Raw genomic sequence first — 115,343 nt, 5'->3', positions numbered from 1 at the left:
GGCCACGTCTCCCCGCACTGTCAACTGGCTGGTCGCGTACCTCTGGTTGCGCCCTGCGGGGCCGTCGGCCCGCAGCAGGAAGTCGGCGGTCACCGCCTCCCGCATGCTGAACTTCAGCACCTTGAGGTCGCCCTTCACGGTGTGCAGGTCCGTGACCCCGTCGAACCGCAGCCCGGTCATCCGCACCGACGACCCGCTGAGCTTCGACGGCGTCTGGGCCACCGTCGGCAGGCCCGGATCGGCGGCGATCCGCGGCAGGAGCTTGCCCGGCTGCACCGTGCCCGGCCTCCCGGGTGCCGGTGTGCCGGGTTTACCCGGGGTCGGCTTGCCCGGGGGCTGCGACGGGCAGTCGGTGGGGCCGGGGCGGGGCGTCGCCGTGCTGGTCGGCCGGGCTGTCGGCGTGGCGGTGGGACGTACCGAGGGCGCGGGGTCCGCTCGGTCTCCAATGCCGAGCAGATCGCCGATCCCGTCCAGGATGTCGGTGATCACGTTGCCGCCCCGCGCCGGGCTCGGGGTGGGCGTCGGCATCGGCGCGCTGCGACTGGGCGACGGGGTGACGGCCCGGGGCGGGGTGGGGCAGCCGGTCGAGGCCGGTCGGTTCGGTGCTGCCTGCACCGCTCGGGGCTGGCTGGCCAGGCCGACGGCCGCCAGGCCGAGGACCACGAGAGCGATGGCGAAGGCTCGCGGATCAGCCGAACGTCCCGGCCACTCGGGCGGCGCACCCTCGTCGGACGCTCCGCCCGCCGGATGATCGGCCCGTACGGCACCGTCCTGCTCGGCGCCGCCACTGTCGGATCCGTCGGCGTCACCATCAGCCAGGCCGACGCCGGCCAGGCCGGCGCCGCCCTGGTCGTCGCCGTTCTGCTCGATCTCGGCCTGTTGCGGGGTGGGTGGTGTGGGGTGGATCGGGGTCCAGGCGAAGGCGAGCGCGCTGCCGACGATGCCGAGCAGCAGACCGACGAAGAAGCCGCCCAGGTTGAGCCCGATCAGCGAGTACACGGCGGTGACCGCCGCGACGACCGAGTAGAACAGCCGCTGCGCCGGGGTGATCCAGAGCAGCAGGCCACAGGTCACCAGGATGATCGGGATGAGCAGCGAGAGCAGACCGGTCGCGCCGCTGTGGAAGCTGAGACCGTTGAGGGTCATCCGGGTGGAGGCGAACATCTCCAGCCCGGCCAGGGCGATGAGCAGTCCGCCCCAGAACGGCCGGCTGCGCTGCCAGCGGCGGAAGAGCCGCCACGCCTGAGCCGGACCACCGGGCCGGGCGTGGGACGGGTTCGCGGTTGTCACGTACTCCTCCTGGCCGAGCGGGGACGGGACCGAGCGGGAACGGGGGCCTGGGCCCGGCCCGCGGTGCTGACCACCGCGGGCCTGGGCTCAGCTCAGAAGCACTCCTTGCCCTTGGCGTCGTCACCCACGTTGACCTTGAGTCGGAGGCCGACCAGGTTGAACGTGGCCGCCGTGGTGTAGCGGGACACCTGTTGCAGGTTGGTGATGGTGACGTGCTCGGAGTTCTGGCCGAACGAGCCGGCCTGGGCAGTCGGGTTCAGGTCGGTGGCGTCCCGACCGATCCTGATGTTGGTGAAGGTCGCGTTGCCGTTCAAGGAGTCCATCGCGATCAGCAGGTCCTTGGCGCGGGCGGGTTCCTTGCCCTCGCCGGCGTTGATGGTGAGCACCACCGGCAGGCCCGGCAGGTCGGCGCGGACGGACTGGCAGAGGCTGTACAACTCGGCGCTGCTGATCTCGGAGAGGGCGATCGGGTGGACCTGACCGGACTTCCCGTCCTTGCCCTTCTCGCGGACGATGCCCCCGTACTGCTTGAAGCCGTCGCCCTCCAGGCGGTCGGCGCCGATCTTGAACGTCTGCCCGGAGACCGTGATGTCGGACGCGATCGCGCCTGTCGACATTCCGAAGAGGATGGCGCCGGCAGCCGCCGTGGCGGGCACCATCATGGCGGCGAAGCGCCGCCATCGGGTACGACCCTGACTGTCCAACCGATCCTGCACGGGTTCCTCCTCGGGTCGATGCGCGCGAGTGGCCGGTGTTGAGCGGGCGGTCCGCACTGGGAGCCCGCGTTCTGTTACCGGCTGGTAACCATCGGGCTTGATGGTGCACCCGTTGCGGCGCAGGTCACAACCCCCTGATTACCGGGCGGTAACAGTCGGGCGACCACGTGGAGGCAAGACATCACGACAAGTGAACGAATTCGTCCCGGCAACCCCCATCTATGTCCACAAGTCAGGCGCACGACGGTGGTTTGATCAACGCAACGTGACTCCACATTGACTAATTACAATCTAATAACAAATGTAAAGTACGCAGGTCGTACGGGTTGCCACATGACCGAGGGGCGGACCGCGTCGCGGCCCACCCCTCGGTCGTACGTCCGGTCGTACGCGCGTCAGCGCTGCTCCACCTCGCCCGGAGCCGGCCGCTGGGTCGGCACGGTCGGGTCCTCCGACTTCCAGTTGGTCGAAGCCGGCGGAATCTCGTCGGACAGTGGCCCGCCGACCGGCTGCGGCCTGGGCTGCTCGACGGTGTCCGTGTCGCGCACCGGCTCCTGGTCCACCCGGGTCGGCGTCGGGTCGTCGACCGCCGGCTCGGCGCGGTGCCGGGCCGTTCCACCCTCGGGTCGGGTCACCAGCCACACACCGAAGACGACAGCGATCAGACCGAGGACACCAGCGACGATCGGGCCCCAGAAACTGATCAGGCCGATCTTGAAGCGGTTTTCCTTCACCGTCTCGACACTGCGGCTGACAGTGTCGTCGGTGTAGTTGAAGTCCGCGTCCAACAGCACAGTGGGGGTGCCGGTGTTGGGGCGCAACTCCTTGTGCTGCTGCTCCCGCACGTTCACGTAGGAGCCGGTGACCGGGTCCACCCAGAGCGTACGGATGTTGCTGTAGACGACCTGGCCGCTGGTGGCGCCCGGTGCGAACTTGCCGACCAGCGTCTGGAGGCTGCTCTCCGGGGTGGCCAGCACCTCGTTCTCGATCCGCTGCTCGAAGCGGTACGCCTCGATGCCCTTGATCTTCTCGGTGCCGACGAACTTGGCCGGGACGGCCCGCTTGAGGTCACGGTCGAAGACCTGGTAGTCGCGCTTGGCGGTGCCGAACGGGAACTTGTAGATCTGGCCGGTGTACTTCACGTTGCCGACCGGAGTCCCGTCCGCCCCGGTCTCATTGAGCCACTGGTCCTTCCACGAGGCGGCCGCACCGGAGATCCGGTAGAGAGCGAGTTCGGTGCTGTACTGGCTGACCACGTCCTGGTTGTCAGTGCGCCGGACCGTCTGGTAGACGTCCCAGATCACCGCGTCGCCCTTGAGGTCCTCGGGCAGGCGATCCTTGGTGTCGTCGGGCTGTGGGATGACCTCCACGTTGGACACCAGATCGCCCTGCGGAACCTCGATGCTCACCGAGCTGCCGGTGGCCGTGATCTTCAGGAACCTGGCGTTCTTCGCCTCGGCGACGGACGTCGTTGGCTCAAGATCGTAGGGGAGCTTGGTCACGGCGGGGGCCACATAAAACGGCAGCCCGGCCGCGAAGACCAGCAATAAGACGCCAAGCCCGAAGAGCGCGGCGCCCACGCGAAGCTTCACTCATCCTCCTGTAACCTGCCGCCCTACGACCTGTTGTCCGGGGCACCCGATCCTTAACATGGCGGGAGGTTACTCCCCGGTCACCTTCAAAGCGACCCCCTGGATGTCCAGATGTCCACAGCCGCCGCGCCAACAGTTTCGGAGCCTTCGGTAACCGGCCGACTTCCCGCCCTCGACGCGCTGCGAGCAATCGGCGCGGTGGCGGTCGTCGGTCACCACGTCGGGTTCCAGACCGCCGTCACCATGAACACCACCTGGGGCGGCTGGCTGGCTCGACTGGACGTCGGCGTCGCCATCTTCTTCGTACTGTCCGGGTTCCTGCTGTTCAGGCCGTGGGCGCTCAACGCCGCGACGGGCCGGGCTCGACCCCGCGCCAAGCGCTACCTGTGGCGGCGGGCTCTGCGCATCCTGCCCGCCTACTGGTTGGCGGTCGCGGTCTGCCTGGTCGTCCTGCCGCAGAACGGGCAGGCGTCCGTCGGCGACTGGATCCGGCACCTCACCTTCAGCCAGATCTACCAACCCGGGCAGTTGCGCGCCGGGCTCAGCCAGACCTGGAGTCTCGCCACCGAGGTCGTGTTCTACCTGATCCTGCCGCTGGTCGCCGTGCTCGCCGTCGGCCGGTCCTGGCGTCCGGTCCGGACCATCCTGATCGTCAGCGGAAGCGCGCTGCTGACAGCGGGATGGCTCACCCTGATGGGGCTCGGCTGGCTCGACGCCGCCCTGCACACCATGTGGTTCCCCTCGTACGCCGCCTGGTTCGGCACCGGCATGGCACTGGCGGCGGCGCACGTCGCCCTACGCACCGGGACCGCGCCCGCGGCCTTCCGGGTCCTGGACGACCTGGCCTCGGCGCCGGTCACCTGCTGGGCCGCCGCCGTCGGCCTGATGGCGATCGCGACGACACCCGTCGCCGGTCCCCGCGACCTCACCGAGCCGTCGGCCGCCGAGTTCGGCGTCAAGCTGGCCCTCTACCTCGTGATCGCGGCGCTGATCCTGATCCCGGTGGCCTTCGGCGGGCCGAGCCGGGCCAAGGAGATCTTCGGCAGCTCGTCCGCCCGGTGGCTCGGCACGGTCTCGTACGGGCTGTTCCTGTGGCACCCCATGGTCATCGAACTCATCTATCTGGTCGACGACCGACAGCTGTTCACCGGCGGGCTGCTCAACACCTTCGCCCTCACCATGGCCTTCGGTCTGGTGTACGCCGCGGTCAGCTACTACGGCGTCGAGCGGCCCCTGCAAATGCTCGGGTCGCAGGGTCGGCGCCGACCCACCGGGCGTGGGCGGACGTCCGGGCCCCCCGCCACCGACGTGGCCGTACCGGCCACCACGCCGCCGACCGTCGCGGCCGGCACTCCGGTGCCAACGGTCGGCGGGTAGCGCCCAGCGCTGGCCCATCGGGGCATTGCCGGCCGGCACACCAGCCCCTAATGTGACGCGGGTCGCTAAATTACTTGAGAGTAGGGTTCGCGTGGAGCGTCGCTTCGGCATGCCCGGACACGTGTTGTTCCTCAACTGGCGAGACACCCGCAACCCCGAGGGCGGCGGTTCCGAGGTCTACGTCGAACGGATCGCCGCCGAGCTGGTGGCGCGCGGATTCCGCGCCACTCTCTTCTGCGCCGCCCACAGTCAGGCACCCGCCGACGAGGTCAACGAAGCCGGCGTACGGCTGGTGCGGCGCGGCGGCCGGCACAGCGTCTACCTCTGGGCGGCACTCTGTTACGTCGTCGGCGCGCTGGGCATCGGCCCACTGGCGGCCCGCCGCGGCGGCCGGCCCGACGTCCTGGTCGACGTCTGCAACGGGTTGCCGTTCCTCGCCCCGCTGTGGTCACGACGCCCGGTGGTCAAGCTGATCCACCACGTGCACCGCGAGCAGTGGCCGGTGGTGCTTCCGAAGTGGGCTGCCCGGTTCGGCTGGTGGATCGAGTCGTCGCTCGCCATACGCGTCTACCAGCGGTGCCGGTACGTCACCGTCTCCGAGGCGACCCGCCGAGAGCTGGCTGTGCTGGGCGTGCCGACGGAGCAGGTCTCCGTGGTGCACAACGGCACCCCGACGCTGCCCCACACCGACGCCGAACGGGCGAGGTTCCCGCTGCTCGTGACGCTGAACCGGCTGGTGCCCCACAAGCGGGTGGAGGTGGCGCTGCGAGCCGTCGCGGCCCTCGCCGACGAGCTGCCCCAACTACGTCTGGTCGTCGCCGGCCAGGGCTGGTGGGAGTCGCATCTGCGTGAACTCGCCGCGGAGCTGGACATCACCGAGCGGGTGGACTTCCGGGGCTTCGTGACCGAGGAGGAGAAGGCCGCCCTGCTCGCCTCGGCCTGGGTGGCCCTGACCCCGTCCCTCAAGGAGGGCTGGGGGCTCACGATCGTGGAGGCGGGGTCGGCGGGGACCCCGACTGTAGCGTTCCGGGGAGCGGGCGGAGTCGCCGAAGCGGTAGTCGACGGGCGTACCGGCCTGCTGGCCGACGACATCGACGACTACCTGATGAAGGTGCGCACGCTTCTGCGCCGGGATGAGCTGCGGCGGGAGATGGGCGCCCAGGCCCGGGAGCACGCGGCAAGTTTCACCTGGCAGGCCGCGGGTGGGCGCTTCGAGGCGATCCTCAAGGGTGTGGAGTCGCCCCGCCCAGTGCAGCAGCGGGGCGAGCCGTCCTACCTGTCGCCGTAAACCGCTGGGGCGTACGGGTCTTTCTTACCGGCGCGCTTGGCCGCCTCCGAGACGAGCTTGGCCTCACTCGCGGCCTCCTCGTCGGTGGCGGTCGCGGCGGCCGAGATCCCGCCGAGAGCCAGGATCCCCAGCAACGCCGCCACCAGGCCAGACACGACCAGGGTCAGAGCTCTACGCATGCCAATCCTCCAATGGCGAGACGTGCGAGCGGACGTTACCACGCGGTAGCTCGCCGGTGTAGTGCCGAAACGGCGGCAGCGATGACCACCAGAAGGGCAGCGCTGAGGGCCGCTACCACCGCCAGTCGGGCGGGCCCGGACCCGCCCGATTCCCGCACTGTGGCCGGGTTGCGGTACAGCGTCAGGAACGGTCCGTCGTGGACGCGTTCCAGGCCGCCGAGCACCTGAGAGTCGACCTCGCCGGAGACCTCGCGCTGCACCAGGACCCAGCGCACCCCGGTGGTCCAGACCGGCCGCCCCTCGGCCAGCGCCCGGCGCATCTCACGGACGCGCGGGTTCTCGCCAGCCACGGCGACGTCGCCGACCCGGAGCGTGTCATCGGTCACGACCGTCCCCGGCAGATAGCGGGGTGCCGGGTCCAGGACGACCCGACCAGGGTTCCACTGGTACGCCCGGTAGGCGCTCAGCGGCAACGCGAGGACCTCCCCCGGCTCCTCCTCGATGTGCTCGGCCACCCGCTGCCACTCCGTCGGATAGCTCACCGGCCGAAGCCGACCGGCGCCGCCGAACGCGAGGTCCGGCAGGACCGCCACCGGCAGGAACAGCAGCCCGACCAGGACCACCCCGGCCACCTCCCGGTCGATCCGGGCCACCAGCCGCTCGGCGCCCAACGCCGCGCACACCACCAGCAGCAGGGCGTACGGCGCCAGGAACTTCTGCCCATCTCGCAGCAGCCCCGCGCCGGGCAGGTGCACCACCGCCCAGCGCAGCGCGGCATCCCCACCGGGGAGCAGCCCGAAGGCGGCGAGCAGAAATCCGGTCCCGGCGAGCACCGCCAGTCGCGCCGCCCCACCCGGGGGCAGCCGGCGTCGCAGCAGGCCCGCACCGACACCGGCCAGGATCAGCAGCACGAGGGCCGCCACCGGCACCAGTGGTGCCGCGCGACTGGAGGGGGTGGCCTGCGCGCTCCAGATGCCACCGGTACCGGCCAGCGCCACCAGTGGGCCGGCCCAGTTCTCCGAACGCGCCGCGAACGCCGCCACCCCCGCCGGGTCCGAGGAACCCCCGGCACCGGTGACCAGCGCCGCGACCACCCAGGGGGCGTTGAGCACTCCGACCGCGGCCAACGCCTGCCGGGACCGGTGCGGATGCATCCGCTGCGACACCAGCAGCGACCGGGGCGCGAGCATCCGGTCCGACGTCAGCACCAGCACGGTGCCCAGCGCGATCAGACCGCCGGTCGGCGTGATGGCGGCGGGAGCGGCGGCGAGCACCACCCGGGCGAGCGCGCCGTCGCGCCCGGCCCGCAGGTCCAGCGCCGCCCGCACCAGCCAGGGCAGGGCGGCGTACGCGAGCAGCAGCCCCCACTGCCCGATCAGCAACCGCTCGGCGAGGTACGGCGTCCACGCGTACGCCACCGCGGCGAACAGCCGGACCGCCCGCCGTTCGGTCGGCACCAACCGGCCGGCGCCGACCGCCGCGAGGAAGACCGCCCCGGCGAGCGCGAGCCGCTGCACCACCCAGCCCGGCACGAGCTGGGTGACCAGCGAGACCAGCGCGTCCATCGGCACCGCCCGGGGCAGACTCTGCGCCGGGGCGACGAGATCCCAGGTCAACGGCTGCCGGGGTACGAACACCATGTCGTACAGCAACGCGTAGCCGGGTGCCGCCAGCGGGGCCAGCACCACAACGGTGACCGCCGCCGCTACCGCGTACAGCGACAGTGTGTCCCGCGCCCGCCGAACCGGTGCGGCCTCGACGCCGTCGGTCGGCTCAACCATTCACGACGCCGGCACCGCCCGGCCGACGGTGATCAACTCGGTGCACACTCCGACCCCTGGCGTCCGCACGGTGACCTCGACGGCGTCCCCCGCACCTTCCAGCAGGAAGAACAGGTCGTTCAACCCGCGTCGCAGGGTGATCTCACGTGTGGCGTCCCCGAGCCGGAACAGCGCTGTCGAGTCACCCGAGCTGAGGTAGCCGAAGTGCACCACGTACGGCCACTCCACCAGGTACCCGTCCAACGGGATCCGAGTGGGTTGCCCGCCCTGGGCCAGGTGCCCGCAACCGTCCACCGGGCCGGGCACGATCTTCCGTCCCTGAACCACTACCGGGCGGATCCGGCCGAGATCATCGAACGTCGACGGTCGCGCGGCCTCCGTCACGAAGGTGGGTCGACGCTCGGCCGGGCGGAAGAAGTGCGACTGGAGATTGTCCGGCCAGAAGTAACCGGCGATCACCCGGTCCGGGACGGCGGTGTCGAAGAAGACGGTGCCCGGCGGCGCCGCGGCGAGCTCGGCCTGCGTCGTCGCGAGATAGTCCCGCCCGTACTTCGTACTCCAGTTGTCCCCGAAACGGGCAGTGCTCCACAGGGTGCCCACGCCGATGGTCGCCAGGACGACGATCATCGAGACCAGGCCGACAGCGAACGCGCCCGGCTCCCGCAGGACCGTCGGCACCGGCCACGCCGACACCTCGTCCTCGTCGGTGTCCTTGATCCCCAGCAGGGCCGCGCCCACACAGATCGCCGCGACCAGCACCACGTCGGCGACGTACCGGGGGACGACGCCGACCAGTGGGCCGAGCGGCCCACCCAGCCGGGTGATGGCGAAGAGCGCGGCGACCAGGCCGAGGTAGGAGGTGAGCAGCAGCCAGGCCCGGCCGGCCGACGGACGCCGCCGGACGGTCACCACTACCAGCGTCGCCAGCGCCGCCCACGACAACCACTTGGCGATGTCGTACGGGTCGACGAGCGGGGGACCGTCACCGGCGTAGCTCCAGCGCCAGGGCCCTCCGAGCAGACCCGGCACCACTGTCTCGCCGACCAGGTCCCCGAGGAAGTTGAGGACCGGGCCGACGGACGAGGGCTCGTCCAGCTCGCGGGCGGCGGGCCGGGTCAGGTAGAACGCCAGGTATCCCCCCGACAGCGCGCTGAGCATCAGCCAGGCCGGCCAGTGCCGGCGGATCGCCGTCGCGAGGCTGCGCCACACGCCACCGGAGGTGAAGAGGAAGACCGTCAGCAGGAACAGCAGCGGCACGATCAGCAGGGACTTGGTGTCGAAGAGCAGGCCGAACACCAGCCACAGCGCGACCACCACGAGGTGCCGCAGGCGACCGGTCCGCACGTACCGGACCTGGGCTGCCACCGCCATGACCAGGGCCAACTGCATCGGCAACACGAGCAGCCCGACCAACCACAGCGAGGAGACCTCAAGCGTCAGCGGGCTGAACACGAACAGGCACAACGGAATGAGCAGGCCCCAGCTTGGCCGGAGCAGATCCCGCAACAGCCGGTAGACGGCGATCCCGGTCGCCGCCTGGCCAACCGCCAGCAGCAACACCCACGGCCAGGTGGCGAAGCCCGCCGCCCGCACCATCGCCCACGCCACCAACAGGCCGCCGGGCATGAGGTGGTTGTTGAACGTACGCAGGAGATAGTCCGCGTCCAGCCCGGTGTCGAGGACCTGGGCGGCGATGACGAACTCGTCCTGCGAGAACCAGCCACGGGTGGCGAGGCCGGCACGCCAGGCGACGGACACCGCGATGAGGGCGATCGCCACGGCGCGGACGGGGTCGGCGCGGAGCCATCGGCCGATCGGCCCGGGCCCGTCGCCGTCGGACGCGACGCGTTCCGGATGCGTCTCGGCCTCAGCTTCTGGCATTGACATGGTCGGCAGCCTGCCACACGCTTACACGCCGTGGGGACGGCCGTTCTCCCGATAACGCCACCGCAGCGCCCCTGGTCGCCCGTCCGTGCCCGGTCCGGATAACGTCGCGCGACAGTCGTCGGCTGCAGGTGCGCGTCCGGCCGGTGAAGACAGGAGCCGAAATGCGTGCAGAGGTGGCCAGTGGCGCCGCTCCGGGGTCCAGCCGGAGCCGGCACACGGCCCGACGGTTCCGGCACCTGGTCATCTGCATCGCTCTCACCGCCCTCGCCTTCCAGCAGGCCCCGGGCCAGGTCGTCCCGGACACCAAGGTCGACCTGAACGTCAACCCGGCCGGGTGGCTGCTCCGCTCACTGCACCTGTGGGACCCCACCGGCACGTTCGGTCAACTACAGAACCAGGCGTACGGCTATCTCTGGCCGATGGGCCCGTTCTTCCTGCTCGGGTCGGAGTCCGGCCTCGCGCCGTGGGTGGTGCAGCGGCTGTGGTGGGCACTGCTCTTCTGTGTCGCCTACCTGGGGGCCGTACGCCTGGCGGGCCGGCTCACCATCGGAACGCCCGCCGGGCGCATGATCGCCGGCGTCGCCTTCGCGCTGTCACCGCGCATCCTCACCCAGCTCGGCTGGTCCTCGGTGGAAGCCTGGCCCAGCGCCGTCGCCCCCTGGGTGCTCATTCCACTGGTCGGTCTCGCCGCGGGCACGCGACTGCGACGTGCCGTCGCCGCGTCGGCCATCGCCGTCGCCTGCGCCGGTGGGGTCAACGCCACCGCCGTGTTCGCTGTGGTGCCACTGGCAGTGCTCTGGCTCGCCACCGTCCAGCCCGTACGCCGGCGGGTCACCGCCATCGCCGCCTGGTGTGGCGCGGTGGCCCTGGCCACCGCGTGGTGGTTGGTTCCGCTGCTGGTCCTCGGGCGGTACAGCCCACCCTTCCTGGACTACATCGAGACCGCCCGAAACACCACCAGCGTCACCGACGGGGTGACCGCACTGCGCGGCGCCTCCTACTGGGTCGCCTACCTGGCCTCCCCGTTCGGACCGACCATCCCGTCCGGTGCGCGGCTCGCCAACGAGGCGGTGCTGGTCGCCGCCACCCTGGCGGTCGCCGCCCTCGGTGTCCTCGGGCTGTCCCGACGGGGGATGCCGCACCGCCGGTTCCTCATCACCGGTCTGGTGCTCGGCGTCGCGCTCGTCGGTCTCGGGCACGTCGGCGACCTGCCGAACATCCTCGCCGGGCCGCAACGGGAGTTCCTCGACGGTGTCGGCGCACCCCTGCGCAACGTGCACAAGTTCGACGTCCTGCTCCGCCTGCCCCTGTGCCTGGGCATGGCGCACCTGATCGGGCTGGCCGTCCGGGCTGCGCGCACCGCGCCCGCGCGGCACCGTCCGCGAACCGTCGCACGCGCCTGGCTGACCGCCGGTGCCGCGATCGTCGCCGTCACGGCGGTCGCCACGCCCGCCCTCGCAGGTGGTCTCGCCACCCCGGGCGCGGTCAAGGAGGTGCCCGGCTACTGGCACGACGCCACCGACTGGCTCGACGCGAACACGGGACGCGGGCGGGTGCTCGTCGTACCCGGAGCGCGTTTCCCGTCGTACGACTGGGGCAACACCACGGACGAGATCACTCAGCCGCTGCTCAACAGCCGGTGGGCAGTACGCAACGCCATTCCCTTCACCCCACCGACCACGATCCGACTGCTGGACGTGATCGAGTCGACGCTCGCCACCGGCGCCGGGTCGACCGGCCTGGCGGATCTGCTGGCCCGATCCGGAATCAGTCACGTCCTGTTCCGCGCCGACCTCGACCATGGCCGCTCCGACACGGCGCGCCCAGCGGTGGTCCGGCAGGCGCTGGAGCGCTCACCCGGCTTGACCCGCGTCACGTCCTTCGGCCCCCTGCGCGGCGGGCCCTCGTCCCCCGACGAGTTCCGCGACCACGGGCTCGACGTGCCCGTCCGGGCGCTGGAGGTCTACCAGGTCGACCGGCCCGTCTCGCCGGTGGTCGCCTACGACAGATCCGACGTGACCACAGTGGTCGGTGGCCCCGAATCACTGCTCGACCTCGCCGCGGCGGGGCAACTCGGCTCGGCGCCCACCGTCCTGGCCGGCGACGCGTCGACAGCCGATGTCGCCGGACCGGTGGCCATCACCGATGGTCTGCGCAGGCGGGACGTGTCGTTCGGCGGGCTGCGTGACAACACCTCCCAGACGTTGACCGCCGACGACACCTTCGAGGTCACCGCGCCCGCCCACGACTACCTGCCCGAGTGGGGCGCGGAGCACTCCACCGTCGCCCGCTTCGAGGGCATCGACGCGATCCGCACCTCCACCGCCCGTTCGCAGGTGGGCTCCCCCGGCGGTGCCCGCCCCGAGCACCAGCCGTACGCGGCGATGGACGGCAACCCGGCGACCTCCTGGCAGTCCGCGCCGTACTCGCCCAGCGACCAACAGTGGATCGAGGTGAGCCTCGCCGACCCGACGACTGTCACCCGGGTCGAGGTGTGGTTCGACCTGAAGGCCGATGCCCTGCCCACGACGGTGACCGTCAGCGCCGGGTACGAGAGCAGCACCGTCGAACAGTTCAGCGACCACATGGTGTTCGAACTGCCCGGCGTCCACGCCACCCGCGAGGTCCGGGTCTCGGTCGACAGCGCGTACGACCTGCGCCCGTTCGGAAACGGCTCGGTCGGTGTCGCCGAGATCAAGATCCCGGGCATCCAGACCAGCCGCACCCTGGTCCTGCCCACCGCACCGGTCACCGACCGGCCGGCGGCCGTCGTCGTGTCCGCGGCACCCACGACACCGGCCTGCTTCTCCGTCGACGGCTACCCGCGCTGCTCCACCGACGCCATCCGTGGTTCCGAGGACGGGTCCACCATCGACCGGACAGTGACCCTGCCGGCGGCCGGCGCGTACGACGCCAAGCTGTGGGCGCGTCCCACAGCCGGCCCTGACCTGGACAACGCCCTCGACAAGCTGGTGACCGACGCGCAGCCGTTGCGCCTCGCGGCGCAGATCAGCGCCTCCTCGACGGCGGTGCCCGACCCGACCGGCCGGGCCGGGGCGGCACTCGACGGAGACCCGGCCACCAGCTGGTCACCGGCGATCGACGACGAGGCACCGATCCTGCGACTCAAGTGGCTCAAGCCGCAGACCATCACCGGTCTCCGCTTCTCGGTCGACGACAAGACACCCGCCACCCGTCTCGGCAGTGTGCGGGTGGTCGGCGACGACGGCTTCCGCAGCAGCCTGCTCGGCGACGACGGGCTGCTCCGCCTGGACCCGCCGATGCGGACCGACGAGATCACCATCCAGTTCCTCGACAAGCCGTCCGCCACCAGCACCGACCCGTACAAGCTGCGGTTGCCGGAGCGGTTGCCCGTCGCGGTCGGCGAGGTGACGGTGCTACCCGGAGCGCCCACCGTCGGACCGCGCCCCGACGCACCCCTGTCGCTGGCCTGCGGATCGGGGCCGACGCTCCAGATCGGCGCGGCACGGGTCACCACCATGCTGCGCGGCACGCTCCGCGACCTGCTGGAGATGCGCGAGATGCCGGTGACGCCGTGCGGCCGGGACACGCCCCGGCAGCTTGACCTGGGCCGTGGGGAGCACCGCATCGTCACCACCCCGGGCAAGCTGGCCTGGCCCACGAGGGTCGCCCTGGTACCGAAGACGACCACTCCCGCCCCGGCGACCGCCAACGCCAGCGCCACCGAGATCGAATCCTGGGCGGCCACCGAGCGACGGGTACGGGTGGCCAGTCACCCCGTCGACCGGGTGCTCGCCGTACGGGAGAACACCAACACCGGCTGGCAGGCCACCCTCGGCGGGCGGACGCTGAAACCACTGGTGGTGGACGGTTGGCAGCAGGGCTGGATCCTTCCCGCCGGCGCCTCCGGAGAGGTGCTGTTGCGTTTCGCACCGGACACGCCGTACCGGGCGGGGCTTCTCCTCGGCGGCATCCTGCTCGCGGTGGTGGTCCTGCTCGCTGTGGTGCCCGCCCGACAGCCCACCGGGCGAACCCCGGCGACCGTCCCACCGCGCGGCCGACGTCGGGTCACCCGCTCGCTGCCGCTGCTGGCCGTCGGGGCCGCCGCGCTGGTGCTGTGGAGTGGCCTCATCGGCGGCCTGCTGGTCGCGGCGGGATTCATGCTGGCGGTACCCGGCTCACGCCGCCTGCCCTGGCCGGCCGACCCACGCCGGGCCAGGACGATCAGCCGGGCCGTCGAGACCTGGCTGCCCGGCGCGCTCGTCCTGCTCGCCGGGTTGCTCTACCTCGACTCGACGCGGCGGAACACCGACGCGCTCGTGCAACTCACCATCGTCGTCGCCCTGGGCGCCCTCTGGCTCTCCACCGCCGCCCGACGGCGGCCCGTACGCCGGGCCAGGCCGACCGCCGCGACCGCAGCCGTTGCGGCGGTCATGGCGGGACCGACGCGGGAGACGACCGAGCCGGACGGGACCGAGCCTGTTGTGGCTGAGCAGGACGCCAGCGAGCCGGACGCGGCCGATCACGACCCGGCCGAGCCGGCAAGACCCGGCCAGGCGGCCGGGCCGGCCGACGGGCAGCTTCCGACCTTCTCCGAGATCACGTGAGCCCTCGACGACCCGTCCGTCGGCAGAAGACGGCCCAGACGGAGCTGGCACGCGGATGGAGCACGGGCCTCGGCGCTGCCGGAGTCAGCGTCACACTGGCCGGGGTCCTGGTCAACGGCCTGGCCTACCTGGTGCCGGTCCTGGCCGCCCGGCGGCTCGACCCGGCCGACCTCAGCGCGCTCGCCACCGCCCTGGGTCTGGTGGCGATCGTCGGTGTGCCAGGGCTCGGCCTGCAACTGGCCGTCGCCGTGCACCGCGCCCGGCACGGCGCCTCCGACACTCGGCGGCTCACCGCCGTCACCGCCGCACTGTGCGCGGTAACCCTCGTCGCGGCGACACCGCTGCTGGTCACCGCCCTGGATCTCCCGGTCGAGATGCCCGCGCTGCTCGCGGTCACCACCGCGGCGATAGTGCTCTCCTCCCGATCGCTCGGAGAGTTGCAGGGTGGCCAACGCTTCGTACGACTCGCCATCGGGATGGCGCTGCTCGCCGCCGGCCGCTACGGCGGCGTGATCGCCGGGTTGCTGCTCGACGCGGGACCGACCGGCGCGCTGGCGGTCGGCGCGTTGACCGCCGCCCTCACCCCAGCGGTGCTGGCCCGACTCGCCCGCGAGCCCCGACGGTCGTCCACCGCCCCACGGTTGACCGTCGCTCAGGTCGTTGCCGGCGGCGGCGCGACCCTGGCGATGCTCGTCGTCTCCTACGCCGACCTGCTGCTGTCCCGGCAACTGCTGTCCCCGTCGGATTCCGGGGCGTACTCGGTCGGCACCGTCCTGAGCAAGGGCGCGCTCTGGGCACCGCAGGTCGCCGCCGTCCTCGCCCTACCGCGGCTGGCCCGCGGCGACCGGCGCAGCCGAACGGTTGCGCTCGCTGTGACAGGCGGGTGTGGCGTGATTCTGGTCCTCGCCTCGACGCTCGCCGGAGGGCTCGCGTTCCGCTTCGCCGGTGGGCCCGACTACGACCACCTGGGCCGGTACGCACCAGTCTTCGCGGCGGTCGGTGCGCTCTACGCGGTGACGTTCGTGCTGCTCAACGACCGCCTCGCGGCCGGCGCACGCTGGGCGGCGGCACCACTGTGGGTGGGGGTGGCCGGCCTGGTGGCCGTCACCGCGACCCTTCGGCCGCACACCGTCCCCGGTCTCCTCCTCGCGGCACTGGGCACTGCCATCGTCACCACAGCGCTGATAGCGGTGACAGCCCGTCGGCCCGCACCGGTTCCGGCGACCGAGCCGACTAGTCCTCTTCAAGCCAGTCCGTCAGCAGTCGGTGGTCGATCGAGTCCACCCGACCGAGCGGACGACCCGAGGCCACCCGGTCCCGCAGCTCCGCCCGCGTGAACCAGCGCGCCTCCAACAACTCCTCGCCGTCCACGCGTACCTCGTCGGAGGTGGCGGTGGCCCGGAAGCCCACCATCAGGCCGGCGGGGAACGGCCACGCCTGTGACCCCTGGTAGGTCACGTCGGTGACTGTCACGCCCGCTTCCTCGCCCATCTCACGACGGACCGCGTCCTCCAGGCTCTCGCCGATCTCGACGAAGCCGGCCAGCGTCGAGTACGCGTCCTCGGCCGCACCCGCGTGCCGGGCCAGCAGACATCGCCCCGGCCGACCGGGTGCCTCGACCAACACGATGATGGCCGGCTCGATCCGGGGGAACAGCAGACGTCCGCATTCGGTGCCGGCACACGTCCGCAGGTGCCCGCCGCCGCCGGCGACGGCCGGCGCGCCGCACGTCCCGCAGAATCGCTGCTGCCGGTGCCAGTGCAACAAACCCCTGGCGTACGCCAGGACTGACGCGTCGCCGGGCTCGATCCGCCCGACCAGTGCCCGCACGTCAACGGACCGCACCGCACCGGCCATCTCGACGGCGGACCGCTCGGGGAGCGCGGAGAGGTCAGCCGCGAACACGGCGGCTTCCCCGTCGAGCCCGAGGAAGACTGTCTCGCCGACAGCGGACCGGACCAGCGCCGCGCGCTCCGCGCTGAGCCGGATCGGCCCGTGCCCGTCGACGAGACAACGGTCACGCCACAGCGGCAACAGCACTGTGGTCGACTCGGTGAGCAGCGCATCCAACCGCGTCGGATCGGTGCGCAACGGTCCCGCCCGGTCCAGCGATCCGCCCCCGTACGCCAACACCCGCTCCGCAGTGTCCACCCGGTCACCGTGCCACGTCGGCGGTGGGTCGTCGGCACCGCCCCCGGACCGGTGCGACACGCCGAACGACACGCGGTAGCAGCGCCTAGTGGGCGTAGCCAACGAGGAGGGCCGGGCATTCGTTACCGTAGGTGCCTCCGGGAGGGAGGACCTCCCGCGGCACCCTGGCGATCGAGGTTGCAGTGACGCTGTACGGCGAAAACAGTCCACCCGCCGACGACCGGCCCACAGTGCAGGTCACCGCGGTCACCTGGCCGGACGACGGACCTGAGCCGGTCAGCACAGCCACTCCCGGCGAGCCGGACGGCGGCCCGCGCCGGCCGCGTCGGGTGCGCATGATGCTCGCCGCCGGCATCACCGGTGGCGTCCTCGCCGCCGTGGCGGGCGCCGGTGCCTGGGCGTACGCCGGTGACGTCCCCCGTGGCACCAGCGTGCTCGGCACCGAACTGGGCGGCCGGAGCCGCGCGGACGCCGACCGGGAACTGCGGGCAGAGCTGGACCGGCGGGCGGCAACTCTCGCCACGCCGCTGAAGGTCACCGTCGACGGGCGCACCGCCGAGATCAACCCCGCCGACGTGGGGCTGACCGTCGACGTGCCGGCGACCGTCGCCGCAGCCGCCGAGGCCGACGCGCACCCGGTCAGCCGGTTGGTCGGCTCCCGCACCGTCGAGCCCGTGGTGACAGTCGACGCGGTCCGGTTGGACGACGCGCTCCGTAAGGTGCTCGGCGACCAGGCCCAGGGCATGACGATGCCGGCGATCACCTATAAGGGCACCACGCCGAAGGTCGTACAACCCAAGCCCGGGCTGGCTCTGAACCCGGAGCGTTCCGCCGAGGTGGTCCGCACCGGCTGGTTGGCCGGCGCCCCGGTCACCGTGCCCCTGGTGGAGACCCACCCGGCGACCACTCCGGAGGAGTTGGACCGGATGGTCAGCGAGCTGGCGAAGCCGGCGGTCGCCGCACCGGTCACCCTGCGCACCAACAAGGGCCAGGTGTCGATCCCGCCCGCCGCCATCGCGAAGAGCCTCCGGTTCAGCACCGACAAGACCGGCAAGCTCACCCCCTCGGTGGACGTCAAGCGGCTGCGGGCGGCGCTCGGCGACAAGCTGGCCGCCATCGAGGTGCCGCCGAAGGACGCCACGATGACGATTTCCGGTGGCCGGCCCACAGCCAAGGAGGGGCGATCCGGGCAGCAGCTGGACACGGCAACCCTCAGTCGAGACCTGCTGGCCGTCCTACCCAGGGCGGAGGGCCGCGAGGTGACCGGCGAGTTGAAGCCGACACCGCCGCAGCTGACCGCGGAGAAGCTCGCCGGCCTGGGCATCAAGGAGCGGGTGTCGACCTTCACCACCCGGTTCACCGGTGGCATGGCCTCATCGCGCAGCCAGAACATCGCGACCATCGCGCGGAAGGTGGACGGCACCGTCGTCCTACCTGGAAAGACGTTCTCGCTCAACGGGCACACCGGCGAGCGCGGCTACGCCCAGGGCTACCGGGACGCACCTGTCATCCTCGACGGCAAGCTGGTGCCGGGCGTCGGCGGCGGCACCTCGCAGTTCACCACCACGCTGTTCAACGCGACGTACTACGCCGGCTTGGAGGACGTCGAGCACAAGCCGCACTCGTACTGGTTCGACAGGTACCCGGCCGTCATCGAGTCCACGATCTTCTGGCCGAACCTGGACTTCAAGTTCCGCAACAACACCGAGTACGGCGTACTCATCGACACGTCGTACACGTCCAGCACGATCACCGTGTCGATCTGGAGCACGAAGATCTACGACAGCGTGAAGACCGAGTACGGGCCGCGCCGCAACATCACGACGCCGAAGCAGATCCACCTGTCGCCCGGCCCCTCGTGCATCGAGACCAACGGCATCAACGGCTTCACCCAGGACGCCTTCCGGGTCATCAAGAAGGGCGGCACCGTGGTCAAGCGGGAGAAGTTCACCTGGCGCTACGACGCGGAACCCCGCTACGTCTGCGGGACCAAACCGTCCTAAGGGCTACCCGGTGCGGGTCGATCCCGCCGTGAGGTCCGCCCTGCCCCGGGTCCAGCTCAGGTCGGGGGTCAGCCCTGCTCCGGGTCCAGCCCTGCTCCGGGTCCAGCCCTGCTCCGGGTCCAGCTCACGTCCGGGTCCAGCTCAGGTCGGGGGCCGGGTCGCCGGCGTTACCGCCGTGGCCATCGCGCTTGCCGCCCTGCGGTGGCATCGGGACCGTACGACTCTCCTGCACCCGGATCTCGGCCCGGAACCGGTGCGCCGCAGGGTGCCACATCTCCTCGAACGGACCCATTACCTCACCACCGATACCGCGACGACGCACCCGGGACGCGAGCCACCAGAGGGTTCCCAGGACCGCGGCCACGCAGCCCGTGAACACCACAAACACTAGGACCTCATCCACGGGCCGAGCCTAACCCTGGCCGCCAGACCCAGCCCCGAACCGCCGCGATCTTGCACTTTCTGTCGTCGTAACGCGAAGTCTGAGGCGATTTGTCGCCGCACAAACTGCAAGATCGCGGGGGAGAGTGGGCGCGGGGGAGATCCCAGACCTGCTGAGCTGCTGAGCTGCTGAGCTGCTGACAGCAGGCTCGCTGACCGTCGCCTGGCCCGGTCGTCGCCGGTCCGCCGGCCGCAAGATCGTGCAACATCCTGGATGTAGTGGTGTCCCAACGCAGCTGAGGCCACGACAACCAGGATCGAGCGTGACCTTGCCCGCCTCAGGGGCGGCTCGGACCCCAGACCCGGCCCCACCGGTCCTCCGATAGCCCGCGCAGACCGGGGAGACCGGGGAGACCCGGCCGATCAACCACACGAGGAAACGCGGGAAAGGGGAAACGCAGATAAGGCCACCCCGTTAGGGGTGGCCTTATCTGGAAGATTGTCCGGCGGCGTCCTACTCTCCCACACCCTCACGAGTGCAGTACCATCGGCGCTGGAGGGCTTAGCTTCCGGGTTCGGAATGTAACCGGGCGTTTCCCCTCCGCCATGACCGCCGTAACTCTATGAACATATCAAACAACCCCGGCACACACTCACGGGTGTTCGCTTGTTCAGAGTTGCACAGTGGACGCGTAGCAGCTTAGTAGTCAAGTCCTCGGCCTATTAGTACCGGTCAACTGAACCCGTTACCGGGCTTACATTTCCGGCCTATCAACCCAGTCGTCTAGCTGGGGGCCTTACCCCACAAAGTGGGTGGGATACCTCATCTTGAAGCAGGCTTCCCGCTTAGATGCTTTCAGCGGTTATCCCTTCCGAACGTAGCTAACCAGCCGTGCCCTTGGCAGGACAACTGGCACACCAGAGGTTCGTCCGTCCCGGTCCTCTCGTACTAGGGACAGCCCTTCTCAAGTATCCTACGCGCACGGCGGATAGGGACCGAACTGTCTCACGACGTTCTAAACCCAGCTCGCGTACCGCTTTAATGGGCGAACAGCCCAACCCTTGGGACCTGCTACAGCCCCAGGATGCGACGAGCCGACATCGAGGTGCCAAACCATCCCGTCGATATGGACTCTTGGGGAAGATCAGCCTGTTATCCCCGGGGTACCTTTTATCCGTTGAGCGACACCGCTTCCACTCGCAAGTGCCGGATCACTAGTCCCGACTTTCGTCCCTGCTCGACCTGTCAGTCTCACAGTCAAGCTCCCTTGTGTACTTGCACTCAACACCTGATTGCCAACCAGGCTGAGGGAACCTTTGGGCGCCTCCGTTACCTTTTAGGAGGCAACCGCCCCAGTTAAACTACCCACCAGACACTGTCCCTGAACCGGATAACGGTCCGAAGTTAGATACCCAAATCAACCAGAGTGGTATTTCAAGATTGCCTCCACCCATACTGGCGTATGGACTTCACCGGCTCCCACCTATCCTACACAAGCTAATTCGAGTACCAATGTCAAGCTATAGTAAAGGTCCCGGGGTCTTTCCGTCCTGCCGCGCGTAACGAGCATCTTTACTCGTACTGCAATTTCGCCGGGCCTGTGGTTGAGACAGTGGGGAAGTCGTTACGCCATTCGTGCAGGTCGGAACTTACCCGACAAGGAATTTCGCTACCTTAGGATGGTTATAGTTACCACCGCCGTTTACTGGCGCTTAAGTTCTCCGCTTCGCCCCGAAGAGCTAACAGGTCCCCTTAACGTTCCAGCACCGGGCAGGCGTCAGTCCATATACATCGAATTACTTCTTCGCATGGACCTGTGTTTTTAGTAAACAGTCGCTTCCCCCTGCTCTCTGCGGCCATACAACGCTCCACCCGCGCGGGGCTTCACGTCTCCGGCCCCCCTTCTCCCTAAGTTACGGGGGCAATTTGCCGAGTTCCTTAACCACAGTTCGCCCGATCGCCTCGGTATTCTCTACCTGACCACCTGTGTCGGTTTGGGGTACGGGCCGCTAAGAACTCGCTAGAGGCTTTTCTCGGCAGCATAGGATCACTGACTTCACCTGAATCGGCTCGGCATCACGTCTCAGCCTTCATGTGTTGCGGATTTGCCTACAACACGGCCTACACGCTTACCCCGGCACAACCACCGGCCGGGCTCAGCTACCTTCCTGCGTCACCCCATCGCTTGACTACTACCCATCAGGTTCCCACGCTCCCTCAGCTCAGTCCGAAGACCTCACCAAGTTCGGGTGGTTAGCACAACGAGGTTCATCAGGGACGCTCTTTCGCGGGTACGGGAATATCAACCCGTTGTCCATCGACTACGCCTCTCGGCCTCGCCTTAGGTCCCGACTCACCCAGGGCGGATTAGCCTGGCCCTGGAACCCTTGGTCATCCGGCGGAAGGGTTTCTCACCCTTCTTTCGCTACTCATGCCTGCATTCTCACTCGTGCCGCGTCCACAACTGGGTCACCCCGCTGCTTCACTCGCGGCACGACGCTCCCCTACCCATCCACACACCTGCACAAGGAATCAAGTCCAAGCGAGGATAAAATGTGAATGCCACAGCTTCGGCGGTGTGCTTGAGCCCCGCTACATTGTCGGCGCGGAACCACTTGACCAGTGAGCTATTACGCACTCTTTAAAGGGTGGCTGCTTCTAAGCCAACCTCCTGGTTGTCTATGCGACCCCACATCCTTTTCCACTTAGCACACGCTTAGGGGCCTTAGCTGGTGATCTGGGCTGTTTCCCTCTCGACTACGAAGCTTATCCCCCGCAGTCTCACTGCCGCGCTCTCACTTACCGGCATTCGGAGTTTGGCTGATTTCGGTAAGCTTGTGGGCCCCCTAGACCATCCAGTGCTCTACCTCCGGCAAGAAACACGCGACGCTGCACCTAAATGCATTTCGGGGAGAACCAGCTATCACGGAGTTTGATTGGCCTTTCACCCCTAACCACAGGTCATCCCCCAATTTTTCAACATTGGTGGGTTCGGCCCTCCACGCGGTCTTACCCGCGCTTCAGCCTGCCCATGGCTAGATCACTCCGCTTCGGGTCTAGGACACGCGACTGAATCGCCCTATTCAGACTCGCTTTCGCTACGGCTCCCCCACACGGGTTAACCTCGCCACATGCCACTAACTCGCAGGCTCATTCTTCAAAAGGCACGCCGTCACCCCGCAAGGCTCCGACGGATTGTAGGCGAACGGTTTCAGGTACTATTTCACTCCCCTCCCGGGGTACTTTTCACCATTCCCTCACGGTACTTGTCCGCTATCGGTCACCAGGAAGTATTTAGGCTTACCAGGTGGTCCTGGCAGATTCACGGCAGATTTCAGGGGTCCGCCGCTACTCGGGAACACCCACAGAAGGTCAGCAACTTTCACCTACCGGACTCTCACCGTCTACGGTCAGCCATTCCAGACTGTTCGACTAGCCACTGACTTTGTAACTTCTCGAACAAGTGTCAGCTTGTTCAGCAGGGTCCCACAACCCCGACCACGCAACCCCTGACAGGTATCACACGCAGCCGGTTTAGCCTCGATCCGCTTTCGCTCGCCACTACTCACGGAATCACTAAATTGTTTTCTCTTCCTACGGGTACTGAGATGTTTCACTTCCCCGCGTTCCCTCCACACACCCTATGTGTTCAGGTGTGGGTGACACCACATGACTGGTGCCAGGTTTCCCCATTCGGACACCCTGGGATCACAGCTTGGTTGACAGCTCCCCCAGGCCTATCGCGGCCTCCCACGTCCTTCATCGGCTCCTGGTGCCAAGGCATTCACCGTTCGCCCTTGACAACTTGACCACAAAGATGCTCGCGTCCACTGTGCAATTCTCAACAAACGACCAACCCACAACCCGATCCGCCCCACACCAAACCCAGCCCCTCTCAGGACCAACGGTATGTGGGGCCAGGCCATGCCTGGCAGACTTCCAGCCCCCACACAGGAGGCCGGCGCGTCTCTGAAACAACAACCAATGGTTGTTCCTTCAGGACCCAACAGGGTGCTCACATTTCTTCTCAGCCGCACCGAGACCATCCGTTCCCACCACCCCGAAGAGTGGCTGTACTAAGTGAGCCCGGCCGTTGCCGAGGAAAAACTTGCCAGTGTCTCCGCCATCTGAGCACCCCGACCCAACATTCGTGGGCCGCGGGCTCCTTGCACCCTTTCGGGTGAAGGTGCTCCTTAGAAAGGAGGTGATCCAGCCGCACCTTCCGGTACGGCTACCTTGTTACGACTTCGTCCCAATCGCCAGCCCCACCTTCGACGGCTCCCTCCACAAGGGTTGGGCCACCGGCTTCGGGTGTTGCCGACTTTCGTGACGTGACGGGCGGTGTGTACAAGGCCCGGGAACGTATTCACCGCAGCGTTGCTGATCTGCGATTACTAGCGACTCCGACTTCACGGGGTCGAGTTGCAGACCCCGATCCGAACTGAGACCGGCTTTTTGGGATTCGCTCCACCTCGCGGTATCGCAGCCCATTGTACCGGCCATTGTAGCATGCGTGAAGCCCTGGACATAAGGGGCATGATGACTTGACGTCATCCCCACCTTCCTCCGAGTTGACCCCGGCAGTCTTCGATGAGTCCCCGCCATAACGCGCTGGCAACATCGAACGAGGGTTGCGCTCGTTGCGGGACTTAACCCAACATCTCACGACACGAGCTGACGACAGCCATGCACCACCTGTGACCGCCCCCGAAGGACCTCACATCTCTGTGAGTTTTGCGGCCATGTCAAACCCAGGTAAGGTTCTTCGCGTTGCATCGAATTAATCCGCATGCTCCGCCGCTTGTGCGGGCCCCCGTCAATTCCTTTGAGTTTTAGCCTTGCGGCCGTACTCCCCAGGCGGGGCGCTTAATGCGTTAGCTGCGGCACAGGGAACCGGAGAGGCCCCCCACACCTAGCGCCCAACGTTTACAGCGTGGACTACCAGGGTATCTAATCCTGTTCGCTCCCCACGCTTTCGCTCCTCAGCGTCAGTATCGGCCCAGAGACCCGCCTTCGCCACCGGTGTTCCTCCTGATATCTGCGCATTTCACCGCTACACCAGGAATTCCAGTCTCCCCTACCGAACTCTAGCCTGCCCGTATCGACCGCAGGCTTGGGGTTGAGCCCCAAGTTTTCACGGTCGACGCGACAAGCCGCCTACGAGCTCTTTACGCCCAATAAATCCGGACAACGCTCGCACCCTACGTCTTACCGCGGCTGCTGGCACGTAGTTGGCCGGTGCTTCTTCTGCAGGTACCGTCACTCTCGCTTCGTCCCTGCTGAAAGAGGTTTACAACCCGAAGGCCGTCATCCCTCACGCGGCGTCGCTGCATCAGGCTTCCGCCCATTGTGCAATATTCCCCACTGCTGCCTCCCGTAGGAGTCTGGGCCGTGTCTCAGTCCCAGTGTGGCCGGTCGCCCTCTCAGGCCGGCTACCCGTCGTCGCCTTGGTAGGCCATCACCCCACCAACAAGCTGATAGGCCGCGAGCCCATCCCAAGCCGAAAAACTTTCCACCACCAGCCATGCGGCCAGAAGTAATATTCGGTATTAGCCCCCGTTTCCGAGGGTTATCCCAAAGCTTGGGGCAGGTTGCTCACGTGTTACTCACCCGTTCGCCGCTCGAGTACCCCGAAGGGCCTTTCCGCTCGACTTGCATGTGTTAAGCACGCCGCCAGCGTTCGTCCTGAGCCAGGATCAAACTCTCCAACAAAAAATTAGTTGAACAGCATCCTGACAACAAACAAATGTTGCCAAAGGAATCCCAACCAGCCAGCAAAAACTGACCAGTCCGGGGTATAAATCATAATTGGCACTGGCTTTACAAGCACCCTGTTGAGTTCTCAAAGAACAACCACACACCGACCAGAAGCCCCACCTCAGTGGAACCCCAACCGGGGCTTTTCGTACCGCGTCCCCGCCGCTCTCGCGCCGGGCACTTTTACTACGTTACCTCACCGTCTTCGCCGTGTCAAACCGTGTGTCCCGGTCTGTCATGCTTCGTACGGGTCAGCGCCGGCGCACTCACGCAGCAGCGAACCGCTGCGTCAGGTCGTCGGATTCAGCAGACCGGCCGCTGCGGTTTCCCGCAGTCTCGCCCGGTTCCCTGCCGGTCGTGAACCTTACCCGGTCGGCTTCGCCGCACCAAATCCGCCTCGCGGCCGATCCGGCGAGCCCCGCCCGGACCGCGTCTCCCAGGAGCGAACCCCTGCTTGACCCGGTTGCCATCCCGTTTCGGTGCTCTAGGACCTTCGTCCCGTTTGCCCCGTTCCGCGCTGGCAGAGAGAAAGTTACGCGTCTGCGGGTTTGATCGTCAAATCCACGGGTAGCGGCGCGCGTCACATTCGCTCGTCCGCCGCGTTTTCGCAGGTCAGAAGCGTTCAGCCAGCAACGATGGCTCGGCGACCACCAGCAGTACGGGCACCGACCGGCCCCGATCCGCAGGAGTGGCGCCCCTCAGGAGGTCTGTCGACGCCGGGTCGCGAGCCATGCCCGGACGCCAAGAACGCCAGCTGTGGTGCCGATCGCCAGGGAAGCGGCGATCAACAACGCGTGCACCCACAGAAAGCTGGTGGCCGCGCCGTCGGCCACGGTGCCGGACGCCCAGGATCGCGGGTCCTGCCAGATGGCGACCGCGAACCTCGGCCAGATCACCCAGGTCCAGACGCCGACTCCGACCAGGAAGACACTCCACCCTCGCGACAGCACCATGGCAGCCGAGTATGCCAGCGCACCTGGTCACCGGGCCCGTGCCGGCCACCGCCACCGCGCGACCGGCGGCGCGAACGCCGGGCGGACCACCCCTCACGCCTCGGAAGGAGCGCTGCCGCGTAGAACGTGGCCTGTTTCCGCCGTCAGGGTGATGGGCACTGCGAAGGGGGACAGCTGAGGACCGTCCCCTGGAGGTGCCCCGTGCGACCCTCGATCTTCAACCCCTGGGCCTGGCGTGACCCGTCCGCCCTGGCCGGCGGTTACACGCAGACCACACCGTCGGTCACCCCGCCCGACGACCACGAGGGTGGTCACGACGGCCCGGACGCGCCCGGCCCGGGCACGCCCGTCGACCTGGTGGGCTATCAGGTGCAGGCGAGCGACGGCCGCATCGGCACCATCGACGAGACGAGCGACGAGGCGGACGCCGGGCACCTGGTGGTGGACACCGGGCCGTGGATCTTCGGCCAGAAGGTCCTGCTGCCGGCCGGAACCGTGGAACGGGTGGATCACCAGGAACGCGTCGTGCACGTCGACCGGACGCGCCAGGAGATCAAGGACGCGCCACCGTTCGACCCAGACTCGGCTGACCAGCAATATCGGGAACGTGTCGGTACCTACTACGCCGACAGCTACCTGTCCCCGCCGGCAACGGACCGCAGGTAATGTGAGGCCGTGGTCCGGACGGGCAACTGCGCATCCGAGGCGGTCGACCTGGTCGACGGCCGCTTCCCCGGTGCCGTGCCCGAGGTCCCGACCAGCTCCGGCGATGGCCGTGAGCAACTTCTGAACGTCCTCCGTGCCGGTGGTCTGCGGTTTCGCGCCGGCGCGCGATGGCGGGCGACTCGCTGAGTCGATCCCGCTGACCGAGCAGGGCTGAGCCAGCCCTGCTCGGCGCGCGCCCACGCGTGACCCACCAACGGAACGAGAGGCACCACCATGTCCGTCGCACGAATGCTCACCGGCGACCGGCCCACCGGCCGCCTGCACCTCGGCCACTACGTCGGCAGCATCGCCAACCGGGTACGGCTACACCGGCGCTACGAGAGCTTCTTCATCATCGCCGACCTGCACATGCTCACCACCCGCAATCGCCGGGAGGACATCGACCAGGTCGCCGGCAACGCCCGCGAGATGGTGACCGACATCCTCGCCGCCGGCGTCGACCCGGACCGGGCCACGTTCTATCTCCAGTCGGCCATCCCCGAGGTCGGCGACCTCAACACCCTCCTGCAGAACCTGGTGACCGTCCCCCGGCTGGAACGGGTGCCCTCGCTCAAGGACATGGCCCGCGACGCCGGCAAGGAGGAGATGCCGTACGGGCTGCTGGGTTATCCAGTGCTCCAGGCCGCGGACATCCTCTGCGTGAAGGGGGAGGTGGTCCCGGTCGGCCGGGACAACGCGGCACACGTCGAGGTGACCAGGGAGATCGCCCGGCGGTTCAACCACCTGTACGGCCCGGTCTTCCCGGTGCCCGAGTTGATCCCGGCGGACACACCGAGCCTGGTGGGGACCGACGGCGCGGCCAAGATGAGCAAGAGCCGGGGCAACGCGATAGCGCTCTCCGACGACGCGGCGACGGTGCGTCGCAAGGTGCTCGGCATGTACACCGACCCGAACCGGGTGCGGGCCGACGTGCCGGGCACTGTGGAAGGCAACCCGGTGTTCGCGTACCACGACGTCTTCAATCCGGACCGCGACGAGGTGGCCGACCTGGCCCGGCGGTACCGGGCCGGGCGGGTGGGTGACGTGGAGGTCAAGGAACGGCTGATCGCCGCGCTGGAGGGGTTCCTGGCGCCGATCCGGCAGCGCCGGGCCGAGATCGAAGCCGACCGTGGCCTGGTCGACCGACTGATCGTCGAGGGTACGGAACGGACCCGCCAGGAGGTACGCCAGACGGTGCTCGAGGTACGCCGGGCGATGGGGCTGACCGGCGCGTACCAGCAGGTGCGGCGGCGGGCTGAGCGGAGCCGGCGCCGGACGGACGCCTCGACCTGAGGCCGGGGCGTCCGGTCGGCGATGTGGCGCCCGGGTCCGCTGCGACACCAGCGGGGTCTCAGCGGATCCGGACGTCAGCCAGGTCCAGGGTGATCGGCGTCCAGGAGAGGTCCGGGGTGCGGTCCTCCTGGCGGATGTGGATCCGGCGTCGCGTCGGCACGACCAGCCCGTCGACCTCGGTGGATCCGCTGACGTAGTGCGCGACCCGGGAGGAGTCGTTGACCACCGGCTGGTAGTCCATGCGCCGCAGCAGCCCGCTGTCGTCGAAGTAGTACAGCTGCGTGTCGCTGTGGGTGTGCACGCTCTCGGGGTACGTGACGCGCAGGACGCGCCACGACTCGCCGTCCTCCGTCCACGGCTCGACCTCGTACGCCTCCACGCCCGGCCAGGTGAACAGGAACGGCTCGACGAGGTAGTGCCAGGTGGCGTAGCCACGGAAGTAGGCCGCCTGGGCGAGCGTCCACTGGCTCTCCTGGGTGTAGCCGGCGAAGCTGGCCCGAGGATTCGTCAACTCGTCGATCAGGCTGCCGTCGGCTGCGGTGACGGTGACCCGGTCGGTGTCGCTGTCGTACTCGGTGACCTGGCCGGTGCCCTCCTGGACGTGGCGGATCCGTTCCCGGTGCAGGTCGGCCTCGACGAGTTCGGTGCTGTCGAAGTCGGGACGGCCCTTGAACGCCCAGAACGGGCCGCCATAGGTGAGCCGGGTGGTGAGGGTCGATGCGGTGTTCCAGCGATCGAGGCCGCCGTGGCGCTCGATGACCTTGGCGAGCAGTGCATCCATCGCTTACTCCTAAGTTAGGACTGGCCGGTCCGACGTTAGCACTGTTCGGTGGACGCCGACTACGATGACGATGTGACTCAGCGGACTTACCAGGACGCCTGCGGGGCGGCGCGCACGATGGACATCGTCGGCGAGCGCTGGGCTCTGTTGATTGTTCGAGAGCTGGTGTTCGGCCCGAAGCGTTTCGGCGATCTGCGGGCCGGCCTGCCGAAGGCCAGCCAGAACGTGCTCAGCCAGCGACTGCGGGAGCTGGAGCAGTCCGGCATCGTCCGGCGGGTGCAGCTCGGGCCGCCGGCAAGCGTGCACGCGTACGAGCTGACCGAACGCGGCCAGCAACTGGAGCCGACGCTGATCGAGCTGTCGCGGTGGGGCGCCGGCCTGCCCGCGGAGCCGGACGTCGAGATGAGCACCGACGCGTTCATGCTGTTGCTGAAGGCCCTCTATCGACCACCGACCGACGCTCCGGTGACCGCTCGACTCCGGTTGCAGGTGGGCACCGACGCCTTCGAGGTGGGGGTCTCTCCGAGTGGGATCAGCGTGGCCCGTGGTCGGTCGGGCCCTGTCGACGTCACTGTCACAGGCACTGTCGGAGCACTGCGGGACCTGATGTTCGGCGGCACGCCGCTGCGCTCGGCGGTCTCGGCGGGCGAAATCGACGTACACGGCGACATCGCAGCGGCCGAGCGGTTCTTCCTGCTCTTCGGAGCGACGCCAGGCGAGTAGACCGGGTGAACACTCGACCCCGATGGCGCAGAATGCGAGGATGAGGAGGGTTCTCGACATTCGTCCGGTGCCGGCAGGCGTGACGCACCGGACCACGATGTTCGAGATCTTCTTCGATCTGGTCTTCGTCTTCGCGCTCACCCGGGTCATCACGTTCATGGCGGGGTCGCCGAGCGCGCTCACCCTGGCCCAGGGGCTACTCCTCCTGCTCCTGCTGTTGTACTCCTGGTCGCCGTACATCTGGGTGGGAAACCTGGTCCGGCCGGACGTCGGCCCGGTCCGCGCTGTCACCCTCGTCGCGATGGCGGCGATCTTCGTGGCCGCGCTGGTGTTGCCGGACGCGTGGCGGCAGAGCCCGGAACTGTTCGACGCCCCGTTGACTCTCGCCCTGGCCTACGTGGTCGGCCGGGCCGTGCAGCTCGTGATCCTGTTCTGGGCGAGCGCGACGAACCCGCCACTGCGCTCGACGCTGCGGTTCTTTACAGTGCCGGTGGTGCTGGGCTGGGTCCCGCTGATCATCGGTGCCCTGCTCGGCGGTGCGGCCCAGACGGCGCTCTGGACTGTCGCGTTCCTGCTGAACATCGGCGGCGCCCGGATCGCGTCCACCTTTCGGCCGTGGCAACTGCGCAGCGTGGACCACTTCAGCGAGCGGTTCGGCCTGGTGCTCATCATCGCGCTGGGTGAGTCCCTGATCTCCGCCGGCGCGGGCCCGAGGGCGATGGCACCGGTCGGCTCCGCCCTCCTGGCCGCACTGCTCGGCCTCACCTGCACGGTGTGCCTGTGGTGGCTCTACTTCGATCGGCTGGCGCCCGCCGCCCGGGAGGCTGTCAGCAACGTGCCTGGTGAACGACGGGCCAGCGTGGCCGGCGACGCGTACGGCCTCGGGCACTCCACGCTGATCATCGGCGCCATCTACGTCGCGCTCGGCATCGAGGAGGTGATCGCCCAGCTCACCGAGGAGTCCGCGCACCCCGACCGACTGGGCTGGGAGGCCGCTACCGCGCTCTACGGCGGCGCCGCCCTCTACCTGCTCAGCAGGTTGGTCTTCCGCCGGCTGACGGTTGGCCCGGTGTACCCGACGCAGGTCGTCGCCGCGCTGCTGCCGCTGGCCCTGCTGCCGATCGGCCGATCCCTGCCGCCACTGGCGGCGCTCACAGTGCTGACCGCCCTTCTGATCGGGGTGACCTGGTTCGAACGACGGATGGACCGACGCGACGAACGACCCGAGTCGGCGCAGCGGGGCCTCTTGTGAGCACAGTCGGACAGTTCGGTCGCGAAAATCCTGCCGCGCCGTGTCGATATCCCCGTCCCACGTTCGTCGTCATGCTGTACGGCGATCCGCCGCACCGAGAGGAGCCGAAACGTGAAGTACATGCTGCTGTTCATGAGCCCCATGGTTGACGGGGAGGTCGTCGACAACGGGTGCAGCTTCGAGGACTGGACCCGCTACGACCGGGAGATGAAGGACGCCGGGGTCTGGGTCTCCGGGCACCCCCTGCAGGACCTGACCACCTGCACCACCGTGCAGGTCAAAGCGGACGGCGAGCGCACGATCACCGACGGGCCGTTCGCCGAGACCCGTGAGCTGCTCGGCGGGTACGACGTCATCGACGTGCCGGACCTCGACGCCGCGCTGGACTGGGCGGCCCGCAGCCCCGGGGCCATCGGCACCGGATCGGTCCAGGTCCGTCCGATCTTCGAGCTCGACATGCAGGGGTGACAGTGCCGGCCGAGGAGGCAGCAGTCGGGTCGTCGGTGGAGGCGGTGTTCCGGGAGGAACGCGGCCGACTGCTCGCCTCGCTCGTGCGCCGCTTCGGCGACCTCGACCTGGCCGAGGAGGTCACGTCCGAGGCCATCGAGGCGGCGCTGACGCACTGGCCGACCGACGGCGTCCCGAGCCGGCCGGGTGCCTGGCTGCTCACCACGGCTCGGCGTCGGGCCGTCGACCGGCTGCGTCGCGACCGGGTGCTGGCGACCCGGCTCGCGGTACTGCAGGCGGAGGCCGAGCGGGCCGATCACGCGCCGCCCGCCGACGCGGACCGCGACCTGCCCGACGACCGGTTGGCGCTCTTCTTCACCTGTGCGCACCCGGCACTGGCCGCGCAGGATCGCGGGGCACTCACCCTGCGGTTCCTGGCCGGCCTCACCACCACCGAGGTCGCGCGGGCCTTCCTGGTGCCGCCCGCCACCATGGCCCAACGACTCGTCCGCGCCAAACGGAAGATCCGCGACGCACGCATCCCGTTCCGGGTGCCGGGCCCCGACGAGCTGCCCGGTCGTCTGCCCACCGTGCTCCAGGCCGTCTACTCGGTCTTCACCGAGGGGTACGCGGCCAGCTCCGGCCCGGATCTGCAACGGATCGACCTGGCCGACGAGGCCATCCGGCTGGGCCGGATCCTGCGTCGGCTGCTGCCGGCCGAGCGGGAGGTCGCCGGGCTGCTCGGCCTGATGCTGCTGGTCCACGCCCGACGGGACGCGCGTACCGGGCCGGACGGCGCCATGATCCTTCTCGACGACCAGGACCGTGGACGCTGGGACCGTCGGATGATCGAGGAGGGGCGGGGCCTGGTGGTGGTCGCGCTCACCGGCCGAGCGCCCGGCCCGTACGGCGTGCAGGCCGCCATCGCCGCGCTGCACGACGAGGCCGCCGACGTGGCCAGCACCGACTGGCCGCAGGTGGTGGCGCTCTACGACGTGCTGCTCGGCCTGGTGCCCTCGCCGATCGTGGCGCTCAACCGCGCCGCCGCGGTCGCCATGCGGGACGGGCCGGCGGCGGGGCTCGCGCTGCTCGACGAGTTGGCCGACGAGCCTCGGCTGCGCGGCCACCACCCCTATCCGGCGGCGCGGGCCGACCTGCTGCGTCGGCTCGGCCGGTACGACGAGGCCGCCGTCGCGTACCGCAGCGCGTTGACGCTGGTCGGCACCGAACCGGAGCGCGCGTACCTGCTCGGTCAGCTGAGAGCCGTCACGACCGAGTGAGCTGTACCCTTCCCGGGTGAGTCTGCCTCTGCCTCCCGGGCCGTTCGCCGCGTACCTGTTCGACTGCGACGGCACCATCGTCGACTCGATGCCGCTGCACTACCTGGCCTGGCAGCGGGCCCTTGAGGAGTGGGGTTGCCAGTTCCCCGAGGACCTCTTCTACGCCTGGGGTGGGCGGCCCACCGCCGACATCATCGTCGCGCTGAACGAGCAGCAGGGTCTTGCCATGCCGGTGGCAGCCGTCGTCGAGCGCCGGGAGAGCTACTACCAGGAGTTGCTGCCGCAGCTCGCCGCCGTGCCCGAGGTGCTGGCGCACATCCACGACGCGCATCGGCGGGTCCCGTTCGCCGTCGTCTCCGGCAGCACCCGCGCGTCGGTTACCGCCTCCCTGGACGCGCTCGGCCTGCTGGACCGGTTCGACGTGCTGGTCTGCGCCGACGACTACACCCGGGCCAAGCCCGACCCGGAGGCGTTCCTGCTCGCGGCGGAGCAGCTCGGCGTGCCCCCGGAGTCCTGCCTGGTCTTCGAGGACACCGACCTGGGCATCCAGGCCGCGACAGCGGCCGGCATGGCTTCGGTACGCGTGCCGCAACAGCGCACGCCCTGACGTCTCAGGCGACAGTCAGCAGGAGTTTGCCGGAGTAGGACGTCTGTAGGCGCTGGTGCGCGTCCCGCACCTTGCCCAGTGGGAACTTCTCCGCGACGTGCACCACGAACGGCCCCGCCTCGATGAGTTCGTTGAGGCGCCGCAACTGTCGAGGGCTCGATTCGCCGTCGTACGCGCGGACCATGACGCCCGGCCGTTCCTGCGGCTCCGGCTGCACCCCGTGGGCGAACGCGACCACCCCGCCGTCGGCCAACGCTTCGGTGAGCCGGTCCAGAGTCGCGCCGCCGGCCATCGCCAGGATGGCGTTCACCCCGCCCGGCGCCGCGTCCCGGATCCGGGCCAGCACGTCGGTCATGTCGCCGTGGCCGTCGAGGGACACGTCGGCGCCGAGCCGGGTCACCAGCGCGACGCCGTCCGCCCCGGACGCCACGGCGATCACGTTCAGCCCCTGCCGCTTCGCCAACTGCACGGCCAGGTGACCCTGACCGCCGCTCGCACCGAAGATCAGCAACCAGGCGCCGGCCGACAGGCTGATCGCGTCGAGCCCGGCCAGCGCGGTCAGCGCGTCGGTGGGCATGGCACCGGCGTGTTCGGCGGGCACACCGTCGGGCACCTTTGCCGCGTACTCCGCCTTGACCGACGCGTACTCGGCGTAGCAGCCGCCCTTCGGCCGAGCGGTGGCGGAGACGTAGACCAGGTCGCCCACGGCCAGGCCGGTCACCTTGCTGCCGGCCGCGATGACGGTTCCGGCGCCGTCGGAACCGGGCACGATCGGGAGCGCCGAGCCCTCCGGCACCAGCACACCCTCGCGCTCGTACGCGTCCCACACCCCGACACCTGCGCTCAAGACCTTGATCAGCACCTCGTCGTCGGCGACCTGCGGGATCGGCAGCTTCCGCAGGGTGATCACCTCCGGCCCGCCGAACTCGTCGAAGGCCGCGGCCTGCATCCGCTCTGGCACATCCCCGTCAACCATGTGGCTTCCCTCTCCGTGCCGGCGTCACCGTCGCAGCATGCCGGCTCGGGAACGGGCGTGGTTCGGAGCCGAGCGTCGTTCACCCACAAGGACGAACGCCCGCGTTTGGTGGGCCCCGCCGCGCGTAGCCGGGGCAGGCCCGGGAATGTCCGCGTACCGCGCCGGGCGCGAGCGCGGGTGGGTTCGACGTGAAGGACGGGCGCGTCGCGCTGGCCGCGGGACCGACGGAAGGGGCATCGTGCACGCTCCGTCGACGCGGGCCACGGCCGGGCTCCTGGTGGCGCTCGCCACGGCCTCCGGCTTCCTCGACGTGATCTGTCTGACCAAGCTCAACGGCTACTTCGCCAGCGTGGTCACCGGCAACCTGGTGCACTTCGGCCACGCGATCGCCACTGCCGACACCCGCTCCCTCGCGGGGGCGGTGGTGGCGGTTGGCGGGTACACGGTGGGCGTGGCCGCTGCCACTGTGCCGTTGCGCCACACCCCGCCGGGTTGGAACCGCCGTACCGCTGTGGTGACGTCGGCCGAGGCGGTGCTGCTGCTCGGCTTCACTGTTGGCTGGTTCGGCTGCTCGGCACGTCCCGGGTACGGCTTCGGGCTCGTGCTGCTGGCGATGGCGGCCGTGTCGAGCGGCATCCAGAGCGTGATCACAGTGGCCGCCGGCGTACGGGGTGCGTCGACCACCTACCTGACCGGCTCGCTGACCGAGTTGGTCCGGCGGCGCGTCGTCGACCCGCACCGGTTCGCCGACGTGGGTGGTGTCGGCCGGCTGGCGGGGCTGGTGGTCGGCGCCACGCTCGGCACTGTGGTGCTGCGTACGGCCCCGACCTGGGCATCCGTGCCGGCGGCGGTGCTGGTGATCGCCGTGATCGCGTTCGCGATCGGCCTGACCCAGCGGGCGAGAACCGCCGCCGGCCGAAGCCGGCCGAGGTGACCGGAGCCGCGATCAGGAGGTCTGCGGCTCCGGGCCACGAAGCGCCTGCTCGACGGCGTCGCGTACGCGGGCGTCCTCGCGCGCCTTGCTCTGCGCCCGGTTGCGGCGTCGGTACAGGTACGCCCCGACGAGCACGGCGATCAGCACGACGAGCACCAGCACCAGCATCCAGGGCAGGGCCCAGCCGTGCGCGGTGACCTGGACGGGCTTGAGCGAGGTGGTGGAGCCCGAGGCGTCGGTGAGCAGGGGTGTCACTGTCGCGGTCGCGGCCAGCGAGATGGCGGGAGCCACCCCGTGTACGGGCACCGTCACGTCCCAGCTCTCACCCGGAAGCAGCTCCGGCGGCGCGGCGACATCCTCGGCCCGCACCCGCAGCAGGCCGAACGGACCCGAGACGGTCACCGCCTGCTTACCGGACAGGACCGCGTTGCCGACGTTGTGGACCTTGTAGGTGATGGTGGCGTCACCCTTGCTGAACGGGTTGGTCGGCCCGGCGTAGGTGACGTGCAGGTTCTCGATCGCGAGGTTGGGCTTCAGCTCGCCGCCCACCCGCAACGTGATCCGGATGCCGAGACGCCGGTCGACGTTGATCCCCTCAGCCTGGTCGGCCTGGGTCAGCGTGGTGAGGATGCCGCCGACGTAGTCCCCGGGCGTGGCGTTCTCTGGAACGCTGACAGTGAAGGGGACCTGGGCGGTCTTTCCGGGCTGGATCACGACGCTGCCGGCGTTCGGCTTCACCCAGGCGCCGATCGCGATCGACTTCTTGTCCTTGGTGAGCAGGTCGAGCTGGCCGGCGTCGGTGGTGAAGCCGTCGGCCGCGTACACGGAGAGGGTCAGCGGCGCCGGGCCGCGGTTGGCCACGACCATGGCGTCCTCGACGGCGCCTCCCGGGTTGACGTTGTAGCTGTAGCTGGACCGGGCCTCGCCGTAGCCGTTGGAGGCCGTCCGGACCGTCCAGGCGACGTTACCGTCCGCCGCCAGGGCGGGACCGGCGCCGACACCGACGGCCGCGACGACGGCGAGCAGGGACAATGCTGTCGTACGGAGGCGTGCGGCGGTCGTGGTCTTCCAGCGAGTTACGGACGGTTGCATCTCAAGTCCTTGTGGTGATCTTGGTAGTGGGTGAACCGGTGGCGGGGTAGGCCCCGAAGGTGCCTACCCCGCCGAATGGAACAGTCCGGTCAGCTGCTCAATGCAGTGATCGTGAGGGTGGTGCGGTAGCTGCCCTTCGCGATGCTGTCCGGGATCTTCAGGTCCAGGTCAGCGCCGAGCTTGGCGCCACCACGCGGGTGACCCTGCGCGGCCGCGGCGAGCGCGCTGGAGACCGACAGGCCCTTGCCCTGGTCGTCGAGGGACGACAGGACCGGGGCACCGGCCTCGGCGCCCGCGCCGGCGTCGAGCACGTACGGGTTCCAACCGAGGTAGGAGCCGGAGAACTTCTTGTCGGCGTCGGAGAAGTCGCCGACGTTGGCCGAGATCGACCACGGGGCGAGCGACCGGCGGCTGTCCGACACGAGGATCGGGTTGATCTTGCCGTTGGCCTGGAAGGAGGTGCCGTTGCGCTCCTGCGCGGTACCCAGGTCGACCAGACCGTTGTAGCCGTCGATCGTCCAGCCGAACTCGCCCGGAGCCGGGTTCGGCACGTTGACCTGGATGGCCTGGCCGTCACCGTGGAACGGGTGCACCGTCACGTTGTCGACGATCGAGCCGACCGGCTGACCGTCCGGGGTGTTGACGCAGGAGAGGCCCTTCTCGACGGCCGCGTTCGGCGCCGCGCAGGTGCCGCTGCGAACGTTCGCGAGAACCAGCTTGTCGCCGCGAACCTGCACCTTGACGTAGCTGCGCACGTGCTCCTGGTTCTGCACGGAGTTGTACCAGTACTTGTTCGCGTCCAGCGGGTCCGGGCCGTTGCCACGGATGCCGGTGCCGGTGTTGTCCGGCTTCTTGATGTCGTAGTACTTCGAGCCGGAGGCCGAGTTGGCAGTCACGTAGATGACGCCACCCGGGCCGGGGAAAACGTCGGCAGCGCCCGGCTTCTCAGCCGGGTTCTCCTTCTGGCCGTTCTTGATGGAGTAGCTGCGGGTGTAGCTGTGGTCGTGGCCCTGCAGGACCATGTCGACACCGAGGTTGGAGAACGCGGTGGTGAAGTCCTCCCGCCGCTGCTTGTTGTCGGCGTCGGTCGCGTGGCTGGCCGGCGAGTAGATGGAGTGGTGGTAGACCAGCACTTTCCACTTCGCCTCGGAGCCGTGCTTGTTGATGACGTCGGTGACGTACGCGACGTGCGCCGCGTCGCCGCCGGCGGAGCCGTCCGCCGGGTTGACGTAGCTGTTGCTGTTCAGGTCGATGAACAGCACATCCTTGTGGATGAACCAGTAGTCGCCGCCGGACCGGGTCGCCTGGTCGCCGTTGTAGTACTGGGCCGAGCGGTCGGTGTTCGGGGTGAAGTGGTGCTGCTCGTAGGACTTGCCACCGACGTCGTGGTTGCCGATGGTGGCGACGAGGGGGATCTGACGCAGCTGGTCGGGGGCCAGGAACGAGGTCCACTGACCCTCGTCGTTGGCGCTCTCGACGTGGTCGCCGGCGGAGACGAGCAGCTCGGCGTTCGGGTTGGCCGCGGTGGCGACCTTCAGGGTGTCCTCCCAGCCGGCCTGGTCCTTCAGCCGGTCACCGGAGGAGCCGATCTGCGGGTCGCCGAAGAACAGGAAGTCGTAGTCGCCCTCGAAGTCCTGCGTCTTGAAGGCGTACGCCGGGGACCAGCTGCCCTCGGCGCCGACCCGGTACGAGTACGCGGTCTTCTCACGCAGGTTGCTGATCGTGGCGTGCCGGTTGAAGCCGGTGGTGGAGGTGTTCGCCGCACCGACGGCGTCGAAGCTGACCGCGCCGGCCGGGAACTCGCCGTTGACGATCTCGGCGGTCGGGGCGAGCTGGATCTTCTGCGCGGTGTCGGCGGAGGAGTACCAGCTCACGATGCGCTGGGTCTCGTTGGCACCGACGCCGAGGACCACACCGGTGATCGTGGTGGACTCGGCCGCGCTCGCGGTGGCCATCAGGCCACTGCCGAGGGCCGCGCCCAGACCGAGGAACCCGGCAGCGACCCCGGCGACCAGGCGCCGCCGCACGAGCGCGGAGGCCCGTGTCGAGGTGCTCAATGTCATCGACATTGTTCCCTTTTCAAATAGAGAAATGGATTGTGCCTTCACCCGACGCTGGGGAAGCAATTCCACGCTTTCGCCGCTCGATGAACCGACCATGAACGTGATCTTGCGAAAGACTGCACTTCACGAACTACTTAGCCCTACTCATGATCCAGAAACGCGCTGCACAAACCAGATCAACCCCATAATGGACACGGCTGCGGAAACAGCCCCGGTCGCCCAGAGGCCGGCTTTCGGCGCACGACGGCGCAGCACGAACAGCAGCGGGAAGACGACAGCGATAATCGTCAACTGAACGACCTCGATGCCGATGTTGAACACCAGCAGCGACCACAGCAGGGTCCACGACCATGCCTCGTCGATACCCAGAGCGCCCGCGAAGCCGAGGCCGTGCACGAGGCCGAAGCAGAACACCACGCCGAGGCGGATCCAGCCGGCCCGATCCAGGCTGAAGTGGCCGTGCCCGGCCGTGTCCAGATCGGCCGCGTGCCCACCACGCCGCCAGATCCCCCACAGGTGCCAACCGGCGACGACGGCGATCGACAACGCGATGATCGGCTCCACGATCACCCCCGGCACCTCGACCAGGCCGAGTGCGGCGAGCATGAACGTCACCGAGTGCGCCAGTGTGAAACTGGTGGCCGCGAGCACGATCTCCCGGAGCCGCCGCGACCCGGCGATGAGCGCCAGCAGGAACAGGATGTGGTCGATCCCGGTCAGCAGATGCTCGGCGCCCAGGAGGAAGAACTCGCCGAACCGCTGGTACCAGGCCTGCGCTGTCGAGAAGGACGGGTTGGCGGCGTCGAGCGCCGCACTGCCCGAACGGCCGTCGATCTCGTAGGTGACTATCGTCTTCGTGCCCTTGACGTAGCCCTCGCCATCAGGGAAGAGGCCGCTGCGCACCACGTGCTCGTCGACAGGCTCCGGGCAGGTCCAGTCGAGCAGCAGGTCCGCGTACGGCACGCCCTCGCGCTCGCCGATCGTCGCGTCACCCACCTGGATCGGCCGGCAGGCCGCACCCCGAGAACTCACCGAGAATCGGTCGGAGACGTACCCGAGAACGGCCGACGCGTGCCCCTTCAGGGCGGCGGCCTGGGCGGCGGTGTCGCCCGCCTCGAACGCGGCGGTTCCCGCCTGGAAGAACGGGTCGTCGTCGCCGGCATCCGCGGCGGAAACGACGAGCAGGTCGTATTCGAGCTCCACCCCGGTCCGAATGTGACCCTCATCTCCCGCCGCAATTTTCGCGTACACAGTCGACGAGAAGCCGTGCGCGGACGCCGATTCGGCGCCTAGAAACGGAACCACCGCTGCGGCGAACCCGACAGCGGCGACGATAACGGTACGGCGGATGCGGCCTAACATTCGACTCCCTCGGTTGGCCAGTGCACGTTGCATGCCGTGGGTGAACACCAACCCGCGCACCGACGAACCGCCGGAGAACAACTTCCCCGAACGGCCGTCCACCGATTACCGGTGACCGGAATTGAGATAGGAATACGAAGAAGTACGCGCACTTTCCGCCACCACCCGGAGGACGATCACCTTGCGCCCCCCGCTTCGGGCCGTTGCCATGCTGGCCGCGACCGCCGCGCTGGTCACCGCCTGCAACTCCAGCGCCGACTGGTCCGAGCCACGTCCGGCGCCCAGCGCCATCGGCACTCTCGGCCCGGGGTTCGTCGACCCCTCCACGAAGCCCGCGCCGGAGGCGACCATCACCCCCCAGCCCGGCTCGTGGGCCGGCGTCCACCCGCCGAAGGACTACCGGGTCGTCCTGTTGACCAGCGGTACGGACAACCCGACCAAGGCCCTCGTGACGGCGGTGAAGGACTGGGCCGATGACGAGCACGTTGACCTGAGGACCATCGTCGTCGGCAGTGCGCACGACAGCGTTCCCAGCATCGCCAAGGCGATGGAGATGGGCCCGGACCTCATCGTCAGCGCGGGCAACGACCTCATCGACGGGCTCGCGCTGGTCACCCCGAACCACCTGGACGAGAAGTTCCTCGTGGTCGGCGCGGAACTCGCCGAGCCCACCCACAACGTCACAGCTGTCGACTGGGACGGCGCGTCGTTCCGTGGCGAAGGGCTCGGGATGTCCTCGACGTACGACCCGAACTCGTTCACCGCGGACCGGTGCGCGGCGGCCATCCGGGCGGGCGTGGCCGCCGTCCTCAACGACCTGACCGGGCTCGTGGTCTGGCTCTGACGCTCGGGTTCCGGCGCGCAGCCCGGCTCCGGCGGGCAGCCGGACGACCCGGCGCGGAGGCTGTGCACCTCCGCACCGGGCCTGTGGGTCATCCGGTCGAACAGGTCGGAGTCATCCCCGCACCGGTGCCGGCGCCCTGGTAACCGAACTCGGTCGACTGCCCGGACGCGATGGCGCCGTTGTAGGCGACATTGGTGAACTGAACGGTCCCGGTGTTACCGCTCCGGTTGGCGCTCCAGATGCTGGTGATGCTGGCACCCGACGGCAGAGTCATGGTGACCGTCCAACCGTTTACCGGCGATGTGCCGGCGCTCACCCGCACCGTGGCGACGAAACCGCCGGTCCACTGGTTGACCGACACCGTCGCCGCACAGCCACCACCGGCCGGAGGCGGCGTGGTCGGCGGCGGCGTGGTCGGGGGTGGCGTGGTCGGGGGTGGCGTGGTCGGGGGTGGCGTGGTCGGGCCGTCAGTCAGGATCGGCGTCGGCCAGTCCCGCCAGTCGGCCAACCGGCCGAGCGCCCTACTGGAAATCCGGATCACGCCCGGCTCGTTGCCCGTCCTCAGCAGGAACTTGCGGATGTTGTTCTGCAACGGGGTACGCCACTCGGGGCGGTTGGCGCAGTGGCTGCCGTCCTGCACGTCGGACCAGTAGGTGATGTTGTCACCGACGCCGAGCGCCTTGTAGACCTCCGCGCCACCCAGGGCCGCGACGCTCGCCGACCGGGGGCCGAGGTTGGCGATGTGCGGGTTGTCCATGATGAACAGTCCGCGCGGTGCCACCATGGCGACCATCTCGTGGGTGTCCACCGGGAGCCGGCTCGGGCTGCCGGTGAAGGAGCCGAACGCGTCGCCCAGCCAGGGTTGCTCCCCGTACGCGCTGCTCAGGCTCTGCGCGCCCTCACCCGGGATACCCCGAAAGATGGGGACGCCCGCGCTGCCCGATTCGATCGGCATGGTCAGGGCGATGCGCTGGTCGAACACACCGATCGCGAAGGCGCCCTTGCCGTAACGGGAGCAACCGGTGACGCCCATCGCGTCCGCCTTGAGGATCCTGCCGTCGGTCTGCTCGATGACGTCGATGATCCGGCTGACGCCCCACCCCCAGGCGGCGAGCAGTCCGGTGCTGCTCGACGAGCCGTAGATGCTGTAGAACGCGCCCTGCTTGTTGGTCCGGGGAGTGCCCTCTCGCCCGACTGCCAACGGGTCGTAACTGATCACGGCAGCACCGGCGGCCTTGATGGTGGCCGTGTCCGCGCCGAACCCCCCGACCACCACGACGGCGGGGAAGGGACCGGTGCCGCTGGGCAGCTCGACCCTCGCCGAGAAGGTCGAGCTTCTGCCGTTGTGTGCCACGTTGACGGTGATGGTGCTGGTGGACACCGTCCCCGTGACCGTCGCGGGCTTGGCCGGCTTTTCGCCGAAGACGAACTTCTCGGCAAGCTCCTTGATCTCAGCCCGCCGGCAGCGCCAGTCTGACTTGGCGGTGACGGTCGTCCCGTTCAGCTTCTTGAGGGGGTCGGGGAGCTTCGCGTTGGTGGGCAGCGAGCCCAGGTCAGGCAGACCGGACACGGCGCAGTCGACGCCCTCGTCCTCCACTGCCGCGGCCAGCGTGCCTACGGCGGCTTGAGCGTTCGTCGTTCGTGTCACTACCGATACCGATCCGGCGACAGTGAGCGCTGCCAGCGCCAGCACGACGACAGTGGACCGGGTCCTGGAACGGCCCGAGGGGATGGCCACTAGAGGTCTCCTTCCGAGGTGGTGGTTGCAGGAAGGGACGAAGCGAGATCGATGATCACGATTGCCAGCCAGGTCAAGCCTGAGCGAATCCATCGCGAAGTGTCAATGTTTTTCCGAAAGTTTCGGCCTCGTGGTGTCGAAACCTTTCGACGCCAGCGTCCGGCTCGACGGCGGCATCACGCCCGCGCCGCGCACCGACGCCTCGATCGTGGCCCCGCTGTCGAGGCCGCTCACCTCGGCCCGCGGTCCAGGAACTCGTACGTGGTGGTCAGGCCCTCGGGCAGGTCGGGGACCAGGGCGTTGGTGCCGTCGACCACCTGGACGTAACGCTTGCCCTGGAAGATCGAGTAGCTGCCGTCCGGAACCTGATCGATCCGGAAGAGCTGCGTCGAGGCGGCGGCATCACACGCCCGACCACGGACGCTGCCCGGCGCGGCGTCGTGCACGACGGTCATGCAGATCGCGTCGGCACCGGACGCCAGGAGGATCCGGTACCTGTCGCCCTCGGGGCGCAGCACCCACAGCGCCCGATCGTCGATGCCCTGTTCGGTGGTGGCCCGCACCTGATCGCCGCCGCTGTCGATCGCCAACGTGGCCCCGCGCATGCCGGGCAGCACGATCTGGACCTGCCGCCGGCCACCGAGGATCTCCTGCGGCCCCGGCGAAGCGGTCGCGGACGCGACGACCACTGGCGGTGCGGCCTGGCTGGCCGGACCGACATCCGGCGTCTCGACGTCGTTTCGTACCTGCACCAGGACGGTGCCAGCGGCGAGGGCCACCACGGCAAGCCCCGCCGCGCCGACGGCCACCCGACGCCGCCGACGCCGGTCGCTGCGGTGCCGCAACGTCTGCGCTCCCGGCAGCGTGGTGACTCGCCGGACCTCGTCCGAGATCGCTGTGAGATCGTCGCGCGGATCAGCCATGGGAGGTCTCCTCCTGGTGCGCATCGGTCAGCAACCCGGCCATCGCTCTCCGACCGCGGGCGAGGTACGTCTTCACCGTTCCGACGGGGGCCTCCATCTCGGCTGCCACCTCCGCGACGCTGAGGTCGTTGAGATGGTGCAGCACAACCGCCCGGCGCTCGTTGGCACTCAGCCGCTGCAACGCCTGCAACAGTGCGACGTGGTCCTCGTTCAGTCCGGGCACGCCCTGGTCGACAGCGGCCCGGCGGTGCGCGCGTACCCGGTTGAACGCCTTGCGCCAGCTACTCACCGCGATCCGCGAGGCCACCCGGCGGACCCACGCCTCCGGACTGTCCGTCTCCCGTACCGTCGCCCATCGCTGCCAGGCCCGCATGAACGCCTCGGCGACGGCATCCTCCGCCTCGGCGCGGTTGCCGGTGAGCGCGTACACGTGACCCACGACCCGACCCGCGCAGGCCGCGTAGAGGGCGTCGAACTCTTCGGCGTCACGCATCCGACCGGTGCCCTCCCATGCCTCGTCCCCTGGTCACCGCCGCATGGAACTCGCAAGGGTGAACCGGTGACGTCGGCGCGGGGCGCGATTGTGGTCTCTGTCACACCAGGGTGATCAACCTAACGACCTGGTCAGGCGTCATCGTGCCGACCCGGGAGACGCCCGTGGCGGAGAGGACGATGTGCGACGACGGCAACGACGCGCCCTGACAGCCGGCGTACTCGCGACCGCGCTGGTTGCGGCGGGCCTGACCGCCCAACCGGCGAACGCGCGGGAAACGCCGGCGGCCCCAGCCCCCGGCACCCACGGAACCTTCACCCTGATCACCGGGGACCGGGTTTCGCTGGACGCGGCCGGGCGCCCGCAGATCCAGCGCGGGCCGGGTCGGGCCGGCATGCGGTTCGTGAGCAGCCGGGAGGACGGTCACCAGTACGTCATCCCGGTGGACGCGATGCCGCTGGTGCGGGACGGGCGGCTGGACCGACGCCTGTTCGACCTCAGCACGCTCGGCGAGTTCGGCTACGACGACCGGGCGGCCGAGTTGCCGCTGCTGGTCGCGTACCCCGAGAACAGGGCGGAGCGGGCACGGACCGCGACCACCGGGGGTGCCGGGCGGGTGCGGGCCGACCTCCCGGCCGCGCACGCGCTCGCGGTCCGGGCGGACCGGGACGACCGGGTGACCCTCTGGACGTCACTCACCCGAGGTACGCCGTCCGCGCGCACCCTCACCACTGGGGTCACCCACATCTGGCTGGACGGCAAGCGCACGGTCTCCCTCGATCGCAGCGTGCCGCAGATCGGTGCCCCGGCGGCGTGGCAGGCCGGTTTCGACGGCACCGGCGTCACCGTCGGCGTGCTGGACACCGGGATCGACGCCAGCCACCCCGACTTCGCCGGCCACCTCACCGAGGTCCGGGACTTCACCGGCGGCAACGACCCCGGCGACGCGGTCGGCCACGGCACCCACGTGGCCTCGACGATCGTCGGCAGCGGCGCCGCCTCCGGCGGCAGGTATCGCGGGGTCGCGCCGGGGGCGAAACTGCTCGTCGGCAAGGTCTGCGCCACCACCGAGTGCCAGGACTCGGACATCATCACCGGCATGCAGTGGCTCGCGCCGCAGACCCGGGTGGTCAACCTGAGCGTGGGCGGCGACGACGCACCCGGGCTCGACCCGCTGGAGACCGCGGTCCAGGAGCTGAGCCACCGGTACGGCACCCTCTTCGTGGTCGCGGCCGGCAACGAGGGGAAGCCGAAGTCGGTCTCGTCGCCGGCCTCCGCCGACGACGCTCTCGCCGTCGCCGCAGTGGACGCCGACGACCAGCGGGCCTACTTCTCCAGCCGGGGCCCGCGCGTCGGCGACAACCACATCAAGCCCGAGATCAGCGCGCCGGGCGTCGACATCGTGGCCGCCGCTCCGGGCGGCGACTACGCCACCATGTCGGGTACGTCGATGGCGACCCCGCACGTGGCCGGCACCGCCGCGATTCTCGCCGGGCAACACCCGGACTGGTCCGGCCCGCAGCTCAAGGCCGCCCTGATGGACTCCGCCAAGCCGACCGGCGAGGACACCATCTACGAGCAGGGCGCCGGCCGGGTGGACATCGCCCGCGCGGTCGCCCAGCCGGTCGCCACCGACATCGCCGCCATCGACTTTCCGGTGCAGCGCTGGCCGCACGCCGACGACAGCCCGATCACCCAGGTCGTCGGCTACCGCAACACGGGCACCGCGCCGGTCACACTGACGCTCGCCATCGCTCCGGCCCCGGCCGGCATGCTCACCGTCAGCCCGGCCACGCTGGTGGTGCCGGCCGGCGGCAGCGCCAAGGCGACGATCACCGTGGACACCCGGGTGGACGCCCCGGACGGCGTCTACCAGGGCGCGCTGACCGCGACCGCCGCCGGCGACCTGCGGGTACGGACGCCCTTCGTGTTGAACCGTGAGATCGAGAGCTACGACGTACGGCTCAACCACACCGGACGCGACGGCAAGCCGGCCACCGAGTACACGACAGTGGCGGCGAACCTGACCACCGGCGAGTTCAGCACCCTCCCCGCGACACCGGGCGGCGGCGTCCTGCGGCTGCCCAAGGGGCGGTACGCGTTGTACAGCACCATCCACGAGGGTGCCGTGTCGACACTGCTCGCGCAGCCGGTCCTGGACGTACGCGGCCCGGTCACCGAGGCGGTCGACGCCCGCACCGCCAAGCCGGTCGCGTTGACGGTGCCGCAGCGCGACGCCGCGCCGATCTCGATCAACGTGAGCGCCAACTGGGACGACGGCCTGCGCTACCCGGGCGTCCAACTCAGCGGAGTGTCCTTCACGGACGTCTTCTTCGGCCGGCTCGGGCCCGCCGTCGCGGCGCCCGAGTTCACCGCGACGCTGGGCGTCGGGCTCGCCCGGCCGGGCAGGGACGGCACCTTCCGGAACAGTCCCTACACCTACGACCTGGCGTACGTCGGCACTGGCGACATGTTCACCGGCCTGACCAGGAAGCTGTCACCGAAGAACCTCGCCACTGTCAAGACGACCTTCCGCAGCCAGTCCACGACGGCGACGGCCACCCGGTTCCACCGCGCGTCGGCGCCCGGAGGCGCGGGCCCGATCGGGTCGAGCACGCCTGTCGACCTGCCGTTCAAGGGCACCGAGTACTACAACACCGACGGTGGCATCGTCTGGACGTCCACGTTCGTCGAGGGGGACAACCTCACCGCGCAGGATTCGACATTCAGGTCGGGGCGTACGTACAACCAGACCTGGAACGCGGCGCCCTTCGGGCCCTCCGTGACCCAGGCGCCGACCCTGTCACCACTGGGGTACGCGGGCCGCGACGGCGACACCATCTCGATCGCGTCGGTGCCCCTGTTCGGCGACGCGACAGGTCGCCCCGCGAGCCGCGACGACCAGCCGGTGCGGTTCCGACTGCTGCGCGACGGTAAGGAGATCGGCACCTCGGACAGCCCGTGGGCCGAGTTCGCGGTGCCCGCCGGGAAGGCCACCTACCGGCTGGAGGCGACCGCCACCCGAGGCGCCCCGGACACCCTGTCGACGTCGGTCTCGGTGGCCTGGACCTTCACCTCGGCGCACACCACGTCGCCGGAGCGGTTGCCGCTGACGACGGTTCGCCCGACGCCAGTGCTCGACGACACCAACACGGCACGGACCGGCCGGATCATGACGATCCCGGTGGCGCTGGACCGGCAGGCCGGCTCGACCGCCGCGCCCAACCGGACGCTCGCCGTGTCCGCGTCGTTCGACGACGGCCGGACGTGGGTCGACCTGCCGGTGATCCGGAACGTCGCGCTGATCGGTCATCCGCGACGGGCCGGATTCGTCTCGCTGCGACTGACCGCCACCGACACCGCCGGCAACACTGTCACGCAGACGATCCAGCGGGCCTACCGGATCGCCTGACGCGTTGCCCGGTCCGGGGTGGCGGCTGCTGGAGCCGCCGCCCCGGACCGGGCCTCAGTGCCTCAGTGCCTCAGTGCTCAGGCGGTGAGGGCGCCGTCGATGGCGATGGACGCGCCGCTGATGAAGGTGGCCTCGTCGCTGAGCAGGAAGGCGGTGAGGGCGGCGACCTCGTCGGAGGTGCCGGCTCGTCCGGTCGGCTGCGCCGACAGGTAGCGCTCCGCGATCTCCGGGGCCTGGCTGACCACGCCCTGCCAGAGCGGGGTGTCGATCAGGCCGGTGACCAGGGCATTGACCCGCACACCGGAGCGCGCCACGTCCAGGGCCGCCGAGCGCGTCAGACCGATGACACCGTGCTTCGCCGCGTTGTAGGCGGCCTGGGTCCCGTCGCCCTTCACGCCGGAGACCGAGGCGTTGTTGACGATCGCGCCACCGCCGGAGGCGATGATCGCCGGGAGTTCGTACTTCAGGCCGTAGAAGACGCTCGTCAGGTTGAGGGCGAGCGACCGGTGCCAGTTGTCGCTGTCGGTCTCGCGCACGCTGGCCATCGGGCCACCGCCGGCGTTGTTGAACGCGCCGTCCAGCCGCCCGTACTCCGTCACCGCTGCGTCGACGAGCCGCGCCATGTCCTCCTCGACCGTCACGTCGGTGGGCACGAAGAGGGCGCTGCCGCCCGCGTTCCTGATCTGCGCGGCGACCTCCTCACCCCGGTCCTTGTCCCGGGCGCCGATGACGACGCGGGCCCCTTCCGTGGCCGCCCGCTGGGCGAACGCCAGGCCCATGCCCTGCGTGCCGCCGGTAACGACCAGCACCTTTGCTTCCAACCGTCCAGACATCTCGTCTCACATCCACTTCGACTGGTGAGCCGCCACGGGGCCCGCAGGGCTCTTCGTGGGACGGAACGCTAACCGTTTCTGGAACGTTCGACAAAGTAACGACACTCACAGAGGCCACCTTCGCAGCGGCGACTGCCTCTCGATTAGGCATCCTCAGCCGGAAAATACGTTTATTTGGGCGTGAAGATCACCCATGACGGCACTGTAACCACAGGCACATTCTTTGGTGGTCGTTCCAGAACGTGGTTAACGTTGGCCGAGTCGCTCGAATACCCACAAACCACTCTTAAGGAACAATCATGCCCACAGGTCGTGCCGCCCCGGAGTCCCAGCGGTGGAAGGCCCTGTTGTTCATCTCCATCGCTCAACTGATGGTGGTGCTCGACGGGGCGGTCATGAACATCGCGCTCCCCTCGGCGCAACAGGCGCTGCACTTCACCGACGGGAGCAGGCAGTGGGTGGTGACCGCGTACGGTCTGGCCTTCGGCGGTCTGCTGCTGGTCGGCGGCCGGGTCGGTGACATGGTCGGCCGCAAGCGCACCTTCCTGATCGCGCTGGCCGGCTTCGCGATCGCGTCGGCCATCGGCGGCCTGGCCGTCAACGCCGCGATGTTGCTGCTCGCCCGGGCACTCCAGGGGGTGTTCGCGGCCCTGCTCGCGCCGGCCGCGCTCTCGTTGCTCTCCCTGTCCTTCACCCAGCCGAGGGAACGCGCGAAGGCGTTCGGCGTGTTCAGCGCGGTCTCGATCGCCGGCGGCGCTGTCGGCCTGATCGTGGGAGGGCTGCTCACCCAGTACCTGAACTGGCGCTTCGCGATGTTCGTCCTCGTGCCGATCGCGGTCATCGGGATCCTGGGCGCCAGCCGCACCGTCCACGACGACGGCGAGCGGCACCGTGCCCGACTCGACCTGCCCGGCGTACTGCTGGCCAGCTCCGGACTCGTCGGCCTCGTCTACGGGTTCGGTGTCGCCGAGAGCCGCGGATGGTCGGCGGGGGTGACCATCGGATCGTTCACCGCCGGGGTGCTGCTGCTCGCGACCTTCGTCGTGGTGCAGACGCGGGTCACCTCCCCGCTGTTGCCAATGCGCGTGCTGACCGAACGCAACCGGGCCGCCGCGTACCTCTCGGTGGGCCTTGCGATCGTCAGCATGTTCGGGATGTTCCTCCTGCTCAGTTACTACTTCCAGCAGGTCAAGGGGTGGTCGCCGGTGATGGCCGGGTTGGCGTTCATGCCGATGGCGGTGCCGCAGGCCATCGGTGCCACGCAGATCGGCGCCCGACTCGCGCACCGGATCGCACCCCGGCCAATCATGGTCGGCGGGTACCTCGTCACAGCGGTCGGTCTGGTGCTGCTGGCTCTGCTCGACGCGGACAGCACCTTCTTGGAGATCGCGTTCGCCGAAACGGTGATCGGGCTCGGCATCGGCACCGCGTTCATGCCCGCGATGAGCATCTCCACCCACGGCGTCGAACCCAAGGACGCCGGTGTCGCCTCCGCGATGATCAGTTCGTCGCAGCAGGTCGGCGGGTCGATCGGCACGGCGCTGCTCAACACCATCGCGACCAGCTCGGCCGCCACCTACCTGGTCTCGCACGGTGGCCCGGCGGCACAAGCCCACGAGCGGAACGAGGCGCTGATGCACGGCTACTCGGTCGCGTACTGGGTCGCCGTCGGATTTGTGGTCGCGGCGGCACTGGTCTCCCTGGCAATGGTCAACGCCGGCGCCCCGAAGCACGTCCCGGCCCCGACGGACGCCCTCGGGGACGTCACGCCGGTGCCCGCGCACTGATCGCTGTCACGCCTGTCGACCCGGCGCGGTGACCGAGGACACGGTGCACCGACTCCGCGGACAGGGTGGAATCAGAGGTGTGGGCAGAGAAGGCACCGGCGAGTGACGTCGTGAGGTCCACTCTTTCGACCCGCGATCCGGGTCCGCCCGGCGCTGACACGACGCCCGCGGCGAACGCGCCGATTCCGGCGACACCCGCGCATCGGCAGCGCTGGGCGGTGCAGATCATGGCTGTCGCGCCCGACGACCAGGTGCTGGAGATCGGCTGCGGTCGGGGGGCTGCCGTCTCCCTGGTCGCCGACCAGCTCAGCACCGGTCGGATCGTCGCCATCGACCGCGCCGCGACGATGGTGCGGCTCGCGACCGAACGGAACCTGAGCCACATCGACGCCGGCAGAGCCGAGATTCGGCGAGCGGGGTTCGAGTCGGCCGACCTACCGACCGGCCACTTCACCAAGATCTTCGCGGTGAACGTCAGCCTCTTCTGGTTGGGCGACGCGGCGCAGCAGATCGCTCGGATGCGCAGCCTGCTGGCACCGGGAGGACGGCTCTACGTCTTCGGCGAGCGACCCACCGAAGCGCACGCCACCGCGAACCTCACAGCGACCGAAGCACTGCTCGAGGCCCACGGCTTCGCCACGACCACATCGAGCGCCACCCGTGGTCAGGGCCGGGTGCTGACCTGTGTCACCGGCACGCCGCTGCGATGAGCCTGGGCCGATCGCAGCGTTGACATGAGCCGGGCGGGCTCGGCGTGACGCCGAGCCCGCCCGTTCCCATTCAGTCGATCTTGATCAAATCGGGTCAGCGCTGCAGGGTCAGCAGACCCGGCCGGTACGGCAGCAGGCCGTAGTCGACGCCGTCGGAGCTGGGGGAACGCCCCTGGTAGAGCAGTTGCAGGTTGCAGGCGTCGACGGTCATCGTCTGGTCGGCGTTGGTGCGCAGCAGCTCACCGTGGCTGATGTCGTTGGTCCAGGTCGCGCCGCTGTTGATCTTGCCCGCGAACGGGTTGCTCTGGGTCGCGGCCTGCGGGGTCCACGAACCGTTCAGGCTGGTCGCCGTGAACGAACGGAAGTAGCGGCCCGTCGAACCGATCGCCTCGACGATCATGAGGTACTTGTTCAGACCCTGAAGCTTGTAGACCTGCGGGGCCTCGAACAGGTTGTTAGTGGTGTCGCTCATGATGGTCGTGTAGCTGCTGCCGAAGTTGCCCGGGAAGTTCCCGATCGGCATGCTGGCCCGGTAGATCTTGCCGTTGTCGCCAGCGAAGAACAGGTACATGTTCGAACCGTCAGCGATGAGAGCCTGATCGATCGGACCGGTACCGGAGCCGGTGATGCTTCCGGTGAACAGCGTCTGCGGCGACGACCAGCCGTTCGGGTTGGTCGGGTCGGACGAAGTCCGGTAGGAGAACGCCGGCCCACCCCACTGGTAGGCGAGCACCCAGATGTTCTTCGGCGCGAAGTAGAACAGCGACGGCGCGACAGTGCCGGAGTTCATCGCGTTCTGGCTGGCCGAGCCCATCTGCGAGTAGTTCGAGAAGAGACCGAAGTTCATCGAACCCCAACTCGACCCGAAGTCGTGCGTGGTGGCGTAGACCAGCTGCTGGCCGTTGTAGGGGGCGACGGTGAAGTCCTTCAGCGACACCCAACCCGACCTGGGGTTCGCCAACACTCCGCTGGAGGACCACCGGTACGTCGAGGGAAGGTCGCACGTGCCGCCCGGCGGCGGAGTCGTCGTCGGCGGCGGCGTGGTTCCGTCGACGCGGACGAACTGCCACTGCTGGTTGGTGCCGTTCCAGTCGTCGTACTGCACGATGTTGCCGCCGTCGGCGGTCGAGGCGCCCTGCACCTCCATCACCTTGTTGCTGTTCCGGTTGATCAACCGGACGTAGCCGCTGTCCGAATCGGCGAGCCGGAACTGCTGGTTGGTGCCGTTGTTGTCGCTCCACTGCACGATGCTGCCACCGTTGGCGGTCGAGCGACCCGAGACGTCCAGCACCTTGCCGGACAGCCGCGACTTGACCCGGTAGTAGCCACCACCGGAGTCGACGAACTGCCACTGCTGCTGGTTGCCGTTGTTGCGGGCCCACTGGGTGATCCGCGCACCGTCGGTGGTGGCCAGGTTGTAGACGTCCAGGGCCTTGCCGCTGTTGCGGTTGACCAACACGTACCACGCGTTCGTGTCGACCGTCGCCGCGGCGGCGGGTGACGACACCACCGTCACGGCAGCACCACCGACCATCAACGCCGCCGCGCTGACGGCAAGGATGCGGGGCAACCACCAACGCCGCCGCGACGGCGTTGCGATCGATGGAGACCTATCTAGGGCAGACATGATCCTCCTCCAGTGACCAAGAGCCGAACGGCCTGCCCGAGGGTGGGCGTACCGCGACGCGTGGCCGAGCGCGCAGGCGTCAGAGAGTTAGCGTTAACAAGACGCCGGCGAGCAGTAGCGCACGCCTGATTCGAGATCGACGAGGCAGGGCTTGCCCGGAAAGCCAAGGTGTCGTCGTCCTTAGGCATCGACTGTGAGCGATAACATGCCGTTCGTCAAGACGTAATGTGCTGGGAACATCTACCGCTGCCGGGCTGCGGATCGTGGGGTGGGACGTCTTGAACCGCGTTCCCGCAGGCATCGCCCCAGATCCCCCGCGCGGATCACCGTCGGGCCCTTGAGGAGGCCCCGCGAGCGCGTTAACATCGACGGCCGCCCATCGCCGACGGCTTGCTGGCAAAGCCGATGAACTCAGCCCGACGGGTCGACCTGCAGGAGCGCTGGCGCGGCGACGGTCAGGAACCCGTCGGCGTGCGAGCCAAGGCGCACCGGGTGGCTCTTCCGCAGGCGCCGGGGTACGTCCGAGTCAGACCGCGCCTCGATCGACCAGGCTGAACGTGGTGATCAACGGGGCGTCGCCGAGAAACTCGACGAAGATCTCCTTCTTGGTCGGGCTCCACTGCACCGGGCCGTACTCGTCGCTGATGATGGCGTAGGAGGGGCGCCCCTTGTCGTCCCTGCCCTCCCGGTATATCGCGAACAACGTTGCCTTGGTCGGCCGACAGTCGGCTCCCACGAGCGACTTGTCCCCCTCGGAATCGAGCTTGACCCCGATGCACGGTCGGTGGGCGATTTCCGGGTTCACCGATTTGATCATGTAGTCGACACCGACCGGTTCGAGCACGAACAGCGCGTCCTTGCCGGTTCCGTTGCCGACCTCGACCTCGCCGTGAGACGGCAGCGACAGGTCGCGGTCGATCTCCACCACGTGCAGCAGGATTCGCCGCTGCCCGGCCAGCATGGCCTGGGTCGGGTCCGCGCTGGCCGACGGTGAGGCGGACGGCTTGCCCGACGCGGGCGTGGACGTCGTGGCCGCCGGCCCGCTCGTCGTCGGGCCACCGCTCGGCGTCGAGCTGGCCCGGTCCGGTTTGGACTGCCCGCCCAACAGTTTTGGGCCGAACAGAAAAGCGGGCACCAGCACGGCGATCACCGCAGCGGTCGCCCCCAGCGCGGTGAGCCAGCCACGTCGGCGTGAACCCGCGCGACCGGCCGTGGCCAGACCCGACGGCGTCGACCGCGCGCCTTGATCATCACCACCCGCAGCGGGCGACACACTCGGCGGCGCCGCACCCGGGAGTTGATCCGGCCCGCCGGCACCCGCCCGAGACGCTGCGGTCAACAAGCCGTCGAGCAACTCCCGGGCGGTGGGGCGGGCAGCGGGGTCCTTCTCCAACGCCCGGGACACCAACTCACGCAACGGCCCACCGAGCCCGGTCAGGTCCGGTGGTTGAGTGAGGATCCGCATCGCGGTGGCGGTAGGGGAGTCGCCTCCGAACGGGTTGCGGCCGGTCGCGGCGTAGGCGACCAGGGCGCCCCAGGCGAAGATGTCAGCGGCCGGGCCCGTCGGACGGCCGGACGTCGTGTCGAACCGCTCCGGAGCCATGTACGAGACGGTCCCGACCATGTGGTTGGTCCGGGTGTGCTGGCTCGTCGCCTCGAACGCTCGGGCGATGCCGAAGTCGATGACCTTGATTCCACCCGGCGCGACCAGGACGTTCGCCGGCTTCAGGTCGCGATGGATCACGCCGGCGCCGTGGATGGCGGTGAGCGCGGTGGCCACCCCAACCGCAATGCTGTGCAGCCGCGCCGCCCCCAGCGGGCCCTGTGTTCGGACCACCTCGGCCAGACTGGGGCCCTCGACGTACTCCACCACCAGGTACGGCGGGTCATGGTCCGGGTCGGCGTCCAGGACCTCGGCGGTGCAGAACGGTGGAACCTGGCGGGCGCGGTTCACCTCACTACGGAACCGACCCCGGAACTCCTCGTCGTGGGAGAGGTCCGCACGGACGACCTTGACCGCCACCAGCCGCCCCTGCGGCGAACGGGCCAGGAAGACACTGCCCATGCCCCCGTCGCCGAGCCGGTCGAGCACCTCGTACCCACCGAGGCGTGCCGGGTCACCGGGACGCAACCCGTCGCTCACGCCAGATGCCCGCAGACCGCGACCACCGCGCGAACCGATCCGCCCATCATCCGTCCCCTTAGGTCACTTCGACGCCGGCCGCAGCCTATCGCCCGCCCACCGAATCCCGTCGATGCCGTCCGACAGGCGGCCACGACCGGGGCTCGTCGCCTCGTCGCGGCTGACGCTACTGAAGCCGCCCCCGTACGGCACGGCCACCGTCGCGCCGTCGGTGCAGGCGCCGGCCGGGGCGACGCCACCCGACGTCAGCAGACGGCTGATGTACGCGACGTTGCCGAGAATGCCGGTGCCGGCATGGGTGCCCACAGTCAGCAGCAGCTCGGGGATCGTTCCCGCCCGTGGGCTCTCCGCGGTCATCTTCGCCGTGATCAGTGAGCCGTCCCGCTCGGACTGCCAGCTCGGACAGCATGCGTAGAACGATCAAAATTGGGTCCGAATCGAACGACCATTCACCTGGCGGAGGCGCCGGCGGGTGGTCGGATCACAGACGATCCGACCACCCGCCGCGACCGTACGAGCTATCGGCGGCTCCACTGCTGGTTGGCCTGGCCGGTGCAGGTCCAGAGGACGAGCTTCGTGCCGTTGCCCGTACCCACGTTGTACGGGTCCAGGCAGAGGCCGGACTGCACTCCGGTGATGGTGCCGTTGGCGTTGACGTTCCACTGCTGGTTCGTTCCGCCGTGGCAGTCGTAGATGGTGACCAGGGTGCCCGGGGAGGTGCCATAGCCGGCGGCGTCGAGGCACTTGTTGCCGTACACGGTCAGCGCCTTGCCGCTCGTGTAGGTCCACTGCTGGTTGGTGCGGCCGTGACAGTCCCACAACTGCACCTGGGTGCCGTTGGTGGTGGAAGAGCCGGGGACGTCGACGCAGCGACCGGACAGGGTGCCCACGATCGCGGTGGTCTGCCCGCCGCCGCTGCCCGGTTCGCCGATGCTGCCGGGCACCGACTGCAGTGCGCTGTACCAGCGGGCAGCCATCTTGTCGTACCCGCCGGACGTGGGATGGACGCCGTCGATCAGGTCGGCGGTGGTGAGCGCGCTGTGCATGTCGACCAGGCGCACTCGCTTGCCGGCGTTCACCTTGCTCTGCACGATGCCGGGGATCGCCGCGTTGAAGGTGCGCGCGGCCGCTTCCTGGTTGCTGTTGGAGAGCGGGATGATCTGCGCGACGAACACTTCCGCTGTGGGAGCCGTGGTGGTGATCCGGTCGATCAGGGTGGAGAGCCGGTTCGGCGCGGTGCTCACGTTGTAGTTCTGCAAGATGTCGTTGGTACCGATGTGCAGTAGGACGGTCTGCGGTCGCTGGGTGTTCAACCAGCCGACGATGTTCGCGTCGATCTGGTCGATGCGCCAGCCGGGATGTCCCTGGTGGTCGTGGTCGCCCAGGCTGGCCGGCCCGTTGAACTGCGACCCGACGAAGTCCACAGTGTATCGACCGTTGACGAGGCGCTGCCAGAGCCCGATGCGGTACCCGCCCGGCACCTGGGTGCCCTCGGTGATGGAGTCGCCGAGAGGCATCACCCGCACCCCGCCGTTGGATTCCGCGTTGGCCGGGCCGGTCGAGGTCAGCACCCCGGCGAGGACAACACCGAGTGCGGCAGCCGCCGCGAGCCATCTTGCCCTCGTTCGCATAGATTTCTCCCCTGCAGTGGTAGTGCTGACCGAGGAGTCAGGCCGTCGCGACCGCCGCGACATCGGCATGACGATGCCGTCGCAGCACTGGGACGGATTGTTAACGCTAACAGCGATCCTTGTAAATTCTTGTCGCTGATTTGGCCCACGTCAAGCGTCAGCAACCCGAGTGTCCTGACCGGGCGGCGCCCCGCGCCCCGCGCCCTGCGTCACCGGCTACCCCCTCGTCGCACCTGCCGCTTGCCGGCCTCGGCGAGGCGAGCGACCGAGCGGATCATGCCCGCCGGGTCGCGCGGTGCCGGCAGGACAGAAGGGCCTGGTGGGGCTGCTGGGGCGCCAGTGACGCGTACGCCGAATGTAGGTATTTTTCGCTTAAGACCGTTTGATGTGAGGATCGCTCAACTAGCGTCGCCTTGGTGGCGACAACCGATTTGTCGCCTTCTGCACCGCTGTGACGTGCGGAAACCTGGTGTACGGAGAAGGGCTAGGTAGCTCGATGTCCAACTATCTGCACCCGAACATGAGCGAAGTCGCGGCAGGTCAGGTCAGTCCGCCGAAGCGGCGCCGGGCCCGCTGGCTCGTCGCCGGGGTGGCCGGGTTGACCGGAGTGGTCGGTCTGGCCGCCTTCACCCCGGCCGGGGTGAGCGGAGCAACCGGGATGAGCGGCAGCAACCCCTCCAACGCCGGAACGCAGCTCCTCGCCGACGGCAACCGGGGCAGCGGCGACGACCACGGAGGAAAGGACCCGGGCGGCCGCGACGGCAAGGACCACAAGAAGGACGGCGACCATCGAGACGACAGGGGCGACGACTTCCGGTCCGTACCCTGCAACGCCGACGAACTGATCGCGGCGATCGTCCGCGCGAACGCCGACTCCGGGGCGAAGCTCCGGCTCGCCGAGAAGTGCACCTACACGCTCAACAGATCCGCACCCCAGCCACCGGTGCCCTTCGGTGCGGTCGGCCTGCCGATCATCACCCAACAGGTCGTGATCGACGGGAACGGGTCCACCATCGTCCGCGCGGCCAACGCCACCCCGTTCCGGATCCTGGAGGTCGGAGCCGGCGGCGACCTGACGCTGCGCGACGCGACCATCAAGGGCGGCCAAGCTGACGGCGGGATTGGCGCCGGCGGCGGTGGCATCCGGGTCGACATCGGCGGCAGGGCCACCATCGAGAACACCGACGTCGTCTACAACCACACCAACGGCACGGGCGGTGGTATCGCCAACTTCGGCGTCACGAAGATCCTCGGCGGGAACGACCACGGCAAGGACTGGAACGGCAAGGACAAGGACAAGAAGAAGGACAGCGGCAGCAACATCAGCAACAACAGCGCCCTGTACGACGGCGGAGGCGTCCACAACAACGGCAACCTCACCGTGCAGAACACCCGGCTGAGCTACAACAACACGATCGGGGTCGTCACCGTTCTGCCCATCGGTGGTGCTGGTGGCGGGTTGTCGAACAGCCAGGTCGCCGTGCTCGAGAACGTCCACCTGGACAACAACACCGCAGGCTTCCGTGGCGGCGGCATCCGCGGCGGCATCAACTCCACCACCGAGGCCCGGAACGTCGAAGTCAACGACAACCGAGCCGGCAGCGAGGGCGGCGGAATCTTCTCCGACGGCGTCTTCCACCTCCGGCACGGCAAGGTCCACCACAACGAAGCCGGCCAACGGGGTGGCGGCGTCTACAACCAGATCGGCCAGTTCGTGGCCGAAGAGACCTCGATCAACGAGAACGTCGCCAGCACGAACAGCACCATCGAACACGGCGGCGGCGTCTACAACGGCAACGGCACCGTCGTACTGCGCCGCACCCACGTCGACCGGAACCGGGCCATCGGCTCGAACTCCCAGGGCGGCGGAATCTACAACAACAGCTCGCTCACCCTCACCGAAAGCAAGGTCACCGACAACATCTCCATCCTGGCACCCGGCGGGATCTTCAACGACGGCGGCCAGGTCACAGTGGACCAGAAGACGGTGATCAGCGGCAACCGGCCCACGAACTGCACACCCAGCTCACCACCGGTGCCCAACTGTTTCGGCTGATCATCCGATCGGTCCGACACTCGGGTAGCACGAGTTAGGCATCCGGTCCCGCACAGGTTCGGTCACGAAGATCGGACCTGCGCGGGACCGGATGCCGTCCGTGGAACGACCAGGGACTCGAACCGTCGTTGCGCTGGCGGGCGACGATCCTCCGGGTGCGGCACTGTCCCTGCTCATATGCCAGGTGCAGCTTCGTGGTCAACCCGCCACCGGACCGGCCGGGGGGCGTGATCAACAGGCTCGACGGTGACGCCTCCGGGCGGTCCCGGTCCGCAGACCCCCTGCCAGGACGCGGGGAAGAACACGGGACCTCGGGATCTCCTGTCGGCACGATTCAACACCGTGAAGTCTTCCGGGATCCACGCTCATGGCGCGTTCCCGGCTAGATGTGGAGCCTTGCGCGTACGGATACCGGCCGCTGCTGCGGCCACGGTGAGCAGCACGCAGGTGACGCCGATGCCGAGCAGCGGGAGCCACGGGATGGTGATGGGCACCGCGATGCCGACCAGGTCGGCGGTGATGGCGCGGCGTACGAGCCAGCCGAGAAGCAGGGTGGTGGCACCGCCCAGGAGCAGTCCGGTGCCGCCGACGAGGGCGGCCTGCCAGATGGCTGCTCGCCGGACCTGGTCGGGGGTCGCGCCGAGGAACTGGACCAGGTCGCGCTGCCGGCGCCGCTGGGATCCGCCGATGAGGGTGGCGTTGACGATCGCGATGGCGGCGTAGAGGCCGGCCGGTCCGAGCAGGATGGTGAGGCTGAGGTTGTTGGCCTGGCGGGTCTGGGCCGTGGTGGCGTCGATCCAGTCGCCGGAGCCGAGGATCCGGCTGTCAGTGCCGGCAAGGGTGCGCTGGAGGGAGACGCGCGCCGCGGCGGCGTCGGCCCGCGGTAGGACGAAGACCGTCCCGGTGGCACGTTCGCTTGCGGGCGGGAGCAGGCCGGCCGGGATGACGGCATCGCCGTACAGGTCGGGTGCGTCGGGGATGACGGCGACGACCCGCAACGGGACCCGCTCGCCGGCGATCCAGACCGGAAGAGTGCCGCCCAGGCCGACGCCGGCGTCGATGACCCCTGTGGCGGTGACCGCCACCACGCGTCCGTGGAAGTCGTCGAAGGTGCCGCGGGTGGCGGTCAGGCCCCGTGCGGCGGAGGCGGTGACGGGGTCGAGGATCTCGACCTCACTGCGCACGCCGGGACGGCCCTCCTCGTCACGCTGGAGCATGCCCTGCCGGCGTACGTCGGCGATCGCGACGGCCTTGTCGGACGCGACCGCCGCCGCTGCGGCCGGACTGTCCGCCTCGACGACGAGCGGTGCGCGCAGCCGGGCCCGGTCCTGCGCGTTCGTCCAGTCGGCGGTGAAGCTGAGAGACAGCAGCAGCGACCCGGCGATGGCGGAGATGGCCACGACCGGGGCGGCGACCGCGGCGGTGGTGCGGGCGGCCGCACGCACCTCGTCGCGGGCCATCCGGGCCGTGACGTCCCGGGCGACGAACGGGCGGGCGAGCAGGGCGGCGAGCCGCGGGATGACGGCGTGGCCGATGCTCATCAGGCCAACCACGACCACCTCGGGCAGCAGGATGGAGGCGATCAGGGCGAACAGCGGCGGCATGTCGGCGGCGACGACGACCACCACCACCAGGCCGCCGAAGCACAGCGTCGCGACGGCGAGCTGGAGAATGCTCGGCCGGGTCCGTTCGATCGCGGCCTCCCGCATAGCGGCGCTCGGGGCGATCCGGGCGGCGCGGCGCGAGGATCGCCAGACCCCGAGGAGCGCGATCACGGCACCGGTGGGCACGGCGACCGCCCAGGCGATCCACGGGCGCGGCGCCCGAAGGTCGAGCGTGGTGATCCCGATGGCCTCCACCAGCCCAAGAACGGCGGGGGCCAGCGCCGTGCCGAGCAGACCGCCGACCGTGGTGGCCGCGGCCGCGACGACGAGGGACTCGCCCAGCAGAAGCCGGCGCACCTGCCCTGGCGTCGCGCCGACCAGGCGCAGCAGGCCGAGCTCACGCCGGCGGCCGGCCACGACGAAGCCGAACGTGCTGCTGACCACGAACAGCGCCATGAACGCCGAGACCGCCGACATGATCCCGAACATCGCGGCCAGGTCGTCCAGTTGGGCGCGCTGGTCGGCGGTGACGCCGGGCCGGCTGCCGGTGGCGTCGACGCTCCCGATGAGCGTCACGGTGACGGCGATCAGGACCACGCCGAACAGCAGCGCGACGAAGGCACCCAGGTAGCCGCGCCATGAGCTGCGCACGGTCTGCCGGCCCAAAGTCAGCATCATCGCTCCAAGTCGGTCATCGTCGCGGCGATCTGACCGGCGTCGGCGTGCGTGAGGTGACCGACGATCTGCCCGTCGGCGAGGAACAACACCGCGTCCGCGTACGAGGCAGCCAGTGGATCGTGGGTCACCATGACGACGCTCTGGCCGCCGTCGGCCAGCGAGCGCAGGAGTTCCAGCACGTCGCGTCCGGTGCCGCGATCCAGGGCGCCGGTGGGTTCATCGGCGAACAGGACGTCGGGCCGACCGTGCAGCGCCCGGGCGATCGCGACCCGCTGTTGCTGGCCGCCGGACAGCTCCGATGGCCGGCGCCTGGCGTGTTCGGCAAGGCCGACGTGAGCCAGGGCGGTCTGCACGGCGGCCGGGTCGACACGGCGTCCGGCCAGGCGGGCGGGGAGCGCGACGTTCTCGAACGCGGTGAGCGCGTCGAGAAGGTTGTAGGACTGGAAGACGAACGCCATCGACGTGCGCCGGAAGCGGGTCAGCGCGGTCTCGTCCAGCTTGTCGAGCCGAGTGTCGCCGACGAGCACCCGCCCGCCGGTCGGCCGGTCGAGGCCCGCGGCGAGCTGCAGCAGGGTGGATTTTCCGGAGCCGGACGGTCCCATGATCGCGGTGAACGTGCCGCGTTGGAACACATGGGTGACGCCGCGCAGCGCATGCACCGTGCCGGCGCGCGAGCGGTAGGTGCGGCTGAGGACGTCGAGCGTGACGGCCGCCGGGGATGCCTGGTTCATGCACTCAGTACACCTGCCGGCGCGGCCCACCACACTGGCTCCGACGCGACTTCGGGGGTAGCGCGCACGCTACCCCGCCCGGCCGGTGCGAACCGTAGGGTTGGGCAAGTGGATGATGCCTGGACAGCCGTACGGGGCCGCCCCACGCGGTTTCTGGCGTCGGTGTGGCCGTGGCGCTCACTCACGTACGTGGCCACGACCGTGCCCATCGGTCTCGGCTGGCTGATCCTCCTGCTCGTGGTACTCACAGTGGGCGTGGCCACGACCGTGGTGGTCGCGGGACTGTTCGTGCTCGCCGGCCTTCCGACGCTCGCGCACCTCGCCGCCGCGGGCGAGCGGCGCCGGCTCCGGCTGATCTTTCCCGGGCGGCCGGTGAGCCGGTTACCTGCGCCGCGCGATCGGGAAAATGGCCGCGTGGCCTGGCCGGAGACGGGCGTCACGGTCCTGCTGGTGACGCTGTTCTGGCTCGTGGACGGCGCGGTGGTGGTGCTGCTGACGGCTCCGGTCGTGCTGATCCTCGCTCCGGTGCTGGTCCGTCACGACGTGGTCGAGGTCGCCGGGTGGCGGGTGGGCAACACCGGTGAGGCGTGGTTGGCGGTGCCCGCCGGCATTCTCACGCTCGTCCTGCTGGCGTACGCGGTCACCGCGCTGGCCTGCGGCCAGGCGGCCCTGGTGCGACACCTGCTGGACCCGCCCGAATCCCAACTGGCCGAAGCGGTCCAGCAGCTGCGCCGCTCCCGAAGCGGGCTGGTCGACGCGTTCGAAACCGAACGCCGCCGGATCGAGCGCGATCTCCACGACGGCGTCCAACAGCGCCTCGTCGCGCTGACCATGACACTGGGCAGCGCCGAACTGGACCTGACCGACGGCCCCGGCCTCGACCTCGTGCGCGAGGCCCATCAGCAGGCCGAGCAGGCCCTCGCCGACCTGCGCACCACGATCCGGGGCATCCACCCCCAGGTACTGACCGACCATGGTCTCGCCGCGGCCGTGCACGAGATCGCCGGTCGGTCACCGGTCCCGGTCCACCTCGATCTCGCCCTCGACCGCCGGCTCCCCCCGGCCGTCGAGGCCGCGGCCTACTTCTTCGTCAGCGAAAACCTCACCAACGTCGCCCGCCACGCCCAGGCCCGATCGGCACAGGTGCACGCGTGGACCGAGGACCAGGCACTGATCGTCTCGGTGGTCGACGACGGCGTCGGCGGCGCTGACCCGCAGGCAGGCACCGGCCTCGCCGGACTGCGCGCCCGGCTCGACGCCCTCGACGGCGACCTGCACATCACCAGCCCCGCCGGCGGCCCGACCCAGGTGAGGATGACGTGCCCAATCCACTGACGCCGCAGCCGAAGGCACTACGCATCGTGGTCGCCGAGGACGCGGCCCTGCTCCGCGAAGGGTTGGTGCGAATCCTCGAACGCGCCGGCCACGACATCGTCGCGGCCGTCGCGGACGCGCAGGCCCTGCTCACGTACACGGCCAACTGCCTCCCCGACCTCGTCGTCACCGACATTCGCATGCCACCCACCCACACCGACGAGGGCCTGCGCGCGGCGGCCACCATCCGAGCCGCCCATCCCGGCATCGCGATCCTGCTGCTGTCCGCCTATGTCGCCGACGCCTACGTCGGCGAGCTGCTCGACTCCGCCCCCGGCGGCGGCATCGGCTATCTGCTCAAGGACCGGGTCGGCCACGTACGCGACTTCCTCGACAGCGTCGACCGTGTCGCCGCGGGCGGCACCGTCATCGACGCCGAGGTCGTCCGCCAGCTCGTCGTCCGCCGGCACACCGACGGTCCGCTCGCCAGCCTCACCGAACGCGAACGGGAGGTGCTGGCGCTCATGGCCGAAGGCCACACCAACAACGCGATTGCCGGCAAGCTGTTCGTCAGCGAGGCCGCGGTGCGCAAGCACATCGGCAACATCTTCGCCAAGCTCCCGCTCGACCCGCACTCGGACCGCCGGGTGTCGGCCGTTCTCACCTACCTTCGCGGCTGACCGACATGAGCCCATGGGCTCACGCACTTGTGACGCTCTGACGCCCGGCCACCGCACGATCTTCAGTCAAGTTCCGTAACCGTTGATGATCAGCGGTGGCCGTCTATCGAAGCGAGGGCGATGTGGGCACGTTTGGAACCGGACCGTTCAGCAGCGACGGTGCCTTGGACTTCCTCGACGAGCTCGCCGAGCGACCGCCACAACAGCGCGTCGAGGCACTGCGGCACATGCTCGGCTACGTCCTCACCAACCGCGACCTCCTCTGGCGGGAGTACTTCCCCGACCAAGTAGTCGCGGCGGCAGCCCTCGTGGCCGCTACCTTCCCCGGCGGCGAGCACCTACAGCACCGCCTTACGCAAGTGTCCGACGAACCAAGCGCAATGATTCTGCCCGAGCCAGCGCCCGACCTTGCCACGTCCGCACTCGAAGCGCTGCGCTTCGTGGCCGGTCCCGGCGGACCATGGCATCAAGGATGGACGACCGAGACCGACCAGGCCGAGGCGCAGCAAACCATCGACGGTCTCACCGCCATCCTCGAAGCAGCGAATTCGTAAGAAGCACCAGACACCCTGCCGACCGAAGATCGCGAATGGCCGCTGCTCCGTACTAAGCGAGCAGGCCTGTTATGCGTGGCGGTTGAGACGCGTGGATGGCGACGAGGACGCACCTCGCGCCAGAGCTGGCACCCGCAACTCAGAGTAACGGTGGGGTATCACAAGCGGCAGGTGTGAGCCCATGGGCTCACGCAAAACGCCCCCCTGGTCGACGATTGTCGACAACCAGAGGGGCGTTGACCTGCTCAAACTCTGTGCGCCCGAAGGGACTCGAACCCCTAACCTTCTGATCCGTAGTCAGATGCTCTATCCATTGAGCTACGGGCGCTTGTGCTCAACCAGTCTACACAACCGGCTTTCGCGCGGAGACTCCGGGATTCGAACCCGGGAGGGGCTTTAAGACCCCAACCGCATTAGCAGTGCGGCGCCATAGACCAGACTAGGCGAAGTCTCCCTGGTGATCCTCAGACCACCGCGCCCGAGGATACAGGTCGCCACCCACCGGGAGCAAAACGACTTCCGGGGTACGCCCACCGCGACCCGCCCGCCCCCGTGTTTCCACGCTGTGCGTCGGCGTGATCGCGACTACGCTCCATCGATATGCAGGAGCAGCCGCCCAGCGAGCCGACCCGTCGAGAGCCTGCTGAACGAGCGCGTCGGCGCTCCCCACGGGCTACCTTCCGGCCGCCGATCGTGGCCGAGGAGCCCACCGAGACGGTGGAGCCTGAGGCGTCGGCACCGCCGCCGGCTACCCCGGCGACCCAGCGTCCTCGACGGGCCAAGGCCGCCCCGGCGGTGCTCTTTCAACCACCGGAGCCGGATCGCCCCCTGCCTCGACAGCCTCGGCGCGCACCGGCCGAACTGACCACCGAGACCAGCGCGGAGCAGCCGGAGCACGCGGAGCAGCCGACCGGCGACCATCCGAGCCCGGCAACCGGCCTCGCATCGACACCGCCGAAGGCTCGGACCGCCCCTGTTCGCAGGGCTGCCCCTCGGCAGGCAGCCGACACGCCCGCCGAGGTGACCCCGGCCACGCCGGCACCCCGCAAGCGCGCCGCAAAACCCACCAAGGCCGCGACCGCCACCGAGGCCGCGAGCACCACAGAGGCCGCGAGCACCACCGAACCGCAGACCACCACAGTCGCGAGCACCACCGGCGAGGCGAGCACGATCACGCCAACGGCCCCGGCCAGAGCCGCAAAGACCACCAAACGCGCGGCCACCCCCCGCAAGAGCACCACGCCGACAAAGAGCACCACGGCGACAAACCCCGCCCCCGAACCCGTGGTCAGGCCGCAGACGGCGCCCACCGAGCAGCAGCTGGCCCCGGCAGACCCCGCCGTGCGGCAGGCTGAGCCGGCTCTGGGGCGTACCCCGGAATCGGAGCTGCGCGCGGTCGCCGCGCGCGTGCTCGACCACCCTGGCTTCGCACCGGAGCTGCTGGCTCTGGCCGCGGTGCGGACGTTCGGACCCGGCGCGGCCGGGTGGGCCGCTGGGTTGCGCGACCGGTATCCGGACGCGTCGGCGGACGGCCTGGCTCGGTTGGCGACCCGGCGGTTCGTCCGCTCGGCGGGGGCGGGTGGGGCGACCGCCGCGCTGGCCGGGTTCTTCGCGCCGCTGGCCGAGTTGGCGGCGGTGCTGTGGACGCACTCGGAGTTGGTGCTGCACCTGGCCGCGGCGTACGGCAAGGATCCGACGCATCCCGACCGGGCCGTCGACCTGCTGGTGCTGACCCAGGTGCACCCGGATCGGGCGAGCGCGGCGGCGGCTCTGGCCGCCGCCGAGTCGCCGGGTGACCCGGTCGAGGGGGCGTGGCCGCGTACTGCGGAGGCGGCCTGGCGGTTGGCCGCGCCGCTCACGGCGCAGGCCGGCGGTTGGGTGGTGTTGCGGCTGGTGGCCCGGTTGCTGCCGGGAGCGGCGGTGCTCGCGGCGGCGTTGGGTGATGCGGCGGCGGCCGACCGGCTCGCGACCCGAGCGTTGGCCGTCTACCGACCCGACCGGCGTTGACCGGTCAGAGCCAGTCGAACCACTCCCGGGGCAGCAGCGCGTAGCCGACGAAGGCGAACACGTCGAGCAGGGTGTGCGCGATGATCAGCGGCATCACCCGCCGGGTGCGCAGGTAGAAGAGGCTGAACACGACGCCCATGATCGCGTTGCCGACGAACGCGCCGAAGCCCTGGTACAGGTGGTACGAGCCGCGCAGCAGCGCGCTGGCCGCGATGATCGCGGCCAGCCGCCACTGGAGCTGGCGCAGCCGGGTGACCAGGTAACCGACCACGATCACCTCCTCCAGCACGGCGTTCTGCACGGCGGCGAGGATCAGCACCGGAACCGTCCACCAGACGTCCGGCAGCGCGGCCGGCACCAGCGTGGCGTTGAGGCCCAGGTGGGCCGCCACCCAGAACAGCGCCAGCCCGGGTAGACCGATCAGCGCCGCGAGGCCGGCGCCGCGCGCCACGTCCTGACCGGGCCGCCGGGCGTCCAGGCCGAGGGTCCGCGCCGGGTCGCCGGGGTCACGGCTGAGCAGGTGTACGGCGAGCAGCACCGGCAGCAGCGCGAACACGATGCCGAGCAGTTGGTACGTGAGGTCCAGCCAGGGGCGGGCCGACGCCGAGGTGTTAAGTGAGGCGGTCTGCTTGGAGAGCGGACCGTCGGCTGTCAACTTCGCGATGATCGAGACCACCGCGTAGATCGCGGACTGGCCGAGGGAGAGGCCGAGGACCAGCAGCGTCTCGGTGCCCAGCAGTCGGCGGGACACCGGGCGGGTCAGCTCAACGGTCACCGCACCACTCTGCCCGACGTGCGGCACCCGTGACATGGCCGACCGGCCACCATGAGCCGATCGCACATTCTGTGCGACCAGTCGACACGCTCCGTGGAGATTCTATGAGCGCCCGATCCGTTGCCGTCTGGAGAAGGAGCGTCCGTGGACAACCTCGCGCGGTTGCTGAAGGAGAGTTGGACCCTGGTCGAGGACGACCGGGTCCGGTTGAGCGGTCACTTCTACGCTCGGCTGTTCCTGCTCGACCCCGCCCTGCGGCAACTCTTCCCGGTGCAGATGACCGGCCAGGGCGACCGTCTACTCGAAGCGATCATCACGGCGATCCACACTGTCGACGATCCGGAGAGCTTCGACGAGTTCCTCCGGGCGCTGGGCCGCGACCACCGCAAGTACCACGTCGACGAGCGGCACTACGCCACGATGGGTGTCGCACTGCTGGACGCGCTGCGCAGCACCGCCGGCGACGGCTGGAACCTGGAGTACGACCAGGCGTGGCGGGAGGCGTACGCGGCGATCGCCGCCCTGATGGTGGCTGGCGCCGCCTCCGACGACGACCCGCCGTTCTGGCACGCCGAGGTGCTGACCCACGAGCGGCACGGCCCGGACACCGCCGTGCTGACCTGCCGGGCGTTGCAGCATCCGCTGCGCTGGCAGGCGGGGCAGTACGTGAGCCTGGAGGCGCCGCGCTACCACCCCCGGGTGTGGCGTAACTACTCGGTGGCGAACGCGCCGAACGACGACAACGTGCTGGAGTTCCACGTGCGGTCTCCGGGGGCCGGCTGGGTGTCCGGCGCCCTGGTGCGGCGGGTGCGGCCGGGTGACCTGCTCCGCCTGGCGGCGCCGATGGGGTCGATGACCCTGGACCGCGCCTCGGAACGGGACATCCTCTGCGTGGCCGGCGGCGTCGGGCTGGCGCCGATCAAGGCGCTGGTGGAGGAGTTGGCCACTTTCAACCGGACCCGGTGGGTGCACGTCTTCTACGGCGCACGACAGGCGGGCGACCTGTACGGCCTGGACGGGTTGCAGGAGTTGGTGGCCGTACACCCGTGGTTGTCGGTCACCGCGGCGTGCAGTGAGGATCCGGACTTCGACGGCGAGCAGGGCGAGATCCCTGAGGTCGTGGCCCGGTACGGCCCGTGGACCACGCACGACTGCTTCGTCTCCGGTGCCGCCCGGATGGTCCGGTCCACCCTGCGGGTGCTCGCCGCGGACAATGTGCCGCCGCCGCACATCCGCTACGACACCTTCGGTGACCTCTAGACGTTCCTCCCCCCACACCGGGGCGCGTGCCCCTGCCCCCTGGGGCACGCGCCCCGGTCCCTTCGTGCTCAGTAGCGCCAGGGGTGCCCGGTCTCGCGGTACTCCTCCACCGGCACCAACGGCACGCCGGGTGCCATCCGGTCGACGTAGAGCCGGCCCTCCAGGTGGTCGATCTCGTGTGCGACCAGCCGGGCCATGCCGAATTCGAACGACGTGATGATCCGGCTGCCATCCCACTGCGCGTGTTCCACGTCCAGTCGCAGCGGCCGGGGCACCAGACCCCGGTGGTCGAAGAAGGAGAGGCAGCCCTCGTACTGCTCGTCGGTCTCCGGGTCGGCGTCGACCACCCGTGGGTTGAGCAGCACTACCGGCTCCGCCGACCGGTCGGGGGGCCGCACCACTGCCGCCGCGCGGCCGATGCCGAACTGCGGTGCGGCGACGCCCACTCCCTTGCTGAACGGGTGCAGCTCGTCGAGCCGGGCCAGAGCCATGGTGAGCCGGTCGACCACGTCGCGGGCGACGTGGTCCTCAGCGGGCAGGTCGAACGGGCGGGCCCGCTGGCGGAGCAGGTCGTCCCCGCGTTGCACGATGCCGAGGCCGCGCATCCGGTCGCTGGGTCGGACCCGGGCGCCGCCCGGGCCGACGTCCGGTTCGGTGTCCGGACGGGCACGGAACCGCCACTGCATCCGGTAGCGGGCGTTCAACGGGGGGTCGTCGGTCTGCCAGTCGTAGATCACCCGGTCGCCCTCGTCGTGACGCTGCGGCGCCGTCCGCAGCGGGCCCTCCTCCGCGCTGAGCGAGGTCTCCACGCCCCAGACCTGCGGGTCGAGGGCCGCCGGCAGATCCAGCCGTACGGCGAGCTGCCGGGTGGGCAGTCGGACGGCTCGCTGGAACCAGGGGCCCCACTTCTCGTGCCCGACGCTGTACGCGTACTCGATGACGGCCCGGTCGCCCGGGTAGAGGGGGAAGCGTCGCTCCCCGTTCTCGAAGAGCAGCCAGATCTCCTTGAACGCGTCCCGATCGTGCTTGGCTCGCCAGTGCATCGGTTCCGGGTCTCCGCCGCCGTCGTCTCGGCGGGCCTGTATCTGCAGCTCGGCGAAGCTGAGGGGGTGCTCCCGGTGGTGCCGGTTGGAGCGGCCGGGGTCGTTCGGGTAGCGGTCGACGGCCACCCGGACCAGGTAGCGGGTGACCGGCTCGGTGCCGGCGTTGTACAGCTCACGGTGGATGACGCACCGGTAGCCCTCGTCGACGTGCGTGAGGGTGGCCAGCTCCCGTTCCACGACCAGGCCGGTGCCGGGTGGCAGCCACTGGCCGGGCAGGTACGGCTCGCGGTGCGGCTGACCCGCCCTGGCGTGCCGCAGGTCGTCGTACTCCCGGAAGCGCTGCCAGATCGCGCCGCTTGCCTCCAGGACGGCCTCCGCGCGGCGGGCGAAGTCCTCGGTCGGGCGGTGCCGGCGCCCCTCGACGTGGCTGACGTAGGACGGGTCGAACCCCATCAGGACGGCCAGTTGCTTCTTGGACAGCCCGCGCCCCGTCCGTTGTCGGGCGAGTTCGGCCGCGAAGGAGTCGGCAGCCCGTTCGAGGGGTGAGGTCGTCATCAGCTTCCTCGCGGCCGGGGCTATAAGTTTCACGTTCTGTACGCGGACACACACGCAAGTGGCATGTTTTCGACACACCGCTTGACAATTCACCGATGGCCATCGATCGTGCAGCGGCGTTTTCCAGCACTGACTCCGGGTAGTAGGCGAAGCACTACTCCGTCAAATGCGGGGTGACCTGGGCGTCCGGGATGTGACCAAGGTGAGGCTTCCCTTACGGCCAGGGGCTTGGTTAGGCTAGCCTTAGCTCAGGACGGCACTGGTTCGTCCGCCGGGGCGCACTCCTCGGTCTCACAGACAGGGGACGACTCAGGTGACAGCGGTGATGCCACGGCGGGAGGCCGCCACCACGCCGCTCGCCCCCGTCACCGCGGCGCTCCGGGCCATGTTCGGCACCGACGACCTCCCCGGCCTCGCCCGGGGCCTGCTGGTCGACGACGAGCTCGGCTGGGCGCCCGCCACCACCCTGATCGACGGCAGCCGACTGCCGGAGCTGCTGAACGGCGCCGCCGTCCGCTGGGGCGGCACCCCGCACGCCTGCGCGGCGCTGGCCTGGAAGTCCTACAGCTACTGGGCAGCGCTGCCGGTAGTGCTCGGCTGGGCCTCGGCCCGACGGGTGCCACTGCTCGGTCCGGCCGACCTGCTGATCCACTTCGAGGACCACCGCCAGCTACTCACCATGGGCATGCGCCGGGGCACCACGGTGGCGGTGCTGCCGAACGATCCGCTGGCGCTGGCCGGCCTGCCGGAGGTGCGGGTCGTCGCCGACGAGGCGGAGCTGCTGGTCGCGCTGCGCGCGTCCCTGCTCGACGCCCACCTGGCGCCGCTCATCACGGCGATCCAGTCCGAGGTCCGGGTGGGCACCCGGACGCTGCTCGGCTCGGTCGCCTCCGGCATCGCGCACGGCATCCTGCGGGCCGCGGACGCCCTGCCCGGCTCCACCGTGCAGAGCATCGACACACTGCTCGGCGCACTCGACCTGGCCGACCTGATCGAGCTGGTGCCAGGGCCGACCGGTGAGCCGACAGTGCAGCGCCGCACCTGCTGCCTCGCGTTCACCCTGCCCCGCCCGAAGGTCTGCCAGGGCTGCTGCGTCCGCTAGGGCCTGTTTCACCTAGGTCAGGCTGGGCCGCACCGCTCAGTCGGTCAACGACCGGACATCCCACACCCACACCCCGCCATTGAAGACCGGTTGGATCCCGGTCAGCTCGGTCATGCCCCGGCGCAGCGCGGCCTCGTGCTCGTGTGGCCCGAGGATGACCACCCCGGCCCGCCAGTAGCGCAGGTCGTCGACCGCTCGGACCCGACTCTGCGGGGTGATCGGCGGCACCGCCCCGGTGCGCCGGATGGTGGCGAAGAAGCTGCTGGTGGGACGGGGAGTCGCACCGAACAACGCGACCTTCGGCGGATCGGCGTTCGGGCGGGTGTCCGGGCCGAGGAAGTAGCCACGGGCCAGCGGCATGTCCAGCCGGGTCGCCGCCGACCAGCGCAACGGCTCGGCGTAGGTGGTATCCGGCAACGGCAGGGTCACCACACTGCGCCCACCGGCCACATACGGCCGCCAAGCCCCACTGGTCACGAAGCTGGGGACCGGGTCGAGGCGGGCCACGGGCAGCGGGGTGGGGACGATCGGCAACAGGGCCATCGTGAGCACTGTGGCGGTGACGAAGCGGACCTGCCCCCGAGCGGCCGGGTGCGCGTCGGCCAACTCGCGGGCACGTTCGGCGCCGTAGGCGAGCAGCAGCCCGATGATCGGGGTGATCGCCAACGCCCAGCGTGTCGGCACCACCGAGTGCAGGATGGGCAGGTTCTCCAGAGCGGCCCAGGGGCCCGGCACACCCGTACCCCGATTGTCGAAGCGGACCTCCCGGCCCAGCGAGAGCACCGCGAAGAGCAACCCGAGCGCGGCCAGCGCGAGCACCACGATCGAGCGGCGCAGCCACCAGACCACTGCGATCACCAGCACCACCAGCGCCCAACCGAAGAAGCTGTTCTCCTCGGTCGGGTTCTTGGCCAGGCCCGCGGCGGTGCGCGCGCTACCGGCCAGCGACTCCCGGGAGTACGCGACGAACGAGGCCACGTCGCTGGAGTAGCCGCGGATCAGGCGGGACAGCCCGGAGTACGCGTCCGGTCCGAAGAACTGGACGTACAGGGGGTACGCGAGCAGGAGCAGGGCGACCCCGGCGGCGACGGCCAGCCCGGCGAGGAAGGATCGGGCCCGCGACCGTAGATCCGCGCGGCCGACGGCGAGCACGCCGACGACCACGCCGAGACCGATCGCGGTCATCAGCAGGATCTCCAGGTTGAGGAAGGCCTGCCAGACGATGACCAGCGCGAGGAGGACCCCGTTGCGCAGCCAGCGGCCCGGTTCACCGAGTCGTAGCGTGCGCCAAATGATCAACGGGACGACGAACTGCGACACGATGTTCGGATGCCCATTGGCGTGCGACACCATGGCCGGCGCGAACGCGCAGAAGCCGGCGCCCAGCCACGCCGGCCCCCGGCTGCCGATCAGGACCCGGGAGAGCAGGAAATACCAGGCCGTGGCCGTGGCAATCATGCCGGCGGTGAGAAAGATCAGAAATGACGCCCGCGGCCCAAACAGTAGGGTGATCGGCGTCATTGGCAATGAAATGGATAATACGGACGTATTGGCCATCAGATTGACGCCGTCGGGGACGTTCATCTGATTGGAATGGAACGGATACGCAAAGTGCGTGACTACTCGCGCACCGTGGGCCATCATCCATTCGAACTGCGACTGGTCGGACTGGTTGTCCCGCACGTCGCTGCCCGGGTCCAGCCAGAGTCGACAGGTGATCCAGAAGCCCAGCACCACGAAGCTCAGCACGGCGGCCAGATCGGCCCACATCCCCCTGCGGGAAGGCCGAACGGCACCGGAGGCCCCCTCCGCCGACGGCGCGGCGGCCGGGCCGCCGCTGTCGCTGGGCACGTCCGGTTCAGGAGTAGTCATGACAATTCATAGGGTAGTCAGCGCATGACGCCGCCGTGACATGTTTCGGGGTACTGCCGTACTATGTGCCGGGTTCGCCGACCGCCGATCACGAACCCACCCCCCGACCACAATTCGGCCACCCCGATGCCCCGATTCTTTCGCCGTCCCAGCGGATGATTCACACTGTCGGTCCAGGCACGGGTCGAGTTCATATCGTGAGGAATCGACGCATGGCAGAAATCACTGGGGATCAGCGCGTGCAGTCCGAGGTGCTGGAAGGCCTGGCAACCGCTGTCAACCACCGTCGCTGGTTCATCGAACTGGCCGTGCCGTACCTCGGCGACGACCCGATCGAGATCGGCAGCGGTCTCGGTGACTACGCGCTGGAATGGTCCGAGCGGCTGCCGCGGTTCACCGCCACCGAGGCCGACCCGGACCGGCTGGTGCAGCTCAAGGAGCGCCTCGCCGACCGTCCGAACGTCGACGTCCGGCAGATGCTGCTGCCGCACAACGACCGGGGCGACTACAGCGCCGCCGTCTCGTACAACGTTCTGGAGCACATCGAGGACCACGTGGGCGCGCTACAGAGCATGCGCGACCTGGTCCGACCCGGCGGCGCCGTGATCATCATCGTGCCCGCGTTCCAGTTCGCGATGGGCCCGGCCGACATCGCCACCGGGCACGTCCGCCGCTACACGAGGAAGACGCTCGGGGCGGCGATGACCGACGCCGGTCTGACCATCGAGAAGATGCACTACGCCAACGCGCTCGGGTTGATCGGCTACTTCATGGCCACCAAGGTCTTCCGGCTGATGCCGAAGGAAGGCCCGATGGTCAAGGTGTACGACACCCTCGTCCTGCCCGCCACCAAGGCCGCCGAGCAGCTGATTCTCCCGCCGTTCGGCCAGTCCGTCTTCGCCGTAGCCCGCGTCCCAGCCTGACCCCGCCCCGCCCCGGCCCGGCCCGGCCCGGCCCCGGCGATCTTGCACTTTCTGTCGTCCTTATGCCCTTTATGTCAAGGATGTCGGGACAGAAAGTGCAAGATCGCGGGAGCTGGGGGCGGGGTTAGTCCTTGATCTGGTACGTGGGGCGGATCACCGCTCTCGCCAGCGTGTGGAACGTCAGGTTGAAGCCGACGTAGGCGGGGCTGGCGTCCGGGGTCAGGTCCAGGCGGTCGACGTCCAGGGCGTGTACCGCGAAGACATACCGGTGCGGGCGGTCGCCGGCCGGCGGAGCCGCGCCGCCGTAGCCCTGCTCGCCGTAGTCGTTGCGAACCGAGAACGCTCCGCCGAGGTCGGTGCCCGCCGCGCCACCAGCCCCGGTGGGCAACTGGGTGACGTTGACCGGCACGTTCACCAGCACCCAGTGCCAGAAACCGCTGCCGGTCGGCGCGTCCGGGTCGTAGCAGGTCACCGTGAAGCTCTTCGTCTCGGCGGGAAAATCCGACCAGGTCAGCTGCGGCGAGACGTTGTCACCCCCGGTGCTGCCATGCGCGTGCCGGGCGTCCATCGGCTCGCCGTTCCGCACGTCGTCGCTCGTCAGCGTGAACGAGGGCAGCGTCGGCAGCAGCTCGTACGGGTCCGGGGCGATCGGTCGTTCCAGGGTCATGGTGACGCGTCCTTCCGATGTGCGGAGATACCAGCCCCTTCTTACCCCGCCACGGCCCTGCCGACGACCGGAAGCACGCGCTGACCCAGCGTGGATTCGCAGAGCTACGTTTGAGGTCGGGCAGCGTTCCGCAGGGGGACATCGTGGCCGGCATCTGGCGGGACTTCGTGGGGGCTGTTGTCACCGCGTTCCGCCGCCGGGACGAGCGAGCCATCGCCGACGAACGCCGACGCGCTGTCGAGCGACTGGCCGAGGAGACGATCCGCCGGGAGCGGCGGACCACCGACCCGCCGGAGTGACCGGGACGCGGCGCGCCGGACTGCCACCTCGCAACCGGTGAAGATGACCTGATGGGGCGGATCTTCCGGTCGCGGCCGGTGGCGACCGCGGAGACACACCGGTCCACCCTGTTCGAGATCTTCTTCGATCTGGTGTTCGTCTTCGGGCTCATCCGGGTCACCACGTTCATGAGCGAGCGGCCGTCGCCGGTGGCGCTCACGCAGGGATTCCTCGTACTCCTCTTGCTGTGGATCTCCTGGGTGGTCTACTCCTGGCTGGGCAACCACGTCCGCATCGACGTCGGGCTGATCCGTGCCGGTGTGACGGTCTCGATGGCGGCCGTCTTCCTCGTCGCACTGGTCATCCCCGACGCCTGGGCGACCGGGCCGGGCACGACGAGACAACGCCTGATCCTGGTGCTGGCCTACGTCACGCTCCGAGTTATCGCTCTCGCGCTCTTTCACTGGGCCGCTGCGGGCAACCGACAGTTGAGCAGGACCATTCGTCTGTATGCCCTCTCGACCGCGCTGTCCTGGATCCCCTTCGTCCTCGGCGCCGTGTTCGGCGGCACCGCACAGCTCCTGCTCTGGGCGGCGGCCCTCACCATCGACATGGGCGGCGGGGTGGTGTCCTCGGTGCTGAGCGGGTGGCCGGTGCGAAGTCCCAGTCACTTCGCGGAGCGACACAGCCTCGTGGTGATCATTGCGCTCGGCGAGTCCCTGATCTCGGTCGCCGCCGGCGTCGGGGTACAGCGGATCCGCGGACCGATCCTGTTGGCCGCAGTTCTTACGCTGGCCGTCACCGTGTGCCTGTACTGGCTGTACTCCTCCACGGCGATGGCCGCCGGCCAGGCGTTGATGATGGAGTCCGGGCTGCGGCGGGCCCACGTGGGTGCCAACGCCTACACCCTTGCCCACTTTCCGCTGCTCGCCGGGACCATCTACGTGGCATTGGGAGTCGAGCAGGTGCTGGCTGGCCTGGCACGCGAGGAGTCCCACGGCATCTCGGATTGGATGCCTGCCGTCGCGTTGTTCGGCGGGACCGCCCTGTTCCTCGCGGGCCGGGCGACGTTCCTGAGTCTCAGCGTCCGGTGCCTACGACCGGGGCAGTTCGTCGCTCCCGTCGTGGCGCTGCCGTTGCTCCCCGCCGGGCGTTACCTGCCCGGTCTGGCCGCTCTCGGCCTGCTCACCGCGTTCCTCGCCGTGCTGCTCAGCTACGAGGCGCGGACCAGGAGATCGACTCGGGTTCGTGATGTCAGGGTGTCCCAGGAGTCCTGACACCCCGACTTCCGGGACGTCGAGTGGGTCAAGGTGGCGGAGGGTGTGGGATTCGAACCCACGAAGACATCGCTGCCTTACCGGTTTTCAAGACCAGCGCCATCGGCCACTAGGCGAACCCTCCTGGGCCGCCACCCGTGGGCGTACGGCCACGCATAGTCTGCCACGGCTCGCTCCGGTCGGCCCGGCGTCCCTCCCCGGTGCGCCGGCCAGGCGGTCTGAGGTGTCCACTGTGGGCTGGACGGTGCGCCTGCGACACCCGGGAAGATCAGGAAGACTGAGCCCATGCGAGCCATCACGATTCCGCAGCCCGGTGGTCCCGACGCGCTGGTCTGGGCCGAGGTGCCCGATCCGGAGCCGGGCCCGGACGAGGTGATCGTGGATGTGCGGGCCAGCGGAGTCAACCGCGCTGACCTGCTGCAACGGCAGGGGCATTATCCGCCGCCGCCGGGCGCGCCCGCGTACCCCGGGTTGGAATGTTCTGGGGTGATCACGGAGGTTGGCGCGGAGGTCGCCGGGTGGGCGGTCGGGCAGCAGGTCTGCGCGCTGCTGGCCGGCGGCGGGTACGCGGAGCGGGTGGCGGTCCCCGCCGGGCAGTTGCTGCCGGTGCCGGCGTGTGACCCGGTCGACGCGGCGGCGCTGCCCGAGGTGGCCTGCACGGTCTGGTCGAACCTGGTCCAGGTGGCCCGGCTCGGTGCTGGCGACACGCTGCTGGTGCATGGCGGCGGCAGCGGGATCGGCACCTTCGCCATTCAACTCGGGGCGGCCCTCGGCGTGACAGTGCTCACCACCGCGCGGGAGGCCAAGCACGACCGGCTGCGTGAGCTGGGCGCGGCACACATCATCGACTACCGGGAGCAGGACTTCGTCGAGGAGGTCCGCCGGGTCACCGACGGGCGCGGAGTGGACGTCATCCTCGACATCATGGGTGGGTCCTACCTCGGGCGGAACGTCTCCGCGTTGGCCAGCGGCGGTCGGCTCGTGGTGATCGGGATGCAGGGCGGGCGCAAGGCCGAGTTGGATCTCGGCACGCTGCTGGCCAAGCGGGCGAGCGTCACCGCGACGTCGCTACGGTCCCGTCCGCTCGCCGAGAAGGCGGCGATCGTCCAGGGCGTACGGGACGAGGTGTGGCCGTTGGTCGAGGCGGGCCGGATCCGGCCGATCGTGGACCGGCGGCTGCCGATGACCGAGGCGGCGCAGGCGCACCGGCTCGTCGAGTCGAACGACCACTTCGGCAAGGTGCTGCTCACCCGCCCGCCGGGCGGCGGGTCCGCCGTCAGTTGAGCGAGCCTTCCAGCGTCGGATCGTCAGTCGGTCGGGACAGCACCAGCCGGGCGCCCGGGCCCTCGCCGGCCAGCGTGTCCTCCGGGTTGTTGAGCGTGCAGCGCTGCAAGGACAGGCAGCCACAGCCGATGCAGCCGTCCAGGTCGTCGCGGAGCTTGCTGAGCAGCCGGATCCGCTCGTCCAGCCGGCTGCGCCAGCTCGCCGACAGTCGCGCCCAGTCCTGTGGGCTGGGGGTGCGCGCCTCGGGGAGCGAGTCGAGTGCCTCCCGGATCTCGTCGAGCGAGACGCCGACCTGCTGGGAGATCCGGATGAAGGCGACCCGCCGCAGCTCGGCGCGGGCGTAGCGGCGCTGGTTGCCGCCGGTGCGGTCGGCGCGAATCAGCCCGAGCCGCTCGTAGTAGCGCAGCGCCGACGGTGCCACCCCGGAGCGGGCGGACAGCTCACCGATCGTCAATAGATCCGGCATCACCAGGTCCTTGAGTTGAAGTCCACTTCAACTCACACAGTAGTGGCATGACCACGACACTGACCACCGACAGCAGCGCCCGACTGCCCGGGCTGATCCGGCGACTGACCGGCGACGAGAAACACGCGCCGAGTGCGCACTCCACCGTCGACGTGCTCCAGGTGCTCTACGACCGGGTGCTGTGGGTCACCCCCGACACCGCAGACGACCCGGAGCGGGATCGGTTCCTGCTCTCCAAGGGCCACGGACCGGCCGCCTACTACGCGGTACTCGCCGCGCACGGCTTCATCCCGGACGCCTGGCTCGACGACCTGGCCGGGCCGGAGAGCCGGCTCGGCCACCACCCGGACCGACTCCTGGTGCCCGGGGTCGAGATCGGTTCCGGTTCCCTCGGGCACGGGCTCGGGCTGGCCGTCGGCACCGCGCTCGGCCTGCGCGCTCAGGGGCTGCGCAAACCCCGGGTGTACGTGCTGCTCGGCGACGCCGAACTGGACGAGGGATCCAACCACGAGGCGATCGCGTACGCGGGAGCGACCGGCCTGGACAGCCTCACCGCGGTCGTTGTCGACAACTCGTCGGCCAGCCACGGGTGGGCCGGTGGCATCGCCAGCCGGTTCACCGTCAACGGGTGGACCGCCGACACCGTCGACGGCCGGAACCACGAAACCCTGTACGCGGCGCTGACCGGGCACCGACCACGACACCCGCACCTGGTGGTCGCCCGCATCGAGAGCAAGGGATGACCGACATGCGTACCGCCTTCATCGACACCACCACAGCGCTCCTCGACGAGGATCCGCGTACCGCACTGGTGCTGGCCGACATCTCGGCGAGCCAGTTCGCCTCAGCCGGCAACCGCCACCCGGACCGGGTGCTCAACGTCGGGATCCGGGAGCAACTGATGATCGGTGTGGCCGGCGGGCTCGCCCTGACCGGGCTGCGTCCGATCGCGCACTCGTACGCGACGTTCCTGGTGGACCGGACGTACGAGCAGATCAAGTTGGATCTGGACCACCAGGGTGTGGGCGCCGTCCTGGTCAGCATCGGCGCGTCGTACGACGGGTCGGCTGAGGGCCGCACCCACCAGTCGCCCGGGGACGTGGCGCTCTTCGACTCGCTCGGTGACGGCTGGACGGTTCGGGTGCCCGGCCACCCGGACGAGGTGGCGCCGCTGCTGCGCAACGCCGCGACCAGCGACGATCCGGTCTACCTGCGGCTCTCCGAGCAGCGCAACGCCGAGGCGTACCCGGACGCCACGGGGCTACTGGTGCTCCGGCGGGGCGTGACGGACGCGCCGCTCGTGGTGGCGGTCGGGCCGATGCTCGACCCCACACTGGCGGCGACCGAGGGAATGGACGTGACAGTGGCGTACACCCACACGCCCCGGCCGCTCGACACGCGCGGGCTGCGGGCGCTCACCAACACCGATGTGGTGCTGGTCGAGCCGTACCTGGCGGGAACGTCGAGCGCGCTCGTCAGCCGGGCCCTGGCGGACGTACCGCACCGGCTGCTCGCCCTCGGGGTGGGTCAGACCGACCTACGACGGTACGGCGATCCGGCGGACCACGCCCGGTGGCATGGTCTGGACGCCGACGGCCTGCGGAGGTCGATCAGCGCGTTCCTGGGGTCAGTTGGCGGCTGAGACGGCGGGGCGGCGGCGAGCGCGCTCGCGCCCGAGGATCCAGATCGCCTCGACGCCGTCCTTCCAGGTGATCTTCTTGCCCTCTTCCCGACCGCGCGCCCGGTAGCTAATCGGCACCTCGTACGGCCGGATCCGGCGACGCAGGAGCTTGCCGGTCACCTCGGCCTCCATGCCGAAGCCGCGCGAGCGCACCCCGAGCGACCGGTAGAGCGCCACCGGCATCAGCTTGAAGCAGGTCTCCAGGTCGCCGATGTACGAGTTGAACAGCACGTTCGCCGCCATCGTGACGCCCTTGTTGCCCATCACATACCAGAAGCTGTAGGCGCTGTGGCTGCCGAAGGTGCGATTGCCGTAGACCACCGTGGCGCGACCGTCGAGCACCGGGTCGAGAAGCTTGGGGATGTCCTGCGGGTCGTACTCCAGGTCGGCGTCGAGGATGACCATGTAGTCACCCTCGGCGCTGTCGACCGCCGTCTTGATGGCGGCGCCCTTGCCGGCGTTGCGCTGGTGGGTGATGACCCGCAGGCGTGCGTCGTCGGCGCGACCGAGGACCTCGCCGGTGCCATCGCGGCTGCCATCGTCGACGACTACCAATTCGATCTCACAGGGATAGTCCACCGCCAATGCCTGCTTGAGGGCATCCGCGATGCGTTCTTCCTCGTTGTAGACCGGCATGAGGATCGAGAGCTTCACGGGGATCTCCACGGTGGCGGCAACACGTCGGCCATAGCCTAGCCTGGTTGGTTTGTTTACCACGTACCGCTACCGCTGGGCAGCCGGCGCGGCGGCCTCAGATCAATGGTGTTTACTTCCGCCATGTCGGCTGCCGGCTCCCTGCTCGCGGTGGTTCCCGCCGCCGCGGTGCTCCTGCTCATCGTCGCGGCGATGCCACGTGAGGCTGGCGCGGTGGCACCGCTGCGGCTCGCCGTGGTGCGCGCCGTCCTGCTCAGCGGGGCGTACGCGGTGCTCGTCGTCGAGGTGCTCGGCGCGTCTCACGCGCTGACCCGAGGCGCGTTCACAGTCGCCTGGCTGCTCTTCCTGGTCGCGGCCGCGGCGGCGGCCGGTCTGCGCTGGCGACGGGCGACCCGCCTCGGGCAGCCGCCCGCTGCCACACCAGTGCCGGTCAGCGCCGCGCCGGCAGTCAGCACCGCACAGCGGCCGGTGCCGGTCGGCGCTGTGGTGTCCGGTGGCGGACCCGACGTGTCCGCCCCCGCCGAGAGCGATGAGCCCGCCCCCGCGCCGACCCGGGCTGGTCGGGGGGTCGCTGACCTTCGTGCGGTGGCGGTCGACGCGTGGCGTACGGCCCGGCCGGGTGAGCGGCTCCTCGCCGGCACTGTCGGCGGGCTGATCCTGGTGGAGCTGCTGGTCGCGCTGCTGGCCGAACCGAACAACTTCGACTCGCAGACGTACCACCTGCCGAAGGTGGAGCACTGGGTGGCCCAGGGCGACCTGGACTTTTGGCCCACCGCCATCCACCGGCAGGTGACCATCCCGCCCGGAGCCGAGTACCTGCTGCTGCACCTGCGCCTGCTCACCGGCGGGGACCACCTGCACAACCTGGTGCAGTGGGCGGCCGGAGTGGTCTGCCTCCTGGTGGCCGCACGGATCACCGCACAGCTCGGTGGCGGCCGGCGGGCCCAGTTGCTCACCGCGTTCGTGCTGGCGACCACGCCGATGGTGGTGCTCCAGGCGACCAGCACGCAGACCGACCTGATCTGCGCGGCGTGGGTGGCCTGCGCGGCGACACTGGTGCTGGACGGGCTCAGTCGACGGACCGGCTGGGGCACGCTGCTCGGGCTGGGGGCGGCCACCGGACTGACCGCGGTGACCAAGACCAGCGGCCTGATCGCTGTCGGCCCGCTGCTGGTGCTCTGGGGACTGGCCCAGTTGAGGCTGGCCCGGACCGATCAATCGGCACCGGCGGACCCGGCGACACCGGGTGGGGGTCGGCGGTCCTGGCCGGTCGGCCGGCTGGCCCGCACCGTCGGCGGTTCGGTGCTGATCCTGGCGGTCGCTGCCGTGGTGGTCGGCCCGTTCCTGGCCCGGGTGACAGCCGAGTTCGGGCACCCGCTGGGGCCACCCCGGCTGCGTGAGTCCATCCCCATGGAGCGGCACGACCCGGCGTCGATAGTGGTCAACGCACTGCGGATCGGGCACACCGCGTTCGACACGCCGCTGGCACCGTTGCGTCGGGCCGGGGCGCAGGTGATCATCGGCGGCGCCGAGGCGATCGGCGTCGACCCGCAGGACCGCGCGATCACCTTCGGGCGTGAGCTGTTCCCGGAGCCGGCCTGGTATCCGGACGAGGACCGGGTGGCGTTTCCGCTGGCCGGGGCGCTGGCGGTGATCGGTGCGGTGATCGCGCTCGCCCGCCCACGGCGGATCGCGCCCGAGCGGGCCGGGTCGCTGCGGGCGTACGCCGTGGTGGTGCTGACCGCCGTGCTGCTGCACACCGCGATGATCAAGTGGCAGCCGTGGGGAAACCGGCTGCTGCTCTACGCCGTGGTGCTCGCCGTGCCCCTCGCCGGCCTGTGGCTGGACGCTCTCCTGCGCAACCGCGCGGGTGGGCGTCGCTCGGTTGCCGCAGTGGCGGCCGTCACCGTGCTGGCCACCTCGGCGCTGGCCGGGGTGCTCGCGCTGTCGTACGGCTTCCCGCGCCGGCTGGTCGGCGCCGGCTCGGTCTTCACCACCTCGGACTGGGACACCCGGTTCCTGCGCCGCCCCCAGTGGGCCGACGAGTTCCGCTGGGCGGCGACCGCGGTCCAGGACAGCGGTGCGCGACGGATCGGGCTGGTGCAGCAGAACGACAACTGGGAGTACCCGTGGTGGCTGCTGTTGCGGCAGCCCGACGGCCGCTCACCGGACCTGGTGGCGTTGCAGTCGGTCCTGCCGGAACGACCGCCGGCCGACCCCTCATCGGTCGACGCGATCGTCTGCACCGGCAACGAGGCGGCCTGCGCCAAACTCGTCCCGGCCGGCTGGCGGCTGGAGTTCCGCGGCTACGTCGGCTACGCCCTGCCGCCGGGCCGCTGAACCAGAGGTCCACCGCACCGCCGCCAGGCCGGTGAATCTAGAAGCCGGCCGCACCGCCGCCGGGCCGCTGAACCAAAGCCGGCCCCGCTGCGCCGTGGCGCTGGGCGCGCGGGCCCGGATAGTCCGATCCGGGCGGTTCGGCATCCCGCGCGCAAGGATCTGAAGGGCATTCACATCTACCGATCCGCACGTTACCGTCTGGTAACTCAATCGACGTCCCGCGATTGAGCCGAAAGGAGTGCGTCGATGCCTGCAATCCCCGCCAGGCCCGGACGCGCGACCCGACGACGGGCCATCACCGTCGCCGTCGCCGTCGCCGCTCTCGTCCTACCGATGCTCGCCGGACCGGCCACCCCCGCCGCCGCCGCCGATCGACCAACCGTCCAACCACTCCCCGCCAACCTCGAAGCCATCCGGGCCGCCGAGGCGACCGCCCTCTACGGCAGCCCGGCGATCCGCCCGATCGAGCAACGCCGGACCGCGTTGATCACCATGGGCGACAGCGAGATCTCCGGTGAGGGGGTCGGCAACTACGTCCCGGGCACCCACCAGGACGGCAACTGGTGCGACCGCTCGTACGACCAGGCGGTCTTCCGCACCGGCATCACGTCGGACGCGCAGTACAACATCGCCTGCTCCGGTGCCACCCCCTGGAACCTGATCGCCGGCGGCCCGACCCAGCACAACGAGCTGAACCAGGGCGACCACCTGGGTATCAAGGCGCGCAACACGCACGTGAAGCTGATCTGGGTGGTGGTCGGCGCGAACGGTGACGGCACCATCCAGTTCGGTCCGGTCGCCACCGACTGCGCCGTCCGCCGGGTCTTCTTCCAGGGCGCCTGCTACCCCACCTACACCGACCAGTGGACGATCCGCACCGACGGCAGCCGGCAGGCCGTGGAGTCGGCGCTGACCGACATCCGGCGGACCATGACCAACGCCGGCTACCTACTGTCGGACTACGAACTGGTGCTGATGTCGTACCCGAGCCCCGGCAGCCCGGACGTTGAGGACAACCCGAACTTCCCCGGCTGGTACTCCGGCGGTTGTCTGCTCTACCTGGCCGACGCGGCGTTCGCCCGGAACAAGGCGGTACCGATGTTCGAGTCGGCGCTGCGCTCGGCCGCCGCGAACACCGGCACCCGCTACCTGGACGCCAGCCGGCTCTTCCACGGGCACGAGGTGTGCACCGACAACACCTCGGTCCGTGGCCTCTTCATCGAGGTCGGCATCTGGAACGAGAACGCCGCCCGGCAGTCGTTCCACCCCAACGCCCGCGGACACGGCATGTTCGCCCAGTGCATCACCCAGTTCTGGAACTCGGGGCAGACGCGGGCCAGTTGCGTCGACCCGGCCAGCACCGGCGGTGGCGTGCTCTACCCGGGTCTGTTGGAGTTCAAGCAACTGCGCAACCTGGCCACCGGCACCTGTGTCGACGGCAAGGGGTACGACTCCCGCAACGGCACCGCGCAGCAGCCGTACTCCTGCCACGGCGGGCGCAACCAGGGCTTCTGGTACGACTCGGCCCGACGGTCGCTGCACTCGGAGCTGTCCCACGACCGGTGCCTGGACGTCGCCAACAGCTCGATGACCGCCGGCACCGCTGTCAACATCTACGACTGCAACGGCACCGGCGCGCAGCAGTTCGTCTTCGTGGGCAACCAGATCAGGCCGGCGAGCACCAACAACCTCTGCGTGGCGTTCGACAACCCGCTGCTGGGCAGCTCTCGGCTGCGGTTGGCGAACTGCTCCACCAGCACCCGGCAGCAGTGGTCGTTCGAGGCCCGTACCGCCGCCAACCCGGTCGGCTACGGTCACGACGACTTCATCGGCTCCCGCGTCTACTGAGCAGGGAAGGGGCCCTGGCGCCGGCCAGGGCCCCTTCGCTCACGTGGCGCGGGGAAGGAGGACGAGGCGGGCCACACCCTTGTCGCCGTCCTTCGCGCCGGCGACGCCGACCGTCGCGCCGACAGTCACCTCGCTCGGCTGCACTGTGGCCCGCCGCTCGACGACCCGCAGATCGTCGCCGAAGGTCCAGGTCATGGTGAAGCCGTCGGTGGACTTGACGGTCATCGAGTCGCCGTCGATCGCTGTCACCTCGCCGCGCTGCACCGCGACGGTCTGCGTACCGCCGTCCTTGGTCTTCACCACCGCCTCGCCGTGCAGTGTGTTCTTGCGCAGCAGCACGCGGGCCTGGCGACGTTTGCGCCACTCCTCACCGCGCTTCTCCCGGGCCTTCTCCTGGGCGCTGGGGGACGCACCCGGCGTCGGCGTGGCCGGTGCGGCAACGGTCCGCACGTCCAGGTCGTCGGCGTCGAAGCCCATCGCGGTCAGCGCCTGACCCTCGACTCCCATGGCGGCGGCGACCTCGACGGCGACATCCCGGGCAGGCTGGCTGGCCACCTCGGCCGCGCCGCACCCGCTGACGCCGAGCGCGACCGCCGCGAGCAGTGCCGTGGTGCCGGTGGCGATACCCCAACGTGGCATGACTCTCCCTCTCGTCAGTGGAGCCCCCAGCCTTCCCGGGAACGACGAGCGGAGCGTCAGGCCGATGTTCGGGTCAGGTAAGGATCACCCGGCAGCCGGACGGTGAAGGCGGCACCGCCCTCCGGCGCGTGCCCCGCGGCGATCTCCCCGCCCAACCGGCGGACCAGCCCGGCGGCCAGCGCCAACCCCAGTCCGCTGCCCACCTTGCGCACCCCCCGGTAACGCTCGTGCAGCGCACCGCGTTCGAAGGCCACCGCCAGGTCGTCGTCGGTGAAGCCGGGCCCGCCGTCGCGAACCTCCAACACGCCGCCGTGCGCTGGGTCCGCACCGGCCGGCCGGACCGCGAGCACCACCGGCGACCCCGGGGGTACGACCCGCAGCGCGTTCTCCAGCAGCCCGTCCAGCACCTGCCGGATCCTCCCCGGATCGGTGTACGCGGGCACCGGCTGACCGGGCGTCTCCACCCGGAACGGCACGCCCACCGCCGCGCACCGACCGGACCAGGTCGGTTCCGCGTCCACTGCCAGTTGGGTCAGGTCCACCGGCACCGGTTCCAGGGGGAAGTCGGCAGCCTCCAGCCGGGCCAGTGCCAACAGGTCGCCGATCAGACGGTCCAGGTGTTGGGCCTCGGCCAGCATCGTCCGACCGGTGTCCACCGTGTCGTCCGCGCCGAGCACCCCGTCGGCGAGCGCCTCGGCGTACCCCCGGATCGCTGTCAGCGGGGTGCGCAGCTCGTGCGAGACGGAGAGCAGGAACTCCCGCTGTCGGCCCTCGCTGGTCGCCAGCGCGGTAGCCAGACCGTTCAACGCCTCGGCCAGGTCGGCGACCTCGTCCGGCGACTCGAGGGGCACCCGGACGGCGCGGTCACCCGCGCGCAGCCGGGCGGCGGCGGTGGCCGCGACCCGGATCGGCCGGGCCAGCCGACGGGCCAGCAGCAACCCGGCCACCACACCGGCGGTCAACCCGGCCAGCAGCGGTAACCAGAGACTGAGCAGCACCTGGGCCCACAGCCCGTTGGCCAGCGGACGGGAGAGCACCACCCCGTTGCCGCCGGGCAGGGCCCGGCCTTCGACCAGGGCCCGCCCACCGTTTACCGAACGGCGGGCCGACACGTTGCGGCCCTGCCCGATCCGCTGCACCACCCGGGGTGGCAGACCCGCCCGGTCGACAGCCCCACGGCGGATCAGGTACGCGTCGATGCCCTGGTCGCGCAGTTGCTGGATGAGCCGTTCCTCGTCGGCGCTGCGACCCCGGTCGAGGCGGGTCCGCAGCACCTCGGCGGCGAGTCGGGCCTGGGCGGCGAGCGCCTCCTGCTCGCTGCGCTCCGCGCCACGGATCGCCAACGGCACCGCGACGATGGCGGTGACCAGCACCGACACCAGCGCTACCGCGCAGGTGACGAGCACCGCGCGGGCGGTCAGCGTACGGCCGAGTCGGCCTCGTCGGGGTGCGGTGGGTGGGGCGGCGCCGACCACCGGTAGGGCCATTGTCGGCGACTCGACGTGCCCGGGGTGGTCAGGCATCGACCGCGTACCCGACGCCGCGATGCGTCCGGATCACACTCACCGCGCCGAGCTTCGCCCGCACCTGGGCGACGTGCACGTCCACCGTCCGGGTGCCGGCGTGCGCCGCGTAGCCCCAGACTCCGGCCAGCAGCTCCTCCCGGGTGAAGACCCGACCGGGCCGGGCCATCAGGTGGGCCAGCAGGTCGAACTCGGTGGAGGTGAGCTGCACCGGGGCACCGGCGGCGGTGACCGTGCGGCGGGCCGGGTCGAGCGTCACCGGGCCGACGACACGTGGCCGATCAGCGCCCTCCGGGCCACCGGCGGATCGGCGCAGCACCGCCCGGACCCGGGCAACCAGCTCTCTGGGGCTGAACGGCTTGGTGACGTAGTCGTCGGCGCCCAACTCCAGCCCGACGATCCGGTCCACCTCGTCGTCCCGGGCGGTGAGGAAGATGACCGGGGTCCAGTCGCCGGCCTCGCGCAGCCGGCGGCAGATCTCGGTGCCGGGCAGACCCGGCAGCGCGATGTCCAGGACGCAGGCCACCGGGCGCAACCGGCGGGCCGCGCTCAGACCGGCGTCGCCGTCACGTTCCAGGTGGACGCCGAACCCGTCCCGGGTCAGGTAGAGCCGGACCAGGTCGGCGATGGCCGGCTCGTCCTCCACGACGAGGACGAGCCCGCGATGCGGTGGTTCGACTGTCACCGGCCCATGATTGCCGACTGGGAAGGCTCGACGCGATCGGTGTGTGTTCGAGTTCGGTAAAGGCGGCGCGACGCCGGTCGGGGTCAGCTCACCAGGACGGAGCGAACATCCCGGGCCGGGCGGCGGCCGGTGCGTCGCCGATGCTGGCGACGACCCGCGCGCCGGGCGGCCGCAGGCGGGTCCGGAACGCCTGGTTGAGCAACGCGTCGAGCTGCCAGACCTGCTTCGGGTGACTGGTCCGGATCAGGAACCGCTCACGGATCCCGTCGATAGCGGTGGCCGCCATCTCCACCGACTGCAGCCGCGGGTCCGGGCTCCAGGTGACGTTGCTCAGCTCGCGCAACTCGGTGTTGAGGTGCAGGCGCAGCCGGTGCAGGAGCCGGGTCTGCTGGGTCACCACCAGGCGGCGGTGGGTGAGTAGCAACAGGTAGTCGCCGGTGACCGGGCGGTCGGGGCGGCTGCAACGGGTGACCAGGATGGTGGCGTCACCGGAGCCGACGCAGCGCCGGAAGACCGGCATGTGCCGGCTCACCGTCTGCACGGCCAGGCCAGCCTCAGCGGCGGCCGGGAGGAACGTTCGGGAGAAGACGTCCATGACCTGCCCAACGACGCCCCCAGCAGGGTGACGTGGGTCACGCGGGATTTTTGGAAGTTCCACGCCGCCTGTCGCACTGCCTGTCCGACTTCTGACTCGGACGGATCATGGTCAGGAGTTCGGCTGAAGTGGACTGGCGGCGAACAGCTCCTCCAACCAGCCCGGGACCGCCTCGGCGTACTCGGCGCGGGACTCCTCGTGGGTGTCCAGTGCCCGACGCCACGAGAGCGACCGGCTCACCGGCCCCAGGGCGATCGCGAGGTCGGCCGCCTCCGCGAGGGTCCGCCGGTCGTACCGGTCGGTCCACACCTCCAGGTACGCGTCGCGCAACCGCACCAGCTGGGCGTCGTCGGCGGCGAGGTTCCCGGCGTGCCCGATGGAGCGAAGGGTCACCAGCAGCGTGCCGAACGGGTGCGCCACGGAGGCGTCGCCCCAGTCGAAGTACCGGTACCCGGCCGCGCCGGCGAAGACGTTGCCGTCGTGCAGGTCGTCGTGCTGCACGGTGGCCGGGATGCCGAATTCGGCGAGCCGACGGCACCGCTCGGCGTACGACGGCACCTCCGCCCGCAGCCGGTCGTACACCTCGGGGTTGAGCCCGCCCTCGGCGCCGATCAGCAGGGCCTCGTGATCGTCGAGCAGCTCGGCGAAGAGACCGGCCAGCACCTCGGGCCGATGGTCCGGTACGCCGGAGGTGACCAGCTCGTCGGCCTGCTCAGCGGTGGCCAACTGGAGGGCGGCGTACCCGGGCAGCGCCCGCTCCCAGTGCGTCAGGTCCGGGTCGCGGGCCAGCAGGTCGCGCAGTGACTCGCCGCCGTCGGGCAGCAACGACCAGCCCCGTGTCGGGTCCACCGCGATCGGGGTCAGCACCCGCTCCGGCGCGAGCCGGGCCAGCGTCGCGATCAGGGCGGCCTCGTGCGTCGTGCCCGGATTGTTGGCCTTGAACCAGACCGGACCATCGTCGGTCGGCACCCGCCACACCAACGACCACGGGCGGACCCGCGGCTCCACCGACCCGGTCACCCGCCGACCCGCGCGAGTCAACTGCTCGTCGACCCAGGACCGGGCCTGCGTCTGCCACTGCTCGCCGGACCAGTCCGGGGCACGCTCGATCGTCGTCACGCTGGGCACCCTAGGCCGTCTTCCCGAACTTGGGGACCGCTTATTCCACCGCCGCCGGGCACGGCACGACGTCCCACCGGAGGCCGTGACATCTGCCGACTGCGCACTCTGGGAGATGCGCCGAGGAAGCTCAGAGCGAAATCATCGCTGCGCACAGTAATTAGTGCTCGAATCGGCTCGGGGAGTAGAGCTATGACGGGAACGCCAACCACAGCCACTCGAAACGTCGCACGCCCCTCCGTCGCCGATCGTCCACCGCGCAACGGCGTCATCATCGCGGTCAGCGTGGCAGCCGGGGTCCTCCTGGCGGTGCTCTGGTCCTACGAGTTCGTCGACTCGGTCATCGGTGACAGCGTCGCCAGCGGGATCCTCGGTCACGATGCGAAGGCGACGGCGATCTCCGGTACCGCCGCCGGCCTGGTGTTCGCATTCGTGTCCGGCCTCGCCGGCACGTTCACCGCGTGCAACATCGCGATGCTCGCGTCCATCGGGCCGCTCGGCGCGGCAAGCTCTGCCAACGGTGACCGGCTCCGGCTGCTGCTGCGGCCGGTCGGGTACCTCACCCTTGGCATGGTCGCCGTCGCAGCGGTGTACGGGTTCGTCGGGGTCCTGCTGGGTGACCGGCTCCCCCAGCTGTCCACCGACACCGCCGGTGGGGTGCCGGTACGCATCATCCAGTCGTCGGTGGTGTTCGGCGTCATCGGACTGGCCCTCATCTATCTCGGGCTGGCCGCGATCCGGGCGGTGCCGGACGTGTTCGCCGACCGGCCGGTCGCACGGGTGATCACCCTCGGCGCGCTCATCGGCGGCTTCCTCATCGGCCGGCCGTACCCGTTGTTCAACAAGCTGTTCCACTGGGCTGTCGACAGCGGCAACCCGCTGTACGGTTCGGCCGCGTTCGTGCTGCAGTCCCTCGGCAACATCGTCGTGGTCACCGCGCTGTTCGCACTGCTGATCATGCTCACCCGCGGCCGGTTCATCGGCTGGCTCGCCGCCGACGTACGACGCAGCATGGTGATCAGCGGCGCGCTGCTCATCGCCCTGGGCGTCTTCACAGTCGTGTACTGGGACGTCCGGGTGCCCTCGATCTTCGGCTTCGGCTGGTTCCCCACCATGTTCTACAACAACTGACACCGGTCCTGCCGCTGCGGAAGAAGGGCACGTTCGAAGATGTTCCGGCGCGCTGGATGCTCGAAGCTGTTCGTGTGACTGGCGCGGCAGATCAGGACCGGTGGAGTGTGGCCAACACGGCACTGCGAACGGCCACCGACCGGTTCACCGACCTGGTGGCCGCCGCGCCCTCACCCGCAGTCATGGCGACTGCCGACTGGACAGTGGCCGACACCCTCGCGCACGTGGTGTCGATCGCGGTGCTGTACGTGTCGAGGCTGGAGGGCACCGAGGTGCCCATCCGGGTGCCAGGGCTGGAGGACATGCTGGCCAGCACGAATGTGGACACGGTGGCCGACGTCAACACCCAGGTGCTCGCCCACTTCACCGAGCGCGACCCGGAGGTGCTGCTGACGCAGCTGAACAGCCTGGTCGGCCGCCTCCTGACGACGTCGGCCGATCCGCGCTCGACGGTGAGTTGGCTGGGCAACGCGCGGGTGACGGTCGCCGGCCTGTTCGCCCATCTGACTAACGAACTGCTCGTGCACGGCTGGGACATCGCGCGGGCGCTCCGCCGGGCGTGGCCGATGCCGGACGAGCACGCCGCGCTCTACTGGGACCTGTTCATGTTCGACATGCTGCGCGACACGTACGGGGTGCTGCTCAACACCGACCTGCCGATGCCCCGGCACCACGTGTCGGTGCAGTTCCGCTCGCGGTACGCGCCGACGACGACGCTGACCCTGGGCGATCGCCGGGTGTGGATCGCGCCACCCGACGCCCCGTTCGACGCGAGCGTGACGTTCCGCCCCGCCCGGTTCAACCTGATGATGTTCGGCCGGATCAGCATCGCGCAGGCGGTGCTGCGGCGCGACGTCGTCATCGGCGGGCCGAGGCCGTGGCGGCTGCCCGCGTTCCTCCGGGTCGTGCACATGCCCAACGGACGGCTCGCGCCCCCACCAGCATCCGGGGCCCACCAGACGTGAGCGCCGCCCGGACCGGCGGGCGGCGGTGTCCTCAGATCAGCTCGACGATGGTGGCGTTGGCCATCCCGCCGCCCTCGCACATGGTCTGCAGGCCGTAGCGGATGCCGTTGTCCCGCATGTGCTGAAGCATGGTGGTCATGATCCGGGCACCGGAGCCGCCGAGCGGGTGGCCGAGGGCGATCGCCCCGCCGCGCGGGTTGAGCCGCTCCGGGTCCGCCTCGGTCTCCGCCAGCCAGGCCAGCGGCACCGGGGCGAACGCCTCGTTCACCTCGTACACCCCGATCTCCTCGATGCCCAGCCCCGCACGGCGCAGCGCCTTCGCTGTGGCCGGGATGGGCGCGGTGAGCATGGCGACCGGATCGTCGGCGGCGACCACTGCGGTGTGGATCCGGGCCAGCGGGCGCAGGCCGTGCCGGCTGGCCCAGTCGGAGGTGGTCACCGCGAGGGCTGCGGCGCCGTCGGAGATCTGGGACGCGGAACCGGCGGTCACCACGCCGTCGGCGCGGAACGGCGTGGCCAGCTCACCCAGCTTCTCCAGGGAGGTCTCCCGGCGGATGCCCTCGTCGGCGGCGAACTTGCCACCGTCGGCGAGCGGCACCGCTGTCAGCTCCGGGTCGAACGCGCCGGCGTCCTGCGCGGCGGCCGCCTTCTCGTGGCTGGCCAGCGCGAACTCGTCCAGTTGGGTACGCGAGAGGCGCCACCGTTGGGCGATCAGCTCGGCCCCGACCCCCTGGTTGAACGGCAGCGGCGCGTCGTCGGCGAAGCCCTCGACGCCCCGGTAACGGGCGCGAAGCTGGTCACTGAACGGCATGCCGCCGGCCACGCTGGAACCCATCGGCACCCTCGTCATCGACTCGACGCCGCCGGCGACCACCAGGTCGGCCTGACCGGAGAGCACCGTCGCGGCGGCGAAGTGCAGGGCCTGCTGGCTGGAGCCGCACTGCCGGTCCAGGGTCGTGCCCGGCACCGTCTCCGGCCAGCCGGCGGCGAGCACGCCGTTGCGGGCGATGTTCCACGACTGCTCGCCGACCTGGGACACACAGCCCCAGAAGACGTCGTCGACCTGGGCCGGGTCGAGCCCGGTGCGCTCGGCGAGGGAGCGCAGCACGTGCGCCGAGAGGTCGACCGGGTGGACGCTGGCGAGGCTGCCCTTGCGCCGCCCGACCGGGGTACGTACCGCGCCGACGATGACCGCGTCACTCATGTTTACTCCCCGGTAACTTGGGCTGCCCCGATCCTACGTCGTCGATCGACCGGTCGTCGGGCCACACCCGCACGAGGTGCCGGAATCCGACGTCCGCTGGCATGCTGGGCGGGTGAATGAGACCTCCCCGGCACAGCAGTGGCGGGTGCCATCGAGCCTGCCGGCGGCGAAGCTGGCTGGCGCCGTCCTGCTCGTCGCGCTCGGGCTGCTCTTCGCCGACGGCGACCCGGTCCGCCTGGCATTGGCCGTCCTGGCCGCCGCCGCGCTGGCCGGCTGGTCGGTACGTGACCTGGTCGCGCCGGTCCGATTGGCGGTGGACCCGGCCGGGCTCACCGTCATCCACGGCTTCGCCAGCCGACGGCTGCTGCCCTGGTCGGCGGTCGAGGCGATCGCCGTCGACCGGCGGCCCCGGCTGGGGCTGACCAGCGAGACCCTGGAGATCGACGCGGGCAACTCGCTGCATCTGTTCGGCCGGTACGACCTGGGGGCCACCCCGGAAGAGGTGGCCTCCGTCCTGCGCGCCGCCCGCCCTGTCAGGTGAGCAGCGCGGCGGTCCGGAAGAGCACCAGCGCGAGCAGGATCAGCAGGATCAGTGCCCCACCGGTGACCTGCACCAGCGTCCGCCGACCGCGCGGCGCGTACGCGAGCACCAACGCCATCAGCGCGCCGACCACGAGCCCGCCCAGGTGCCCGGGGATCGAGATGCCCGGCACGGCCAGCGTGAACACCAGGTTGATCACCAGGATCGGGATGATCCGGGAAATGTCCCGGCCCAACCTGCGCTCGATGATGATCAGCGCGGCGAAGAGACCGAACACGGCGGTCGACGCGCCGACGGTGGCCGCCCGCGGGCTGCTGAACAGGTAGGCGGCCACGTTGCCGCCGAGGCCGGCGATCAGGTAGAGCGCGGCGAACCGCACCCGCCCGAGGTTGGCCTCCAACGACCGGCCGAGCACCCACAGCGCCCACATGTTGAGCAGCAGGTGGAGCACGCCGTAGTGCAGGAACATCGCCGTGACCAGCCGGTACCACTGGCCCTCGGCGATCCCGCCGAGCGTGTAGTCGGAGAGGTAGGCCCGGCCGAGCACCGCACCCCACTCGGTCAGCGGCGTGCTGCCACCCATCAGGCCGCCGAAGCCGGAGCCGCCCACCGCCGCGTCCCCGCCCCGTGCGGAGGCGATGGACACCAGCAGGAACAGCACGTTCACGGCGATCAGCGCCTTTGTGACATAGCCGTGCCGGCCGGCCGTACCGCCGCCGAAGGCGGTACGCGCCGGCCGGACACTGCGACGCCCCTCGTTGACGCATTCCGGGCACTGGTGCCCGACCGCGGCATCCCGCATGCAGTCCGGGCAGATCGGCCGGTCACAGCGGGAGCACCGGACGTAGGTCTCCCGGCCGGGGTGCCGGTAGCAGACCGGGGTGGTCGGCGGAGACTCGCTCACCGGGCCGACCCTCCGTCCAACACCACACGGTCTGCTGGCACCGGCCGTGCTCCGGAGCGCTCAATCATGCGAGCAAAGGTACCTCGCCAGTCGCTCAGGAAGCGGACCGCTCGATCTCGACCCGCTCGATGACGACGTCCTGGAGCGGACGGTCGCTCGGACCGGTCGGGGTGCTCGCGATCGAATCCACGATCTTCACCGACTGCTCGTCGGCGACCTGGCCGAAGATGGTGTGCCGGTTGTTGAGGTGCGGCGTCTGGGACACCGTGATGAAGAACTGCGAACCGTTGGTGCCCGGTCCGGCGTTCGCCATCGCCAGCAGGTACGGACGGTCGAATCGCAGCTCCGGGTGGAACTCGTCGGCGAACTTGTAGCCCGGTCCGCCCCGGCCGGTGCCGGTCGGGTCGCCCATCTGGACCATGAAACCGCTGATCACCCGGTGCGAGATGGTGCCGTCGTAGTACGGACCACTGCCCGGCTGACCGGTGCGCGGGTCGGTGTACTCACGGTTGCCCTCGGCCAGGTCGACGAAGTTGCGGACGGTCTTCGGCGCGTGGTTGGGGAAGAGCTCCAGCCGGATCGGGCCAGCGTTGGTGTGCAGGGTGGCGTAGATAGCCTCGGCCACGGGTACTCCTCACTCGTTGGTCAGTTCCATGCGGATCCTCCCATGTGCCCGATCTGGCATCGCGGAGGCATCCGAAGGTGGAGGATGACGAAGGAACAACTCCCAGGAGGTAGGACCGTGTTTGGATTCGGGCGGCGTAAGTCCCAGGGGCAGCTGGCAAAGGCCGAGCTGAACCAGAGCATCAGCCACCTGATGCTGGCAGCCAACCACGCCGCGAAGGGCGCCGGCGCGACCGTCGGCCCGCGGGTCCAGGTGGCCCGGGGTTACGTCGCACCGACCGCCGCGAAGGTACGCGACCGCGCGTCGACCGGCTGGGGGACGACTCTCACCACGCTGGCACCGCTGGCGGCGGCTGCTCGTGACGGCGCCGCGCAGGCAGGGCCGCTGACCAGGAAGGCCAAGTCGAAGACCATGCGGATCACCGGTAAGAAGAAGCAGCCGCGTCGTCGCGGCTCGATGATGACCGGCCTGTTGGCGGCGGGTGCCATCGCCGGCGTGGCCGGCGCGGTCGCGCTGCGTCGCCGCCGGGAGCAGCAGGAGTGGGCCGAGTACGACCCGACCCGCAGCACCCTGGAGCCGATGCGCGACGAAGTCGACTCGATCGAGGTACGTACGCCCTCCGCCGCCCGCGGGTCCGACGGGTCGGCCATGTCCGGCGCGGCGATGACCGGCGCGGGCAGCTCGGCGGTGGCCGGCGGCTCCAGCGCCAGCACCACCGCCCCGGCCAAGCAGACCGGTGTCCGCCCGACCGACAAGGTCCCGTCGGTCGCCGAGGGCGCCACCGACGTCTCCGGTCGTCCGACCGACGATCTCACCAAGGCGCTGGGCAAGGACACGGCCCGCACCAACGGCCGCCGCTGACGTCAACAGCAGCGCATCGGGCGCCGGCGAGTGGGTGGACCCACTCGTCGGCGCTTCCGTGTGAGCGGCGCTACCGCGAGATCAGAGCCAGCCGTTGCGGCGGAACCAGCGGTAGAGGGCCAGCGAGACGCCGAGCATGAGGGCCAACACCACCGGATAGCCGTAGGTCATCTTCAGCTCGGGCATGTTGTCGAAGTTCATCCCGTAGATGCCGGCGATGGCGGTCCAGACCGCGGCGATACCGGCCCAGGCAGCGATCTTGCGCATGTCGTTGTTCTGGTCGACGGTGACCTGGGCCAGCCGCGCCTGGAGGATCGAGTTCAGCAGGTCGTCGTAGGAGTTCACCTGCTCCACGGTGCGGCTCAGGTGGTCCTGTACGTCCCGGAAGTACTTGCGGATCTCCTTTGGCACGTCCCGGTTGACCTGGGAGGTCAGCGTCATCAGCGGCCGTTGCAACGGCACCACCGCCCGCTTGAACTCCACCAGTTCCCGCTTCATCTGGTAGATCCGCTGGATCCGCCCGTGGCCGTGGCGGTCGAAGACCTCGGCCTCCAGCATGTCCAGGTCGTCCTCGATCTGGTCGGCCACCTCCAGATAGAGGTCGACCACCCGGTCCGTCACCCCGTACGCCACCGCCCACGGGCCGTGCAGCAGCAACTCCTGCTTGGTCTCCAGGTCGGCGCGGATCGGGGCGAGCCGGCAGGCATCCCCGTGCCGGACACTGATCACGAAGTTCGGGCCGATGAAGAGCATCACCTGCCCGGTCTCCACCACCTCGGAGTTCTCGGTCAGCTCGGTGTGCTCGCAGTAGCGAGCGGTGCGCAGCACCAGGAAGACGACGTCGCCGAACCGCTCCAGCTTGGGGCGCTGCTCGGCCTTGACGGCGTCCTCGACGGCCAGCTCGTGCAGGCCGTAGGTCTCCGCGATGGCGGTCATCTCGGCCAGCTCCGGCTGGTGCAGGCCGATCCAGACGAAGCCGTGCTCCTCACGGCGGGCAGCGGCCAACGCCTCCGCGTAGGTCCAGTCGCCGGGCTGCCGCTTGCCGTCGACGTAGAGCGCGCAGTCGACCACCGCGCTGCGACCGGTGCCCGTGCCCGTCGGGGCCGGCACGGGCGGCGAGCCGTCGGCGTTGAGGATCCGGGTCATCGCCCGGACCGGGGAGGGCCACGCCCGAGGTCGTAGCACCCGACCGGTGGTCGACGGTGCCGTCCGGTCCCGCTCTGTCCGATCCGTCATCGCGTCACCTCCCGCGCTCGGCTGCGGCTTGCAGGCTACGCCGATCGCGGTCGAGGACCGGTGTGACGGCGGTCGCCTGGGGGCGGCGCCGGGCGGGCCGGGCCGCATCGGGGGGTGTGCGGGGGAACGACACGGCCCACCCGGCACCTGTGGGGGCGGGAGGTTGTGCTGCCGCGTCAACCCGGCGGGGCCGGCCCGGAGGCCGGGCGGTGTACTCCGCCGCTGGCGGGGTGACGCTCGCAGCATTGTGGGCCAGCCGGCCGCCCGGAGGGGAGCCCCGGGACGGCCGGCATCGTCGTTCTGTCAGGAACCCGACAGTTACGTCAGCTGCGGACGGCCTCGACGGCCGAGGCGAGCCGCCGAACACCCTCGTCGATCTTGTCGGCGGTCACCGCCGAGAAGGCCAGTCGGAGAGCGTGCCGCCCGCCGTCCAGCACGAAGTCACTGCCCTTGACCACGGCGACCCCGCGCTCGGCCGCCGCCGGGGCGAGCCGGTCGACCAGCACGTCCTCCGGGAACTCCACCCAGAGGAAGTAGCCGCCGTCGGGCTCCACGAACCGCGCCTGCGGCAGGTGCCGGCGCAACGACTCGGCGAGCACCTGGGCCCGCTCGCCCAGCGCTGCCCGGACCGTCTCGATCGAGCGGTCGATGTCGCCGGAGACGCAGAACTGGTGAACGATCGCCTGGGACACCATCCCGGGAGAGATGTAGAGGCTTGTCGCGTTCTTCGCGATGGAGGCGATCAGGTCGGCCGGGCCGACCAGGTAACCGACCCGCACACCCGGGCAGACCGTCTTGGTGAAGCTCGACGCGTGCACCACCACGTTGCGGGTGTCCAGCGAGAGCATCGATGGCAACGCCTCGCCACGGAAGCGGATGTCGGCGTACGGGTCGTCCTCGAAGATCGTGAACTCGTACTCGGCGGCCAGGTCGAGCAACTCCCGGCGCTTCTCCAGGGACAGCGTCATGCCGGCCGGGTTCTGGTAGTTCGGGATGACGTGCGCGAGCCGGGGGCGGACCCCGGACTCCAGCAGCTTGCGCAGCTCGGCAGTGTCCAGACCATCCGGTTGGACGGCGATGCTGTGCAGCTCACTGCCCATCCGCTGGAGGTTGAGCAACGTCCGGTCGTACGTCGGGCGCTCCACCACCACCGCGTCGCCGGGGCGGACCAGGTGGTCGAAGAGGAACGCGTCGGCCTGGAGCGACCCATTGGTGACCAGCACCTGGTCGGCCTCGACCCCGTGCTTCTCGGCGATCCACTTTCGCAGCGGAAGGTACCCGACTGAGGTGCCGTACGCCGTCACCCCTGCGGGGTCGGCGTCGAAGGCGCGGACGGCGGCGGCCTTGAGCCCCTCGACATCGACGATGTCCAGCGAGGGAGCCCCACGGGCAAAGGAGATCAACTGCTCGGCGGTCATGGATGTTGAGCGTACGGGCGGCGGCGGGGGACGCGCGGTCGGCACGGCGATGTCCGCATCCTGAGCCACCGGGTCGGGTGACCCGACTCCACCGGTCGGCGGCAGATCAGACCGGAAGGGCGAGCGCGTCGTGCTGCGCGGCCCGGGAAAGTCCCTCCAGCCGCACGCCGAGCGCGTCGAGGAGCTGACTCCAGTCGAAGTAGGAGCGCCAAGCGGTGATCAGACCCTTGCGGGCCCGGACCACGTCGGCCACCTCCCAGCTCACCAGCCGGCCGGTGGGCGCGACGGTGCCGTACGGCGAATGCAGGGTGCCGGTTTGGGTGCCGGTCAGCCGCAGCTCGACAGCGGCCCCACCGCCCGTGCGAACCGCGCCCATCGGGTCGACCCGCAGATCCGGAAAGGCGCCCGTCCAGGTGCGCAGCAGCGCGGGCAGCTCGATCGGACGGACCGTCACGCCCGGCATGGCGTAGAACGCCTCCGGTGCGTAGAGATCCGGCAAACGGGCCACGTCCCGCCGCAGGAGCATCGCGTACTGCTGCTCGACCAGCCGCTCCGCGTCGCGCATCGGGACCTCCCCCACGGGCCACGGCATCTCCGCGCCCGCAAGGGATGTCTACCCATCGATCCGGCCCCGCACACCACAGTCGGTCAGGTAGTGGCGACCGCCTGGCTCTCCGACCAGACCCGCATGATGTCCCGCACGGAGATCACGCCGGCCACCTCCCGGCCGTCCAGCACCACCAGGTGCCGAAATCCACCCCGGGCCATCGCGGCGGCGGCCTCGGCCACCGTCCACTCCGGCCCCGCGTAGACCACGTCCCAGGTCAGGTGGGCGCCGGTGCGTTCCACGTCGCAGTCGAGGCCGGCGCCAATGGCCTTCAACACGTCGCGTTCGGTCATGATCCCCACGCCCTCGGAATCCGGGTCGATCACGACCGCCGACCCGACACCGCGGGCCGACATCATCCGGGCCGCCTGGCGGAGCGTGTGCTCCGGACCGACGACGAGGACCTGGCTGGACATCGCATCCCGTACCTGCATCACACATCACCCCTTTGGGACGGTGGCATTCGGTACGGACATGGTGGTCGGTGGATGTTTCCGGGACAAGAGCGGCATCGCACAAGCTGCGGACGCTGGCTACTGTCGGATGGTGTCCACCGAGCCCCTGCGCTGCGCCGGCGCGCTGATCGTCGACCATGACGGCCGAATCTTCTTTCAGCGCCGCTCACCACACCGACGCCTGTTTCCCAACTGTTGGGACATCGTCGGTGGCCACGTGGAGCCGGGCGAGGACATCGACGAGGCACTGCGCCGGGAGATCACCGAGGAGACCGGCTGGGTCCTCTCCCACGTCCTGGGTCAGGTGGGCGAGTACAGCTACGTCGGCGACGACGGCCTGGCCCGGACCGAGCACGACTTCCTGGTCCGCGTCGACGGTGACCTCGACCGCCCGATGCTCGAGGCCGGCAAGCACACCGAGTACCGCTGGCTGGCCGAGCACGAGGTGACAGTGCTCGACGAGCACCGCGACGTCAACGACGGGCTGATCCGGCGGATCGCGGAGGAGGGCTTCGCCGTCCTGCGGTCGATCGGTCTGTGAACACCGTCGAGCTGGCGCCCCACCGGATCGCCGGGCTGCTCGCACCGGCAGTGGACCGGACCTTCCGCGCCGGCATCCTGGCCGGCCGGGACGGTGGTGGCGCCGAGTTGTCCCAGCGCTACGGCGGAATCACCGCCACCGGCTTCCTGGTCGACCTGCGCACCCGACTGGCCGCACCCGGTGGCAGTGTCGACGAGCCCGGGTTCGCGGCGATCACCCGCTACCAGGACCCGGTCGCCTGCCGGCGGACGGTGGACAAGCAGGTGGCCCACGGAATGATCTACCGCGGCCCGGACGGCGCCCTGTCCGCCACCGAGAGGGGCGCCGCCTTCCTCGCCGAGCTGTACCAGGTGCACGCCGAGGTCACCGAGGAGTTGTGGGCCGGCCACGACGACCGGGTGGCCCGGCTGGTGGCCATGCTCGGCCGACTGCTGTCGTACGCCCTGGTGCTGGCCGACGAGGAGGCGAACCCGGCCGCCTCGGCCTTCGCCGCGCTGGCGCCCCCGTACGAGCCGGACGGCACCCCGTCGGGCGTACTGCTGCTCAACCGGCTCGGCACGCTGCGACACCACCGGGCCGACGCGCACGCCGCCGCCTGGACCGCCGCCGGGCACACCGCGTCGAGCATCGCCGCCCTGCCGGCCGGCCCCGAGCGACTCGCCATCGAACTGGAGACCGACCGGCGGGCCGCCGGCCCGTACGCCGTACTCAGCGCGGAGGAGCGCCTGACCATGCTCGCCGACCTGGCGGCATTGCCCGGCTGACCCGGTTGGCCGGAGCGGCGCACCCGGCCGGCGCTATCCTCCACCGGTGACGGGAGCAGGACTAGGGAGGATGTCGCGATGATCGGAATGGTGCTCGCGGCCGGAGCGGGACGACGGCTGCGCCCGTACACCGACACCCTGCCCAAGGCGTTGGTGCCGGTGGACGGCGAGACGACGATCCTGGACATCGCGCTGGGCAACCTCGCCGAGGTCGGGCTCACCGACATCGTGATCGTCGTCGGCTACGCGGCGGACGCGGTCCGCGAGCGGCAGGCCGACCTGGAGAAGCGGTACGGGGTCACGCTCACCCTTGTGCACAACGACAAGGCCGAGGAGTGGAACAACGCCTACTCGCTCTGGCTCGCCCGGGAGTACTTCGCGCGCGGGGTGCTGCTTGTCAACGGGGACACCGTGCACCCGGTGAGCGTGGAGAAGACCCTGCTCGCCGAGCGTGGCCCCGGCATCCTGCTGGCGGTGGACACCCTCAAGCCGCTGGCCGAGGAGGAGATGAAGACCACCTTCGACGCCGCCGGCCAGCTCACCCGGATCACCAAGATCATGGACCCGGGCGAGGCGTACGGGGAGTACATCGGCGCGACGCTGATCGAGCCGCAGGTCGCCGACGCCCTCGCCGACGCGCTGGAGGCGACCTGGCGACGGGACCCGAACCTCTACTACGAGGACGGCTACCAGGAGTTCTCCGACCGGGGCGGGGAGGTGCGGGCGGCGCCGATCGGTGACGTCCCCTGGGTCGAGGTCGACAACCACGCCGACCTGGCCCGCGCGCGGGAGATCGCGTGCCTCTACTAGCTCGGAGCGTCCTCACCCCGCTGCACATCGACGTGCGACGCGGGGCGGTCGCCGACCTGGGCGCGATCCTGGCCGACGGGCGGATCTCCTCCGGGGGCGACGTCGCGGTGGTGGTCGGCCCGGGTCAGGGTGCCCAGATCGCGGAGCTGATCCGACCGTCGCTGCGCTCGGCGGACGTGTTCACCGTCTCCGGCGGGACGCTGGACGCCGCCGACGACCTGGGCGGCAAACTCCGCGCCCGGTCCTACGACGCGGTGGTCGGCATCGGCGGCGGCAAGACCATCGACGTGGCCAAGTACGCGGCGACCCGCCGAGGGCTGCCGATGGTGTCGGTGGCGACAAGCCTCGCCAACGACGGGATCGCCTCTCCGGTGGCCAGCCTGATCACCGACGGGATCAAGGGCTCCTACGGCGTACACATCCCGATCGGGGTGATCGTCGACCTGGACTTCGTGGAGAGCGGCCCGGACCGGCACAACCGGGCCGGCATCGGCGACGTGATCAGCAACATCAGCGCGCTGGCCGACTGGGAGCTGTCCCGACAGGTACGCGGTGAGCCAGTCGACGGGCTGGCCGCGTCGCTCTCGCGGGCGGGCGCCGAAGCGGTGCTCAACCACCCCGGCGACATGAGCGACGACGCCTTCGTGATCGTCCTCGCCGAGGCGTTGATCTCCAGCGGTCTGGCGATGGCTGTCGACGGCACCAGCCGTCCGTGCAGCGGCGGCTGCCACGAGATCATGCACGCTGTCGACTCGCTCTTTCCCGGGACCGCCTCGCACGGCGAGCTGGCCGGGCTGGGTGCGCTGTTCTGCACCTGGCTGCGCGGAGATCTCCGCCGCTTCCGGGAGATGTCGGCCTGCCTCGCCCGGCACGGCCTGCCCCGGCTCCCCGCCGAGGTGGCGCTCACCGACGACCAGTTCATCGAGGCGGTGCAGTTCGCGCCGCGTACCCGGCCGGACCGGTACACCATCCTCGAACACCTGGCACTGTCGCCTACCGAGACCCGGGAGCGGCTGGCAGACTACGCCGGTGCAATCCGCGACCAGCTTGGCTGACCCCCGTCCCACCGTCGCCGACTTCCACCGGGTGAACCGGGGCGGCGGCCTGTTCAGCGAGTCGATCAGCCAGTGGCTGGGGGCCGTGTTCGCGCTCGTCGCCCAGCGGCTCGGGCTGCGACCGACAGCGTTGACAATCACCAACCTGGTGCTCGGGCTGGCCACCTCGGTCACCGTGGTGGCGCTCGCCGGCCCGGTCGCCGCCGGGGACGTACCGGCCTGGGTGGTCGGCCTGCTCGCCCTGGTCGGCTGGCAGGTGGCGTACTCCCTGGACTGCGCGGACGGGCAGCTGGCCCGGGTGACCGGCCAGGGCAGCGCGGCCGGTGCGCGTGTCGACGTGCTCTGCGACGTGGCCGCGCAGATCGCCCTGGTGGCGGCCCTGGCCGCCACCGCCGTGGCCCAAGAGCCGGGCACGCCGACCTGGCTGGTGGCGACCTTCGCGGGCACCTGGATGGTCAACCTGGTGACGTCGGTGATGCAGGCCGGCCCGAACGCGGCCAGCATGGTCACCTCGACCTCGCTGCCGGTGCGCCTGGTGAAGCTGGTCCGCGACTACGGCGCTGTGGTCTTCGTGGCCGCCGTGGTGCTCGCGGTGGCCCCCGCTCTGGTCCTCTGGGTGATGGTCGCCTTCACGATCGTCAACGGCGGCTTCCTACTGGCCAGCATCGCCTTCTCCGCCCGAGCCTCCCTGCGCTAACCAACCAGTCCCTGCTCCGCGATCTTGCACTTGCTGTCGCGACACAAGGGGCATCTCACCCGATATCGACGACCGAAACTGCAAGATCGGCGGGGTGGGGGCGGGGCGCGCGGGGGCGGGGCGCGCGGGGCGGGGTTAGACAGGGTTGGGGGTTCGGGCCAGGCTTGCGTAGATGTCGATGAGTCGCTTGGTGACCACGTCGGGGTGGAAGGTGCTCTCGTAGCGGGCGCGGGCGCCCAGGGTCAGCCCGGACGCTCCCGCGCGGGCGACCGGCAGGGCGGCCGCGAGCGCGGCCGGCTCCGGGGCGACCACCCAACCGGCCTCGCCCAGACCGATCCCCGCCGGCATGGCTGATCCGCCGCCGCCCCCGGCGACCGCGGAGGCGTTCTCGGCGGGCCCGGTGCCGGCGGGCTCGTGCGGGGCGTCGGCCCCGACCAGGTACGGAATGCCGCCCAACGCCGTACCGAGCACCGGCCGGCCGTTCGCCAACGCCTCGATGATCACGGTGGGCAGCACGTCGTGCCACATCGCGGCGGCGATCACCACAGCGCTCGCCTCGACCGCCGCCTGCACGCCGGCCCGGTCGAGCTGACCGAGGTAGACCACGTCGGGTCGCTCGGCGGCGGCTGCCTCCACCAGCGGGCGCAGCTCGCCGTCACCGGCCACCCGCAGCGTGCCCAGCGAACCCACCGGGTGCCGACGCCAGGCGTCCAGCAGCAGGTCGACGCCCTTCTCCGGAGAGAGCCGGGCCATGTAAAGGAACCCGTCGCCCAGCGGCGCCGGCCGACCCGGATCGGGGACGGAGTTCGGCTTCACCACGATGCGTTCGTCCGGAATGCCGTAGTCGCGGAGGTGATCGGCGATCGCCGAGGTGAGCGCGATGTACCGGTCCACCGAGCGCCAGGTGCCCCGGTGCACGGCCAGGGTGGTCGCCATCAGCGCACTCTGCACGGCCGAGTCGCGGTAGCAGCGGTGCTTGATCGCCGGCACACCCAACGCACGACCCTTGCAGTCCTGACAGATCACGCCGTCGCGGAAGTAGATCCCCGACGAGCAGACCTGCCGGTAGTTGTGCACCGTCTGCACCACCGGCACGCCGTGCCGGTGCGCGGTCCGCACCACCCACGGCGAGATCAGGGGGTACGGGTTGTGCAGGTGCAGGACGTCCGGTCGGTGCTCGGTGAGCAGCCGGCTCAGGTCGTGCTGGGCGCGCGGCGCCCAGATCGGCGAGATCGGCAGCAGCGCCTTCGCCGCCTTCGACATCGACGGGATCTCGTCCGAGCTGCGAATGAAGGGCAGCACCTCCACGCCGGCGGCGGTGAGCTGCGCGATCTCCGAGTCGACGATCGTGTTCTCACCGGAAGGCTGGGCTTCCCGGTACCGGTTGTGTGCCACCACGATTCTCACGGAGCTTGCCTCTCGTTCGCGATTGCGGGACTCGCAAGCTCATTCCTCACGCTCACGGGAAAGAAGGCTACCGTTGTGTCGTGCCCGAACTACCGGAGGTTGAGGCGCTCGCGGGTTACCTGCGTCAGCGCGCGGTGGGGCGGCGCGTCGATCGGCTGGAGATCGCCGCGATCAGCGCCCTGAAAACGTACGAGCCGGCGCCGACCGAGGTCGCCGGCCGGGCGGTGGTCGACGCCAGTCGGCACGGAAAGTTCCTCGACGTCCTCTTCGAGGGCGGCCTGCACCTGGTGGTGCATTTGGCGCGAGCAGGCTGGCTGCACTACCGGGAGGCGTTCCCCGCCACCACCCCGCTGCGTCCGGGCAAGGGCCCGATCGCGGTGCGGGTACGCCTGGACGACGGTTCCGGCTTCGACCTCACCGAGGCCGGCACCCAGAAGAAGCTGGCCGCGTATCTGGTCACCGACCTCGCGACGGTCCCCGGGGTGGCCAAGCTGGGCCCGGACGCGCTCGCCGCGGATCTGCCTCTCTTCGCCGAGCGGCTGCGGAGCAGGCGGGGGCAGGTCAAGGGGGTGCTGACCGACCAGTCGGTGCTGTCCGGGGTGGGCAACGCGTACTCCGACGAGATCCTGCACGCCGCGAAGCTGTCCCCGTTCGCGATCACCGATCGGCTCACCGACGCCCAGATCGCCACACTGCACGCCGCGACCCGACAGGTCCTCGGCGACGCGGTAGAGCGGTCCCTCGGTCAGCGGGCCGCGGAACTCAAGGGCGAGAAGCGCTCCGGGCTGAAGGTGCACGCCCGCACCGGGCTGCCCTGCCCGGTCTGTGGGGACACCGTGCGCGAGGTGTCGTTCGCCGACTCCAGCTTGCAGTACTGCCCCACCTGTCAGACCGGCGGCAAGCCACTCGCTGACCGTCGGTTGTCTCGCCTCGTACGGTGAGTAATTGCACTTCAGGACTACGGAGCGGAATCGCCCTCAGTGAGCGGAAGCTCCGGTCCGCCCTTCTCGCCACGCGCGCATCCATCGGTATAGTGGCCCGGTCCCCGGCTTCTGAAATGGTGCGGAGCCGGCCAGATCCCGCCAGCACCGGCGGTCGCCAATCTCCTTCGGGGCGACGACCGGTCGGAGGCCGCGTGGGAGACTGGGACGGTGGGCGACCCGGGCCTTCACGCCGAGTGAGCGGCCCGTGTCATGCGGGAGGACATGGGTGAGGTGACGGCAAGCCTCCAGCGCCCGGTAACCAACGAAGGCCGGAGCAGACTCGTGCGGCACGTCGACAGCTTCGAGATCCAGCCGCCGACGCCGCCGTCCCACAACGGCGTCCCTCGGTCGGCTTGGACGAGGGCGCGACGCCGTGTCTCCCGCTGGCACCGCCCCTACATCGCGATCCTGCTGCTGCTCGACTTCGGCGCGGCGGCGTTCGCCAGTTGGATCGCGATCCAGCTGTTCGACCAGGCCGCCTCCGGGTTCTCCGGCACCCAGCAGGACCCGACGTGGTTCCACACCGTCTCCTACCTGCTGCTCCCGCTCGGCTGGGTGGTCATCCTCTGGAGCAACCGGGCCTACGACCGACGCTATCTGGGGCTCGGCCCGGACGAGTTCAAGCGGGTCATCCGGGCCGGGGTGACGGTCGCCGCGAGCGTCTCGTTCCTCGCGTTCGCCACCAAGACCGAGTTGTCCCGCTGGACGGTCGGCACGGCCCTGCTCGGCGCGCTGCTGTTGATCCTGTGGGGCCGTTTCGTGGCCCGCTGGGCGCTGCACTACATCCGGCGGCGGGCCGGCCAGGCCGCTCACCGGATGGTGCTTGTCGGCACCCTGCCCGAATGCCTGGAGGTCTACGCGGCGGTCACCCGCAGCCCGGCCGCCGGGCTGATGCCCGTCGCCATCCACATCACCGACGGGTACGCGGCGGCCAGAGGCATGCCGACCCCGGTTCCGGTGTACGCCGGACGCGACGTCCTGGCCCTGGTCCGTGAGGTCGGCGGGGACACGATCGCCGTCTGCGGATCGGCGAGCGCGGAGCCGGGCGAGTTGCGCCGGCTGGCCTGGCAGTTGGAGGGCTCCGGCGTCGACCTGGTGGTCGCCCCGCAGCTCACCGACATCGCCGGCCCTCGGGTGCACATCCGGCCGATCGAGGGTCTGCCGCTGCTGCACGTCGAGGAGCCGACCCTCTCCGGGCCGGCGCTGCTGGCCAAGAACCTGATGGACCGGGTCGCGGCCGGTCTCGGCCTGCTGCTGCTGGTCCCGCTCTTCCTGGCCATCGGCGTGGCGATCCGGATCTCCGACCCAGGGTCGGTCTTCTTCCGCCAGCCCCGGGTGGGGCACGAGGGGCGCACGTTCCGGGTGTGGAAGTTCCGGACCATGTACGTCAACGCCGAGGACCGGCTGGCCAGCCTTGTCGATCGGAACGAGACCGACGGCATGCTGTTCAAGATGAAGGAGGACCCTCGGGTCTTCCCGGTCGGTCGCTTCCTGCGGGCCACGTCGCTGGACGAGCTACCGCAGCTGATCAACGTGCTGTGGGGCGAGATGTCGCTGGTCGGGCCCCGCCCGCTACCGGCCGACGACGGTGACTTCCTCGGTGACGTGCGGCGCCGACTGCTGGTCCGCCCCGGCATGACCGGGCTGTGGCAGGTCTCCGGCCGCTCCGACCTGTCCTGGGACGAGTCGGTCCGACTGGACCTCTACTACGTCGACAACTGGTCGCTCGCGTACGACCTGAGCATCCTGTGGCGGACCGTCGGGGTGGTGCTCGCCCGCAAGGGCGCGTACTAGAGGGTTGGCGCTTCGGCTCGTAGGGGCGAGGATCGCTGCGTGGCTGCCAACCTCTCCGCCGTGGTCGGCGTCGTCTCACTCGTCACCGCGCTGACCGCAGCCCTGCTGGCGGTGCTGCGGTTGCGGGCCCGCCGTGGCATCGCGACGGCCACCCAGCGGGCCACCTACGAGGTGCTGCACACCGCCGGGCTGGCCGCCGAACCGCTGCGAGCGGGGTTGAGCGAGGCGGGCGCGGCGAAGGCCGTACGGCATCTGCGGGCGCTGGTGGGCGCGGTCGGGCTGGCGCTCACCGACGCCGACCGGCTGCTGGCCCTCGACGGGCGCGGCACGCACCACGGAGATCAACTGCTCGCGGCGGCCCAGGGGACGGTGGACAGCGGCCGCTCGACGGTGCTGGGTGAGCAGGAACTGCACTGCGACCGGGTCGACTGCCCGGTCCGCGGGGCGGTGGTCGCGCCGTTGTTGGCGGCGGACGGCCGGGTGGTGGGCGCGCTGGTGGCGGTCGCCGACAGCCCGCCGCCTCCGGGGTTGGTGCAGGCCACCCTGGAGACGGCGCACTGGGCTGGCAACCAGCTCGCCCTGGCCGAGCTGGACTCGTCGCGGGAGCGGCTGGCCCGCGCCGAGATCCGTGCGTTGCGGGCACAGATCAGCCCGCACTTCATCTACAACGCGCTGACCGCGATCGGATCGTTCGTCCGCACCGACCCGGAGCGGGCCCGGGAGCTGATCCTGGAGTTCGCGGAGTTCACCCGCTACTCGTTCCGGGCGCACGGGGAGTTCACCACGCTGGCCGAGGAGCTGCGGTCGATCGACCGCTACCTGACCATCGAGCGAGCCCGGTTCGGCGACCGGTTGCAGGTGCGGTTGCAGATCGCCCCGGAGGTGCTGCCGGTGACGCTGCCGTTCCTCTGCCTCCAGCCGCTCGTGGAGAACGCGGTTCGCCACGGGTTGTCCCGCAAGCCGGGCACGGGCATGGTGAGCATCGAGGCCCGGGACGCGGGAGCCGAATGCCACATCACGGTGGAGGACGACGGAGTGGGAATGGATCCGACGACGCTGACCGCCGGCATCGCCGAGCTGGCCCGCGGCACCGGCGACCCGGGCGACGACACGGGCCAGCACGTCGGCCTCTCCAACGTCGACGAGCGGTTGCGCTCGGTCTTCGGGGACCGGTTCGGCCTGGTCGTGGAGACCGGGTTGGGCTCGGGCACGAAGGTGAGCATGCGGGTGCCGAAGTTCCACCCCGGCGTGCGGGCAGGCTCGTGAGCGAGCGGACCGGGACGGGTGCGGTGAACGCGTCCGGTTTCCTGCGCGTCCTCGCGGTGGACGACGAGCCGCCCGCGCTCGACGAGCTGGCGTACCACCTGCGGGCCGACCCCCGGGTGGCCCGGCTGCACACGGCCGGCGACGCCACCGAGGCCCTGCGGCTGCTGCGCGACGGCGACGTGGACGTGGTCTTCCTGGACATCCGAATGCCCGGTCTGGACGGCATGGAGCTGGCCCGGGTGTTGCGCCGCTTCGCCCGGCCACCGGCGATCGTGTTCGTCACCGCGTACGACGACGGCGCGGTGGACGCCTTCGATCTGGGCGCCACCGACTACGTACGGAAACCGGTGCGCGCCGATCGTCTGGCCGAGTCGCTGCGCCGAGTGATCGGCTCGCGGGTGGTGCCGTCGCACCCGGCGGCGCTGGCCCGCGCGGAGGAGGACCCGACCATCCCCATCGAGTTGGCCGGCACCACCCGGATGCTGCCCCGTTCGGCGGTGCGTTGGGTGGAGGCGCAGGGCGACTACGCCCGGTTGCACACCGCGGAGGGGTCGCACCTGGTGCGGGTCTCGCTGGCCACACTGGCGGAGCGCTGGGCCGATGCCGGTTTCGTCAGGGTGCACCGGTCGTACCTGGTGCAGTTGAAGTTGATCGCGGAGTTGCGGCTGGTCAACTCCGGCTACGTGGTGGTGATCGACTCGACCGAGCTGCCGGTGAGCCGGCGGCACACCCGGGAGCTGAAGGACAAGCTGGTCAGGGCCGCGAAGCAGGATTGGAGTCGCTGAGCCGGGAATGGATGCAGCCCTACCGTACGTTGTACGCTAGTCCGTACGACTTCCGGGAGGCGCTGCCGTGACCGAGACCCCGTTCGACGCCGAATCCGAGTTCGACGGCCAACTCGACCGACTGGTGCAGCTCGGTTACCCCGCCCTCGCCGGGATGACCGAGAGCACCTTCCGCGACCTGGTCGCGCCACTGCGGGCCAGGGCGGTCGAGGGCACCGCCGGGCTGCCCGCCCCCACCGACGCCCGGGTGCCGTTCCTGCTGGTCACCACCCGGGACCTGATCGGTGTGCCGGAACGGGTGGAGCTGGCCACCCTGGCCGGCAAGAGCAAGCCCGGCGTCGTCGACCGGAACTACGCCGAGGACGACCTGCCCCGCTTCGACCCGATCAAGGAACTGGAGGTGCCGGCCGGTCCGGCGTACCTGCTCTTCGACGTCGACCGCGGCGAGGAGTACCGCAATCTGGCACCCGCCACGGCCATGGAGGGGATCACCGCTCAGGGCCGGTTGCCGCTGAGCATCGACGAGGGGCTCGCCTTCATCACGCTGCACCCGGCCGCGCTGGCCAGCAACCGGTGCTTCTCGCTGGTCGGCTCCCGGTGCGGCGACAAGCGGGTGCCGGCGCTGTGGATCAGCCAGGGCGCACCCAAGCTGGGCTGGTGCTGGTACGGCAACCCGCACACCTGGCTCGGCTCCGCCTCGGCCCGGCCGGAGCGCATCGGCCTGGAGTAACGCAGGCGGTCCACATCGGAGGCCCGACCACCCGGGCAGTTCCGCAGCCATAGCCGGTGACCTATTCTCCGGGTGCCGATCCGTACGGGGCGCCGGGCCGGTGCGGGCGGAGCCTGCTCAGGCCGCCCCACCCGCCTTCACATTGGGACATCAATGCAATTATTCCGAGCCCGCCGCACTTTGCTGGCCGGTGCCGTTGTGGCAGCACTTGTGCTGCCCGGCGCCACCCCGGCCCAGGCCGCGGAGACAGGCGCGGTCAACGGACGAGTGACCCTCAGCTCCGGCACCGCCGCCGCCGACGTCTTCGTGCAGGTATATCCCGCGGGCGACTACGAGAGCGTCGGTTCCACCACCACCGACGCCGACGGCAACTACAGCATCGCGGGCTTGGCTGCCGGCTCGTACACCGTAGGTTTCGTCCCGTGGCCCCGACCCGAGCAGTACCACCACCAGAAGACGCAGTTGTCGGACGCCGACCCGGTGACCGTCTCCGCCGGAGCCACCACCACAGTCGACGAGGAACTCTTCGCCACCGGCGCTATCACCGGCCGGATCGTCGACAGCGCCGGCGACCCGGTGCCCGACCTCAGCATCAATGCCAATGAGGTCGACACCTACAGCTGGGCCGGTGGTCGCACCGACGGGGACGGTCAGTTCACCATCTACGCGTTGCCAGGCCGCTACCGGGTGAGCTTCAACCCGATCGAGGGCTCCTACCAGAGCCAGTACGTCCCGGGGCAGCTCGACGAGGTGGGCGCGACCGTCTTCGAGGTGAAGGTGGACACGACGACCGAGGTGAACGAAACGGTGCTGCCGGTGGGCGGGCTCACCGGTCGGTTCACCACCGCCACCGGCGCGCCGCTCGCCAACGCTCAGGTCGACATCACCACCGCGAACATGTACGGCGGAGCGTGGACGGAGACCGACGCCGAGGGCGAGTTCAGCGTCCAGGTGCTCCAGGGCTCGTACAAGGTCGGCGTGATCGCCGGTGAGCGGCAGCAGTACTACAAGGGCAAGCTGACCGCCGAGGACGCGAACGTGGTCCAGGTCCGTGGCGGGCGGCAGACAACCATCGCGGACAGCCTCGTCGGCACCGGGTCTGTCGCCATCTCTGCCGTCGATTCGGTGACCGGCGCGCCCGTCGCCAACTTCTGCATCGACGCGAGGTGCAACAACGGCAGCGGCACGGTGACCGTCACCGGCCTGCCCCAGGGTCGCCACGACCTCTACCTGTACGCGCCGGACAAGTTGTACTTCTCCCGCGACCTGACCCGCGTGCGCGTGGAGGCGAACGGCACCACCAAGCTCACCGTAAAGATGCGACCGGGTGCGGTCATCACCTCCACAATCGTCGACAGGCAGACCGGCGCACCAGTGCGGGATGTCTGCCTGGACGCGTTCCTGCCCAAGCAGGCCGCGCTCAAGGACGGCTACGGCGAGTGCAGCGACCGCAACGGCCGGATCACGGTGGGCCCGCTGATCGGTGGTGACTACAAGCTCTTCGCGGTGCCTCAGGAGGATGTCTACGGTCGCCAGTGGGTGGGCGCCGACGGCGGGACCGGCGACGAACGGCAGGCCGTCTCCGTCGTCGCCACCGTGGGACAGGTGACAACCGGCCCCCAGGTCAGGATGGATCGGGCCGGCAAGGTCACCGGCACGGTCACCGACACGAACGGCAAGCCGCTCACCACGGTCGACATCTCGGTGCTCACCGGTCACCCCGGGGTCGGAGCCCAGGACGCCAGCACCGACGAGCGCGGCGTCTACACCATCGAGCGGCTCGGTCCGTACGCCTGGCCCCTGGTGTTCAGCAGCTACTCGTATGCCAGCCAGTGGTCCGGCAACAAGACGAGCCGCTTCAGCGCCACCCCGGTGACCGTCACCGCCGGTACGACCGCCACCCAGGACGCCCAGCTCGACCAGGGCGTCGCGCTGACGGGCACCTTCCGCACACCCGACGGCACCCCGTTCACCGGTGGGTGGGTCATTGCTCGCAGCGTCGACACCGGCGACATCGCGGGCAGCGGCTCGATCACCGACGGCCGGTTCACCATGCGACTCAAGGGGCCGCAGCGGGTCTTCTTCACCTACAACGCCTACCTCGGCGAGGACCACCAGGTCGACGGTCGCTACCTGGTGACGCAGCCGGACGGCACCCGCGTGTTGGAGAGGTTCACCGTTCCGGCCAGCGGCAGCATGTCCGTGGACCTGGTCGTACCGACCAGCTGACGGATCGACACGGCGGGGCCGGTGGCACTGTGCCACCGGCCCCGCTGAGTCGGTTGTCCACAACGAGCCTCCGGAGTTCCCCCACGCCAGCCGGCATGATCACCGAGTTATCCACAGCCGTGGCCGGTTCTCCACAGGTTATTCACAACGCAAACCACTGATCTCCACGGCCGCTCCCTACAGTCAGGACCCATGAGCGCACGCCGGGTACTGGTGGTCGAGGACGAACGGACCATCGCCGAGTCCATCGCCGCCCGACTACGGGCCGAGGGTTTCACAGTGGAGATCGCGGCGGACGGGCCCAGCGCGGTCGCCCAGTTCCACGCCGCACAGCCGGATCTCGTCGTCCTCGACGTGATGCTGCCGGGCTTCGACGGCCTGGAGGTGTGCCGCCGGATCCAGGCCGACCGGCCGGTGCCGGTGCTGATGCTCACCGCCCGCGACGACGAGACCGACCTGCTCGTGGGGCTGGCGGTCGGCGCGGACGACTACCTCACCAAGCCGTTCTCGATGCGGGAACTCACCGCCCGGGTGCACGTCCTGCTGCGTCGGATGGAGCGGGCCGCCGCCACTCCCGCGCCGCCCGCCATCCGCCTCGGCGACATCGAGATCAACGAGGCGGAGCGACGGGTCCGCCGGGCCGGGGCGGACGTGCACCTCACCCCGACCGAGTTCGACCTGCTGGTCCACCTCGCGGGTCGACCCCGCACGGTGCTCCCCCGGGAACGGCTGCTCGCCGACGTCTGGGGATGGGGCGACGGGAGCGGCACCCGCACGGTGGACAGCCACATCAAGGCTCTGCGCCGCAAGCTGGGTGCCGACCTCATCCGCACTGTGCACGGGGTCGGCTACGCCTTGGAGCTGCCGTCATGACGACGACAGTGCTCACCCGGCTGGACCGGGTGCTGGAGCTGCTGCCCCGACCGCTGGACCCGGTGCGCTCGATCAAGCTGAAGCTGGGTGTGCTGCTGGTCGCCTCCGGGGCGGCCGGGCTCGCCTACTTCTCGTACGGCATCGGCTGGCCGCCGCCGATCACCTCGGCCACCGCCATCGCCGTCGCCCTGCTCACCTCGCAGGTGCTCGCGCACGGCATGACCTCGCCGTTGCGGGACATGACGGCGGCCGCCGGTGCGATGGCCCGCGGCGACTACACACGTCGGGTGCGCGCCACCTCCCGAGACGAGGTCGGCGAGCTGGCCCAGGCGTTCAACAAGATGGCCGAGGATCTGCACGCCGCCGACCAGCGCCGACGTGAGCTGATCGCCAACGTCTCGCACGAGCTGCGTACGCCGATCACCGCTTTGCAGGGCGTGCTGGAGAACATGGTCGACGGGGTCGCCGATCCCGAACCCGCGGCGCTGCGTTCGGCGTTGGCCCAGACCGAACGGCTTGGGCACCTCGTCGCCGACCTGCTCGACCTGTCCCGACTCGACGCCGGGGTGGTGCCGCTGCGGCGCGTACGCATCGACGTGGGGGACTTCCTCGACGAGGCCGTGGAGCACGCCACGGCCAGCGCGTCCGGCGCCGGCCTGGACGTGCGCTTTGAGCTCCGCGACCTGCCGACACCGCTGACGGTCCACGCGGACCCGTGGCGGCTGCACCAGGTCTTCGCGAACCTCCTGGACAACGCGGCCCGCCACAGCCCACCCGGCGGCGCGGTACGGGTGTGCGCCGAGGAACACGGCGACCAGCTCCGCTTCGAGGTGAGCGACGAGGGCCCGGGCATACCGCCGGACGAGCGTTCCCGGGTGTTCGAGCGGTTCACCCGCGGCGACCGGTCGGCCGGCGGTGGGACCGGGCTCGGCCTGGCCATCGCCCGGTGGGTCGTCGAACTGCACGGCGGCCGGATCGGTGTCCTCGATCCCGCCGGACCAGATCGGGGTGACCGGCCCGGCTGCCGCATCCAGGTCACCATCCCGTGTGACGGGCCATACCGAGAAGAGGCCGCATGACCAGCCCCGGCAGCATCCCCCTCCCGGCCACCGGGCCGACCGGGCCAACGCAGGTCGCCCCAACCGTCAGGCCCGGTCCGGGCGCATCGCCGGCCCCCGGTCGGCCCCAGGCCGCACCGCTCCTGCCCCGGCCACCATCGATGATCGCGCGGCGCTGGCCGGGGCCATCCGGCGACGCGGGTCCGATGGTGCTGGTGGCGTCGACGGCGGCGGCGGTCGTCGGCGCCTCGGCGCTCACGACGGTTCGTCCGGGCCTCGGCTGGCTGGTCGCCGCGTTGGCCGGCACGGCCGCCCTCACCACAGCCGCCGTCGTCAGGCCCCTGACGTCCTCCCCGTTCGCGGCCCGCACCGAGCCGACCGAGCCCGGCACCGCAACCGGCGCCGAACCCGCCCGTCCCGGTGCCACGGGGGCACCGGGACGGGTGGCGCAGGTCGCCTGGGCTGCCGCGACGGTCGCCTTGATCGCCGTCGGCACGTTCCGGGCCGCCGGTTGGCTCTTCGCGCTCTGCCTGATCGCAGCGGTGGGGGCCGGGACGCTCGCGGTGACCGGCGGGCGAAGCCCACTCGGAATGCTTGTCGCCGTGACCCTGCCACCCGCCGCGACGGTACGGGCGCTTCCGTGGGCGATACGCGGAGTGCGCACCAACCGCTCGGCGGGGTCGGGGGTCGGGTTCGGACGCATCGTGACCAGCCTGGCGGTCTCCGCCGTCCTGCTGACGCTGTTCGGGCTGCTCTTCGCCTCCGCCGACGCGGTCTTCGCCAACCTGGTCGGCGGGCTGCTGCCCGACATCGGCCCGGCCGGTGTGATCGGCTGGTTGCTGCGGCTGACCCTGATCGGCGGTGGCCTGCTCGGCGGCGCGTACCTGGTCACCCGCCCACCCGACCTGGAGGGCCTGCGACCGGCGTCGTCACGGCCGGCCCACCGGCTGGAGTGGACCCTCCCGCTGGTGTTGCTCGACGCCCTCTTCGCCGCGTTCGTGCTGGTCCAGCTGACAGTGTTGTTCGGCGGGGCGGGGCACGTGCTGCGGACGGCCGGGCTCACCTACGCCCAGTACGCCCGCGGCGGGTTCTGGCAACTGCTCGCCGTCACCGCACTCACCCTGCTGGTGATCGCGATCGCCGCCCGCCGAGCGCCGAAGGCCACCCGGAGGGACCGTCTGCTGGTCCGCGTACTGCTCGGCACACTCACCGCGCTCAGTCTGGTGATCGTCGCCTCGGCGCTCTACCGAATGCAGGTCTACGCCGACGCGTACGGAGCCACCCGGCTGCGGCTCGTCGTGTCGACTGTCGAGATCTGGCTCGGGCTGCTCTTCGTCCTGGTCGGGGTTGCCGTGGTGCGGCTGCGGGCCGAATGGCTCCCTCGGCTGGTGGTCGGCACCGCGGTACTGGCGCTGCTCGGGTTGGCCCTTCTCAACCCGGATCGCCTGATCGCCGAACGGAACGTCGCCCGGTATCTGGAGACCGGCCGGTTGGACGTCAGCTACCTGTCCGGGCTGTCGGCCGACGCCGTACCGGCTCTGGACCGGCTGCCCGAGCCGATGCGCTCCTGCGCGCTGGGGCAGATCGCGGCCGAGCTGCCCCGGGACGGGTTCTGGGCGGTGAACCTCGGCAGGGAACGCGCCAGGCGGGTTCTCGACACGACCCCGGTGAGCGCCAGCCTGACCGACTGCCTCGGGTTGCAACGCTGGTGAGCGCTTGACAATCGCGTACGGCGGGCGAGACTGCCGGGGTGGCCAAGCAACTCCCCGACGTGGGGTCGAGCGGTGCGGTACCGCCGCCCCGGCGGTCCCGGATCGTGCTGGCCGAGATCACCAGGCAGGACACCCGCGCCGAGCGGACCCGCGCCGAGCTGGCCCAGCAGACCCAGGTCGGCGAAGCGCTGGTCCGCGGCCTGGTCCGGGCCCAACTCGCGCTGGCGCTGCGGCTGTCCCTGGTGGTGGCCATCGGTTTGGGTGGGCTGCCCTGGCTGTTCGCGATCGCGCCCTCGCTCGGCCGGACCACAGTCGCCGGCGTCAACCTGCCGTGGCTGCTGCTCGGGGTGGCCTCCTTTCCGTTCCTGATCGGGGTGGGCTGGGCGTACGTGCGGCTGGCCGAGCGCAACGAGCAGGACTTCACCGACCTGGTGCAACGGCCGGAGCGCTGAGTGGGCAACGACTTCGTGGTCCCGGCCATCGTGGCGGTCACCCTGGTCACCGTCGGGATCGGCTTCTACGGGCTGCGGTTGGCCCGAACCACTTCCGACTTCCTGGTGGCGTCCAGGGCCATCAGTCCCACCTGGAACGCCGCCGCCATCGGCGGGGAGTACCTGTCAGCGGCGAGCTTCCTCGGCATCGCGGGGCTGGTCCTCAAGTACGGCGTGGACGTGCTCTGGTACCCGGTCGGGTTCGCCGCCGGCTACCTGGCCCTGCTGCTCTTCGTGGCCGCGCCACTGCGCCGCTCCGGGGCGTTCACCCTGCCGGACTTCTGCGAGTTGCGGTTGGGCTCGCGTCGGCTCCGCATTCTCGCCACCGCCTTCGTGATCTTCATCGGTTGGCTGTACCTGGTGCCGCAACTCCAGGGCGCCGGGCTGAC

The 115,343-nt window shown here is 70.0% G+C and carries 94 protein-coding genes, 3 tRNA genes, 3 rRNA genes and 1 pseudogene (2 of these 101 only partly in view); 52 read left to right on the top strand and 49 right to left on the bottom strand.

All coding sequences use genetic code 11. The features are described from left to right. The 3 genes from OG992_RS22065 to OG992_RS22055 all read right to left on the bottom strand — a co-directional run. Positions 1-1,290, bottom strand: the 5' portion of a protein-coding gene (locus OG992_RS22065; RefSeq protein ID WP_266304189.1) for a DUF6114 domain-containing protein. It extends 192 nt beyond the left edge of the window; only the first 1,290 of its 1,482 coding nucleotides appear in the window; it begins with the start codon at positions 1,288-1,290; the stop codon falls past the left edge of the window. A gap of 92 nt (positions 1,291-1,382) precedes the next feature. Beyond that, complete coding sequence (locus tag OG992_RS22060; RefSeq protein WP_266304188.1) at positions 1,383-2,006, bottom strand: DUF6230 family protein; 624 nt, start codon at positions 2,004-2,006, stop codon at positions 1,383-1,385. Positions 2,007-2,401: 395 nt separating this feature from the next. Continuing rightward, positions 2,402-3,598, bottom strand: a complete 1,197-nt coding sequence (locus tag OG992_RS22055) for a DUF3068 domain-containing protein (RefSeq protein WP_238684866.1) — start codon at positions 3,596-3,598, stop codon at positions 2,402-2,404. Between the two features lie 111 nt (positions 3,599-3,709). Between OG992_RS22055 and OG992_RS22050 the strand changes: the two genes are divergently transcribed. After that, positions 3,710-4,975 carry an acyltransferase gene (locus tag OG992_RS22050; RefSeq protein WP_266304187.1) on the top strand — a complete coding sequence of 422 codons (1,266 nt, stop codon included), beginning with the start codon at positions 3,710-3,712 and terminating at the stop codon, positions 4,973-4,975. Between the two features lie 109 nt (positions 4,976-5,084). Then, complete coding sequence (locus OG992_RS22045; RefSeq protein WP_266305253.1) at positions 5,085-6,263, top strand: glycosyltransferase family 4 protein; 1,179 nt, start codon at positions 5,085-5,087, stop codon at positions 6,261-6,263. Here the strand turns inward: OG992_RS22045 and OG992_RS22040 are convergent. From OG992_RS22040 to OG992_RS22030, 3 genes are read right to left on the bottom strand one after another with little or no spacing between them, the layout of a single operon-like run. Next, a complete protein-coding gene (locus OG992_RS22040; RefSeq protein WP_112589285.1) occupies positions 6,248-6,442 on the bottom strand; it encodes a hypothetical protein in 195 nt (64 codons plus the stop codon). The two genes, OG992_RS22045 and OG992_RS22040, sit on opposite strands and share 16 nt — an antisense overlap. A 35-nt stretch (positions 6,443-6,477) precedes the next feature. After that, a complete protein-coding gene (locus OG992_RS22035) occupies positions 6,478-8,223 on the bottom strand; it encodes a hypothetical protein (RefSeq protein ID WP_266304186.1) in 1,746 nt (581 codons plus the stop codon). Then, entirely contained in the window at positions 8,224-10,110 is a 1,887-nt protein-coding gene (locus OG992_RS22030; RefSeq protein ID WP_266304185.1) for a hypothetical protein, read from the bottom strand. It abuts the gene before it with no gap. A 161-nt stretch (positions 10,111-10,271) separates the two neighbouring features. On the opposite strand from OG992_RS22030, the gene OG992_RS22025 reads away from it, so the two are divergent. Then, on the top strand, positions 10,272-14,699 hold the full coding sequence (locus OG992_RS22025; protein ID WP_266304184.1) for an alpha-(1->3)-arabinofuranosyltransferase: 4,428 nt from the start codon (positions 10,272-10,274) through the stop codon (positions 14,697-14,699). Positions 14,700-14,743: 44 nt separating this feature from the next. Continuing rightward, positions 14,744-16,036 carry a lipopolysaccharide biosynthesis protein gene (locus tag OG992_RS22020; protein WP_266305252.1) on the top strand — a complete coding sequence of 431 codons (1,293 nt, stop codon included), beginning with the start codon at positions 14,744-14,746 and terminating at the stop codon, positions 16,034-16,036. Here OG992_RS22020 and nudC read toward each other — a convergent pair. After that, positions 15,933-16,850, bottom strand: coding sequence for an NAD(+) diphosphatase (gene nudC, locus OG992_RS22015; protein WP_266304183.1), 918 nt, complete (start codon positions 16,848-16,850; stop codon positions 15,933-15,935). The genes OG992_RS22020 and nudC overlap by 104 nt on opposite strands. A gap of 182 nt (positions 16,851-17,032) precedes the next feature. Between nudC and OG992_RS22010 the strand changes: the two genes are divergently transcribed. After that, positions 17,033-18,853 (top strand): VanW family protein, encoded by a 1,821-nt coding sequence (locus OG992_RS22010; RefSeq protein ID WP_266304182.1) that lies wholly within the window; start codon positions 17,033-17,035, stop codon positions 18,851-18,853. A gap of 124 nt (positions 18,854-18,977) precedes the next feature. Here the strand turns inward: OG992_RS22010 and OG992_RS22005 are convergent, their stop codons facing one another. From OG992_RS22005 to OG992_RS21985, 5 genes are all read right to left on the bottom strand, one after another. Beyond that, positions 18,978-19,256, bottom strand: a complete 279-nt coding sequence (locus OG992_RS22005; protein WP_266304181.1) for a hypothetical protein — start codon at positions 19,254-19,256, stop codon at positions 18,978-18,980. A 479-nt stretch (positions 19,257-19,735) separates the two neighbouring features. Beyond that, a 5S ribosomal RNA gene (gene rrf, locus OG992_RS22000) occupies positions 19,736-19,852 on the bottom strand. Between the two features lie 85 nt (positions 19,853-19,937). After that, positions 19,938-23,046 (bottom strand): 23S ribosomal RNA (locus tag OG992_RS21995). 386 nt (positions 23,047-23,432) lie between these two features. Next, positions 23,433-24,947 (bottom strand): 16S ribosomal RNA (locus OG992_RS21990). The 16S, 23S and 5S rRNA genes sit together here, the layout of an rRNA operon. Positions 24,948-25,690: 743 nt before the next feature. Beyond that, a complete protein-coding gene (locus OG992_RS21985; RefSeq protein ID WP_238687487.1) occupies positions 25,691-25,945 on the bottom strand; it encodes an SCO4848 family membrane protein in 255 nt (84 codons plus the stop codon). Between the two features lie 201 nt (positions 25,946-26,146). On the opposite strand from OG992_RS21985, the gene OG992_RS21980 reads away from it, so the two are divergent. Next, positions 26,147-26,611, top strand: a complete 465-nt coding sequence (locus OG992_RS21980) for a PRC-barrel domain-containing protein (protein WP_266304180.1) — start codon at positions 26,147-26,149, stop codon at positions 26,609-26,611. A gap of 273 nt (positions 26,612-26,884) precedes the next feature. Continuing rightward, positions 26,885-27,943, top strand: coding sequence for a tryptophan--tRNA ligase (trpS, locus tag OG992_RS21975; RefSeq protein ID WP_238687489.1), 1,059 nt, complete (start codon positions 26,885-26,887; stop codon positions 27,941-27,943). Positions 27,944-28,001: 58 nt separating this feature from the next. Here trpS and OG992_RS21970 read toward each other — a convergent pair whose 3' ends face one another. Beyond that, positions 28,002-28,724 carry a hypothetical protein gene (locus OG992_RS21970; protein ID WP_266304179.1) on the bottom strand — a complete coding sequence of 241 codons (723 nt, stop codon included), beginning with the start codon at positions 28,722-28,724 and terminating at the stop codon, positions 28,002-28,004. Positions 28,725-28,796: 72 nt separating this feature from the next. On the opposite strand from OG992_RS21970, the gene OG992_RS21965 reads away from it, so the two are divergent. From OG992_RS21965 to OG992_RS21945, 5 genes are all read left to right on the top strand, one after another. Beyond that, positions 28,797-29,447 (top strand): winged helix-turn-helix transcriptional regulator, encoded by a 651-nt coding sequence (locus OG992_RS21965; protein ID WP_266304178.1) that lies wholly within the window; start codon positions 28,797-28,799, stop codon positions 29,445-29,447. A gap of 40 nt (positions 29,448-29,487) precedes the next feature. Continuing rightward, positions 29,488-30,699: a low temperature requirement protein A gene (locus OG992_RS21960; protein WP_266304177.1), complete on the top strand. Its 1,212-nt coding sequence runs from the start codon at positions 29,488-29,490 to the stop codon at positions 30,697-30,699. A 120-nt stretch (positions 30,700-30,819) separates the two neighbouring features. Beyond that, positions 30,820-31,167 (top strand): YciI family protein, encoded by a 348-nt coding sequence (locus OG992_RS21955; protein ID WP_266305251.1) that lies wholly within the window; start codon positions 30,820-30,822, stop codon positions 31,165-31,167. A gap of 2 nt (positions 31,168-31,169) precedes the next feature. Next, on the top strand, positions 31,170-32,426 hold the full coding sequence (locus tag OG992_RS21950; RefSeq protein WP_266305250.1) for an RNA polymerase sigma factor: 1,257 nt from the start codon (positions 31,170-31,172) through the stop codon (positions 32,424-32,426). 16 nt (positions 32,427-32,442) lie between these two features. Next, a complete protein-coding gene (locus OG992_RS21945; protein ID WP_238687495.1) occupies positions 32,443-33,033 on the top strand; it encodes an HAD family phosphatase in 591 nt (196 codons plus the stop codon). A gap of 4 nt (positions 33,034-33,037) precedes the next feature. Here OG992_RS21945 and OG992_RS21940 read toward each other — a convergent pair whose 3' ends face one another. Then, positions 33,038-34,009, bottom strand: a complete 972-nt coding sequence (locus tag OG992_RS21940) for an NADP-dependent oxidoreductase (protein WP_238687496.1) — start codon at positions 34,007-34,009, stop codon at positions 33,038-33,040. 238 nt (positions 34,010-34,247) lie between these two features. Between OG992_RS21940 and OG992_RS21935 the strand changes: the two genes are divergently transcribed. After that, positions 34,248-34,943, top strand: a complete 696-nt coding sequence (locus OG992_RS21935; RefSeq protein ID WP_266304176.1) for a YoaK family protein — start codon at positions 34,248-34,250, stop codon at positions 34,941-34,943. Positions 34,944-34,955: 12 nt separating this feature from the next. Here the strand turns inward: OG992_RS21935 and OG992_RS21930 are convergent, their stop codons facing one another. The 3 genes from OG992_RS21930 to OG992_RS21920 form a co-directional block, all read right to left on the bottom strand. Further along, positions 34,956-36,035: a DUF916 domain-containing protein gene (locus OG992_RS21930; RefSeq protein WP_266304175.1), complete on the bottom strand. Its 1,080-nt coding sequence runs from the start codon at positions 36,033-36,035 to the stop codon at positions 34,956-34,958. Positions 36,036-36,124: 89 nt separating this feature from the next. Beyond that, positions 36,125-38,098, bottom strand: coding sequence for an FN3 domain-containing metallophosphoesterase family protein (locus OG992_RS21925; RefSeq protein ID WP_238687499.1), 1,974 nt, complete (start codon positions 38,096-38,098; stop codon positions 36,125-36,127). A gap of 144 nt (positions 38,099-38,242) precedes the next feature. Further along, on the bottom strand, positions 38,243-39,301 hold the full coding sequence (locus tag OG992_RS21920) for a HupE/UreJ family protein (RefSeq protein WP_266304174.1): 1,059 nt from the start codon (positions 39,299-39,301) through the stop codon (positions 38,243-38,245). Between the two features lie 340 nt (positions 39,302-39,641). Between OG992_RS21920 and OG992_RS21915 the strand changes: the two genes are divergently transcribed. Further along, positions 39,642-40,304: a hypothetical protein gene (locus OG992_RS21915; RefSeq protein ID WP_238687501.1), complete on the top strand. Its 663-nt coding sequence runs from the start codon at positions 39,642-39,644 to the stop codon at positions 40,302-40,304. 88 nt (positions 40,305-40,392) lie between these two features. Here the strand turns inward: OG992_RS21915 and OG992_RS21910 are convergent, their stop codons facing one another. From OG992_RS21910 to OG992_RS21900, 3 genes are all read right to left on the bottom strand, one after another. Further along, on the bottom strand, positions 40,393-42,042 hold the full coding sequence (locus OG992_RS21910) for a cellulose binding domain-containing protein (RefSeq protein ID WP_266304173.1): 1,650 nt from the start codon (positions 42,040-42,042) through the stop codon (positions 40,393-40,395). A 230-nt stretch (positions 42,043-42,272) separates the two neighbouring features. Next, the gene (locus OG992_RS21905; RefSeq protein WP_266304172.1) at positions 42,273-42,965 is read right to left on the bottom strand and encodes a hypothetical protein; all 693 of its coding nucleotides are present in this window, start codon (positions 42,963-42,965) and stop codon (positions 42,273-42,275) included. Continuing rightward, complete coding sequence (locus tag OG992_RS21900; protein ID WP_238687504.1) at positions 42,958-43,458, bottom strand: sigma-70 family RNA polymerase sigma factor; 501 nt, start codon at positions 43,456-43,458, stop codon at positions 42,958-42,960. Before OG992_RS21900 ends, OG992_RS21905 begins: the two co-directional genes overlap by 8 nt. A 181-nt stretch (positions 43,459-43,639) precedes the next feature. Here OG992_RS21900 and OG992_RS21895 point away from each other — a divergent pair, with 181 nt between their 5' ends. Further along, positions 43,640-46,870: a S8 family serine peptidase gene (locus OG992_RS21895; RefSeq protein WP_266304171.1), complete on the top strand. Its 3,231-nt coding sequence runs from the start codon at positions 43,640-43,642 to the stop codon at positions 46,868-46,870. Between the two features lie 77 nt (positions 46,871-46,947). Here OG992_RS21895 and OG992_RS21890 read toward each other — a convergent pair whose 3' ends face one another. After that, on the bottom strand, positions 46,948-47,703 hold the full coding sequence (locus OG992_RS21890; protein ID WP_112736771.1) for an SDR family NAD(P)-dependent oxidoreductase: 756 nt from the start codon (positions 47,701-47,703) through the stop codon (positions 46,948-46,950). 299 nt (positions 47,704-48,002) lie between these two features. Here OG992_RS21890 and OG992_RS21885 point away from each other — a divergent pair, with 299 nt between their 5' ends. Together OG992_RS21885 and OG992_RS21880 are read left to right on the top strand one after the other, a co-directional pair. Next, complete coding sequence (locus OG992_RS21885; protein ID WP_266304170.1) at positions 48,003-49,490, top strand: MFS transporter; 1,488 nt, start codon at positions 48,003-48,005, stop codon at positions 49,488-49,490. A gap of 227 nt (positions 49,491-49,717) precedes the next feature. Beyond that, a complete protein-coding gene (locus OG992_RS21880; protein WP_238687507.1) occupies positions 49,718-50,200 on the top strand; it encodes a trans-aconitate 2-methyltransferase in 483 nt (160 codons plus the stop codon). Between the two features lie 94 nt (positions 50,201-50,294). On the opposite strand, the gene OG992_RS21875 is transcribed toward OG992_RS21880, so the two are convergent. From OG992_RS21875 to OG992_RS21860, 4 genes and pseudogenes are all read right to left on the bottom strand, one after another. Further along, positions 50,295-51,827, bottom strand: a complete 1,533-nt coding sequence (locus tag OG992_RS21875; RefSeq protein WP_238687508.1) for a non-reducing end alpha-L-arabinofuranosidase family hydrolase — start codon at positions 51,825-51,827, stop codon at positions 50,295-50,297. Between the two features lie 526 nt (positions 51,828-52,353). Continuing rightward, on the bottom strand, positions 52,354-53,970 hold the full coding sequence (locus OG992_RS21870; RefSeq protein ID WP_238687509.1) for a serine/threonine-protein kinase: 1,617 nt from the start codon (positions 53,968-53,970) through the stop codon (positions 52,354-52,356). Between the two features lie 63 nt (positions 53,971-54,033). Then, positions 54,034-54,369: pseudogene (locus OG992_RS21865) on the bottom strand (DUF3455 domain-containing protein); the annotation flags it as partial. A gap of 119 nt (positions 54,370-54,488) precedes the next feature. Beyond that, positions 54,489-55,601 (bottom strand): ricin-type beta-trefoil lectin domain protein, encoded by a 1,113-nt coding sequence (locus tag OG992_RS21860; RefSeq protein WP_266304169.1) that lies wholly within the window; start codon positions 55,599-55,601, stop codon positions 54,489-54,491. 496 nt (positions 55,602-56,097) lie between these two features. On the opposite strand from OG992_RS21860, the gene OG992_RS21855 reads away from it, so the two are divergent. Beyond that, on the top strand, positions 56,098-57,657 hold the full coding sequence (locus OG992_RS21855; RefSeq protein ID WP_266304168.1) for a hypothetical protein: 1,560 nt from the start codon (positions 56,098-56,100) through the stop codon (positions 57,655-57,657). 365 nt (positions 57,658-58,022) lie between these two features. Here the strand turns inward: OG992_RS21855 and OG992_RS21850 are convergent, their stop codons facing one another. Beyond that, positions 58,023-59,939 (bottom strand): FtsX-like permease family protein, encoded by a 1,917-nt coding sequence (locus OG992_RS21850; protein ID WP_266304167.1) that lies wholly within the window; start codon positions 59,937-59,939, stop codon positions 58,023-58,025. Continuing rightward, positions 59,936-60,670 carry an ABC transporter ATP-binding protein gene (locus OG992_RS21845; RefSeq protein ID WP_266304166.1) on the bottom strand — a complete coding sequence of 245 codons (735 nt, stop codon included), beginning with the start codon at positions 60,668-60,670 and terminating at the stop codon, positions 59,936-59,938. Before OG992_RS21845 ends, OG992_RS21850 begins: the two co-directional genes overlap by 4 nt. Positions 60,671-60,859: 189 nt before the next feature. On the opposite strand from OG992_RS21845, the gene OG992_RS21840 reads away from it, so the two are divergent. The 3 genes from OG992_RS21840 to OG992_RS21830 all read left to right on the top strand — a co-directional run bounded on the left by OG992_RS21840 (position 60,860) and on the right by OG992_RS21830 (position 63,218). Beyond that, positions 60,860-62,005: a sensor histidine kinase gene (locus OG992_RS21840; protein ID WP_266304165.1), complete on the top strand. Its 1,146-nt coding sequence runs from the start codon at positions 60,860-60,862 to the stop codon at positions 62,003-62,005. Continuing rightward, the gene (locus OG992_RS21835; RefSeq protein ID WP_266304164.1) at positions 61,990-62,664 is read left to right on the top strand and encodes a response regulator transcription factor; all 675 of its coding nucleotides are present in this window, start codon (positions 61,990-61,992) and stop codon (positions 62,662-62,664) included. The genes OG992_RS21840 and OG992_RS21835 overlap by 16 nt, the downstream gene beginning before the upstream one ends. Positions 62,665-62,759: 95 nt before the next feature. Continuing rightward, positions 62,760-63,218: a DUF4259 domain-containing protein gene (locus OG992_RS21830; RefSeq protein ID WP_266304163.1), complete on the top strand. Its 459-nt coding sequence runs from the start codon at positions 62,760-62,762 to the stop codon at positions 63,216-63,218. Positions 63,219-63,473: 255 nt separating this feature from the next. On the opposite strand, the gene OG992_RS21825 is transcribed toward OG992_RS21830, so the two are convergent. Together OG992_RS21825 and OG992_RS21820 are read right to left on the bottom strand one after the other, a co-directional pair. Further along, positions 63,474-63,546, bottom strand: a tRNA-Arg gene (locus OG992_RS21825). Positions 63,547-63,581: 35 nt separating this feature from the next. Beyond that, a tRNA-Ser gene (locus tag OG992_RS21820) sits at positions 63,582-63,672 on the bottom strand. Positions 63,673-63,911: 239 nt separating this feature from the next. On the opposite strand from OG992_RS21820, the gene OG992_RS21815 reads away from it, so the two are divergent. After that, on the top strand, positions 63,912-65,225 hold the full coding sequence (locus OG992_RS21815) for a hypothetical protein (RefSeq protein ID WP_266304162.1): 1,314 nt from the start codon (positions 63,912-63,914) through the stop codon (positions 65,223-65,225). Positions 65,226-65,229: 4 nt separating this feature from the next. Here OG992_RS21815 and OG992_RS21810 read toward each other — a convergent pair whose 3' ends face one another. Continuing rightward, on the bottom strand, positions 65,230-66,000 hold the full coding sequence (locus tag OG992_RS21810) for a CPBP family intramembrane glutamic endopeptidase (RefSeq protein ID WP_238687977.1): 771 nt from the start codon (positions 65,998-66,000) through the stop codon (positions 65,230-65,232). Positions 66,001-66,144: 144 nt separating this feature from the next. Here OG992_RS21810 and OG992_RS21805 point away from each other — a divergent pair, with 144 nt between their 5' ends. Then, complete coding sequence (locus OG992_RS21805) at positions 66,145-67,260, top strand: globin domain-containing protein (RefSeq protein WP_266304161.1); 1,116 nt, start codon at positions 66,145-66,147, stop codon at positions 67,258-67,260. A gap of 68 nt (positions 67,261-67,328) precedes the next feature. Here OG992_RS21805 and OG992_RS21800 read toward each other — a convergent pair whose 3' ends face one another. Further along, positions 67,329-68,858 (bottom strand): peptide deformylase, encoded by a 1,530-nt coding sequence (locus OG992_RS21800; RefSeq protein WP_266304160.1) that lies wholly within the window; start codon positions 68,856-68,858, stop codon positions 67,329-67,331. A 325-nt stretch (positions 68,859-69,183) separates the two neighbouring features. On the opposite strand from OG992_RS21800, the gene OG992_RS21795 reads away from it, so the two are divergent. Continuing rightward, on the top strand, positions 69,184-69,960 hold the full coding sequence (locus tag OG992_RS21795; protein WP_238687519.1) for a hypothetical protein: 777 nt from the start codon (positions 69,184-69,186) through the stop codon (positions 69,958-69,960). A gap of 36 nt (positions 69,961-69,996) precedes the next feature. Here the strand turns inward: OG992_RS21795 and OG992_RS21790 are convergent, their stop codons facing one another. Then, positions 69,997-71,730, bottom strand: a complete 1,734-nt coding sequence (locus OG992_RS21790) for a hypothetical protein (protein ID WP_238687693.1) — start codon at positions 71,728-71,730, stop codon at positions 69,997-69,999. A 314-nt stretch (positions 71,731-72,044) separates the two neighbouring features. Between OG992_RS21790 and OG992_RS21785 the strand changes: the two genes are divergently transcribed. Continuing rightward, on the top strand, positions 72,045-72,755 hold the full coding sequence (locus tag OG992_RS21785) for a class I SAM-dependent methyltransferase (protein WP_266304159.1): 711 nt from the start codon (positions 72,045-72,047) through the stop codon (positions 72,753-72,755). Positions 72,756-72,879: 124 nt separating this feature from the next. Here OG992_RS21785 and OG992_RS21780 read toward each other — a convergent pair whose 3' ends face one another. Then, entirely contained in the window at positions 72,880-73,422 is a 543-nt protein-coding gene (locus tag OG992_RS21780; protein ID WP_238687521.1) for a YbhB/YbcL family Raf kinase inhibitor-like protein, read from the bottom strand. Between the two features lie 143 nt (positions 73,423-73,565). Between OG992_RS21780 and OG992_RS21775 the strand changes: the two genes are divergently transcribed. Both OG992_RS21775 and OG992_RS21770 read left to right on the top strand, forming a co-directional pair. Beyond that, positions 73,566-73,721, top strand: a complete 156-nt coding sequence (locus OG992_RS21775; protein ID WP_266304158.1) for a hypothetical protein — start codon at positions 73,566-73,568, stop codon at positions 73,719-73,721. A gap of 51 nt (positions 73,722-73,772) precedes the next feature. Then, positions 73,773-74,978, top strand: coding sequence for a low temperature requirement protein A (locus OG992_RS21770; protein WP_266304157.1), 1,206 nt, complete (start codon positions 73,773-73,775; stop codon positions 74,976-74,978). Positions 74,979-75,012: 34 nt separating this feature from the next. Here the strand turns inward: OG992_RS21770 and OG992_RS21765 are convergent. Then, a tRNA-Ser gene (locus OG992_RS21765) sits at positions 75,013-75,102 on the bottom strand. A gap of 161 nt (positions 75,103-75,263) precedes the next feature. On the opposite strand from OG992_RS21765, the gene OG992_RS21760 reads away from it, so the two are divergent. Continuing rightward, positions 75,264-76,262 (top strand): NAD(P)H-quinone oxidoreductase, encoded by a 999-nt coding sequence (locus OG992_RS21760; protein ID WP_266304156.1) that lies wholly within the window; start codon positions 75,264-75,266, stop codon positions 76,260-76,262. Here OG992_RS21760 and soxR read toward each other — a convergent pair. Further along, entirely contained in the window at positions 76,255-76,728 is a 474-nt protein-coding gene (gene soxR / locus OG992_RS21755) for a redox-sensitive transcriptional activator SoxR (RefSeq protein WP_266304155.1), read from the bottom strand. The two genes, OG992_RS21760 and soxR, sit on opposite strands and share 8 nt — an antisense overlap. Before the next feature lie 47 nt (positions 76,729-76,775). Here soxR and OG992_RS21750 point away from each other — a divergent pair, with 47 nt between their 5' ends. Continuing rightward, on the top strand, positions 76,776-77,471 hold the full coding sequence (locus tag OG992_RS21750; RefSeq protein ID WP_238687526.1) for a transketolase: 696 nt from the start codon (positions 76,776-76,778) through the stop codon (positions 77,469-77,471). A 5-nt stretch (positions 77,472-77,476) separates the two neighbouring features. Next, positions 77,477-78,370 carry a transketolase family protein gene (locus tag OG992_RS21745; protein ID WP_266304154.1) on the top strand — a complete coding sequence of 298 codons (894 nt, stop codon included), beginning with the start codon at positions 77,477-77,479 and terminating at the stop codon, positions 78,368-78,370. On the opposite strand, the gene OG992_RS21740 is transcribed toward OG992_RS21745, so the two are convergent. Continuing rightward, a complete protein-coding gene (locus OG992_RS21740) occupies positions 78,356-79,063 on the bottom strand; it encodes a glycosyltransferase family 2 protein (protein WP_091397575.1) in 708 nt (235 codons plus the stop codon). The genes OG992_RS21745 and OG992_RS21740 overlap by 15 nt on opposite strands. A 123-nt stretch (positions 79,064-79,186) precedes the next feature. Here OG992_RS21740 and OG992_RS21735 point away from each other — a divergent pair, with 123 nt between their 5' ends. Continuing rightward, a complete protein-coding gene (locus tag OG992_RS21735) occupies positions 79,187-81,403 on the top strand; it encodes a glycosyltransferase family 39 protein (RefSeq protein ID WP_266304153.1) in 2,217 nt (738 codons plus the stop codon). A 246-nt stretch (positions 81,404-81,649) separates the two neighbouring features. Continuing rightward, positions 81,650-83,251, top strand: coding sequence for a ricin-type beta-trefoil lectin domain protein (locus OG992_RS21730; RefSeq protein ID WP_266304152.1), 1,602 nt, complete (start codon positions 81,650-81,652; stop codon positions 83,249-83,251). Positions 83,252-83,290: 39 nt separating this feature from the next. On the opposite strand, the gene OG992_RS21725 is transcribed toward OG992_RS21730, so the two are convergent. From OG992_RS21725 to OG992_RS21705, 5 genes are all read right to left on the bottom strand, one after another. Further along, complete coding sequence (locus OG992_RS21725) at positions 83,291-83,890, bottom strand: hypothetical protein (protein WP_266304151.1); 600 nt, start codon at positions 83,888-83,890, stop codon at positions 83,291-83,293. A 56-nt stretch (positions 83,891-83,946) separates the two neighbouring features. Then, complete coding sequence (locus OG992_RS21720) at positions 83,947-85,413, bottom strand: HAMP domain-containing sensor histidine kinase (protein ID WP_266304150.1); 1,467 nt, start codon at positions 85,411-85,413, stop codon at positions 83,947-83,949. Next, entirely contained in the window at positions 85,406-86,098 is a 693-nt protein-coding gene (locus tag OG992_RS21715; protein ID WP_238687532.1) for a response regulator transcription factor, read from the bottom strand. Before OG992_RS21715 ends, OG992_RS21720 begins: the two co-directional genes overlap by 8 nt. An 88-nt stretch (positions 86,099-86,186) precedes the next feature. Further along, on the bottom strand, positions 86,187-86,693 hold the full coding sequence (locus tag OG992_RS21710) for a hypothetical protein (RefSeq protein WP_112675276.1): 507 nt from the start codon (positions 86,691-86,693) through the stop codon (positions 86,187-86,189). Between the two features lie 111 nt (positions 86,694-86,804). Then, on the bottom strand, positions 86,805-87,812 hold the full coding sequence (locus OG992_RS21705) for a phosphotransferase (RefSeq protein WP_266304149.1): 1,008 nt from the start codon (positions 87,810-87,812) through the stop codon (positions 86,805-86,807). Between the two features lie 192 nt (positions 87,813-88,004). Between OG992_RS21705 and OG992_RS21700 the strand changes: the two genes are divergently transcribed. Both OG992_RS21700 and OG992_RS21695 read left to right on the top strand, forming a co-directional pair. After that, positions 88,005-88,943, top strand: a complete 939-nt coding sequence (locus OG992_RS21700) for a hypothetical protein (protein ID WP_238687535.1) — start codon at positions 88,005-88,007, stop codon at positions 88,941-88,943. Between the two features lie 74 nt (positions 88,944-89,017). Further along, positions 89,018-89,908, top strand: coding sequence for a maleylpyruvate isomerase N-terminal domain-containing protein (locus OG992_RS21695; protein WP_266304148.1), 891 nt, complete (start codon positions 89,018-89,020; stop codon positions 89,906-89,908). Positions 89,909-89,939: 31 nt separating this feature from the next. Here the strand turns inward: OG992_RS21695 and OG992_RS21690 are convergent, their stop codons facing one another. After that, the gene (locus OG992_RS21690) at positions 89,940-91,112 is read right to left on the bottom strand and encodes an acetyl-CoA C-acyltransferase (RefSeq protein WP_238687537.1); all 1,173 of its coding nucleotides are present in this window, start codon (positions 91,110-91,112) and stop codon (positions 89,940-89,942) included. 112 nt (positions 91,113-91,224) lie between these two features. Here OG992_RS21690 and OG992_RS21685 point away from each other — a divergent pair, with 112 nt between their 5' ends. Then, a complete protein-coding gene (locus tag OG992_RS21685; RefSeq protein WP_238687538.1) occupies positions 91,225-91,653 on the top strand; it encodes a PH domain-containing protein in 429 nt (142 codons plus the stop codon). Here the strand turns inward: OG992_RS21685 and OG992_RS21680 are convergent. Continuing rightward, entirely contained in the window at positions 91,646-92,557 is a 912-nt protein-coding gene (locus OG992_RS21680) for a rhomboid family intramembrane serine protease (protein WP_238687539.1), read from the bottom strand. The two genes, OG992_RS21685 and OG992_RS21680, sit on opposite strands and share 8 nt — an antisense overlap. A gap of 94 nt (positions 92,558-92,651) precedes the next feature. Continuing rightward, the gene (locus OG992_RS21675) at positions 92,652-93,182 is read right to left on the bottom strand and encodes a peptidylprolyl isomerase (protein WP_238687540.1); all 531 of its coding nucleotides are present in this window, start codon (positions 93,180-93,182) and stop codon (positions 92,652-92,654) included. Positions 93,183-93,266: 84 nt separating this feature from the next. Here OG992_RS21675 and OG992_RS21670 point away from each other — a divergent pair, with 84 nt between their 5' ends. Further along, on the top strand, positions 93,267-94,043 hold the full coding sequence (locus tag OG992_RS21670; RefSeq protein ID WP_238687541.1) for a hypothetical protein: 777 nt from the start codon (positions 93,267-93,269) through the stop codon (positions 94,041-94,043). An 81-nt stretch (positions 94,044-94,124) separates the two neighbouring features. Here OG992_RS21670 and corA read toward each other — a convergent pair whose 3' ends face one another. The 4 genes from corA to OG992_RS21650 all read right to left on the bottom strand — a co-directional run bounded on the left by corA (position 94,125) and on the right by OG992_RS21650 (position 97,738). Beyond that, positions 94,125-95,279 (bottom strand): magnesium/cobalt transporter CorA, encoded by a 1,155-nt coding sequence (gene corA, locus OG992_RS21665; protein ID WP_203119035.1) that lies wholly within the window; start codon positions 95,277-95,279, stop codon positions 94,125-94,127. 323 nt (positions 95,280-95,602) lie between these two features. Beyond that, entirely contained in the window at positions 95,603-96,697 is a 1,095-nt protein-coding gene (locus tag OG992_RS21660; protein WP_238687543.1) for a PLP-dependent aminotransferase family protein, read from the bottom strand. Positions 96,698-96,803: 106 nt separating this feature from the next. Next, entirely contained in the window at positions 96,804-97,262 is a 459-nt protein-coding gene (locus OG992_RS21655; RefSeq protein ID WP_266304147.1) for an ester cyclase, read from the bottom strand. An 83-nt stretch (positions 97,263-97,345) separates the two neighbouring features. Then, positions 97,346-97,738, bottom strand: coding sequence for a cyclic nucleotide-binding/CBS domain-containing protein (locus OG992_RS21650; protein ID WP_030487774.1), 393 nt, complete (start codon positions 97,736-97,738; stop codon positions 97,346-97,348). A 109-nt stretch (positions 97,739-97,847) separates the two neighbouring features. Here OG992_RS21650 and OG992_RS21645 point away from each other — a divergent pair, with 109 nt between their 5' ends. The 5 genes from OG992_RS21645 to OG992_RS21625 all read left to right on the top strand — a co-directional run bounded on the left by OG992_RS21645 (position 97,848) and on the right by OG992_RS21625 (position 101,626). Continuing rightward, the gene (locus OG992_RS21645; RefSeq protein WP_238687545.1) at positions 97,848-98,300 is read left to right on the top strand and encodes an NUDIX domain-containing protein; all 453 of its coding nucleotides are present in this window, start codon (positions 97,848-97,850) and stop codon (positions 98,298-98,300) included. Then, positions 98,297-99,064: a hypothetical protein gene (locus OG992_RS21640; protein WP_266304146.1), complete on the top strand. Its 768-nt coding sequence runs from the start codon at positions 98,297-98,299 to the stop codon at positions 99,062-99,064. The genes OG992_RS21645 and OG992_RS21640 overlap by 4 nt, the downstream gene beginning before the upstream one ends. Before the next feature lie 78 nt (positions 99,065-99,142). Then, positions 99,143-99,874: a sugar phosphate nucleotidyltransferase gene (locus OG992_RS21635; RefSeq protein ID WP_124854040.1), complete on the top strand. Its 732-nt coding sequence runs from the start codon at positions 99,143-99,145 to the stop codon at positions 99,872-99,874. Then, entirely contained in the window at positions 99,862-100,929 is a 1,068-nt protein-coding gene (locus tag OG992_RS21630; protein ID WP_196929021.1) for an iron-containing alcohol dehydrogenase family protein, read from the top strand. The genes OG992_RS21635 and OG992_RS21630 overlap by 13 nt, the downstream gene beginning before the upstream one ends. After that, entirely contained in the window at positions 100,904-101,626 is a 723-nt protein-coding gene (locus OG992_RS21625; RefSeq protein WP_091396866.1) for a CDP-alcohol phosphatidyltransferase family protein, read from the top strand. The genes OG992_RS21630 and OG992_RS21625 overlap by 26 nt, the downstream gene beginning before the upstream one ends. A gap of 135 nt (positions 101,627-101,761) precedes the next feature. Here OG992_RS21625 and OG992_RS21620 read toward each other — a convergent pair whose 3' ends face one another. Then, positions 101,762-103,033: a glycosyltransferase gene (locus tag OG992_RS21620; RefSeq protein WP_266304145.1), complete on the bottom strand. Its 1,272-nt coding sequence runs from the start codon at positions 103,031-103,033 to the stop codon at positions 101,762-101,764. Between the two features lie 80 nt (positions 103,034-103,113). On the opposite strand from OG992_RS21620, the gene OG992_RS21615 reads away from it, so the two are divergent. The 11 genes from OG992_RS21615 to OG992_RS21565 form a co-directional block, all read left to right on the top strand. Then, positions 103,114-103,974, top strand: coding sequence for an Fpg/Nei family DNA glycosylase (locus OG992_RS21615; protein WP_238687553.1), 861 nt, complete (start codon positions 103,114-103,116; stop codon positions 103,972-103,974). Between the two features lie 264 nt (positions 103,975-104,238). Then, positions 104,239-105,810, top strand: coding sequence for a sugar transferase (locus OG992_RS21610; protein WP_238687694.1), 1,572 nt, complete (start codon positions 104,239-104,241; stop codon positions 105,808-105,810). 39 nt (positions 105,811-105,849) lie between these two features. After that, positions 105,850-107,076, top strand: coding sequence for a sensor histidine kinase (locus tag OG992_RS21605; RefSeq protein WP_238687554.1), 1,227 nt, complete (start codon positions 105,850-105,852; stop codon positions 107,074-107,076). Positions 107,077-107,099: 23 nt separating this feature from the next. Further along, entirely contained in the window at positions 107,100-107,861 is a 762-nt protein-coding gene (locus OG992_RS21600) for a LytTR family DNA-binding domain-containing protein (protein WP_088950711.1), read from the top strand. A gap of 67 nt (positions 107,862-107,928) precedes the next feature. After that, positions 107,929-108,591, top strand: coding sequence for a DUF5701 family protein (locus OG992_RS21595; protein ID WP_266304144.1), 663 nt, complete (start codon positions 107,929-107,931; stop codon positions 108,589-108,591). 198 nt (positions 108,592-108,789) lie between these two features. Continuing rightward, complete coding sequence (locus OG992_RS21590) at positions 108,790-110,820, top strand: carboxypeptidase regulatory-like domain-containing protein (protein ID WP_266304143.1); 2,031 nt, start codon at positions 108,790-108,792, stop codon at positions 110,818-110,820. A gap of 192 nt (positions 110,821-111,012) precedes the next feature. Further along, positions 111,013-111,693: a response regulator transcription factor gene (locus OG992_RS21585; RefSeq protein WP_238687557.1), complete on the top strand. Its 681-nt coding sequence runs from the start codon at positions 111,013-111,015 to the stop codon at positions 111,691-111,693. Next, positions 111,690-112,772, top strand: a complete 1,083-nt coding sequence (locus OG992_RS21580; protein WP_238687558.1) for a cell wall metabolism sensor histidine kinase WalK — start codon at positions 111,690-111,692, stop codon at positions 112,770-112,772. The genes OG992_RS21585 and OG992_RS21580 overlap by 4 nt, the downstream gene beginning before the upstream one ends. A 185-nt stretch (positions 112,773-112,957) precedes the next feature. Further along, positions 112,958-114,463, top strand: a complete 1,506-nt coding sequence (locus OG992_RS21575) for a DUF4153 domain-containing protein (RefSeq protein WP_266304142.1) — start codon at positions 112,958-112,960, stop codon at positions 114,461-114,463. Positions 114,464-114,501: 38 nt separating this feature from the next. Then, positions 114,502-114,915 (top strand): hypothetical protein, encoded by a 414-nt coding sequence (locus OG992_RS21570; protein WP_238687560.1) that lies wholly within the window; start codon positions 114,502-114,504, stop codon positions 114,913-114,915. After that, positions 114,916-115,343: the start of a cation acetate symporter gene (locus OG992_RS21565; protein ID WP_266304141.1), read on the top strand. Its footprint extends 1,216 nt past the window's final position; the window shows 428 of its 1,644 coding nt (coding positions 1-428); the start codon lies at positions 114,916-114,918; its stop codon lies off the right edge, out of view.

Source organism: Micromonospora sp. NBC_00362 (assembly GCF_026342155.1).
GTDB classification, from domain to species: domain Bacteria; phylum Actinomycetota; class Actinomycetes; order Mycobacteriales; family Micromonosporaceae; genus Micromonospora; species Micromonospora hortensis.
Note: the sequence above shows the minus strand (reverse complement) of the source record. Positions and strands in the feature narration are given on the sequence as shown.

What these genes read in the sequence shown, in the direction of transcription:
- OG992_RS22050 (WP_266304187.1), top strand. Translation starts at nt 3,710, where the DNA reads ATGTCCACAGCCGCCGCGCCAACAGTTTCGGAGCCTTCGGTAACCGGC.
- OG992_RS22045 (WP_266305253.1), top strand. Translation starts at nt 5,085, where the DNA reads ATGCCCGGACACGTGTTGTTCCTCAACTGGCGAGACACCCGCAACCCC.
- OG992_RS22040 (WP_112589285.1), bottom strand. Translation starts at nt 6,442, where the DNA reads ATGCGTAGAGCTCTGACCCTGGTCGTGTCTGGCCTGGTGGCGGCGTTG.
- OG992_RS22035 (WP_266304186.1), bottom strand. Translation starts at nt 8,223, where the DNA reads ATGGTTGAGCCGACCGACGGCGTCGAGGCCGCACCGGTTCGGCGGGCG.
- OG992_RS22030 (WP_266304185.1), bottom strand. Translation starts at nt 10,110, where the DNA reads ATGTCAATGCCAGAAGCTGAGGCCGAGACGCATCCGGAACGCGTCGCG.
- OG992_RS22025 (WP_266304184.1), top strand. Translation starts at nt 10,272, where the DNA reads ATGCGTGCAGAGGTGGCCAGTGGCGCCGCTCCGGGGTCCAGCCGGAGC.
- OG992_RS21985 (WP_238687487.1), bottom strand. Translation starts at nt 25,945, where the DNA reads ATGGTGCTGTCGCGAGGGTGGAGTGTCTTCCTGGTCGGAGTCGGCGTC.
- trpS (WP_238687489.1), top strand. Translation starts at nt 26,885, where the DNA reads ATGTCCGTCGCACGAATGCTCACCGGCGACCGGCCCACCGGCCGCCTG.
- OG992_RS21970 (WP_266304179.1), bottom strand. Translation starts at nt 28,724, where the DNA reads ATGGATGCACTGCTCGCCAAGGTCATCGAGCGCCACGGCGGCCTCGAT.
- OG992_RS21960 (WP_266304177.1), top strand. Translation starts at nt 29,488, where the DNA reads ATGAGGAGGGTTCTCGACATTCGTCCGGTGCCGGCAGGCGTGACGCAC.
- OG992_RS21955 (WP_266305251.1), top strand. Translation starts at nt 30,820, where the DNA reads ATGCTGCTGTTCATGAGCCCCATGGTTGACGGGGAGGTCGTCGACAAC.
- OG992_RS21940 (WP_238687496.1), bottom strand. Translation starts at nt 34,009, where the DNA reads ATGGTTGACGGGGATGTGCCAGAGCGGATGCAGGCCGCGGCCTTCGAC.
- OG992_RS21930 (WP_266304175.1), bottom strand. Translation starts at nt 36,035, where the DNA reads ATGCAACCGTCCGTAACTCGCTGGAAGACCACGACCGCCGCACGCCTC.
- OG992_RS21925 (WP_238687499.1), bottom strand. Translation starts at nt 38,098, where the DNA reads ATGACATTGAGCACCTCGACACGGGCCTCCGCGCTCGTGCGGCGGCGC.
- OG992_RS21905 (WP_266304172.1), bottom strand. Translation starts at nt 42,965, where the DNA reads ATGGCTGATCCGCGCGACGATCTCACAGCGATCTCGGACGAGGTCCGG.
- OG992_RS21900 (WP_238687504.1), bottom strand. Translation starts at nt 43,458, where the DNA reads ATGCGTGACGCCGAAGAGTTCGACGCCCTCTACGCGGCCTGCGCGGGT.
- OG992_RS21890 (WP_112736771.1), bottom strand. Translation starts at nt 47,703, where the DNA reads ATGTCTGGACGGTTGGAAGCAAAGGTGCTGGTCGTTACCGGCGGCACG.
- OG992_RS21885 (WP_266304170.1), top strand. Translation starts at nt 48,003, where the DNA reads ATGCCCACAGGTCGTGCCGCCCCGGAGTCCCAGCGGTGGAAGGCCCTG.
- OG992_RS21880 (WP_238687507.1), top strand. Translation starts at nt 49,718, where the DNA reads ATGGCTGTCGCGCCCGACGACCAGGTGCTGGAGATCGGCTGCGGTCGG.
- OG992_RS21875 (WP_238687508.1), bottom strand. Translation starts at nt 51,827, where the DNA reads ATGTCTGCCCTAGATAGGTCTCCATCGATCGCAACGCCGTCGCGGCGG.
- OG992_RS21860 (WP_266304169.1), bottom strand. Translation starts at nt 55,601, where the DNA reads ATGCGAACGAGGGCAAGATGGCTCGCGGCGGCTGCCGCACTCGGTGTT.
- OG992_RS21855 (WP_266304168.1), top strand. Translation starts at nt 56,098, where the DNA reads ATGTCCAACTATCTGCACCCGAACATGAGCGAAGTCGCGGCAGGTCAG.
- OG992_RS21850 (WP_266304167.1), bottom strand. Translation starts at nt 59,939, where the DNA reads ATGATGCTGACTTTGGGCCGGCAGACCGTGCGCAGCTCATGGCGCGGC.
- OG992_RS21845 (WP_266304166.1), bottom strand. Translation starts at nt 60,670, where the DNA reads ATGAACCAGGCATCCCCGGCGGCCGTCACGCTCGACGTCCTCAGCCGC.
- OG992_RS21800 (WP_266304160.1), bottom strand. Translation starts at nt 68,858, where the DNA reads ATGACGACCTCACCCCTCGAACGGGCTGCCGACTCCTTCGCGGCCGAA.
- OG992_RS21795 (WP_238687519.1), top strand. Translation starts at nt 69,184, where the DNA reads ATGCCACGGCGGGAGGCCGCCACCACGCCGCTCGCCCCCGTCACCGCG.
- OG992_RS21790 (WP_238687693.1), bottom strand. Translation starts at nt 71,730, where the DNA reads ATGTGGGCCGATCTGGCCGCCGTGCTGAGCTTCGTGGTGCTGGGCTTC.
- OG992_RS21785 (WP_266304159.1), top strand. Translation starts at nt 72,045, where the DNA reads ATGGCAGAAATCACTGGGGATCAGCGCGTGCAGTCCGAGGTGCTGGAA.
- OG992_RS21780 (WP_238687521.1), bottom strand. Translation starts at nt 73,422, where the DNA reads ATGACCCTGGAACGACCGATCGCCCCGGACCCGTACGAGCTGCTGCCG.
- OG992_RS21770 (WP_266304157.1), top strand. Translation starts at nt 73,773, where the DNA reads ATGGGGCGGATCTTCCGGTCGCGGCCGGTGGCGACCGCGGAGACACAC.
- OG992_RS21760 (WP_266304156.1), top strand. Translation starts at nt 75,264, where the DNA reads ATGCGAGCCATCACGATTCCGCAGCCCGGTGGTCCCGACGCGCTGGTC.
- soxR (WP_266304155.1), bottom strand. Translation starts at nt 76,728, where the DNA reads ATGCCGGATCTATTGACGATCGGTGAGCTGTCCGCCCGCTCCGGGGTG.
- OG992_RS21750 (WP_238687526.1), top strand. Translation starts at nt 76,776, where the DNA reads ATGACCACGACACTGACCACCGACAGCAGCGCCCGACTGCCCGGGCTG.
- OG992_RS21745 (WP_266304154.1), top strand. Translation starts at nt 77,477, where the DNA reads ATGCGTACCGCCTTCATCGACACCACCACAGCGCTCCTCGACGAGGAT.
- OG992_RS21735 (WP_266304153.1), top strand. Translation starts at nt 79,187, where the DNA reads ATGTCGGCTGCCGGCTCCCTGCTCGCGGTGGTTCCCGCCGCCGCGGTG.
- OG992_RS21730 (WP_266304152.1), top strand. Translation starts at nt 81,650, where the DNA reads ATGCCTGCAATCCCCGCCAGGCCCGGACGCGCGACCCGACGACGGGCC.
- OG992_RS21725 (WP_266304151.1), bottom strand. Translation starts at nt 83,890, where the DNA reads ATGCCACGTTGGGGTATCGCCACCGGCACCACGGCACTGCTCGCGGCG.
- OG992_RS21720 (WP_266304150.1), bottom strand. Translation starts at nt 85,413, where the DNA reads ATGCCTGACCACCCCGGGCACGTCGAGTCGCCGACAATGGCCCTACCG.
- OG992_RS21710 (WP_112675276.1), bottom strand. Translation starts at nt 86,693, where the DNA reads ATGGACGTCTTCTCCCGAACGTTCCTCCCGGCCGCCGCTGAGGCTGGC.
- OG992_RS21700 (WP_238687535.1), top strand. Translation starts at nt 88,005, where the DNA reads ATGACGGGAACGCCAACCACAGCCACTCGAAACGTCGCACGCCCCTCC.
- OG992_RS21690 (WP_238687537.1), bottom strand. Translation starts at nt 91,112, where the DNA reads ATGAGTGACGCGGTCATCGTCGGCGCGGTACGTACCCCGGTCGGGCGG.
- OG992_RS21670 (WP_238687541.1), top strand. Translation starts at nt 93,267, where the DNA reads ATGACGAAGGAACAACTCCCAGGAGGTAGGACCGTGTTTGGATTCGGG.
- corA (WP_203119035.1), bottom strand. Translation starts at nt 95,279, where the DNA reads ATGACGGATCGGACAGAGCGGGACCGGACGGCACCGTCGACCACCGGT.
- OG992_RS21660 (WP_238687543.1), bottom strand. Translation starts at nt 96,697, where the DNA reads ATGACCGCCGAGCAGTTGATCTCCTTTGCCCGTGGGGCTCCCTCGCTG.
- OG992_RS21655 (WP_266304147.1), bottom strand. Translation starts at nt 97,262, where the DNA reads ATGCGCGACGCGGAGCGGCTGGTCGAGCAGCAGTACGCGATGCTCCTG.
- OG992_RS21650 (WP_030487774.1), bottom strand. Translation starts at nt 97,738, where the DNA reads ATGCAGGTACGGGATGCGATGTCCAGCCAGGTCCTCGTCGTCGGTCCG.
- OG992_RS21645 (WP_238687545.1), top strand. Translation starts at nt 97,848, where the DNA reads ATGGTGTCCACCGAGCCCCTGCGCTGCGCCGGCGCGCTGATCGTCGAC.
- OG992_RS21635 (WP_124854040.1), top strand. Translation starts at nt 99,143, where the DNA reads ATGATCGGAATGGTGCTCGCGGCCGGAGCGGGACGACGGCTGCGCCCG.
- OG992_RS21610 (WP_238687694.1), top strand. Translation starts at nt 104,239, where the DNA reads ATGGGTGAGGTGACGGCAAGCCTCCAGCGCCCGGTAACCAACGAAGGC.
- OG992_RS21585 (WP_238687557.1), top strand. Translation starts at nt 111,013, where the DNA reads ATGAGCGCACGCCGGGTACTGGTGGTCGAGGACGAACGGACCATCGCC.
- OG992_RS21580 (WP_238687558.1), top strand. Translation starts at nt 111,690, where the DNA reads ATGACGACGACAGTGCTCACCCGGCTGGACCGGGTGCTGGAGCTGCTG.
- OG992_RS21575 (WP_266304142.1), top strand. Translation starts at nt 112,958, where the DNA reads ATGGTGCTGGTGGCGTCGACGGCGGCGGCGGTCGTCGGCGCCTCGGCG.